Annotated in this window: 96 protein-coding genes and 3 pseudogenes; 34 read left to right on the forward strand and 65 right to left on the reverse strand. The window is 68.8% G+C overall.

Features of this window, described 5'->3' with window-relative positions; genetic code table 11:
• Positions 1 to 103: 103 nt before the first annotated feature.
• Positions 104 to 244 (forward strand): annotated as a pseudogene (locus AC0KXF_RS07795) (IS30 family transposase); the annotation flags it as partial.
• Between the two features lie 101 nt (positions 245 to 345).
• On the opposite strand, the gene AC0KXF_RS07800 reads toward AC0KXF_RS07795, so the two are convergent.
• The 3 genes from AC0KXF_RS07800 to AC0KXF_RS07810 all read right to left on the reverse strand — a co-directional run bounded on the left by AC0KXF_RS07800 (position 346) and on the right by AC0KXF_RS07810 (position 4547).
• On the reverse strand, positions 346 to 1284 hold the full coding sequence (locus AC0KXF_RS07800) for a universal stress protein (RefSeq protein WP_473108638.1): 939 nt from the start codon (positions 1282 to 1284) through the stop codon (positions 346 to 348).
• On the reverse strand, positions 1281 to 2888 hold the full coding sequence (locus tag AC0KXF_RS07805; RefSeq protein ID WP_473108639.1) for an amino acid permease: 1608 nt from the start codon (positions 2886 to 2888) through the stop codon (positions 1281 to 1283). Before AC0KXF_RS07805 ends, AC0KXF_RS07800 begins: the two co-directional genes overlap by 4 nt.
• A 66-nt stretch (positions 2889 to 2954) precedes the next feature.
• Complete coding sequence (locus tag AC0KXF_RS07810; protein ID WP_473108640.1) at positions 2955 to 4547, reverse strand: aminotransferase class I/II-fold pyridoxal phosphate-dependent enzyme; 1593 nt, start codon at positions 4545 to 4547, stop codon at positions 2955 to 2957.
• Positions 4548 to 4669: 122 nt separating this feature from the next.
• On the opposite strand from AC0KXF_RS07810, the gene AC0KXF_RS07815 reads away from it, so the two are divergent.
• Positions 4670 to 5590: a LysR family transcriptional regulator gene (locus AC0KXF_RS07815; RefSeq protein ID WP_473108641.1), complete on the forward strand. Its 921-nt coding sequence runs from the start codon at positions 4670 to 4672 to the stop codon at positions 5588 to 5590.
• 14 nt (positions 5591 to 5604) lie between these two features.
• On the opposite strand, the gene AC0KXF_RS07820 is transcribed toward AC0KXF_RS07815, so the two are convergent.
• Both AC0KXF_RS07820 and AC0KXF_RS07825 read right to left on the reverse strand, forming a co-directional pair.
• The gene (locus tag AC0KXF_RS07820) at positions 5605 to 6033 is read right to left on the reverse strand and encodes a cytidine deaminase (RefSeq protein ID WP_473108642.1); all 429 of its coding nucleotides are present in this window, start codon (positions 6031 to 6033) and stop codon (positions 5605 to 5607) included.
• The gene (locus AC0KXF_RS07825; RefSeq protein WP_473108643.1) at positions 6030 to 7100 is read right to left on the reverse strand and encodes a Ppx/GppA phosphatase family protein; all 1071 of its coding nucleotides are present in this window, start codon (positions 7098 to 7100) and stop codon (positions 6030 to 6032) included. The genes AC0KXF_RS07820 and AC0KXF_RS07825 overlap by 4 nt, the downstream gene beginning before the upstream one ends.
• Before the next feature lie 97 nt (positions 7101 to 7197).
• Between AC0KXF_RS07825 and AC0KXF_RS07830 the strand changes: the two genes are divergently transcribed.
• The gene (locus tag AC0KXF_RS07830; RefSeq protein ID WP_473108644.1) at positions 7198 to 7629 is read left to right on the forward strand and encodes a GntR family transcriptional regulator; all 432 of its coding nucleotides are present in this window, start codon (positions 7198 to 7200) and stop codon (positions 7627 to 7629) included.
• Between the two features lie 16 nt (positions 7630 to 7645).
• On the opposite strand, the gene deoC is transcribed toward AC0KXF_RS07830, so the two are convergent.
• The 5 genes from deoC to AC0KXF_RS07855 all read right to left on the reverse strand — a co-directional run bounded on the left by deoC (position 7646) and on the right by AC0KXF_RS07855 (position 15338).
• Positions 7646 to 8359, reverse strand: coding sequence for a deoxyribose-phosphate aldolase (gene deoC, locus AC0KXF_RS07835; RefSeq protein WP_473108645.1), 714 nt, complete (start codon positions 8357 to 8359; stop codon positions 7646 to 7648).
• A gap of 10 nt (positions 8360 to 8369) precedes the next feature.
• Positions 8370 to 9770 (reverse strand): glycosyltransferase, encoded by a 1401-nt coding sequence (locus tag AC0KXF_RS07840; RefSeq protein ID WP_473108646.1) that lies wholly within the window; start codon positions 9768 to 9770, stop codon positions 8370 to 8372.
• A complete protein-coding gene (wecB, locus tag AC0KXF_RS07845) occupies positions 9763 to 11040 on the reverse strand; it encodes a non-hydrolyzing UDP-N-acetylglucosamine 2-epimerase (protein ID WP_473108647.1) in 1278 nt (425 codons plus the stop codon). Before wecB ends, AC0KXF_RS07840 begins: the two co-directional genes overlap by 8 nt.
• A 222-nt stretch (positions 11041 to 11262) precedes the next feature.
• Positions 11263 to 13890: a DEAD/DEAH box helicase gene (locus AC0KXF_RS07850; protein WP_473108648.1), complete on the reverse strand. Its 2628-nt coding sequence runs from the start codon at positions 13888 to 13890 to the stop codon at positions 11263 to 11265.
• A 20-nt stretch (positions 13891 to 13910) separates the two neighbouring features.
• Complete coding sequence (locus AC0KXF_RS07855; protein WP_473108649.1) at positions 13911 to 15338, reverse strand: DUF2130 domain-containing protein; 1428 nt, start codon at positions 15336 to 15338, stop codon at positions 13911 to 13913.
• Positions 15339 to 15475: 137 nt separating this feature from the next.
• Between AC0KXF_RS07855 and AC0KXF_RS07860 the strand changes: the two genes are divergently transcribed.
• The 3 genes from AC0KXF_RS07860 (at position 15476) to AC0KXF_RS07870 (ending at position 19692) form a co-directional block, all read left to right on the forward strand.
• A complete protein-coding gene (locus tag AC0KXF_RS07860; RefSeq protein ID WP_473108650.1) occupies positions 15476 to 16570 on the forward strand; it encodes an NADH:flavin oxidoreductase/NADH oxidase in 1095 nt (364 codons plus the stop codon).
• Between the two features lie 69 nt (positions 16571 to 16639).
• Positions 16640 to 17827 (forward strand): winged helix DNA-binding domain-containing protein, encoded by a 1188-nt coding sequence (locus AC0KXF_RS07865; protein WP_473108651.1) that lies wholly within the window; start codon positions 16640 to 16642, stop codon positions 17825 to 17827.
• An 83-nt stretch (positions 17828 to 17910) separates the two neighbouring features.
• Positions 17911 to 19692 carry a cation:proton antiporter gene (locus AC0KXF_RS07870; RefSeq protein ID WP_473108652.1) on the forward strand — a complete coding sequence of 594 codons (1782 nt, stop codon included), beginning with the start codon at positions 17911 to 17913 and terminating at the stop codon, positions 19690 to 19692.
• Between the two features lie 56 nt (positions 19693 to 19748).
• Here the strand turns inward: AC0KXF_RS07870 and AC0KXF_RS07875 are convergent, their stop codons facing one another.
• Positions 19749 to 20246, reverse strand: a complete 498-nt coding sequence (locus AC0KXF_RS07875; protein ID WP_223043569.1) for an Lrp/AsnC family transcriptional regulator — start codon at positions 20244 to 20246, stop codon at positions 19749 to 19751.
• A 180-nt stretch (positions 20247 to 20426) separates the two neighbouring features.
• Here AC0KXF_RS07875 and ald point away from each other — a divergent pair, with 180 nt between their 5' ends.
• Entirely contained in the window at positions 20427 to 21554 is a 1128-nt protein-coding gene (ald, locus tag AC0KXF_RS07880; RefSeq protein ID WP_473108653.1) for an alanine dehydrogenase, read from the forward strand.
• Between the two features lie 100 nt (positions 21555 to 21654).
• Positions 21655 to 22155, forward strand: coding sequence for a hypothetical protein (locus AC0KXF_RS07885; RefSeq protein ID WP_473108654.1), 501 nt, complete (start codon positions 21655 to 21657; stop codon positions 22153 to 22155).
• 14 nt (positions 22156 to 22169) lie between these two features.
• Here AC0KXF_RS07885 and AC0KXF_RS07890 read toward each other — a convergent pair whose 3' ends face one another.
• Together AC0KXF_RS07890 and AC0KXF_RS07895 are read right to left on the reverse strand one after the other, a co-directional pair.
• The gene (locus tag AC0KXF_RS07890; RefSeq protein WP_473108655.1) at positions 22170 to 23492 is read right to left on the reverse strand and encodes a pyridoxal phosphate-dependent aminotransferase; all 1323 of its coding nucleotides are present in this window, start codon (positions 23490 to 23492) and stop codon (positions 22170 to 22172) included.
• Positions 23493 to 23502: 10 nt separating this feature from the next.
• On the reverse strand, positions 23503 to 27222 hold the full coding sequence (locus AC0KXF_RS07895) for a TM0106 family RecB-like putative nuclease (RefSeq protein WP_473108656.1): 3720 nt from the start codon (positions 27220 to 27222) through the stop codon (positions 23503 to 23505).
• A 96-nt stretch (positions 27223 to 27318) separates the two neighbouring features.
• Between AC0KXF_RS07895 and AC0KXF_RS07900 the strand changes: the two genes are divergently transcribed.
• Positions 27319 to 27849 (forward strand): Lrp/AsnC family transcriptional regulator, encoded by a 531-nt coding sequence (locus tag AC0KXF_RS07900; RefSeq protein ID WP_473108657.1) that lies wholly within the window; start codon positions 27319 to 27321, stop codon positions 27847 to 27849.
• Here the strand turns inward: AC0KXF_RS07900 and AC0KXF_RS07905 are convergent.
• From AC0KXF_RS07905 to AC0KXF_RS07945, 9 genes are all read right to left on the reverse strand, one after another.
• Positions 27830 to 28306: an Lrp/AsnC family transcriptional regulator gene (locus tag AC0KXF_RS07905; protein ID WP_223043563.1), complete on the reverse strand. Its 477-nt coding sequence runs from the start codon at positions 28304 to 28306 to the stop codon at positions 27830 to 27832. The two genes, AC0KXF_RS07900 and AC0KXF_RS07905, sit on opposite strands and share 20 nt — an antisense overlap.
• Positions 28307 to 28428: 122 nt before the next feature.
• The gene (locus AC0KXF_RS07910) at positions 28429 to 29154 is read right to left on the reverse strand and encodes a 3-keto-5-aminohexanoate cleavage protein (RefSeq protein ID WP_473108658.1); all 726 of its coding nucleotides are present in this window, start codon (positions 29152 to 29154) and stop codon (positions 28429 to 28431) included.
• A gap of 101 nt (positions 29155 to 29255) precedes the next feature.
• Complete coding sequence (locus AC0KXF_RS07915) at positions 29256 to 29942, reverse strand: RraA family protein (RefSeq protein ID WP_473108659.1); 687 nt, start codon at positions 29940 to 29942, stop codon at positions 29256 to 29258.
• A 60-nt stretch (positions 29943 to 30002) separates the two neighbouring features.
• Positions 30003 to 30803, reverse strand: coding sequence for a carbon-nitrogen hydrolase family protein (locus AC0KXF_RS07920; protein WP_473108660.1), 801 nt, complete (start codon positions 30801 to 30803; stop codon positions 30003 to 30005).
• Between the two features lie 59 nt (positions 30804 to 30862).
• Entirely contained in the window at positions 30863 to 31972 is a 1110-nt protein-coding gene (locus tag AC0KXF_RS07925) for an ABC transporter ATP-binding protein (RefSeq protein ID WP_473108661.1), read from the reverse strand.
• 44 nt (positions 31973 to 32016) lie between these two features.
• Positions 32017 to 33069, reverse strand: coding sequence for an ABC transporter substrate-binding protein (locus AC0KXF_RS07930; protein ID WP_473108662.1), 1053 nt, complete (start codon positions 33067 to 33069; stop codon positions 32017 to 32019).
• Positions 33070 to 33115: 46 nt separating this feature from the next.
• On the reverse strand, positions 33116 to 33898 hold the full coding sequence (locus AC0KXF_RS07935) for an ABC transporter permease (RefSeq protein ID WP_473108663.1): 783 nt from the start codon (positions 33896 to 33898) through the stop codon (positions 33116 to 33118).
• Positions 33899 to 33901: 3 nt separating this feature from the next.
• Complete coding sequence (locus AC0KXF_RS07940; protein ID WP_473108664.1) at positions 33902 to 34786, reverse strand: ABC transporter permease; 885 nt, start codon at positions 34784 to 34786, stop codon at positions 33902 to 33904.
• Positions 34787 to 35085: 299 nt separating this feature from the next.
• Positions 35086 to 36369, reverse strand: a complete 1284-nt coding sequence (locus AC0KXF_RS07945) for an ATP-binding protein (RefSeq protein ID WP_473108665.1) — start codon at positions 36367 to 36369, stop codon at positions 35086 to 35088.
• Positions 36370 to 36735: 366 nt separating this feature from the next.
• Here AC0KXF_RS07945 and AC0KXF_RS07950 point away from each other — a divergent pair, with 366 nt between their 5' ends.
• The 3 genes from AC0KXF_RS07950 (at position 36736) to AC0KXF_RS07960 (ending at position 40939) form a co-directional block, all read left to right on the forward strand.
• Positions 36736 to 38352, forward strand: a complete 1617-nt coding sequence (locus AC0KXF_RS07950) for a DEAD/DEAH box helicase (protein WP_473108666.1) — start codon at positions 36736 to 36738, stop codon at positions 38350 to 38352.
• Positions 38353 to 38473: 121 nt separating this feature from the next.
• Entirely contained in the window at positions 38474 to 39709 is a 1236-nt protein-coding gene (locus tag AC0KXF_RS07955) for an MFS transporter (protein ID WP_473108667.1), read from the forward strand.
• Positions 39710 to 39859: 150 nt separating this feature from the next.
• Positions 39860 to 40939 carry a DUF4349 domain-containing protein gene (locus AC0KXF_RS07960; RefSeq protein ID WP_473108668.1) on the forward strand — a complete coding sequence of 360 codons (1080 nt, stop codon included), beginning with the start codon at positions 39860 to 39862 and terminating at the stop codon, positions 40937 to 40939.
• Here AC0KXF_RS07960 and AC0KXF_RS07965 read toward each other — a convergent pair.
• From AC0KXF_RS07965 to AC0KXF_RS07975, 3 genes and pseudogenes are all read right to left on the reverse strand, one after another.
• Entirely contained in the window at positions 40903 to 41730 is an 828-nt protein-coding gene (locus tag AC0KXF_RS07965; protein WP_473108669.1) for a flavin monoamine oxidase family protein, read from the reverse strand. The two genes, AC0KXF_RS07960 and AC0KXF_RS07965, sit on opposite strands and share 37 nt — an antisense overlap.
• A gap of 179 nt (positions 41731 to 41909) precedes the next feature.
• Positions 41910 to 42092, reverse strand: a pseudogene (locus AC0KXF_RS07970) (FAD-dependent oxidoreductase); the annotation flags it as partial.
• A gap of 58 nt (positions 42093 to 42150) precedes the next feature.
• On the reverse strand, positions 42151 to 42432 hold the full coding sequence (locus AC0KXF_RS07975; RefSeq protein WP_473110098.1) for a hypothetical protein: 282 nt from the start codon (positions 42430 to 42432) through the stop codon (positions 42151 to 42153).
• A gap of 1 nt (position 42433) precedes the next feature.
• Between AC0KXF_RS07975 and AC0KXF_RS07980 the strand changes: the two genes are divergently transcribed.
• Positions 42434 to 42577 (forward strand): hypothetical protein, encoded by a 144-nt coding sequence (locus AC0KXF_RS07980; protein WP_473108671.1) that lies wholly within the window; start codon positions 42434 to 42436, stop codon positions 42575 to 42577.
• 151 nt (positions 42578 to 42728) lie between these two features.
• Here AC0KXF_RS07980 and AC0KXF_RS07985 read toward each other — a convergent pair whose 3' ends face one another.
• Positions 42729 to 44249 (reverse strand): APC family permease, encoded by a 1521-nt coding sequence (locus AC0KXF_RS07985; RefSeq protein ID WP_473108672.1) that lies wholly within the window; start codon positions 44247 to 44249, stop codon positions 42729 to 42731.
• Positions 44250 to 44494: 245 nt separating this feature from the next.
• Here AC0KXF_RS07985 and AC0KXF_RS07990 point away from each other — a divergent pair, with 245 nt between their 5' ends.
• A complete protein-coding gene (locus AC0KXF_RS07990) occupies positions 44495 to 45850 on the forward strand; it encodes an NAD-dependent succinate-semialdehyde dehydrogenase (protein ID WP_473108673.1) in 1356 nt (451 codons plus the stop codon).
• A gap of 188 nt (positions 45851 to 46038) precedes the next feature.
• Here AC0KXF_RS07990 and AC0KXF_RS07995 read toward each other — a convergent pair whose 3' ends face one another.
• The 4 genes from AC0KXF_RS07995 to AC0KXF_RS08010 form a co-directional block, all read right to left on the reverse strand.
• Complete coding sequence (locus AC0KXF_RS07995; protein ID WP_473108674.1) at positions 46039 to 47178, reverse strand: FAD-dependent oxidoreductase; 1140 nt, start codon at positions 47176 to 47178, stop codon at positions 46039 to 46041.
• 10 nt (positions 47179 to 47188) lie between these two features.
• Positions 47189 to 47848 (reverse strand): MBL fold metallo-hydrolase, encoded by a 660-nt coding sequence (locus tag AC0KXF_RS08000; RefSeq protein ID WP_473108675.1) that lies wholly within the window; start codon positions 47846 to 47848, stop codon positions 47189 to 47191.
• On the reverse strand, positions 47845 to 48930 hold the full coding sequence (locus tag AC0KXF_RS08005; protein WP_473108676.1) for an S-(hydroxymethyl)mycothiol dehydrogenase: 1086 nt from the start codon (positions 48928 to 48930) through the stop codon (positions 47845 to 47847). Before AC0KXF_RS08005 ends, AC0KXF_RS08000 begins: the two co-directional genes overlap by 4 nt.
• 99 nt (positions 48931 to 49029) lie before the next feature.
• The gene (locus AC0KXF_RS08010) at positions 49030 to 50931 is read right to left on the reverse strand and encodes an FAD-dependent monooxygenase (protein ID WP_473108677.1); all 1902 of its coding nucleotides are present in this window, start codon (positions 50929 to 50931) and stop codon (positions 49030 to 49032) included.
• A 140-nt stretch (positions 50932 to 51071) separates the two neighbouring features.
• On the opposite strand from AC0KXF_RS08010, the gene AC0KXF_RS08015 reads away from it, so the two are divergent.
• On the forward strand, positions 51072 to 51791 hold the full coding sequence (locus AC0KXF_RS08015; RefSeq protein WP_473108678.1) for an IclR family transcriptional regulator: 720 nt from the start codon (positions 51072 to 51074) through the stop codon (positions 51789 to 51791).
• 167 nt (positions 51792 to 51958) lie between these two features.
• Positions 51959 to 53776, forward strand: a complete 1818-nt coding sequence (locus AC0KXF_RS08020) for a thiamine pyrophosphate-binding protein (protein WP_473108679.1) — start codon at positions 51959 to 51961, stop codon at positions 53774 to 53776.
• 108 nt (positions 53777 to 53884) lie between these two features.
• On the opposite strand, the gene AC0KXF_RS08025 is transcribed toward AC0KXF_RS08020, so the two are convergent.
• From AC0KXF_RS08025 to AC0KXF_RS08065, 9 genes are all read right to left on the reverse strand, one after another.
• On the reverse strand, positions 53885 to 54256 hold the full coding sequence (locus tag AC0KXF_RS08025; RefSeq protein WP_473108680.1) for a hypothetical protein: 372 nt from the start codon (positions 54254 to 54256) through the stop codon (positions 53885 to 53887).
• Between the two features lie 971 nt (positions 54257 to 55227).
• A complete protein-coding gene (locus AC0KXF_RS08030) occupies positions 55228 to 55695 on the reverse strand; it encodes a DUF3237 domain-containing protein (protein WP_473108681.1) in 468 nt (155 codons plus the stop codon).
• Entirely contained in the window at positions 55692 to 57020 is a 1329-nt protein-coding gene (locus AC0KXF_RS08035) for a flavin-dependent oxidoreductase (RefSeq protein ID WP_473108682.1), read from the reverse strand. The genes AC0KXF_RS08030 and AC0KXF_RS08035 overlap by 4 nt, the downstream gene beginning before the upstream one ends.
• 82 nt (positions 57021 to 57102) lie before the next feature.
• Positions 57103 to 58746, reverse strand: coding sequence for an amidohydrolase (locus AC0KXF_RS08040; RefSeq protein WP_473108683.1), 1644 nt, complete (start codon positions 58744 to 58746; stop codon positions 57103 to 57105).
• Positions 58747 to 58770: 24 nt separating this feature from the next.
• Positions 58771 to 59307, reverse strand: coding sequence for a DUF3237 domain-containing protein (locus AC0KXF_RS08045; RefSeq protein WP_473108684.1), 537 nt, complete (start codon positions 59305 to 59307; stop codon positions 58771 to 58773).
• Entirely contained in the window at positions 59304 to 61022 is a 1719-nt protein-coding gene (locus AC0KXF_RS08050; protein ID WP_473108685.1) for an ABC transporter ATP-binding protein, read from the reverse strand. The genes AC0KXF_RS08045 and AC0KXF_RS08050 overlap by 4 nt, the downstream gene beginning before the upstream one ends.
• Entirely contained in the window at positions 61019 to 61882 is an 864-nt protein-coding gene (locus tag AC0KXF_RS08055; protein ID WP_473108686.1) for an ABC transporter permease, read from the reverse strand. The genes AC0KXF_RS08050 and AC0KXF_RS08055 overlap by 4 nt, the downstream gene beginning before the upstream one ends.
• Positions 61879 to 62838, reverse strand: coding sequence for an ABC transporter permease (locus tag AC0KXF_RS08060; RefSeq protein WP_473108687.1), 960 nt, complete (start codon positions 62836 to 62838; stop codon positions 61879 to 61881). The genes AC0KXF_RS08055 and AC0KXF_RS08060 overlap by 4 nt, the downstream gene beginning before the upstream one ends.
• Positions 62839 to 62923: 85 nt before the next feature.
• Positions 62924 to 64567 (reverse strand): ABC transporter substrate-binding protein, encoded by a 1644-nt coding sequence (locus AC0KXF_RS08065; RefSeq protein WP_473108688.1) that lies wholly within the window; start codon positions 64565 to 64567, stop codon positions 62924 to 62926.
• A gap of 123 nt (positions 64568 to 64690) precedes the next feature.
• Here AC0KXF_RS08065 and AC0KXF_RS08070 point away from each other — a divergent pair, with 123 nt between their 5' ends.
• Positions 64691 to 65266, forward strand: a complete 576-nt coding sequence (locus AC0KXF_RS08070; RefSeq protein ID WP_473108689.1) for a TetR/AcrR family transcriptional regulator — start codon at positions 64691 to 64693, stop codon at positions 65264 to 65266.
• Between the two features lie 29 nt (positions 65267 to 65295).
• On the opposite strand, the gene AC0KXF_RS08075 is transcribed toward AC0KXF_RS08070, so the two are convergent.
• Together AC0KXF_RS08075 and AC0KXF_RS08080 are read right to left on the reverse strand one after the other, a co-directional pair.
• Entirely contained in the window at positions 65296 to 65868 is a 573-nt protein-coding gene (locus tag AC0KXF_RS08075; protein ID WP_473108690.1) for a DUF3237 domain-containing protein, read from the reverse strand.
• Positions 65865 to 67541, reverse strand: a complete 1677-nt coding sequence (locus AC0KXF_RS08080) for a CocE/NonD family hydrolase (RefSeq protein ID WP_473108691.1) — start codon at positions 67539 to 67541, stop codon at positions 65865 to 65867. Before AC0KXF_RS08080 ends, AC0KXF_RS08075 begins: the two co-directional genes overlap by 4 nt.
• Positions 67542 to 67746: 205 nt before the next feature.
• On the opposite strand from AC0KXF_RS08080, the gene AC0KXF_RS08085 reads away from it, so the two are divergent.
• Positions 67747 to 68316 carry a TetR/AcrR family transcriptional regulator gene (locus tag AC0KXF_RS08085; RefSeq protein WP_473108692.1) on the forward strand — a complete coding sequence of 190 codons (570 nt, stop codon included), beginning with the start codon at positions 67747 to 67749 and terminating at the stop codon, positions 68314 to 68316.
• A 272-nt stretch (positions 68317 to 68588) separates the two neighbouring features.
• On the opposite strand, the gene AC0KXF_RS08090 is transcribed toward AC0KXF_RS08085, so the two are convergent.
• On the reverse strand, positions 68589 to 69197 hold the full coding sequence (locus AC0KXF_RS08090; RefSeq protein ID WP_473108693.1) for a TetR/AcrR family transcriptional regulator: 609 nt from the start codon (positions 69195 to 69197) through the stop codon (positions 68589 to 68591).
• Positions 69198 to 69311: 114 nt separating this feature from the next.
• Here AC0KXF_RS08090 and AC0KXF_RS08095 point away from each other — a divergent pair, with 114 nt between their 5' ends.
• The 8 genes from AC0KXF_RS08095 to AC0KXF_RS08130 all read left to right on the forward strand — a co-directional run bounded on the left by AC0KXF_RS08095 (position 69312) and on the right by AC0KXF_RS08130 (position 78381).
• Positions 69312 to 70310: a phosphotransferase enzyme family protein gene (locus AC0KXF_RS08095; protein ID WP_473108694.1), complete on the forward strand. Its 999-nt coding sequence runs from the start codon at positions 69312 to 69314 to the stop codon at positions 70308 to 70310.
• 49 nt (positions 70311 to 70359) lie between these two features.
• Positions 70360 to 71628 (forward strand): aspartate aminotransferase family protein, encoded by a 1269-nt coding sequence (locus AC0KXF_RS08100; RefSeq protein WP_473108695.1) that lies wholly within the window; start codon positions 70360 to 70362, stop codon positions 71626 to 71628.
• A 61-nt stretch (positions 71629 to 71689) separates the two neighbouring features.
• Positions 71690 to 72652, forward strand: a complete 963-nt coding sequence (locus AC0KXF_RS08105) for an AraC-like ligand-binding domain-containing protein (protein WP_473108696.1) — start codon at positions 71690 to 71692, stop codon at positions 72650 to 72652.
• 239 nt (positions 72653 to 72891) lie between these two features.
• The gene (locus tag AC0KXF_RS08110) at positions 72892 to 73710 is read left to right on the forward strand and encodes a MoaF C-terminal domain-containing protein (protein WP_473108697.1); all 819 of its coding nucleotides are present in this window, start codon (positions 72892 to 72894) and stop codon (positions 73708 to 73710) included.
• 49 nt (positions 73711 to 73759) lie between these two features.
• A complete protein-coding gene (locus AC0KXF_RS08115) occupies positions 73760 to 74938 on the forward strand; it encodes an ABC transporter substrate-binding protein (RefSeq protein ID WP_473108698.1) in 1179 nt (392 codons plus the stop codon).
• A 125-nt stretch (positions 74939 to 75063) separates the two neighbouring features.
• A complete protein-coding gene (locus AC0KXF_RS08120; RefSeq protein ID WP_473108699.1) occupies positions 75064 to 75939 on the forward strand; it encodes a branched-chain amino acid ABC transporter permease in 876 nt (291 codons plus the stop codon).
• On the forward strand, positions 75926 to 77689 hold the full coding sequence (locus tag AC0KXF_RS08125; protein WP_473108700.1) for a branched-chain amino acid ABC transporter ATP-binding protein/permease: 1764 nt from the start codon (positions 75926 to 75928) through the stop codon (positions 77687 to 77689). The genes AC0KXF_RS08120 and AC0KXF_RS08125 overlap by 14 nt, the downstream gene beginning before the upstream one ends.
• Entirely contained in the window at positions 77686 to 78381 is a 696-nt protein-coding gene (locus tag AC0KXF_RS08130) for an ABC transporter ATP-binding protein (protein ID WP_223043513.1), read from the forward strand. The genes AC0KXF_RS08125 and AC0KXF_RS08130 overlap by 4 nt, the downstream gene beginning before the upstream one ends.
• 111 nt (positions 78382 to 78492) lie before the next feature.
• Here AC0KXF_RS08130 and AC0KXF_RS08135 read toward each other — a convergent pair whose 3' ends face one another.
• From AC0KXF_RS08135 to AC0KXF_RS08145, 3 genes are read right to left on the reverse strand one after another with little or no spacing between them, the layout of a single operon-like run.
• The gene (locus AC0KXF_RS08135; RefSeq protein WP_473108701.1) at positions 78493 to 80193 is read right to left on the reverse strand and encodes an amidohydrolase; all 1701 of its coding nucleotides are present in this window, start codon (positions 80191 to 80193) and stop codon (positions 78493 to 78495) included.
• A 14-nt stretch (positions 80194 to 80207) separates the two neighbouring features.
• Positions 80208 to 82091 carry an FAD-dependent monooxygenase gene (locus AC0KXF_RS08140; RefSeq protein WP_473108702.1) on the reverse strand — a complete coding sequence of 628 codons (1884 nt, stop codon included), beginning with the start codon at positions 82089 to 82091 and terminating at the stop codon, positions 80208 to 80210.
• Positions 82092 to 82134: 43 nt separating this feature from the next.
• Positions 82135 to 82950, reverse strand: coding sequence for an SDR family NAD(P)-dependent oxidoreductase (locus tag AC0KXF_RS08145; protein ID WP_473108703.1), 816 nt, complete (start codon positions 82948 to 82950; stop codon positions 82135 to 82137).
• A gap of 210 nt (positions 82951 to 83160) precedes the next feature.
• Here AC0KXF_RS08145 and AC0KXF_RS08150 point away from each other — a divergent pair, with 210 nt between their 5' ends.
• Genes AC0KXF_RS08150 through AC0KXF_RS08160 form a run of 3 tightly spaced genes read left to right on the forward strand, consistent with a single transcriptional unit; the run spans position 83161 to position 87281 of the window.
• Positions 83161 to 85251 carry a primary-amine oxidase gene (locus AC0KXF_RS08150; protein WP_473108704.1) on the forward strand — a complete coding sequence of 697 codons (2091 nt, stop codon included), beginning with the start codon at positions 83161 to 83163 and terminating at the stop codon, positions 85249 to 85251.
• A 40-nt stretch (positions 85252 to 85291) separates the two neighbouring features.
• The gene (locus AC0KXF_RS08155) at positions 85292 to 86929 is read left to right on the forward strand and encodes an amidohydrolase (protein WP_473108705.1); all 1638 of its coding nucleotides are present in this window, start codon (positions 85292 to 85294) and stop codon (positions 86927 to 86929) included.
• A 43-nt stretch (positions 86930 to 86972) separates the two neighbouring features.
• Positions 86973 to 87281 carry an EthD family reductase gene (locus tag AC0KXF_RS08160; protein ID WP_473108706.1) on the forward strand — a complete coding sequence of 103 codons (309 nt, stop codon included), beginning with the start codon at positions 86973 to 86975 and terminating at the stop codon, positions 87279 to 87281.
• 221 nt (positions 87282 to 87502) lie between these two features.
• On the opposite strand, the gene AC0KXF_RS08165 is transcribed toward AC0KXF_RS08160, so the two are convergent.
• Genes AC0KXF_RS08165 through AC0KXF_RS08185 form a run of 5 tightly spaced genes read right to left on the reverse strand, consistent with a single transcriptional unit; the run spans position 87503 to position 93241 of the window.
• Positions 87503 to 89836: an arylsulfatase gene (locus tag AC0KXF_RS08165; protein WP_473108707.1), complete on the reverse strand. Its 2334-nt coding sequence runs from the start codon at positions 89834 to 89836 to the stop codon at positions 87503 to 87505.
• 1 nt (position 89837) lies between these two features.
• Positions 89838 to 90623 (reverse strand): ABC transporter ATP-binding protein, encoded by a 786-nt coding sequence (locus AC0KXF_RS08170; protein WP_473108708.1) that lies wholly within the window; start codon positions 90621 to 90623, stop codon positions 89838 to 89840.
• The gene (locus tag AC0KXF_RS08175; protein ID WP_473108709.1) at positions 90620 to 91456 is read right to left on the reverse strand and encodes an ABC transporter permease; all 837 of its coding nucleotides are present in this window, start codon (positions 91454 to 91456) and stop codon (positions 90620 to 90622) included. The genes AC0KXF_RS08170 and AC0KXF_RS08175 overlap by 4 nt, the downstream gene beginning before the upstream one ends.
• Entirely contained in the window at positions 91456 to 92178 is a 723-nt protein-coding gene (locus AC0KXF_RS08180; protein ID WP_473108848.1) for an ABC transporter permease, read from the reverse strand. Before AC0KXF_RS08180 ends, AC0KXF_RS08175 begins: the two co-directional genes overlap by 1 nt.
• 58 nt (positions 92179 to 92236) lie before the next feature.
• Positions 92237 to 93241: an ABC transporter substrate-binding protein gene (locus AC0KXF_RS08185; protein WP_473108710.1), complete on the reverse strand. Its 1005-nt coding sequence runs from the start codon at positions 93239 to 93241 to the stop codon at positions 92237 to 92239.
• Positions 93242 to 93440: 199 nt separating this feature from the next.
• Here AC0KXF_RS08185 and AC0KXF_RS08190 point away from each other — a divergent pair, with 199 nt between their 5' ends.
• Positions 93441 to 94037, forward strand: a complete 597-nt coding sequence (locus AC0KXF_RS08190; RefSeq protein ID WP_473108711.1) for a TetR/AcrR family transcriptional regulator — start codon at positions 93441 to 93443, stop codon at positions 94035 to 94037.
• 115 nt (positions 94038 to 94152) lie between these two features.
• Here the strand turns inward: AC0KXF_RS08190 and AC0KXF_RS08195 are convergent.
• From AC0KXF_RS08195 to AC0KXF_RS08205, 3 genes and pseudogenes are all read right to left on the reverse strand, one after another.
• Positions 94153 to 95676, reverse strand: a pseudogene (locus AC0KXF_RS08195) (ABC transporter substrate-binding protein).
• A 54-nt stretch (positions 95677 to 95730) separates the two neighbouring features.
• Positions 95731 to 96798: a hypothetical protein gene (locus AC0KXF_RS08200; RefSeq protein ID WP_473108712.1), complete on the reverse strand. Its 1068-nt coding sequence runs from the start codon at positions 96796 to 96798 to the stop codon at positions 95731 to 95733.
• Positions 96743 to 98053 carry a sulfatase-like hydrolase/transferase gene (locus AC0KXF_RS08205; RefSeq protein WP_473108713.1) on the reverse strand — a complete coding sequence of 437 codons (1311 nt, stop codon included), beginning with the start codon at positions 98051 to 98053 and terminating at the stop codon, positions 96743 to 96745. The genes AC0KXF_RS08200 and AC0KXF_RS08205 overlap by 56 nt, the downstream gene beginning before the upstream one ends.
• A gap of 171 nt (positions 98054 to 98224) precedes the next feature.
• On the opposite strand from AC0KXF_RS08205, the gene AC0KXF_RS08210 reads away from it, so the two are divergent.
• Positions 98225 to 98830: a TetR/AcrR family transcriptional regulator gene (locus tag AC0KXF_RS08210; RefSeq protein ID WP_473108714.1), complete on the forward strand. Its 606-nt coding sequence runs from the start codon at positions 98225 to 98227 to the stop codon at positions 98828 to 98830.
• 47 nt (positions 98831 to 98877) lie between these two features.
• Complete coding sequence (locus AC0KXF_RS08215; protein WP_473108849.1) at positions 98878 to 99828, forward strand: formylglycine-generating enzyme family protein; 951 nt, start codon at positions 98878 to 98880, stop codon at positions 99826 to 99828.
• 37 nt (positions 99829 to 99865) lie between these two features.
• Here the strand turns inward: AC0KXF_RS08215 and AC0KXF_RS08220 are convergent, their stop codons facing one another.
• From AC0KXF_RS08220 to AC0KXF_RS08255, 8 genes are all read right to left on the reverse strand, one after another.
• Complete coding sequence (locus AC0KXF_RS08220) at positions 99866 to 100846, reverse strand: AraC family transcriptional regulator (RefSeq protein ID WP_473108715.1); 981 nt, start codon at positions 100844 to 100846, stop codon at positions 99866 to 99868.
• A 30-nt stretch (positions 100847 to 100876) separates the two neighbouring features.
• Positions 100877 to 101377: a flavin reductase gene (locus AC0KXF_RS08225; RefSeq protein ID WP_473108716.1), complete on the reverse strand. Its 501-nt coding sequence runs from the start codon at positions 101375 to 101377 to the stop codon at positions 100877 to 100879.
• Positions 101374 to 101694, reverse strand: a complete 321-nt coding sequence (locus AC0KXF_RS08230; protein ID WP_473108717.1) for an EthD family reductase — start codon at positions 101692 to 101694, stop codon at positions 101374 to 101376. Before AC0KXF_RS08230 ends, AC0KXF_RS08225 begins: the two co-directional genes overlap by 4 nt.
• A gap of 25 nt (positions 101695 to 101719) precedes the next feature.
• Complete coding sequence (locus AC0KXF_RS08235; RefSeq protein ID WP_473110099.1) at positions 101720 to 102997, reverse strand: styrene monooxygenase/indole monooxygenase family protein; 1278 nt, start codon at positions 102995 to 102997, stop codon at positions 101720 to 101722.
• A 159-nt stretch (positions 102998 to 103156) separates the two neighbouring features.
• Positions 103157 to 103900: an IclR family transcriptional regulator gene (locus AC0KXF_RS08240; protein ID WP_473108719.1), complete on the reverse strand. Its 744-nt coding sequence runs from the start codon at positions 103898 to 103900 to the stop codon at positions 103157 to 103159.
• 218 nt (positions 103901 to 104118) lie between these two features.
• Complete coding sequence (locus AC0KXF_RS08245) at positions 104119 to 104862, reverse strand: SDR family NAD(P)-dependent oxidoreductase (protein ID WP_473108720.1); 744 nt, start codon at positions 104860 to 104862, stop codon at positions 104119 to 104121.
• Between the two features lie 11 nt (positions 104863 to 104873).
• Positions 104874 to 106448 carry a GMC family oxidoreductase gene (locus tag AC0KXF_RS08250; protein WP_473108721.1) on the reverse strand — a complete coding sequence of 525 codons (1575 nt, stop codon included), beginning with the start codon at positions 106446 to 106448 and terminating at the stop codon, positions 104874 to 104876.
• 242 nt (positions 106449 to 106690) lie between these two features.
• Positions 106691 to 108589, reverse strand: coding sequence for a bifunctional metallophosphatase/5'-nucleotidase (locus AC0KXF_RS08255; protein WP_473108722.1), 1899 nt, complete (start codon positions 108587 to 108589; stop codon positions 106691 to 106693).
• A 154-nt stretch (positions 108590 to 108743) separates the two neighbouring features.
• On the opposite strand from AC0KXF_RS08255, the gene AC0KXF_RS08260 reads away from it, so the two are divergent.
• Positions 108744 to 109334 (forward strand): TetR/AcrR family transcriptional regulator, encoded by a 591-nt coding sequence (locus AC0KXF_RS08260; protein ID WP_473108723.1) that lies wholly within the window; start codon positions 108744 to 108746, stop codon positions 109332 to 109334.
• 10 nt (positions 109335 to 109344) lie between these two features.
• On the opposite strand, the gene AC0KXF_RS08265 is transcribed toward AC0KXF_RS08260, so the two are convergent.
• From AC0KXF_RS08265 to AC0KXF_RS08275, 3 genes are all read right to left on the reverse strand, one after another.
• A complete protein-coding gene (locus tag AC0KXF_RS08265; RefSeq protein ID WP_473108724.1) occupies positions 109345 to 110487 on the reverse strand; it encodes a phosphotriesterase family protein in 1143 nt (380 codons plus the stop codon).
• Entirely contained in the window at positions 110484 to 111722 is a 1239-nt protein-coding gene (locus tag AC0KXF_RS08270) for a phosphotriesterase family protein (protein ID WP_473108725.1), read from the reverse strand. The genes AC0KXF_RS08265 and AC0KXF_RS08270 overlap by 4 nt, the downstream gene beginning before the upstream one ends.
• Before the next feature lie 129 nt (positions 111723 to 111851).
• Positions 111852 to 112826: a methyltransferase gene (locus tag AC0KXF_RS08275; protein WP_473108726.1), complete on the reverse strand. Its 975-nt coding sequence runs from the start codon at positions 112824 to 112826 to the stop codon at positions 111852 to 111854.
• A gap of 259 nt (positions 112827 to 113085) precedes the next feature.
• On the opposite strand from AC0KXF_RS08275, the gene AC0KXF_RS08280 reads away from it, so the two are divergent.
• On the forward strand, positions 113086 to 113808 hold the full coding sequence (locus tag AC0KXF_RS08280) for an alpha/beta fold hydrolase (RefSeq protein ID WP_473108727.1): 723 nt from the start codon (positions 113086 to 113088) through the stop codon (positions 113806 to 113808).
• A 93-nt stretch (positions 113809 to 113901) separates the two neighbouring features.
• Here AC0KXF_RS08280 and AC0KXF_RS08285 read toward each other — a convergent pair whose 3' ends face one another.
• Positions 113902 to 114807, reverse strand: a complete 906-nt coding sequence (locus tag AC0KXF_RS08285; RefSeq protein WP_473108728.1) for a hypothetical protein — start codon at positions 114805 to 114807, stop codon at positions 113902 to 113904.
• Positions 114808 to 114813: the final 6 nt, after the last annotated feature.

Genomic DNA, 114813 nt, shown 5'->3' on the forward strand with positions numbered 1-114813 from the left:
CGCGATGCTTGAAGTCCTCGCTGTAGTTGTTCTTTGCCATCGCTGACATTCTCGCTTTCTCCAGCGCGATGCTGGATTAGCGTGTCCAAGAAATGGGGGTAGGTTCCGCCAGAACTATCTTGATCAAGTCGCCGCGGAACTCAACGGACGCCCCAGACAAACCCTGGACTGGCACACCCCAGCAGAAGCCCTGACTAAGCTACTCAGCAACGATCAACACACCGGTGTTCACACGACCCCCTGAACCCGCCCCGGAAGAAACGCCCGCACAGGGGCGGATCTCCTACCTGGGAGAGGGTGGCAACCGCGAAAGTCAGCCGACCGGGGGGTGAACAGCAGCGAAACTCAGCCGACCGGGCCGGCGTGCCGCCCCTGCGCGATGTACTCGTCCGTGGCCCGCCGCGGCACGACGACCACCGGCACCGGCGAGTGGCGCACGATCTTCACGGCGTGCGAGCCGAGCGAGATGCGCGCCAGCGGACCGAGACTGCTCGATCCGACCACGAGCACCTCGGCGTCGAGCCAGGGAATGGCCCGCAGCGCGGAGCCCCAGCTGTCATCCGAACCGACGACCACCTCGACCGAGGCCGGCTGCCGCTCGAACCGCTCGATGCCGTCGAGAATAGCCCCCGCGTCTTCGCGGATCCTGGCTTCCCAGTCGGCGATGATCTCGTCTTCGACATCGTTGCCGACCCTGGCGGTGAGAAACGCGCGCGGCCGGGTGTGGAAGGACGCGATGCGGATCCCCTCCCCCGCCTCGGCGGCGATCGCGGCCGCCCCCAGCACCAGTTCCGCCGAGGTCTCCGAACCGCTGTAGGCGGCCGTCACCCGCTCCAGTCTGGCCCCCGGCGCGGCAGAGAAGCCGTGCGGAGCGATGGCCACGGGAAGATGCGCGCTCTGCAGCAGCCCGGTCACGACCGAGCCGACTACCACCTCGCCATCGGCGCCGTCGTCTTTCGCGCCCACCACCAGGCGCTGCGCGCCGATCTGCTCGCAGGCCTCGAGCAGGCCCCGGCGCGCGCTCGACGCGTCATGCACGCGGTAGCTCGCATCGATGTCGTCGGGCACGAGCTCCCGCGCCTCATCGAGCGCGGCCTCCGCCTGCTCGCGCACGAAGCGTTGGTACTCTCCGTCGACGCCGCTGAGCGGACGCTGCGGCGGCCAGCCGGCGGCGTTCACGGAAACGACCGCGAGAGGCAGGCGCGACGAGCGTGCGAGCAGCACCGCGAGGCTCACCGCCGCGTGCGAGCAGTGCCCGGGAGCGACGCCGACGACGACACTCATCGTCGGCTCCCGGTGCCGCCGTCGGAGGGCGAGGATCCCGAACCGCTTGCGGGTCCCGGCTCCCCTGCGCTCACCACGGGGTCGCCCTCGGTCACATCGGGGATCCGGAGCGTGCCGGTCTCGAGGTGCTCGGCCGCGCGCTCGGCGTCGCCCTCGCGGTAGCGGCCCGGGCCGACCAGGCGAATCAGACCGGTCTTCAGCTGCTCGCCGAGCACCGAGTTCTTGCGGCCGGTGAACCACCACCACACGAGCACGACCAGGGTCCACCCCAGGAAGACGAAGATGGTGATGGGGCGGAGATCCTTGATGATCCAGAGGCAGCCGATGATCGACAGGATGGGGATCACGGGGTACAGCGGCACGCGGAACTTGCGCTCGAGATCGGGTTCGCGCTTGCGCAGCACCATCACCGCGATCGACACGACAGTGAACGCGGCGAGCGTGCCGATCGAGGTCATCTCGGCGAGGAAGTTGATGGGCAGCACGCCCGCGAGGATCGCGACGATCACCGACACGATGATGGTGTTCGCGATGGGGGTCATCGTGCGCGGGTTGACCTTCTGGAAGATCTTGGGCGCCATGCCGTCGCGCGACATCGCGAACAAGATGCGGGTCTGGCCGTAGAGCACCACGAGCGTCACGCTGAAGATCGAGATCACCGCGCCCGCCGCGACGAGGGTACCGGGCCAGCTCGCCCCGATGATGTTCTCGAGGATCTGCGATAGCCCCGCCGACTGCCCCTCGAACTCGGAGGTGGGCTGCGCACCCAGCGCCGCGATTGCGACCAGCACGTACATCGTCGTCACCACGACGAGGGCCGCGACAAGCGCGATCGGCAGGTTGCGGCGCGGGTTCTTCGCCTCGTCGCCCGCGGTCGCCACGGCGTCGAGACCCACGAACGAGAAGAAGATGAGACCCGCACCGGTCATCACGCCGCTGAAGCCGAAGGGCGCGAAGTCGGCGAAGTTGTTCGCGTTCCAGCCGGTGATGCCGACGGCCACGAAGAACAGCAGCACGGCGATCTTGATGAGCACCATGATGGTGTTCGCGACGACCGAGTGGGACGTGCCGCGGACCAGCAGAAAGGCGCACATCGCGATCAGGATCACGGCCGGCAGGTTGATGACGCCGCCCTCTTCGGGGGCGGCCGACAGCGCCTGCGGCAGCTGGAAGCCGAACAGGTTGCCCATCAACTGATTCACGTACTGCGACCAGCCGACCGCCACGGCGGCCGTCGAGACGCCGTACTCCAGCAGCAGACAGGCCGCGACGCCCATGGCCGGCAGCTCGCCGAGGGTGCTGTAGGCGTAGGAGTACGAGGATCCCGACACCGGCACGCTGCTCGCGAGCTCGGCGTAGCACAGCGCCGAGAGACCCGCGACCGTGGCCGCGATGATGAACGACCAGATCACCGCGGGGCCGGCGATCGGCACCGCCTCGGAGAGGATGAAGAAGATACCGGTGCCGATCGTGCCGCCGACGCCGATGAGCGTCAGCTGGAAGAGGCCGATGCTGCGCTTCAGCTTGCTGCCGCCCTCACCGCCGTCGCGCGGCACAGGCTTCACACGGAAGAGCTGCTGTCGCAGCGTTTGCGGTGTGGACATGATTCTCCAGACGTCGTCGTCGTATCGGGGCGGTCGGGCCGGGCGGCCCGGTTATCGGGTTTGAGTCTAAGCCGTGCGTGTGACGCGGAAGGTGCGCACCGCAGCATCTACGGCGCCCCGCACGTAACCGGTGGGCGAGGCTGCGACGGCCTGCAGGAAGGCGACCGTCTCCGCGGTGATCTCTTCGCCCGGGATGAGATTCGGGATCCCGGGCGGGTACGCCGCGAGCGTGTCGGCCGAGACGCGGCCGATCGCCTCCTCGGCCGGCACGACCTCGGTCTGCGCGAAGAAGCCGTCACGGGGGGCCATGCGGAGTTTGCCGGGTGCGGGCAGCGCGGGGAAGGATCCCGCGGCCGCGTGCGCTTCGCGCTCGATCGCGGCGGCGTCGGATTCCACAGCCTCGACCATCGCGCGGTGCACGAGGTCGTAGTCGGGCGTCTTGCCCGCGCCGATCACGGCCACGAGCGAGGTCGCGGTCGACATCTCGAAGTAGATGCCGTCGACGTCGATGAGCCGCTGACGCAGCCAGTGCCCGCTCACTCCGCTCGCGGAGACATCGATGGGCACGCGCAGCAGGTCGGTAGCTACGATGTCGTCGAAGCCTCCGAAGTCGTCGCTGACGACCGCGAAGCGCGGGTCGTCGCGCAGCATCTGACGGAACCGCTTCGCTCCCTCGATGGAGCGGCCGATCTGCGCCTCGCCGGTCATCAGCGCGTGGCGCGCGACGTCGAGCGAGGCGCGCAGGATCGCGCTCGTCGAGGTGGAGGCCGTCATTGTGAATGCGCGCTCGATGAGCGGCTCCAAGCGGTCGGCGAAGGGCCCGTGGCCGAGATGCAGCATGGCCGACTGCGTGAGGGATCCGGCGAGCTTGTGCGTGCTCGAGACCACGAGATCGGCGCCGAGCCGAGCGGGCGACTCGGGCAGTTCGGGGTGGAAGCCGAAGTGCGGCCCCCACGCGCCGTCCACGATGAGCGGAGCGCCGTGCGCGTGGGCGACCTCGCTGAGACCGCGCACGTCGGCGACCGAGCCGAAGTAGCTGGGAGAGATCACGTAGACCGCGGAGGCGGGCCGGCCCTCGCGCTCGGCGAGGGTGAGCGCCTCGTCGAGGGCAGCCGGGGAGACGCCGTGCGCCATGCCGTGGTTCTCATCGACCGACGGGAAGACGAAGCTCGGGATCAGGCCGGCCGCGAGCACGCCATCGCTGAAGCTGGAGTGCGCACTGCGCTGGGAGACGATGTGCTCGCCGAGCCCGCGAGCCGCGAGGGCGGCGGTGCGATTCGCCTGAGAGGCACCGTTCGTGAGGAACCAGGTGCGGCGAGCGCCCCAGGCCTCAGCCGCGAGCTCGAGCGCGCGATCGAACGGCGAGTTCTCTCCGAGGTCGAGACCGTCGATCAACATGGGAACGTCGAGCTGCAGCGCTCGCTCCCCCAGGAAGTCGGCGAGGCGCGCGCTCAGACCGAGGTCACTCCCGCCGTGCCCGGGCACCATCAACTGCACGGGCGCGTGCGAGATGTACCGGTCGAGCGCGTCGGCATACGGGGTTTCGGCGTGGCGGCGCAACAGGGCGTCGCGGTCGCGGGAGCGCGGATCCGCGGCGACGGGCGCCTGCGCGAAACTCTCGAGCGCGATGGGGTCGGCGTGGCCGGAGACGTGGAGCATTCCACCATCGTGAAGGAGCCGGGAGCGTTCGTGAACCCCCGTTTTCGCTCTGGAGTCACATATGCCATATGTGACACTCGGGTGCTATCTGCTGATCTGCCAGATATGGGATAATGGGATGGATGATCGATCTCCGCCAGCTCCAGGCACTGCGGGCGGTGCACGCCGAGGGATCCGTCACCGGTGCCGCGCGTCGGCTCGGCTGGAGCCAACCCACCGTCGACTACCACCTCAAGAACCTCGATCGGCTCGTCGGCGACGCCGTGATCCGACGATCCGCGCGCGGCAGCGCACTCACACCGGTCGGCGTGCTGCTGCTCGATCGCGGCGAGGAGATCCTCACCCTCTCCGACCGGGCCCTGCGCGACGCCCGCGAGCTCACCCAGATGGGACGGGTGCGGCTGCGCTTCGGAACCTTCCCGACCGCCGCGGCGAGGCTCTTACCGTCGATCGTCTCTCAGGTGAACGAACTCGGGATCGAGCTCGACGCGGTGCTCGAGGAGGTGCCTCAGCTCGTGGAGCACGTCAACCGTCGGCAGCTCGACGCGGCGATCGTGTACTCGGTGCCGGATCACGAGCTGTCGTTCCGATCCGACATCGTCACCACCGAGGTGCTGCGCGATCCGCTCATGCTCGCGCTGCCCGAGGGGCACCAGCTCGCGGCGCGATCCACCATCGACCGAGCCGCGCTGCTCACCCTGCACAACGAGCGCTGGCTGTTCGCCGCGGCGTGGAACGACCCGATGGACAAGATCGTGATCGACGCCTTCGCACAGGCCGGCCGCACCCTCGACGTGGCGATCCGCACCGACGACTTCCAGGTCATGCTCGGCATGGTCGCCGCGCGGATGGCGGTGAGCTTCCTGCCCCGGCTCGCGAGCACCCGCGACCACCCCGGCGTCGCGTTGATCCCCATCGACGAGCCGTCGTTCGTGCGCTCGCTGCTCATCGCCGCGCCCGCCGACGGGGCCGGCAAGCAGCCGTCGACCGCGGTGCGCCAGCTCGCCGAGGCGATCCGCGGCGCCGTCTCCGCACTCGACTGAGCCGGCGGGCAGCGCTACGCCCCGATATCACGCGGCCCGAACGCGAGCGGCAGCACCTCGTCGATCGTTCGCACTCCGGCAGCGGACTCGATCAGCATGCCTGGCGCCGCATGCTCGGCGAGCAGCTGCCGGCAGCGCCCGCAGGGCATGATCGTGGATCGCTCGCCATCCACGCACACGAACGCCACGAGCCTTCCTCCCCCGCCCATGTGCAGCGCCGACACGAGCGAGCACTCGGCGCACAGCGTCAGCCCGTACGACGCGTTCTCGATGTTGCATCCCGAAACGACCCTGCCGTCGTCGACGAGCGCAGCGGCTCCGACACGGAACTGCGAGTAGGGAGCGTAGGCGTGATCCAGCGCCGCGATCGCGGCCGCCCGCAGCGCCTCCCAGTCGATCTCGGATCCCGCTGCCGCGGTGCTCGCATTCGCCTCGACGCTCACGCCGATCCCGAACCCGCGACCGATCCCGAACCCACGACCAGCCGCGATCCAGCGTGCTCCAAGACCGGCCTGCGTTTGTTCGCTGCCGTGTGCAGCGGTTCAGTCGGCGACACAGCGCTTTGCGCCGCGTCAACGCCGACTGCATCGAGCGCATCGATGTAGCGCAGCACGATGCCCTCCCGCAGCGCCCACGGCGAGATCGTGAGCGTGTCGACTCCGAACACCTTCATCGCGGTGCGCAGCACGACCGCTCCCGCCATGATCTGGTAGCCGCGCTCGGGCGTGATCCCCGGCAGATACTCGCGAACCGATCCCGGCATGTCGCGCAGCGTCGGCTCCCACTCGCGCAACCCCACATAGTGCAGCTGCGCCAGATCGCCGGTCACCGGGTCGGACGGCCCGCCGACGAGCCGGGCCAGCGAGCGGATCGTCTTCGACGTGCCCACGACGCGCTTGGGGCGGGGGCGGTCCGCGAAGAACTCATCGCGCGCTCGCGTGAACTCGGCCCGCGCATGCGCCCGCAGGCGCGATACCGCCTCGCGCGTGGGCGGATCCTCGGGCAGGTAGTTGATGGTGGATCGTCCGGCCCCGAGCGGCAGCGACACCTGCACGTCGGGGTACTCGTCGGCGCCCTGCGCGATCTCGAACGATCCTCCGCCGATGTCGAAGAGCAGGATCTCGCCGGCTGACCATCCGAGCCAACGGCGCACGGCGAGCATCGTGATCCTCGCCTCGTCCTCCCCCGATAGCACCCGCAGGGTCACCCCGGTCTCGCGGGTGATGCGCGCGAGCACCTCCTCACCGTTCGCGGCCTCGCGGATCGCGCTGGTCGCGGTGGCGATCATGTCGTCGACGCCGATCTCGCGCACGGTATCGGCGGCCTCGCGGATCGCGTCGATGATGCGGCGTACGCCCTCCTCCACGATCGCCCCGTCGGAGTCGAGATACCGCATCAGCCGCAGCACCGAGCGCTGCGAGTGGTACGGCACGGGGCTCGCGCCCGGGTGGGCGTCGACCACGAGCAGGTGGACGGTATTTGATCCGACGTCGATCACTCCGAGGCGCATGGGGAGATTCTACGGCCTGCGCGGGGCACGCGCGTCGGAGAGCGCGCCGGGTCGCTGGGGGTCACGGGGTCGGGCGCCCAGCTCCTATGCTGGTGCCATGACGCAGGAGACACGGGATCACGACGCGCTCACGGTGTTCGGCATCAACGCGGGGTCCGACGCCCCGCCGTTCCGGCAGCTGCACGACGCCGCGGTGCGGGCCGTCTCCGAGGGGCGACTGGTCCCGGGACAGAAGCTCCCGACCATCCGCGCCCTCGCAGCTCACCTGGGTCTCGCCGTCAACACGGTTGCGGCGGCGTACCGAGCCCTGGAGGAGTCGGGCGTGGTCGAGGGTCGCGGCCGAGCGGGCACCTTCGTGTCGCTCGGCGCGGATCCGGTCGATGCAGCCGCCCGGCGCATCGCACTCGACGCCGCCGAGCGTCTGCGGGGACTCGGGCTGGATCGCGCCCGGATCCGCGCGCTGCTCGACGAAGCCGTCGGGGCCGCGGGCGCCGTCGGGGCCGCGAAGCCCGCCGATCCGTCGAGATGATGGGCGCGCAGCCGGGTCAGTAGCCCGCGGAAGGCGCGGTGCGGTCGGGATCGGCCTCCTCGTCCCACTCCTCGAGGATCGCGGCGGTGCCCGAGACTCCGAATCTGGTAGCGCCGGCCGCCCACAGCTCGCGCACGGCGGCCGCCGTGCGGATCCCACCCGACGCCTTCACGCCGAGCCTCCCGCCGACCGTCTCGGCCATGAGGCGCACGGCGTGCAGGCTCGCCCCGCCCGCCGGATCGAAGCCGGTCGAGGTCTTCACGAAGTCGGCGCCCGCGGCCTCGGCGGCGCGGCACGCCCCCACGATCTCGGCATCGGTGAGCGCGGCGGACTCGATGATCACCTTCAGCACGAGCCCGGGGCAGGCTGCCCGGACGGCGCGGATCTCACCCTCCACCGCGGCCCACTCCGACCCCGCGGCGGCCTCGCGCACGAGCCTGCGATTCAGCACCATGTCGATCTCGTCCGCGCCGTCGGCGACCGCCTGCACTGCCTCGGCCGCCTTGACCTCCGCGCGATGCGCACCCGAGGGGAAGCCGACGACGGTGACCGCTTCGAGGCTCCCGCGATCCGCCGCATCGAGCGGCAGCAGCGACGGGCTGAGGCACACCCGCCGCACGCCCAGGTCGCGGGCAGCCCCGAGAAACTCCACGAGCTCCTCGCGGGTCGTGCCGGGCGCCAGCAGGGTGTGGTCTGCGACTGACAGGAACTGCTGCTTCGAAAGGCTCATGGGTTCCAGGCTAGTCGTCGGGTGTCGGCTCGATCGCCTCCCGTCGAGTCTTCGCCCACCCCGTGACGCCGAACATCTGGCGCAGCAGCGAACGGTACACGACCGGGTAGATGAGCCACGAGTAGAAGATGTAGAGATGCGCGACCAGGACGCCGACGATGAAGGGCCAGATCCCTCTGCGGCGTCTCGAGAGCAGCACGCCGGCGACCCCGGGCACCGCGGAGAAGAGGTAGGCGAGCACCAGTATGAAGATTGTGAGCGGCGGCCGGGCGATACCGGTCGTCAGGAACACGACGCTCAGCACGACCGAGAGCCCGACCCACGCCTGCACCGCCGGCATCATCAGATACCAGAACTGATCCCACCGGGCTACGAGCCCCACATGGCGATTGCGGATCGTGGGGCCGACCAGATCGAATACCTGCCAACCGCCCTGAGCCCATCGCGTGCGCTGACGGTAGAGCGCGCGTAGCGAGTTCAGCCCCTGCTGCGAAATGGTGACGTCCGACGCCTGCGCACCCTTCCAGCCCGCGTGGATCAATCGGAGACCGATGTCCTGATCCTCGGTGAGCCGCCCGGCGCGCCAGGGGCCGGCGTGTCCCGTCGAGTCCTCGACCGCGATCTCGTCGAGCGCGGCGAGGCGATTGAACTGGCCGTTGCCGCCCATGTTCGCGGTGCCCCACCCGGTGCGGCCGAGCTGGAACACCGTGCCGAACACCCCGAACTCGAGATCCTGGGCGAGCGTGAGGAAGGTTTCGCGATTGTAGATCCGCACCTGTGACTGCACCCCGCCCACCTCGGGATCGTCGAAGTGCCGCGCCGCTCTCCCCGCTTGAGGGTCGAGGCGCCCGTCCGCATCCACGATCGCCACGATGACGCGCCGCGGATCCCAGCCCCGGTAGGGGCCTTCACCGAGCACCACCCGATGGAGGTAGCGCCACGCGTCGTTCAGCGCCTCCGACTTGCCCTGGCGCGCATGCGGAGCGACCCGGGTGAGAACGGTGAGCTCGGGCAGCGCCATCTCGGAGAGTATCTCGCCAGTCCGATCGTCGGACCCATCGTTGATGACGAGAATCCGCTTGTGCGTCACCTCGACCTCCGCGAGCCGGAGCACCGAGTCGGCGATCGTGATCTCCTCGTTGAGCGCGGGGACCATGAACACCCACAGGTACTCGCTCTCCGTGTCGCCCCCGCTCTGGCCCCGTCGCTCGCCGGCTCCCAGGCGCAGCTGCCTTCCGGCGCGCACCGCGAGGATCGCCAGCGAGGCCGTGGAGCTGAGCACGATGACCAGCGCGAAGAGGAAGATCGGCACCGCCCAGATCGGCAGCCCGTCGTACATGTGGAGTAGGAAGTACCAGGTGCGTTCGACTTCCTGCTCGAACGGGGTCTGCTCTGCGGCGAGCTCAAACATGGGTCTCCGCGATATCGAGACCGAAGCGACGACGCACCGCGCTTCGCAGGCCCCCGCCGTTCAGCTCCTCGGGTACAGGTCCGTCGCGCAAGATGTTATCGAGGGCCTGCACGATGCGTTCGGAGGCGCGGCCGTCGCCGTACGGGTTGAGCTTCGCGGCACGACGCGCATGCTCGTCGTCGTCATCGAGAAGCTTGACCGCCTCCTGCACGATCCGCGTCGGATCGGTACCCACGAGCACGAGCGTGCCCGCATGTACACCCTCCTCCCGCTCCGTGGTCTCGCGCGCGACGAGCACGGGTGTGCCCAGCGCCGGGGCCTCCTCCTGCACTCCGCCCGAGTCCGTAATGATGATTCGGGCTGCGCCCATGAGCCGAGCGAAGTCGGCGTAGTCCCGAGGCTCGACGAGGAGGGCGTTCGGCACCCCGTCGAGTGCCGCGATGAACGACCGACGCGCGACCGGATTCGGATGCACCGGTACCACGAAACGTGTCTCGGGGTACCGCTCTGCGAGTTCGCGCACGGCTGCGGCGATGTTCTCGAGACCCTCCCCCCAGTTCTCGCGACGATGAGCCGTGACGAGCACGATTCGAGGGCGAGGATCGGTCTCGAGCTCCTCAAGCCCCGGACCGAAGCCGCCCTCTTGCGTCGCGACCCACTGCAGCATGTCGATGGAGGTGTTGCCGGTGACGAGGATTCGATCGTAGTCGACTCCCTCCCGCACGAGATTCATCTTGTTCGTGGTGGTCGGTGCGAGGTGGAGCGCGGCGATGCGCGAGATGAGCTGCCTGTTGCCCTCCTCCGGGAACGGTGAGAGCAGATCCGAGGTGCGCAGACCCGCTTCCACGTGCACGACCGGAATACGCAGGTTGAACGAGGCGATCGCGGCGGCAGCGGCGGAACTCGTGTCGCCGTGCACGAGGCAGGCGACCGCGCCGCCGACCTCGCGGCGCCCGTCAGCCCGATACTCCTCGGGAACGGATTCACTCGACCAGACCCGGTCGATGCCCACAATGATCCGGGCGACCATCTCGTTCAGCGACGGTTTCACGCCGTCGACGGGCTGAGAGGCGTGCAGACTCGCGTCCACGCGGAGCCCCGCCTTGCGGATGAGATCGTCGACGAGGTCGGTGTGCTGCCCCGTGGCGATCACCACGGGTCGAAATGTGCCGGAGTCCTGAAGGGCGCGTACGACCGGGATCATCTTGATCGCCTCCGGTCGAGTACCGATCACCACGAGTACTCGCGTGCGCTCTGCGTATGGAATCATGTGCCCCCGGCTTCGTCGTGCCTACGTAGAACGATCGTACTCAGCCCTCAGCATCGGGGTAGATGCTGCGGGTCTCGCCTCGGCGAGGGTGATCTGCACCGGAACACCCGGTCACAGATGCATATTAGACCACCGCGCCACCGCGATCTGCGTCGCGTCCCTCCCGGACGTCGAGCCTCGGGAGCCGGAGTACCGCCGGCCTCAGGCCGTGCGCTGCCCGTCTCAGGAACCGGTGTGCGGCCCGACGCGCTGCACCCGCACCACGGGCTCGCCCTCGGCTTCGGACGCGGCCAGATCGATGACACCCTCGATCCCCCAGTCGCGGTCTCCCGCGGGGTCGAGCAGCACCTGCCGGAAGCGCCAGACGCCCTCGGCCACGGTCTCGGGGGCGCGGTCGATCTCGAGAAGCCCCGCGGCGCGGGCGTCGGCGTCGACGCGGATTTCGTCGTACTCGGTGTAGTAGCCGTCGAGTGCGTCGCGCCACGCCTGTTCGCCGAAGGCCGTGCCCGGCGCACCTCCGCCGTCGAGTTCGGCGAGCTCCTCGTAGCGCTCGAACGCCGCCGCCTGCACCCGACGGAACAGGGCATTGCGCACCATCACCGTGAAGGCCCGCTCGTTGCGCAGCACGGAGCGGGTCGGCGGAGCGACGACGACCTCGCTGTCCGCTGCATGCGCGAGCTCGGCCGCGTGCGCTGCGGCCGCTTCCGGGTTCGACAGTTCCTCCCACTCGTCGATAAGGCTCGAGTCGATCTGGCGCACCAGCTCGCCGAGCCAGTCGATGAGCTCTTCGAGCTCGGGCGTCTTCGCCTGCTCGGGAATGGTGCGCTCGAGCGCACGATAGGCGTCGCTGAGGTAGCGCAGCACCCCGCCTTCCGCGCGGCCCAGTTGATAGAAGGAGACCAGGTCGCGGAACCCGAACGCGCGCTCCACCATGTCGCGCACCACCGCCTTGGGGCGCAGCTCGTAGTCGCGCGCCCACGGCACCTCTTTCGTGTACTCGTGGAACGCCTCGTCGAGCAGCTCCTTGAGCGGCTGCGGATGCGTGACCTGCTCGAGCAGTTCCATGCGCTCGTCGTACTCGATGCCCTCGGCCTTCATCGCGGCGACGGCCTCTCCGCGGGCCTTATGCTCCTGGGCTCGCAGAATGGCACGGGGATCCTCGAGAGTGGCCTCGATGATCGAGATCACGTCGAGGGCGTAGCCGTCTGATTCGGGATCGAGCAGCTCGATCGCCGCGAGCGCGAAGGGCGACAACGGCTGGTTCAGGGCGAAGTTCGCCTGCAGTTCGACCGTGAGCCGCAGCAGCTTCTGCGTGCGACCGCTCTCGTCGACGTGCTCGTGCACCTCGACGATGCCGCCGTTGCGCAGTGTGCGGAAGATCTCGATGGCCGTGCGAGCGTGCGCGTATTGACGCGCCTTCGGCTCGTGGCTGTCGAAGATGAGCATCTGCATCGTGTTGAGGGCTTCGCCCTCCCACTCCTCGCCGCGGCCGATCACGCCGAGCACCATCGAGTGAGTGACGCGCATGCGGCTGACCAGCGGTTCCGGTTGCGAGGAGACGAGCTTCTCGAGCGTCTGCTCGCTCCAGGCGACGAAACCCTGCGGCGGCGTCTTCTTCTTCGGCCCCTTGCCGACCTTCTTGCCCGATGCCGCCTTGGCCGCCGCCTTCGCGCTCAGCTTGGCGTTCTCGACCTCGTGCTCGGGGGCGAGCGCGATCACATCCCCCTCGGTGTCGTAGCCCGCCCGGCCGGCGCGCCCAGCGATCTGGTGGAATTCGCGGGCGCTGAGCCGCCGCATCTTCTCCCCGTCGAACTTGGTGAGCGCTGTGATGACCACGGTACGGATCGGCACGTTGATGCCGACGCCCAGAGTGTCTGTGCCGCAGATGACACGCAGCAGGCCGCGCTGCGCCAGCTGTTCGACGAGTCGCCGGTAGCGGGGCAGCATGCCCGCGTGGTGCACGCCGATGCCCGCCCTCACGAGGCGTGAGAGCGTGGAGCCGAATCCCGTGGAGAACCGGAAACCTCCGATGGCCTCGGCGATCTCATCGCGACCCGCACGGTCGACGATGCGGATGCTCGCGAGCGCCTGCGCCTGCTCGACCGCGTGCGACTGGTTGAAATGCACAAGGTATGCGGGGGTCTCGCGGTTCTCGACGAGCTGCTCGACGACCTCGTGCGCGGGGGCGACCTCGTAGCGGAAGCTCAGCGGAACCGGGCGTTCCACTCCGGTCACGAGGGCGGTGTCTCGCCCGGTCGCGTCACTCAGGTCGGCCGCCAGCTCGGTGACGTCGCCCAGCGTGGCCGACATGAGCAGGAACTGGGCGTCGTTCATCAGCAGAAGCGGCACCTGCCACGCCCAGCCCCGATCGGGGTCGGCGTAATAGTGGAACTCGTCCATGATCACCTGGGTGATCCCACCGGCCTCCGGATTATCGACGTCCTTGTCGCGGATCGCGAGGTTGGCGAGGATCTCCGCGGTGCAGCAGAGGATGGGTGCATCGGGGTTGATGGAGGTGTCTCCGGTGACCATTCCGACGTTGGATGCTCCGAAGACGTCGATCAGGTCGAAGAACTTCTCGCTCACGAGCGCCTTGATAGGCGCCGTGTATACGGTTCGGCGCTGCTCGGCGAGGGCGACGAAGTGCGCACCGATGGCGACGAGCGACTTGCCGGTGCCCGTGGGAGTCGCGAGGATGACGTTGCTGCCCAGCGCGATGCCGAGCACCGCCTCCTCCTGCGCCGGGTACAGCCGCAGCCCGCGGTCTTCCCAGGCCCATTCTTCGAAGGCGGCGAACGCCTCATCCGCCTCCGCGAACACGGAGGACTCGAGCAACGATCCCAGATTCATGCGTGTGTCTTCCGCTCTTCTCAGTCGTTCGGGTTCACGGCGGTCGCGCTGTCGAGGGCGGCGAACTTGGCCTGCATCGTCGGGTTGCCCCGCGTCAGTTTCTTGATCGAGACCCCCTGGGCCTTGTCGTTCGCAAGGCGCAGATTGTTCTCCGACTTCAGCAGTTGCTCCTTCACCTTCTGCATCTCGGTGATCGAGGTATCGATGCGCTTGATCGCCTCCTGGAACTGCTTCGAGGCGAGCTCGTAGTTACGGCCGAAGGCGCCTTTGAAGGTGTCGAGCTCGTGCTCGAAGTTCGTGATGTCGATGTTCTGAGCCTTCACGAGCTCGAGTTCGTTCTTGTAGCGCAGGGCGTTCATCGCCGCATTGCGCAGCAGCGTGATCAGCTGGATGAAGAACTGCGGTCGGATCACGTACATCTTCGGATACCTGTGGGAGACATCGACGATGCCGGTGTTGTACAGATCGCTCTCCGGTTCGAGCAGCGACACGAGAACCGCGTACTCGCAGCCCTTCTCCCGGCGATCCTTGTCGAGCTCTCTCAGGAAATCCTCGTTCTTGTGCTTCGTGGCGGTCGTGTCGGATTCGTTCTTCATCTCGAACATGATCGACACGATCTCGGTGCCGCGCTCGCCGGCCTCGTTCGTATCGAAATCGCGGAAGATGTAATCGCCCTTGCTGCCGGTGCGGGCGTCGTTGTCCTTCTCGAAGTGCGCACGGGGAAAGGCGGTCGCCCGAATCTGATTAAACGTCGTCTCGCAGTGCTGTTCGAGCGTCTCGCCCACCATCTTGGTCGAGAGCTTCGCCTTCAGGTCGCGCAAGCGCTCGATCGCCTCGTCGCGATCCCGCAGCTGCACCTCGTAGCGATCCTTCAGCGACTTCTCGGCGAGCTGCTTCTCGAGCTCCGCCCGCTCCAGTCCGTTCTTGAACTCGTCGCGCTCCTTCTCGACCCTGCCGACGGCCTCTGCGATCGCGAGCTTCCGCGCGGTCTCCTCCGCCTCCAGCCGTGACCGGAGCTCCTGTATCTCGGAGTCCTTCGCAGCGGCCGTCTGCTTCAGCTCCGCAGCGAGGGTCGCCGCTGCCAGCTCTTCTGCCGTCTCTCGCTCCCGCTTCACCCGATCCAGTTCGTTCGCGAGCGCATCCCGCTCCTTCTCGACCGAACCGAGCGCTTCAGACACCGCGAGCTTCCGCGCGGTCTCCTCGGCTTCGATCCGGGAACGGAGCTCCTGAAGCTCGGCGTCCTTCGCAGCCGCGGCACGCTGCAGTTCCCCGGCCGCCCGCACCGCGGCCAGCTCGAGCGCTTTCTCCTTCTCCTGCTCGGCCAATTCCAGGCGCTCGCTCAGCTGCTGCTCGAACTCATGGTCACGCACCTGCTTGATGATGTCGGCATAGCCGGCCTCATCGGCGGTGAATGCCCTGCCGCAGTGCGGGCATTTGATCTCATGCATTCGGAGCCTCCCTCTGCATCGTGGCTGTGAACCCCTCAACCCTCCCACAGACCACCGACATTCTTTCTCTCGGCGCTTCCGTCGACCGCGCAGTCCACAGGTCTCACACGCCGGTCACGGCCGATACACTGCGACGCATGGCCGATCCGATCCTCTTCCGCCCGTTCCGACTCCGCAACCTCGAAGTGCGCAACCGCCTCTGGGCGTCTCCCATGTGCCAGTACTCCGCAGAGCACGAGGACGGCGCACCCGGCGACTGGCATTTGCAGCACGTCGGGGCCCTCGCTCGCGGCGGGGCCGGCCTCGTGGTGATGGAGGCGACGGCTGTCACACCCGAGGGCCGCATCTCTTCACGCGATCTCGGTCTGTGGAACGAGGACCAGACGGCCGCCTTCGCCAGGGTCACCGCAATCGCGCACTCGCACGGAGCACGCGTCGCGGTGCAGCTCGCGCACGCCGGCCGCAAGGCCTCGACCTATCCCTGGCTGCCCGGCCGGCCCGAGGGCAGCGTGCCCGCCGCCGAGGGCGGCTGGCAGACGGTCGCCCCCTCCGTGGTCCCATTCGGCGATTTCGCGGCCCCGCACGCGCTGAGCACCGACGAGGTCGCCGATCTCGTCGAGGCATTCGCCGCTGCGGCCGACCGCGCGGTGGCCGCAGGCTTCGACGCCATCGAGGTGCACGCCGCGCACGGCTACCTGCTGCACGAGTTCCTCTCCCCTCTCTCGAATCTGCGCGACGACGACTACGGCGGCGACGCGGAACGGCGAGCGCGACTGCTCCGGGAGGTGGTGCGGGCGATTCGGGCGCGGCACGCCGATCTGCCGATCCTCGTACGTATCTCGGCGACCGAGTGGACCGAGGGCGGCTTCGGTCTCGATGAGGCCGAGCAGCTCATCGCGCGTCTCGCGGAAGACGGCGTCGACCTGATCGACGTCTCATCCGGTGGCAATGTCCCCTCCGCACGGATCCCGGTCGGTCCCGCTTACCAGACCCCGCTCACCGCGCATCTGCGCGGGGCGATTCCGGCCGGATCCCTCGCTTTCGGCGCCGTCGGCCTCATCACCGAGGCGGCTCAGGCTGAGTCGATCCTGGTCACAGGGCAGGCCGACGCGATCTTCGTGGGACGACCGCTGCTCGCGGATCCGCACCTGCCGCTGAGGTGGGCCCACGAACTGCGCGCGCCCGCAGCCGCATCGCTCGTACCGCCGCAATACCATCGCGCGCGATTCTGACGTGCGCGGTGCGCCCTCAGCGGGCTTCACTCGATGATCGATGTCGGAGGCTCGGTTTACACTGACCGCATGACCGACATCATCACCGCGGGACAGCTGCTGCATCTGCGCATGCGCGCGCTCGGGCTCGGGCCCGCCGGTGCCGCGACGGCATCCGAGGCCGCGGGGGCAGCGCGGATCGAAGCGGTCGCCGGGCACATGCTCGCCGTGCAGGGGCAGGACTGGCGATCCTCTCAGTTCGCACTCGGGCTGCGCGCCCCCGGTACCGATGCCGCCGATGTGCAGGCGGCGTTCAACGCGGGTCGCGTCGTGCGGTCCTGGCCGATGCGCGGCACGATCCACGTCGTCCCGGCCTCGGACATCGGCTGGATGCAGCGGGCGACGGGGCACCGCGTGCTCGCCGGAGCGCCGAAGCGCCGAGAGTTCCTCGGTATGAGCGACGCAGTGCTCGAGCAACTGGTCGACGTCTCGCTGCAGGCGCTCACGGGGCTGGCGGCCGAGGGGCGAGGCCTCGATCGCGACGCGCTCTCCGCGATCTGGACGGAGGCGGGCATCGACTGGAGGAGCAACTGGCGCTATCACATCGTCTGGTGGCTCTGCCAGAACGGACTCGCCGCGTTCGGCCCCGTGCATGGCGGGGAACCGCTGCTGGTCCGGGCCGATGAGTGGATCCGGGATCCGCGAGCGCTCGAGGGCGACGAGGCGCTCGCGGAGCTCGCCGCGCGGTACGCAGCGGCGCGCGGCCCGGTGCGGGAGCGGGATCTGGCGTGGTGGACGGGGTTGACCGTGCGAGAGGCGCGACGAGCGATTCAGATGGCCTCCGAGAGCGGCAGGGTCGCACCGCTGCGGCTCGACGGAGCGTCCGGGGCCGCGGCCTCGCTCTGGGCGGATCCCGCGGCGCTCGACGAGCTTCCCCTCTCCTTCCACGAATCGCCTGCCGAGTGGTTGCTGCTGCCGTCCTTCGACGAGCACCTGCTCGGCTACACCGACCGCGAGGCGCAGCTCGATGCCGCCCACTTCGAGCGCATCGTGCCTGGTCGCAACGGCATGTTCCTCGCCACGGTCGTCGCCGATGGCCGCGTGGTCGGCACCTGGAAGCGCAGTGCCCGGAAGAACGGCGGCCTCGAACTCACGCCGTTGCCCGGTATGAACATCGACCTCGACGCACTCGTGCCGGCCGCGGAGCGCTGGGCCGGCTTCCACGGTCGGGAGACGCCCGCACTCACCCTCCTGCCTCCCTCGGAGAAGGCATCGTGAGCCGCGCACCTCGAGGCCCGTCGATGCAAAGGCCCGTCGATGCCGAGGCCCGCGCCGTCCCTCGAACGTGAGAACCTAGGGTCATGGAATTCGGGCTTCTCTCGGTCGTCGCGGTCATCCTCCTCGTCGGGGCGTCGATCCTGGGCAGCCGCATCCGCGTCGCGGCGCCGCTGCTGCTGGTGCTGATCGGGATCGGCATCGGCTACCTCCCCTTCGTGCCCCTCATCGATGTCGACCCCGAGATGATCCTGGTCGTGGTGCTGCCCCCGCTGCTCTACTCCGCGGCGGTCAACGTTCCCATCGTCGATTTCCGCCGCAACTTCAGACCCGTGATCGGGCTCTCGGTGCTGCTCGTCATCATCTCGGCCATCGCCGTCGGGTTCGTCGTGCACTGGTTCGTCCCGGATATCCCGCTCGCAGCCGCGATCGCACTGGGCGCGGTCATCAGCCCGACCGATGCGGTGGCGGCGACCTCGATCGGCAAGCGGCTCGGCATGCCCGAGCGCGTGGTCTCGATCCTCGAGGGCGAGAGCCTCGTCAACGACGCGACGTCGCTCGTGCTGTTGAAGACGGCGACAGCGGCGGTCGCCGGCAGCTTCGTGCTGTCCTCAGCGACGGGTTCGTTCGTGCTCTCGGTCACGGTCGCGCTCGCGGTGGGTCTGCTCATCGGCATCGTCACCGTGTGGATCCGTTCGAAGCTCAACAACCCCGTGCACGACACGATCATCTCGTTCATCGTGCCGTTCGTCGCATTCATCCCCGCCGAGGAGCTGCACGCATCGGGAGTGCTGGCCGTCGTCGTGACGGGGCTCTACACCGGCCACCACGCGTCTCAGAGGTTCAGCGCGTCCGCCCGCACCAACGAGCGTCTCAACTGGCGCACGGTGCAGTTCCTGCTCGAGAACGGCGTGTTCCTCATCATGGGGCTGCAACTGCACTCGCTCGTCGCGCAGGTCGGTGAGAGCGAACTGCGCCTCGAGCACATCGGCCTGCTCTCGATCGGGCTGGTGGTGCTGCTCATCCTGTGCCGCTCGGCATTCATGGTGCCGCTCATCGCGAGCATGCGCCGCGTCGCCGCCCGGTACGAGCGGCGCAATGCGGGCTACGCCCATCTCAACGAACGGGTGCAGAACTCCGGCATCGCGGAAAAGGCCGAGGGCCGCTTCAGCGAGCGTCTCCGCAGACTCGATATCCGCGCCAGACGATCCGCAGCCGATCTCGAGCACGAGCGCGAGCAGCAGCTCGGGTGGCGCGACGGCGTCGTGCTGTCGTGGAGCGGCATGCGCGGCGTCGTCACCCTCGCAGCGGCGCAGTCGATCCCCGTCACCGTCCCGCACCGCCCTCAGATCGTGCTCGCGGCCTTCGCCGTCGCCGTGATCACCCTGCTGCTGCACGGTCTGACCCTGCCCGTCTTCATCCGCAAGCTGTGGCCCGACGGTGCTGGGACCGGACGGGAGAAGGCCGAGCTCATCTCACTCAGCCGCGAACTGTACGAGGCCGCCGATGAAGCGATCGACGAGGCCGTGGACGAGGACGAGAGGACGCTCGAGAAGGAGCCCGGCGATGCTGACGACCCGAAGCGTCGGGAGCAGTCGGAGTTTGCGGTGAAGCGTGCGCGGGCGAGCGCGCGCAGTGCGCTGCTCCCTCTCGCAGCGGCGGCTGCGCCGACGGTCCCGGTGCAGGCGCACGGGAGAGAGCACCCCACTCAGACCTACCAGCGCCTGGTGCGTCTGGCGCTCGAAGCGCAGCGCGAGGCGCTGCTCGAGGAACGCGCGATCGGCCGCTACAGCTCCCAGGCCATTCGTGCCGCAGAACTCGCCCTCGACGCGTACGAGACCAGGCTGACGCCGCCCACCGGCAGATGACCGGGAGATGACCGGCAGCCGCCGAGCATCCCACAGTTGCAGAGAGCACCGCAGCGCTATCGCGCGTCGGGCGCCTGCACCGGATTCTGGTGGTGACTGAAGACGATGCTCGTGCGAGTCGACGACACAGCGGGGTGCGCTGAGAGATGCTCCATCACGAAGTCGCGCACGTGATCCGAGTCGCGCACGGCGAGATGGATGATGAAGTCTTCGACACCGCCGAGGAAGAAGAGCTGCATCACCTCCGGGAGCGATCTCAGCTCGTCGCTCAACTCCGAGATCCGCTGCCTGGCGCCCGAGCGAACCGTCACGCTCACCAGCACCTGCAGCCCGAGCCCCATGGCTCGAGGGTCGACGGAGGCGGTGAACCCCTTGATGATCCCGCGAGACACGAGACTGCGCACGCGTGCGATGCACGTCGACGCGGCGACCCCCACCCGCTCCGCCAATTCGGCGTTCGTGACGCGGCCATTGACCTGCAGTTCCTCGACGATCTTGCGGTCCACCTGATCCAGGCCCGCATCAAGGCGCAGATTCTTCGAATCCTCAGCCATCACCCCTCCGCGTTTGCTTCATGATCCTCCATTTTAGCGACTATTTCCGCAGAGAATTCATGTTTCTTTTGCGGAAAACGAATATGTTGCAGAATCGAGGCATCCCATGTCGCGATCTGCCAATTGACGATCAGCAGACGGACGGACCCTTATCGCATTCCGAACATTCTGGAGCAGACCATGCGCGTCGGTATCCCTACCGAAATCAAGAACAATGAGAACCGCGTCGCCATCACGCAGGCGGGCGTCTTCGAGCTGGCTCGTCGCGGCCACGAGGTGCTGGTGCAGGCCGGGGCCGGCCTCGGCTCGGCCATCACCGACGAGGAGTACATCGCCGCCGGTGCCAAGATCATCGAGGGCGCCGACGACGTGTGGGCGCAGTCCGACATGATCCTCAAGGTCAAGGAGCCCATCGCCTCCGAGTACGACAAGCTGCGCAAGGGACAGGTGCTCTTCACCTACCTGCACCTCGCAGCCGAGAAGGCTCTCACCGAGGCCGTGCTCGAGTCGGGCACCACCGCCATCGCATACGAGACCGTGCAGCTGCCGAACCGCGGTCTGCCGCTCCTCGCTCCCATGTCGGAGGTCGCGGGTCGCCTCTCGGTGCAGGTCGGCGCCTACTCGCTCATGAAGGCCAACGGCGGTCGCGGTATCCTTCTCGGCGGCGTGACCGCCACCCGCCGCGGCAAGGTCGTCGTGATCGGCGGCGGCGCTGCGGGTGAGCAGGCCGCGCGCATCGCCTACGGCATGGGCGCTGAGGTCACCGTGATCGACATCGCGATCCCCCGCCTCAAGCAGCTCGAGGACGAGTTCAACGGTCGCATCCAGACCCGCACCTCGAACGCGCACAACATCACCGAGGCGCTCAAGGAGGCCGACCTCGTCATCGGCTCCGTGCTGATCCCGGGCGAGAAGGCCCCGAAGCTCGTCACCGATGAGATGGTCGCGCAGATGAAGCAGGGCTCGGTGCTCGTCGACATCGCCATCGACCAGGGCGGCTGCTTCGAGAACTCGCGCCCGACCACGCACGACGACCCCACCTTCCCGGTGCACAACTCGATCTACTACTGCGTCGCCAACATGCCCGGCGCGGTGCCCGAGACCTCGACGGCCGCCCTCACCAACGCGACGCTCCCCTACGTGGTCGCGCTCGCCGACAAGGGCTGGGTGAAGGCGCTGAACGACGACGCCTCGCTCGCCAAGGGCCTCAACGCGCACGAGGGCGTCATCACCAACCACGGTGTCGCCCAGGCGTTCCCGGATCTCGCCTCGGCGTCGCTCGAGGAGACCCTCGCAGCACAGGCGTAAACGTCCAGTCGCTGCTCAGCGGGCCCCGGTTCTTCGGAACCGGGGCCCGCTGCCGTATGCGCGGGGCGTACGCGCAGCGGGCGGGCGTAGGCTGGTGCATATGGATTTGAAGTTCACCTTCAACGGTGGTTCGCAGGCGTCAGAACACTCGCACGATTCTCACGCGGGGGCCTCTGGAGGTATCCCGCTTCCCTTCTCGACCGTGCCCTCCGCGTCGAGCAGCGTGCTCGAGCTGCAGGTTCGACTCGCCGACGATTCAGTGATCGCGGAGGCGCTCTCCGGCGACGGTGTGAACTACTCGAGCACTCGGGTGGAGCGCGAGTCGGGCAGCGGTGAAGAACCGATCGCGCTGGGCAAGGCCGTGCGATCTGCGCTGGCCCGCTCGGTTGCCGGCTTGGAGGGCCCGCTCTCCGAGGCGGTCACGGCGCTGGTGCTGGACCTCGGCGGCGCGGAGGCCGAGGCGTTGCGTTCGCTCGGGATCACCGTCGACGAGGCGGCGGATCCGCGGGCCGTGGTCGACGAGGCACTGCAGCGCCGGATCGGTGTGGCCGCCGGGACTCCGATCCGTTTCGGCGACGCGCACGGGGCACCCCAAGCCTGACGGCTGCGCCTGACTCAGCGTTGGAAGCGGATGATGCGTTCGAGCGCCTCCGAGACCGCCGCCTCGCCCGCAGCGTAGGACAGACGCACCGCGCGATCGCCTGCGATCGGATCGAAGTCGACACCGGGCACCACCGCGACGTCGGCCTCTTCGAGCAGCGCCCGGGCGTATGCTACCGAACCGCCGAAGCGGTCGAGCTGAGGGCCGAGCTCGGAGTAGTAGTAGAAAGCGCCGTCGGACGGCGCGGCCACACCCCACTCCAACTGCGGTTCTGCCTCGAGGATGAGCGCTCTCGCCCTCGCGAAACCGGCCACCACCGCGTTGCGCTGGGCATAGCTCTCTTCGGTGAAGGCCGAGAGCGCGAGCTCCTGTGCGGGTGCGGGCGGCGAGAGCGCGAAGTTCGACGCGAGCGCTTCGAAGGGGGCGACGAGGTCGGGCGGCAGCAACGCCCATCCGAGGCGCCACCCGGTCATGCCCCAGTACTTCGAGAAGGAGTTGATCACGACCGCCTCGGCGTCGAACTCGCGCACGGACACACCTCGAGCATCCGATACAGCGTCACCGTCGCGTGGCTGCTCCCCGGCGTCCGGGAAGGTGATTCCGTGATAGATCTCGTCGCTGATGAGCCGTGCGCCGTTCATACGGCTCCACTCCACGAGCGCCGCGAGTTCGGCACGCGCGAGCATGGTGCCCGTGGGGTTGGCCGGGGACGCGAGGACGAGTCCGGCGAGCGGGCCGTGCTCTCGGACCGCGGCATCGAGCAGTTGCGGCGTGGGCTGATATCGGGTCTCGGGGCCGGTCTGGATCTCGACCACCTGCACGCCGAGCGCGGTCAGGATGTTCCGATAGGCCGGATAGCCGGGGCTCGCGAGCGCGACCCGGTCGCCGGGATCGAAGGCCGCGAGGAACACGAGCTGGAACGCTCCGGATGATCCCGTCGTCACCGCTACCGTGCCGGGGTCCACTTCGACGCCGTACCAGCCGCGATAGTGCCCCGCGATCGCTTCCCGCAGCGGTGAAGTTCCGAGCGGCCCGGTGTAGCCCGCGGGTTTCAGCGTGCCCGGAGCGGGACGCGCGCCCGGCTCTCCCGCGCAGAGGGAGACGACGTCGTGCCCCGCTGCGCGGCGGTGGGCGATCTCGTCGGTGATCCGCATGACCTCGAAGGCCGGGATCCTGGATCGCCTCGACGGCCCGAGCACCGACGCTGCCGCCGGTCGATGCGCTGGGGCCTCCGCCTGCCGAGGCGCAGCCTCAGACGGTGGAAGCCCGGTCTCTGAGGGCAGCGGCTCGAGACGTCGCGAGGGCGGAGTCTTGAAGGGGCCTCCTGGTTTCACCATGCCTCCCAAACTAGCGCGGACGATCGTTCTGCGGTGCCGACTCGCGCGCTTCGGCGATGCGCGCCCGTTCGATCAGGCGCAGGTACCCGGAGAGAGCCGCGAGTCCTTCGGCCGTGGTGGGAAGCCCGTCACCGAGTCGGTCGGAGGACACGAGATGCGCCGCCCACTGCGCCCGGCTGATCGCGACGTTGAGCCTGTTGCGCATCAGCAGGAACTCGAGGCCACGCGGTACGTCGTCGGGGCTGGAGGCCGCGAGGGTGACGATGGCGATCACGGCTTCCTGCCCCTGGAACTTGTCGACGGTGCCGACCCGCACGCGCGCGAAACCGGCCGCGGCCAGCGCCTCTCCGACCACCTCGACCTGGGCGTTGTACGCCGCGACGACGATGAGGTCGCGCTCTTCGAGCGGACGACGGGCAGCAGCGCGCGCGGCACTCGGGTCTTCTCGCTCGGAAAGGTATCCCCGGAGTACTTCACGGACGATCCGCACCACCTCGGCTGCCTCCTCCGCCGAGCTCGTCGCATTGCCGTGGTGCGCGACCGGATGCCAGACCAGCCCGGGAGGGCCGGCCCCGATCGCCTCGCGCCCCGCCGCGCTCGGATGGGCGCGGAGCCGCCCCTCGTAGGCCAGCTCGGAGACGACGTCGGCGAGCTCGGGACGCATGCGGCGGGATTCGGCGAGGAAGTACCCGAGTTCGTCGGGCACCGTCTCGTAGTCGCCGAGCAGCCAGCCGAGAGCCGAGGTGTCGACCGGTTCGGGGTGGCTGCCCTGGGAGACCTGGGGCAACTGCTGCGGGTCTCCCAGGAGCAGCAAGCGCTCAGCCGCCACCGAGGCCGCGATCGTGGGGGCGAGCGAGAACTGTCCGGCCTCGTCGATCACGAGCAGATCGAGCGAGCCCCGATCGAACCTGGCGGGGTTGCTGAAATCCCAAGCGGTGCCCCCGATCACGCAGCCCCGGCCGGCGTGACCGTGGTCGGAGACGAAGCGCGCGTGTCCGTTGCGGGGCAGCACCGTATAGGCAGGCGCCGGGGCACCCTCGACGAGCGCTCCTCCCTGCGGCACCTTGCCGATCTGCGAGGCCGGCAATCCCGCTGCGACGGCCCCCTCGAGCACGTTCTCGACCACGCGGTGCGATTGCGCGACGACTCCGACGCGCCAGCCGTGCTGTTCGACGAGGTTGCGGATCACACGGGCAGCGAGGTACGTCTTGCCGGTGCCGGGCGGACCCTGCACCGCGAGGTAGCTGCGGTCGAGACGCAGCAGGCTGTTCACGGCCATGCCGATCAGATCGGTCTCGTTCCCGTCGTTCTGCACCGAACCCGGCTGCGCGAGGGCTCCGTCGCCCCTGAGTCTCGGCGGTACCCGACGGATGAGATCGACCACGGGGTCTGCGGGAAACCGGCCGCGGTCGAACTCGGCTGCGAGGCGCGCGCCCCACTCCTCGATCGCTCCCTTCTGAGCACCGGCCGGCGGGGGCGGCCCGGGCACGAGCGCGAGAGGCAGGTCCGAGTAGGGCTGCGCGTCTCCCAGAGACTCATCGATGACGGCTCCGTCCTCGAGACGCTCGATGATCCTCACCCGTCGCGCGCCCCGAGCCCCCGGGGCCGCGCCGCGCTGCGGGAAGGGCGCCGGATGTTCGTATAGGACGTATGCGTCACCGCCCTCCCGCAGTGAGCTACCCGGCGCCATCTCACCGCGCAGCCGCAATCGGCGACGCGAGACCCGCGCGCGCTGGGGCAGGTGCCATGGCTCGTCCACGGCACTGTTCGCAGGGTCGACCACCAGAACGTCTCGCGTGTCGGCCCACTCCTCGATCGGATCGACGAGTCGTGCGAAATGCGCCCACCAGAACGACTTCTGCTCGCGCTGGTGATAGTCGATGGCGCTCGCGGCGAGGGCGGCTGCGGCGCGGTCGCGCGGCCCCGCCGCCTCGGCGTGGACGGCGAGTGCGAGAGCCACCGGGCTCAGCTCGATCTCGGGCCCCGTGTCTTCTCCCCCGTCGCTCCGCGGAGACGGGGTGACGCCCTGTGCCGCGCCGAGCTCGAGCAGCCAGTCACGGAGGCGGAGCGTGGAGACGCAGTCGTAGCGGTTGTAATCCGCGATCGCGTCGAGGCGCCGCTGCCCATCGCGCCGCTCGGTCTCGTCGTCGGAGGCGAGCTGCGCGCTCGCCTCCGCGTACTCGGTGACCGACTGCGCGCCGCTCGTCACGCCGGTCTCATCGCGCAGCTCCGCGCCCATGTAGAGCGGTTCGAGCTTCTTGATGGAGTAGGAGCGGGAGCCGACCCTCAATGCGCGGCGCACGACCGGGTAGAGGTCGACGAGCACGTGATCGCGCAGCAGCTGGTCGACTCTCGCCTCGCCGGCACCGTGCCTGGCCGCGATGCTGAGCAGGTGAGAGCGCTCGTAGGGAGCGTAGTGGTACACGTGCATGTCGGGATAGCGGGCGCGACGTTCGGCCACGAGATCGAGGAACTCCAGCAGCGCCCGTTTCTCGGCTGCGAGATCGTGCGCCCAGATCGGAGTGAAGCGCTGATCGGCATCGACCATGCCGAAGAGGTAGTCGATCCCCCAGCTCGAGTTCTCGCCCTGCCCGGGCTGTCGATACATGGGGTCGCCCTCGAAGTCGAAGAAGAGATCGCCCGGGCTCGGCTGCGGGAGCGCGGCGAGCGCGCCCGCATCGATGATGCGCAGCGCCGGCGGCTCCCCAGGGCGCGTCTCGAGCTGCACCGCGGCCTGGGCGCTCAGCCGTTCGAGCGCCTGCGGCGCGAGACCGTCGAGCGACGCGTTCCCGGAGTGCGGGTCGGCGGCGAGCGCAGCGACAGCCTCGATCGTGTCGTACCCCGCCGCGACGAGCGAATCCCGCTGACTCCGGCGAATGCCCGAGATCAGGAGCGGATCCCGGCTGCGCACGATCTCGGGTTCGCACACTTCGCAGCGCCCGCACGCCGTGATCCCCTCGGCGCCCCAGGGAATCGCAGCGGCGCTCTCGCGGGTCCCGTCGGGTCCGGTCTCGCCGACGCGGCTTCGCAGCAACCGGTGCAGCCGCTCGCGGCGCGCGCGGAACACCGGTGCGATATCGGCGATACGGTGCCGCGAGCGCACGCCGTCGCCCAGGATCAGCACGGCTTCACCGGCGACGGGAACACCCAGTCGTTCGATCTGCTCGGCGTAGGCCGCGAGCTGCATGAGGGCGGTCACCTTCGCCCGGCGCGCGAGTTTCGTGTCTTGCACCTCGTACGCGCCGTCGGGCTCGAGCCTGAGGAAGTCGGCGAATCCGACGAAACCGATGTCGAGCTCGCCCCCCGATCCGGGACCTTCGCCGCCGCGCTCCCGGGTAGCGTTCTCGATCCGCGGTTCGAAGAACGTCGCCTGGAACACCACGTCGGCCCGACCGCGCAGCGCCGCTCTCGTCCGCTCGGCCACCGCCAGCAGCGCGGCCTCGCTCATCGAGTCGGGCCGAGGGATCTCGACCACACCGCCCGCCGCGCCGACCGCGCCCTTCCCCAGGCGGGCGCGGTACGCCTCGAGCGTCCGCTCCTCATGCGCGTCCCCCAGCCGAGCCGCCCGCGCAAGCATCGGGTCGTCGTCGGGCGGCACCTCGATGTTCCGCCCGAGCTTGGCGTCGACCCGCCGCAGAAAGGCGAACTCGCACATGCTCGCGGCGGTCAGGTCGCTCGCGCTCGTCACAATGCGCTGCCCGAGGCCGTCGGCCCGATCCTGCATGAACATGGTGTGCCCCCTTCGCTGCCCTCGACGCTACCGGCCTCCACTGACATTCACGGGTTCCAACACTCGGCACCGCGATGGGCCAAGTAGACTCGGGGCGTGGACGCGACGAAGCAGCAGGAAGAAGACTCCCTCCTCGACGACGTCGACCGGGACATCATCGATGAGCTCCGGGTCGACGGCCGACTCTCGTTCTCCGAGATCGGGCGCCGCATCGGGTTCTCCGAGCCGACGGTGAGGCAGCGCTACAATCGCCTCGTCTCGCTCGGCATCATCTACGTCGTCGGCATGTACGACGAGACGAAGATCGGCGGGATCGCGGCTCACATCGGAATCCGCGTCGCCGAGGTGCCGGTCGCGCGCGTCGCCGAGCAGATCGCAGACCATCCCAAAGTGAAGTACGTGGCGTGCGCACTCGGCTACTACGACATCATCCTCGATGTGGTGGCGCAGGACGCGCAGGAGCTCGGAAGGATCGTGCTGCAGGATCTCCGACGGATCCGCGGCATCTCCGATCTCGAGACGCTCACGGTGCTCGAGGTGATGCGGGACACCTATCTGTGGCAGGGCTTCCGCGATCCTCTGCCGACCAATCGCGCGGGCAGGCTCCTCACCCGTCCGGGTCGCTGATGCTCTGCCCCGCAGTGCCCCGAAGCCCCTCCCACGTGTAGTCCTTCGCGAGCGAGGTGACGATGATGGGCTGGATCGAAGCCACGCCCGGATGCCGCCGGATCTCATCGAGCAGGTCGATGAGACGAGGCTGATCCCGACAGGTCGCCTCGAGATAGAGGTCGTGCGATCCGGCGACGAGGGCGACGTGGTTGATCTGGCTGATCCCGAGCAGCCCGTTCGCGACCGCTCGCGGAGTCAGGTTGCGCACCCTGAGCAGCAGCCGCACGACCTGGTGCCCGAGCAGCAACGCGTTGCACAGCGCGACGATCTGCAGCACATCGTCTTCGCGGAGCTTCGAGAGCCGGGAGCGCACCGTCGACTGGGACACTCCGAGCTCCTCCGCCAACGAGGCGAAGCTGCGTCGCCCGTCACGCGCGAGCATCTCGATGAGTCGTCGATCCAGATCGTCCAACATGCCAGCCCCTCTCCCACCGGCGCTTCCCGCCGCACACCAGGGTACCGGGTCGCAGAGAGCGGCCTCGGGGCGGGAACGGGCGCCGCTCGATCGGACTCGCAGCGGCCCCGTGGCCGCGACTGTCAGCGGCGCTCCAACTCGCGCACGGCGCGCACGAGCTCGGCGTTGTCGCGCGGTGCCGAGCCGTCGGGCATCGTCACCCCGTCCTCGAATCCGATTCGAGTCTCGCAGCCGTCCTCGATGGCGGCCTCCACGACCGGCCAGACCGTTTCGTCGTAACCGTGATACAGAATCGGTGCAGTGACCCCCGCTTCGCGCAGCACCGCGGCGATCTCCCGGCACTGCCCCACCGCGATCCCGGCGTCCTCGATCTCGGGCTCGATGAGCACCCGCACATTGCGGTGCAGCGTGGGAGAAGCGAGCAGGGCCGGGACGTCCGCCATCGACCAGACAGCGGATTCCAGGATCATGCCTCGCTCGAGCACCAGCTCGGCCGCCTCGGCCGCGCCCTCCTCGGAGAACGCCACCGATGCGAAGTCCGGCAGGGCGTCGGCAGGCCAGGCGGCGACATGGGTCATGCGCTCCTCGTGCGATGAGACCGTCCACAGGCCGGTCGTGGTGCCGATGACGATCGACGGATTCGCGGCACGCATAGCGCGCACCCATGCCCCGACCGCTTCGGGGCGGATGGTCTGCTCGCCGTCGTCCGTCAGCACGTGCGCGTGCACGACGTCGGCGCCCGCGGCAACGGCTGCGAGGCTCGCCTCCACGATCTGCTCGGTGGTGCGCGGCACGGCGGGGTGCTCCTCGGCGGATCGTCCACCGTTGATAGCGGCTTTCAGCAGCATGTCTGGTCCTTTCGAGAGGTATTCGGGCATGACGAAGCATCGGCCTACCGGCCGATCCTCGTCGAGGGTGATGCGAGGGACGCCGCGAACGCGGCGTCCCTCTACTGCGGGGTATCGTTCGAGAGCAGCGCTTCGACCGTCGCACTCGCGCCGGTGAGTGCACCCAACGGTGTTCCGGCCCGGAGGTCGCCGACGAGCTCGGGTTCCTCTGCGTCATCGTCGAGTGCGATGTCGACGATGCGCTCGAGCACGTCTATCGGCACCGCCAGCACGCCGTTGGCGTCGGCGAGCACCGCGTCTCCGGGGCGCACGACGGCCCCTCCGCAGGTCACCGGAACGTTGACACCGCCCGCGTCGATCCCGTGCAACTTGGTCGTGAGCATGCTGGTGCCCCGCGCGTGCACGGTCAGGCCGAGATCCTCGATCTCGTCGACATCGGTGACGACCCCGTCGACGACGGCCCCCGCAGCGCCGCGCACCACGAGCTGGGCCGCCACCACTTCCCCGAGCGGGGCATGCCGACGATCCCCGCCGGTGTCGAGAACGAGCACCTGGCCGCGTTCGATCATGCCGGCCGCGTGATGCAGCGCCGTGGAATCGGTAGCGGTGGTGCGAACGGTGAAGGCGGTGCCGATCACTCGGCCGCCTGCCGCGACGACGCGTCGGATCTCGGGATCGACGAAGCCTTCCTCGAGGTAGTGGCCGAGGGTGGGAAAACTCAAGCGCTCGAGCTTGGCCCGCAGTTCATCGGAGAGGCCTGTCGGGGTGCTCCCGGTGTGGAAGAACATCGGTGTTCCTTTCGGAGTCGGAGAATCGGAGACAGTTGGGGGGCGACTCGAGATGCCGGGCTAACGGATGCTGTATTCGAGCTCGATGCGGCGGTTGTCGAGCGCCGGGAGCATCCGTCGCGCGAGGCGCGTGCGCTCCTCGTCGATGTCGGCGATGACGACGCCTTCCCCGTGGGCGTCTGCGCCGGCGACGACCACTCCGAGCGGATCGATCACGCGGCTGAGCCCGACCGAGTCGGCGCCGACCGTGCCTGACGCGAGGAACCAGCTCACGTTCTCGATGGCGCGGGCCTTGGTGAGCACCTCCCAGTGCTCCTCCTTGCCCTTGCCCGAGACCCACGCGGCCGACAGCGAGATGACATCGACCCCGCGGTCCGCCATGCTGCGGAAGAGCTCTGGGAAGCGTATGTCATAGCAGTTCGCGATGCCGACCCGCAGTCCTTCGACCTCGACGATCGGCGGCAGTTCGGATCCTCGTGTGACGTAGGCCGACTCCTGGTAGGCGAATGCATCGTAGGTGTGCATCTTGCGGTAGCGGGCGGTTTCCTCACCCGCGGGATCGAAGGCGAGGATCGTGTTGTACGGCGTCCCCGCATCGTTCGGCTCGTAGCCGGCCGCGATGATCGCTACGCGGTGCTGCCGGGCGAGCTCGGCCAGCAGGTGCTCGAAGCGCGGCCACACCTCACGCACGATCTCCGCCATCCGGGGTTTGATCTCGTCGTCGGCGAGCAGCGCGGCCTCCTCGGGGAACACGACGAGCCCGGCACCGCGCGAGGCCGCCTCCGCGGTGTAACGGCGGATGGTGGCGAAATTGACGTCGGCGTCGATGCCGGGTGTCGTTTGAACAACGGCGACTCTCATGGGAACCTCTCTCGGATCGTATTTCTGTGTCTGTCGGCAGGAGCTCAGGAGCGGCAGGATCAGCGGATCACGATGCGCGCATCTTCGGGGCGCCAGCCGATGCGGAGCTCCTCGCCGACGGCGAGGCCGGGCAGATCCCGCTCCTTCACGAGGCTCGACAGCGACACCTTGATCGAATGCCCGCCGACGGCGAGATGCACGTGCCACTCCTCTCCCAGAAAGGTGAGCGTCTCCACCGTGCCGGTGATCCCCTCGTCCGCGGCACCCGCGCCGCGACGTACCTCGATGCGTTCGGGCCGCAGCAGCAGGGTCCCCGCCTGTTCGCGATGCACGTCCTCTGCCAGCACGGCCGGGAGAACACCGATGCCCTCGGCCGCGGCGCCCACCTGTTGGCCCGCGGAGCCGGCCGGCACCGTCACATCGAGCAGGTTGCAGCTGCCGATGAAACCCGCCACGAAGCGCGTCTCGGGCCGGTTGTAGATGTCCTCCGGCCCCGCGACCTGCTGCACGACGCCCTCGGACATGACGGCGATACGGTCCGACATGGTGAGCGCTTCCTCCTGGTCGTGCGTCACATAGATGAATGTGATGCCGACCTCGCGCTGCATCCGTTTGAGCTCGTACTGCATCTCCTTCCGGAGCTGCTGGTCGAGCGCGCCGAGCGGTTCGTCGAGCAGCACCACCTTGGGTCCAGAGACCACCGCCCGGGCGAGCGCGACCCGCTGCCGCTGACCGCCCGAGAGCTGATCCGGCTTCCGATCCCCGAGGTGGGCGAGCCTGACGAGCTCGAGCGCCTCCTTCGCCCGCCGATCGGCCTCCGCCTTGGGCACACGACGTACCCGCAGTTCGAACACCACGTTGTCGAACACGGTCAGATGGGGGAACAGCGCGTAGCTCTGGAACAGCATGTTGAGGTCGCGGTTGCGCGTCGGCGCGTCCGTGACATCGACGCCGCCGAGCCGCACCCGCCCCCCGGTCGGCGTCTCGAAACCGGTGATCATGCGCATGAGCGTCGTCTTGCCGCAGCCGGAGGGACCGAGGATCGAGAAGAACTCGTTCTCACGGATCTCGAGATCGAGCGGGTGCACCGCGAGGTGCCCGCCGAAGCTCTTCGAGAGGCCCTCGATCTCGACGGCCGGCGCAGTAGTTGTCGTGTTGTGCGTATTCATGATCCCAATCGCTGTTCGCTCGAAGCTGCCGTTGCGCCTGAAGGTCAGGAGGCCTTCACCCGGGTCCAGCCGTCCTGGTAGAACTTCATCGCGGCACCGGGGTCGACGATGAAGTCGGCGTTGGCCACCTGCTCCTCCGAGGCGTAGACGGCCGCGTTCGCGAGGAGGCCCTGGTCCGTCACGTGCTCCTGTGCGGCCTGGTTCGCACTCGCGAGCCCGCCGTCGTTCGTGGCCATCGCCGCGATCTCGGGTCGCAGCAGGAAGTTGATGAACTCGTACGCGGCCTCCTGGTTCGGAGCGCCCTTCGCGATCGCCAGGCCGTCGACCCAGAGGCTGCCGCCCTCCTCGGGGATCACGTAGTGCACGTTCTCGTTGTCCTCGACGATCTTCGCGGTGCTGGTGCCGCCCCAGGCCTCGGAGATGCAGACGTCGCCGTTCGCGACGAGCTCCCCGTAGTTGGTGGAGTTGTACCCTGCGAGCATCCTCTTCTGCTCGATGAGCGATTCGGTGGCCTTGGCGATCTCCTGCTCGTCCGTGCTATCGGCGTCGAAGCCGTTGACCTGCAGACCGGCGATGTAGGCGGCGAGCATGTTGTCGAGCATGTTCACCTTGCCGTCCCACTTGGGATCGAAGAGCGACTTCCAGCTCGTGATCTCCTCGCCGCCGGTGCATTCCGAGTTGTACAGCAGTCCGGTGGTGCCCCACACCCACGGCACCGAGTACTCGAGACCGGGGTCGTAGGTGGGATCGGCGAACGTCGAGGCGATATTGTCGATGCCCTCGATCTTCTCCTTGTCGAGCGGTTCGATCAGTTCCTGGCCCACGAGCTGCTGCACGGCGTACTGGCTCGGCTCGATGATGTCGTAGCCCGAGTTGCCCGCAGCGAGCTTCGAGATCATGGTTTCGTTGCTGTCGAAGCTGTCGACGTTGACCTTGATGCCGGTCTCCTCCGTGAAGGCGTCGAACACGCTCTGCGGGATCTCGTCTGCCCAGGCGTAGACGTTGAGTTCGGTGGAGCCGCCCTCCGAGCCGCCGCTGCACCCGGTGAGCGCCAGCGCGGCGACGATGCCGGCGGCTGCGAGAGTCTTCTTCTTCATGTCGGTGTTCCTTTCGATGGAGCGAGGTGGTGCGAGTTCCGGGGTGTTACGAGCGCGAGTCGACGAGGATGCGGCGCATCTGCGTCACACCGACGGCGAGCACGATCACGAGGGTGAGCAGGATCAGCAGGGCGCCGAGCGCGTTGATGCTCGGGGTGAGGCCCGTCTTCAGGCTCGAATAGATCCGCAGCGGCAGGGTGGTGGATCCGACTCCGCTGAGGAAGGTCGACATCACGATGTTGCTGAACGACGTCGTGAAGCTCAGCAGCCAAGCCGCGACGACCGCGGGCCTCAGCAGCGGGAAGTAGACGCGGGTGAAGGTCTGCCAGGGGGTGCACCCGAGGTCCGTCGCGGCCTCGGGCAGGCTCGGGTCGAGCATGGCGGCGGAGCTCATGAGCACGAGCGTCGCGAGGGGCAGCGAGACGATGAGGTGGCCGAGCACGAGCGTCAGAATGCCGAGCGGGATCTTCGTCGCGCTGAACACGCTCAGCAGTGCCACACCGAGCACGATCTCGGGCACGACGAGGGGCAGCGCGATGAGCGCGAGCAGTCCGCCCTTGCCGCGGCCGCGATAGCGCGCCATGCCGAGGGCGAACATGATCCCGACGATCGTCGCCACGGTCGCGGCCAGAACGGCTACGACAGCGCTGGTGCGGAGCGTCTGCATGAGCGCTCCGTCCTGGAACAGGTCGACGTACCACTGCAGGGTGAGCCCCTCGAAGCGGGTGTTCGTACCCGCGGCGTTGAACGAGTAGACGATCACGGCGGCGATGGGCAGGTAGAGGAAGACGAAGACGGCGCGGGCGATGCCGTTCACGATTCGGTCCACGGGCTACGCCCCTTTCTTGTTCGACGTGCGCTTCATCAGGAGCCCGATCAGGCCCATCGAGAGCACCATGAGCACCAGCAGCACCATCGATACGGCCGCGCCCATCGGCTGATTGCGGAACTCGGTGTAGAGCGTGACGATCAGGTTGCCGACGAGCGGATCCTTCCCGCCTCCGAGCAGCACCGGGATCACGAAGACGCCCATCGTGGGGATGAAGGTGAGCAGAGCGGCTCCGAGGATCCCCGGCCGGCTGAGCGGCAGGATCACCCGCCGGTGCACACCCCACCAGGTGCAGCCGAGGTCCGTCGCCGCCTCCTTGAGCGAGGGATCGATCGAGCGCATGGACGCGTAGATCGGGAAGATCGCGGTCGGCAAGAAGGCGTACAGCAGGCCGAGCACGACGGCGACGTTGCTCGGGATCATCGAGAACCCGGTGACCCCGAATATCCCGAGCAGCCCGGCTATAGGGCCTCCCGATCCGAGGATCGTGATCCACGCGAATGTGCGAACGAGGAAGTCCGTCCAGAAGGGGATGATGATGAGCAGCAGGAGCAGACCCTGCCTGCCCTCGGGCCGCGAGACGATGTAGTACGAGGTCAGGTAGCCGACCACGATGCACACGACGGTGTTCAGCAGACCGAGCCCGAGCGAGAACAACAGTGTCTTCGAGTAAACGGGATCGAGCAGTTTGGCGTAGTGCTCGATCGTGAAGCCGCCCGTGATCCCTCCGTAGTCGTCGGCGACCGCGAAACTATTACGTGCCACGATGAACAGCGGGAGGATCCCGAGCAGCACCACCGATGCCACTCCCGGGATGAGCAGCAGCAGCGATCCACGCTTCGGCCGTTCCTTCCGACCAAGGTGAATCATGCGTGTCGTCGATGTCACGTTGCTCCTTTGCACTCGCCTTCGGTCCGTGTACTCACTCCATCCTGGGCGCGGGGCGAGGGCCGCGCACACGGCTGGGGTGCGGAATCCGTGGAAGACGCGACCAATCTTCACGCAGTCCGCGAGAGCGCGCCGGGGCGAGCCCGGCATCGGCGGCGGGAACAACGAAGATTCGGTGCATCCCTCCGCTGCCACGGCATGGCCGCCACTGATTCAGTTCCGCGGATCCCCGCACTCAGTATGACGGTAGCGCGACAGCAGCGGCCCTGCGGCGCTGCTGTACCGCGTGCGGATACCGGCTACAGCCGCGCGAGCGTCTCGATGTCCTCCAGGAAGGTCGTCAGCTGCGCCTCCGACACCGTCGCGCGCGTCACGGCGAGCGCCGCCAGGTAGTCGTCGGTCGAGAGGTCGGTGCGGGATCCGGCCGCGTCGTCCGGCGCCCGCAGCGCCCGCGCGAGCGCCTCCTGCGACGCCCGCCTGGCCGCGTACTCGATATCGGCGGGAGTGAGCCCCGCGCTTTCGGAGACCAGCCTCGCGAAATCGATGCCGTTCGCGACCTGCGGCGGCACGTACCGCCGCCAGATCGCCTCGCGCGCCTCGTCGTCGGGCAGCCCGATCGGCAGCACGTAGTCGAACCGGCCGTGGCGCAGGAACGCGGCGTCGAGTCCGCGCACGAAGTTCGTGGCGCACACCAGCAGCAGGCCCTCGCGCGCACGGAAATCGGCGACGATCTTGAGCAGCTCGTTCGTCACGCCCTGCGTCGGAGTGGGCGGATCGCTGCGCTGCGACGCGATCTCCTCCACCTCGTCGATGAACACGACCCCGTGCTCGAGCTCGCCGATCTGCTCGAAGATACCGCGCAGCGAGGCCGCCATGCTCGTCTTCCCGTCGCCCAGACGCGAGGGGAAGACCTCCACGAAGGGCCAGTCGAGCCTCGAGGCGACGGCCTTCGCGAACGTCGTCTTGCCGGTGCCCGGAGGGCCGAACAGCATCACGGCGTGCGGCGGCACGACACCGTAGCGATCCGCCAGGTCGGGCTGCGCGAGCGGGGCCACGAGGCGCTCCTCGAGCAGCTGCTTCTCGCGGCGCATGCCCGCGACGTTCTCCCACAGATGGCGGGGCAGGATCCTGCCTCCCACGTCCTTCAGCAGATCGAGCTCGCGCCGCTGCACCGGCATCTGCCGCTCGAGATAGCGCAGGCTGTGCCGCACCTGGAATCCGTTCGACGTGAGCAGGTCGAGACGGCTGCCCTCGGGCATCAGCACCGACAGCGTCGAGAGGCCGAGCGGCGCCATCTTGCGCTCGAGCGCGTCGAGCAGCGCCCCCGAGACATTGCCCGAGCGCGATTCCTCGGCGACCCCGAAGAACACGACCCAGCCCTGCGCGTGGGCGGCCCGCCCCACCGCCGCGGCGACGACCTTCTCGTCGCGCACGGCGACCACGGCGTGATCCTCGCGGCAGGAGGCGGTCACCTCGGCGAGCGAGTAGACCGGCTGCTCAGCGGAGGATCGCGCCTCCCACCAGAGCTGCACGACCGCGTCGAGGTCGTCGTCGTGGAAATCCCGGATCGTAATGCGTCCCATGGAGCGATCATGCCAGATCATGCGGATGGCTGCGTCGAGATACGGATTTCACAGGCCTGCTCGCGACTGGGCGTGCGAGATCCGTATCTCGGGGGCGGTTCGCAGCGGTGTCGGGTAGAGTGGACCTCACGGGTCGACCGAGTTCGACCCCATCGTCGCTGATTTTCAAGCGTGATCCCCGGCTCGACTCTCGCAGCCCGGCGATCCGCACCGGTGCCACGGCACCGCGACTCTCCGCGGCGAACGGATGCGCGATCCCGCGCACTCGCCGATACAGCAGCGACGCACGGCCTCCGGCCCGCCGGCATCCGGTGATGCCCGGCCCGGGCGCCCGCCGTCGCCCGCTGCACAGAAAGAAAGGTCCACGTGACCGACACCACTGCACCCACGTTCGAATCGCTCGGCGTTCCCGCGCCCATCGCGCACGCGCTCGACAAGAACGGCAAGAGCTCCCCGTTCCCGATCCAGCGCGACACGCTGCCCGACACGCTCGCCGGCCGCGACGTGCTCGGCCGCGGCCGCACCGGCTCGGGCAAGACGATCGCCTTCGGCATCCCGCTCGTCGCCAACCTCGCCGCCGATGCCGCCTCGAAGCGCCGGCCCAGCCGCCCCCGCGGCATCGTGCTCGCACCGACCCGCGAACTCGTCACCCAGATCGCCGAGACCGTCAAGATGCTCGCCGACCCGGTCGGCGTCAAGGTGACCACCATCTTCGGCGGCATCCCCCAGCGCCGGCAGGAGGCCGCGCTCGAGGCCGGCGTCGACATCGTCGTGGCGGCTCCGGGCCGCCTCGACGACCTCATGAAGCAGGGCCTCGTGCACCTCGACGGCGTCGAGATCACCGTGCTCGACGAGGCCGATCACATGGCCGATATGGGCTTCCTGCCCGTCGTCACCCGAATCCTCAACAAGACCCCGAAGGTCGGCCAGCGCCTGCTCTTCAGCGCGACCCTCGACAACGGGGTCGACAACATCGTCAAGAAGTACCTGCACGACCCGATCCTGCACTCCGTCGACAGCGCCGAGAGCCCCGTGCCCCAGCTCACCCACCACGTCTTCGAGGTGGCGGGCAAGGCGCAGAAGGATGCGCTCATCGAGGCGCTCGCGAGCGGCACCGCGCGCCGCATCTTCTTCACGCGCATGAAGCACCAGGCGAAGAAGCTCGCGAAGCAGCTCACCGCGGCCGGCATCCCCGCCGTCGAGCTTCAGGGCAACCTGTCCCAGAACGCCCGCGATCGCAACCTGGCCGAGTTCGTGTCGGGCGACGCGAAGGTGCTCGTCGCGACCGACGTCGCCGCACGCGGCGTGCACGTCGACGGCGTCGATCTGGTGGTGCACGTCGATCCGCCCGTCGAGCACAAGGCGTACCTGCACCGCTCCGGGCGCACCGCTCGCGCCGGCAACGAGGGCGACGTCGTCACTCTCGTGCTGCCCGAGCAGCGCGGCGAGATGAAGCAGATCATGCGCGCCGCGAAGATCCGGGTCACCCCCAAGCAGGTGAACCCGATGGCTCAGAACGTCGATCCCGAGGTCCTCTCGCTCATCGGCGAGGTCGCGCCGCGCGTCGACCCGCGCGAGACCGAGCGCAAGCGCGCCGAGGCTCAGGCTGCGCAGCAGCGCGCCGCCGGGCACGCCCCCGCCGGCGAGGGCAAGTCGACGGGCGCCAATGCGAAGCGCAAGCGCTCGCGCGGCGGCCGCGGCCGCAGCGGCGGTCAGGGGCAGGGAGCGGGCGGTCAGGAGCGCTCGGGCCAGTCCCGGAACGGCCAGGGCGGCCAGCGCCAGCGCACGGATCGCAGCGGCGCGCAGCAGGGAGGCGCGCAGCAGGGAGGTGGCCGGGGCCGCTCGACCCAGCAGGGCGGCCGCGGCCAGGGCGGCCAGTCGCAGGGTTCGCAGTCGCAGCGCGGCGACGCCCCGCGCGGGCAGCGCCGCAGCGGACGCCGCGCTCAGGGCGGGGCGATCTACTCGACCAGCTCCGCGATGTAACGCCCCCGGGGCGGCCGGGCTCGGCCGCCCCTCACGGTATCGGCACCGGCACGCGCTATTCACCCCTGATTTCGTTGCCGACCGCCCTGTACGAAACGGATACCCGCCATATACTGATCTGATGGGCATTTACGGGGCATTGGCGCAACAACCGGGGGTCGTCCGCGTACTGGTTTCGCAGTTGCTCGCCCGATTCCCGTTCGGGATGCTCTCGATCATTCTGCTGCTGCACATCCAGTTGGCCTTCGGCGACTTCACGTCGGCGGGCATCGTCCTGGCGGCGCAGAGCATCGGGCAGGCCATCTCGGGCCCGCTCAGCGGACGCATCATGGGCCGCTTCGGCATGCGCCCCGTCCTGGCCTCGACCTCACTCATCTGCACGGCGCTGCTGGTGACCATCGCGTTCGTGCACCTGCCGCTCGCGACCGTGGCGGGTATCGCCTTCCTCATCGGAGTGACCACGCCCCCGGTCACCCCGGCCGTGCGCACGCTGTACCCGAAGCTGGTGCCCAGCAAGCAGCTCTCCGCCCTGTTCTCGCTCGACGCGTCGGCCCAGGAGATCATCTGGGTGCTGGGCCCGGTGGTGGCGGTGTTCGTCTCTTCGCAGCTCGGCACGACGGCCGGCCTCTGCGTCGCGGCCGCTTTCATGCTGCTCGGCGGCGCCTGGTTCATCATGAGCCCGGCCGTGGGGTCCGTGAAGCTGAAGCCCTCGAAGCACCGGTTCGGCGCCGTGCTGCGCTATCCGACCGTGGTCATCTCGACCGTGGTCGGCCTCTTCTTCGTCGCTTCCATGTCGGCGGTCGAGGCGGGCGTCGTCGCGGCTTTCGCCGGTGACGGACACGATGGATCCGGCGGCCACGGCAGCATCGAGTCGGGCATCGTGCTCGCGCTCTTCGCCGGAGGATCGCTCGTCGGCGGCCTGCTCATGGGACACCGCGAGATGCGCCCCTGGTCGCTCGCGCTCCGCATCGGCATCGTGCTGGCCGGCATGCTCGCCGCGATGGTGAGCCTGAACATCTGGTGGCTGAGCATCGTGCTCTTCCTCGGCGGCCTCGGCACGGCGCCCGCGTTCGCGGCGCTGTCGAATATCGTCGCGTCGACCGTGAAGTTCTCCGAGACCGCAGAAGCGTACGGGTGGGTCGGCATGGGTCAGCTGGTGGGTGTCGCGATGGGCTCCGCGCTCGGCGGTGTGGCGATCGATGTGTTGAACGCCCGCGGCGCGATCCTGGTGGCGGCGCTGATGCTGCTGACCGCGGCGCTGATCTCGCTGGCTTCGGTCCGCTGGATTCCGGATCTCAAGGGCCGCACCATCGAGCCGCCGCCCGAGACCGGCACCCTGACCATCCCGCTCAACTGACGGGTCTCGACACCGCAGCCGCAGACTCAGACTCAGACTCAGACTCAGACTCAGACTCAGACTCAGACTCAGATAACGATCTCGCCACGCACAGGCGCACCGCAGCTCAAGCGGATGGATCGCACGACCTCGGCATCGTAGGGTGACGGCATGAAACGTCGCCTCACTCTGCCGATCGTGCTCGCCGCCGCGCTCTTCCTCCCGTTGACGGCGTGCTCGGCGCTGCCGGGTTCGGGTGGGGCCTCCAGCATCCCGGACGCCTCCGCACCGCACACGGAGCTCGACTCGCGGAGCGCCGACGGAGAGGCCGGTGGCGTGGCGGCGCCCGGCACCGGCGAGACTGCCGGCAGTAGTGCCGAGCGATCCGTGATCCGCACGGCGGACCTCTCGCTCGAGGTCGATGATCCCGGCGAGGCTGCCGACCGTGTCGCCGAGGTCGCGAGGCAGCACGGCGGCAGCGTGGAGTCCTCCACGGTGATGCGGGCGAACGGTGACGCCTCCGGCGGCGCCGATGTGACGCTGCGGGTGCCCGAGGATCACCTCGATGAAACGCTCGAGGCGCTCGCCAAGGTGGGCGAGGTGCGCTCGCAGAGCCGCTCCGAACTCGATGTGACGACAGAGCATGTCGATCTGCAGGCCCGCGTCGAGGCGCTCGAGAAGTCGGTCGAGCGCCTCAGCAACCTGATGGCCGGCGCCGACACCACGAGCGAGCTGCTCGAGGCGGAGGCCGCGCTGTCGCAGCGGCAGCAGGAGCTCGATGGCCTCCGCGCTCAGCTGAAGTCGCTGGAGGGTCAGGTCGACGAGGCCACGATCCACGTCTCGCTGCAGACCCGTGCGGCGCTGCCGGGCGGCGGTCCGGCGAACTTCTGGGAGGGGCTGCTCGCGGGCTTCGGCTCGCTCGGCTCCGCCGCCGCGGGGGCGCTCGTGCTCGCGGGCATCCTGCTGCCCTGGCTGCTCGTCGCCGCGATCGTGGCGCTCGCGGTCGTGCTCATCGTGCGGGCGGTGCGCCGGCGACGAGTTCGACGCGCCGAACCGCTTCAGAACCCGACGCACGGCGAGAACCGTGGTCCCGGCACCGGCGCATCACCGGCAGCAGGTTCCCGGCCGCACGCGGCCGACGCCCAGCAGGTGCCACCGGCCCACACGGAGCCTCCCGCGCAGACGCCTCCGCCTGCTCAGACGCCCCCGCCCCCTCAGCAGCCGTCGCCACCGCCGAAGAGCGAGCTGTAGGGCAGCTCGCGGCCGAGCACCCGTTCGGCCGCCCGGTGCCCGGATTCGAGTGCGGCGCTGACCGTGGCGGGATCCTCGGTCCACGTCGCCTCCCCCGCCAGGTGCAGCACGCTGTCGATCGGGGTGGCGATGAGGTCGTGGTCCTCGGGCCGAGAGCCCAGCGTCATGTACGCGTAGGCTCCCCCGCCCGCCCACGGGTCCTGTTGCCAGTGCGTGACTACGGCGTGCGACGGGTCGGGCGCCCCCGCCCCGTAGATGCCCCGCAGCGAATCCATGACCGACGCCACCACGCGGTCATCGGGCCAGTCCCGGATTTGCTTCGCGCACTCGCCCGCGGCGAAGGTGAGCAGCGTCGGCTCGCCGTGCAGCGCCGTGAGGTCGTACCAGGAGTGCCACCAGGCGGCGGCTTCGCCCTGACGGCGGATCGCGTAGACGTCGCGGTCCCAGAATCGCTCGGGGAAGCGCAGGAAGACCTTCTCGAAGGCATTCATCTCGAGTCCGGAGATCGCCTCCGAGACGGAAGCCGGCAGCGGCGGCTCGAAGACGAGCGCGCCCGAGCGCAGCACCCCGATCGGCACGGTCACGATCGCGTGATTCGCCGCGAACGCCCCGCGATCCGTCTCGACCTCGACCGCGGGGGCCGATCCCGATCGCGCTCCAGCACCCCCATCGGCCGCCCCGACCATCGCCGCCGAGCGCCGCACGACCCGCGACACCGCGTGCTCGAGTCGCACGTCGAGACCGGCGGCGAGGTGCGTCGCGAGCCGGTCGTAGCCCTCGGGGAACACCACCTCGTCACCCTCGACCGCGTCGTCGTCGAGGCCGTGCGCGTCGAGGCGGCGCTCAGCCGAGCACCGTCAGGTCCGTAGTAGGCGATCGGGCGCCTGCCCGCCTGGTAGCTGCCGACCGTGAACTCCACCTCCGGCATGCCGAACGCAGTGGTGGTCTCGTGCAGGGGGCTGTGCGCGATGCCGTGAATCCACGACGCTCCGAGATCGGTCACGCGGCCATCGGCGCGCTCGGTGTGCACGCGCCCGCCGATCCGGTCTCGCGCCTCGAGCACCGAGACGCGGTGCCCCGCCGCCGCGAGCAGTCTTGCGGCCGTGAGCCCCGAGACGCCGGCGCCCACCACGATCGTGTCGACATGCTCCATCGCCTGATCCTGCACTCTCTTCGCGAAGCGGGCCGGCCCGTCGGCGCCCGTCCGCTCCTCAGGATACCGGGGAGCACCGCGAGCCGTGCGGCGCTTCGTCGTCCGCGCGCTCGGCGCCCGGTACCAGTCCCGCGCGGGCGTCCAGCGCCTCGAGCAGCGAACGCTCGATTCGGACGAGCGCACGATCGCGGTGCAGCCAGGGTCGCAGCGCTCGCGTCACGGCCGGCATCATGACGAAGGTCATCAGCGGGGCGAGCACGGTGACCAGGAGCGCCGACCGCAGCGGCACCGGCATCTCTCCCCACCAGGGCAGCACCGAGATCACCGAGGAGGCGCCCACGTTGACGGGATACATCCCGATCCAGATCGAGGCGGCGCGCTTCCACCTCGCCGGAGCGGAGCGCGCGACCGGCCCGCGCCCATCACCCGCGCGCGAATCACCTCGCGCAATCATCATCCGCCGTCTGCCCGAGATCGCCGCCTGAGTGCCCATGCCGCCCATTGCAGCGCAGCAGCGTCACGCGCCTGTTACGCCTCGTCACGCGCGGGAGAAGATCCGGTTACGGTTCGGGATCGCGTGAGGGATCGGGATCGCCGCGCGCGGTTCGAGGGCTGGATACTCGCCGAAGCCCCGGCTCACTCGTCCGGAACGAGCACCGGGGTGTCTCGGTTGAGGCTCTCACCCCGGAAGAAGGGCTTCGCGTTCGGGCGGAGCCACCAGATGCCCATGAGCACGAAGCCCAGCAGGATCGCGCCGATCCCGATCACGAACGCACCGCCGACCCCGAGCAGCACCGTCTCGCTGTAATCGGTGCTCCACATGTCGATCGCCGACTGCACGAAAGCGTAGGTGAGCATCAGACCGCCGAGGCCGGGCAGGATCCCGCGCATCCAGAGGTTGCGTGCGCTGTCGCGCAGTGTGTCACGGAAGTACCAGAGGCACGCGAACGAGGTGATCGCGTAGTAGAGGGCGACCGCGAGGCCCATCGAGGTGAGGGAGTCGGCGAGCATGTCCTCGGAGAGGATCGACATGCCGACGTAGTAGATGATCGCGGCGGCACCCATGAGCGTGGTCGAGAACCACGGCGTCTTGAACTTGGGGTGCAGCTCGGCGAACTTCGCGGGCAGCGCCCGATACACCGCCATCGAGAGCGTGCCACGGGCGGTGGGGAGGATCGTCGTCTGCGTCGACGACGCTGCCGAGAGCATCACGCCGAGGATCAGGAACCAGCCCCACGGACCGAAGAGGGCACCGCCCAGCACCGAGAACACGTCGTCGAGGCTCTCAGGATTGGTGAGACCGTAGCCGGTATCGCCGAAGCCCGCGAACATCATCACCGCGACCGAGATGCCGACGTAGAGCACGATGAGCACCACGATGCTCGACAGGGCTGCTCGGCCCGGGGTCTTGCGGGGGTTCTTCGTCTCCTCGTTGAGCGCCAGGCAGGTGTCCCAGCCCCAGTAGATGAAGAGCGCGAGCAGCACCGCCTCGATGAATCCCGACCAGGAGGCGAGCTCGGCCGGGTTGAACCACTGCCAGTCGAAGGCGATGGATCCGGGGTTGCTGCCGTCGAGCGCGTGCCACAGGGCGAGCACGCCGAAGAGCACCATCGCGACGATCTGGATGGTCATGAGCACCATCTGCAGCCGCTCGCCCATCTGCACGCCGATCGTGCTCACGAAGGTCATGATCGCCATGAACACGACCGACGTCGCGACCACGATCACGCGGTCGTCGGCGAACTCCTGGTTGCCGAGCAGCAGCCAGAAGTACTTGCCGGTGATCTCACCCACGTTCGCCAGGACCATGATCGCCGAGACCGCGACCGCCCAGCCGCCGATCCATCCGACCACGGGGCCGAAGCCCTTCGTACCCCACACGAAGGTCGTGCCGCAGTCGGGCATCTCGCGATTGAGCTCCTGATAGGCGAAGGCCGCGAAGATCATCGGCACGCAGGCGATGATGAAGACGAGCGGAGCCTGGGCGCCGACGGCGAGGATCACGTACCCGAGCGTCGCCGCGAGCGAGTAGAGCGGAGCGGTCGACGCCAGCCCGATGACGGTCGATCCGACCACGCCGAGCGCGCCCTCGTTGAGTCCCTTTCCGACGTGGATGTGCCCGGTGTCGGTGGCGTTGTCCAGCGTGTGTTTCTCCATGCGCTCACTCTGCTTCAGCGGATCCCGTCGTGAAATGATCGGGCTGGATCCGGCGGCCCCGTTGCGAACATCAGTCTATTACGCTGATTCCGCAGCTTTCAGAGCCGTGCACTATCGAGATCGATACCTCAACTTCGATTGAGCAACGCGAAAACGTCGGTGTCCGCGCTAGTGCTGGGCATCGAGGTGTGTCAGACTTGGCAGTGTCCGACACCCGACGAACGTCACTAAGGAGTGAGTCATCTATGGGCACCTTCGCCGTAATCAATCCGGCCACGGGCGAGACTGTCGCCGAGTACCCCGACGCGACGGCCGAAGAGATCGAGGCCGGCCTGGCTTCGGCTCAGAAGGCCTACAAGGAATGGGCTCGGAAGACCACGGTCGCCGAGCGAGCCGCGCTGGCGAAGCGCGCTGCCGAGCTCTTCGAGGAGCGCAAGGACGAGCTGGGCGCGATCATCAATCGCGAGATGGGCAAGCCGCTCGATCAGTCCGTCGGCGAGGCCGAGTTCTCGGGCGCCATCACCGCGGCATTCGCCGACAACGCCGAGAAGTGGCTCGCCGATGAGGAGCTCGAGGTCGAGGACGGCCTGAAGACCTTCCTCCGCTTCCAGGGCACCGGCGTGATCCTCGGCATCATGCCGTGGAACTATCCTTACTACCAGGTCGCCCGTTTCGCGGTGCCGAACCTGATCCTCGGCAACACCATCATCCTCAAGCACGCCGCGCAGTGCCCCGAGTCGGCGCTCGCGCTCGAGAAGCTGTTCCGCGACGCGGGCTTCCCCGAGGGCGCCTACGTGAACGTGTTCGCGACGCACGAGCAGATCGAGGGCATCATCGCCGATGATCGCATCCAGGGCGTCTCGCTGACCGGCTCGGAGCGCGCGGGCGCGATCGTCGCCGAGCAGGCCGGCCGCGCGCTGAAGAAGTGCGTGCTCGAGCTGGGCGGCTCGGACGTGTTCCTGGTGCTCGACACCGACGATCTCGACCACGCGGTCGAGCACGCCGTGGGCGGCCGCATGGAGAACACGGGCCAGGCCTGCAACGGCTCCAAGCGCATCGTGGTCATGGACAAGTACTTCGACGAGTTCAAGGAGAAGTTCGTCGCGGCGATCGGCGGTCAGAGCTACGGCGACGACTTCGGTCCGCTGTCGTCGGCTCAGGCGACCAAGACCCTCACCACGCAGGTGCAGGGTGCGATCGAGCAGGGCGCCGAGGTGCTCGTGGGCGACAACAGCCCCGAGGGCAACCTGTACAAGCCAACCGTGCTGTCGGGCATCACGCCCTCGATGGACGTCTACAGCCAGGAGCTCTTCGGCCCGGTCGCGCAGCTCTACAAGGTGTCGAGCGACGAGGAGGCCATCGAGCTCGCCAACTCCTCGCCCTACGGCCTCGGTTCCGTGGTGATCTGCGACGATCTCGAACGCGCCGAGCAGGTCGGCAACCAGCTCGACGTGGGCATGGTGTTCATCGGCGCCGCCGGCCTCGAGGGCGCTGACGTGCCCTTCGGCGGCGTGAAGAAGTCGGGCTACGGACGCGAGCTCGGCAAGGTCGGCATGCTCGAGTTCGCCAACAAGAAGCTCTTCCGCTTCGCGGCGAAGTAAGTCTGCTTGCGAGCGGCCCCGGGGACCTCACGGTCCCCGGGGCCGCTCGCGTTTTGGGGAGTTTCCCGGGCCTGCCGAAGGAATCGCCGTCCGAACTTCGGAGCTCGCCCGTTATTCGGAGGGAATCGCGGGAAACCGTCCGAAGGAGGGGCGCGATCCGAAGTTGGGGCGCGGCGGGCGGCTCCGGCTCAAGGGTGGGAGGCGAGGCGGAACGCCTCTGGCGGGAGCGCGACGCCCATCGTCGCGTCGGCCAGCACACGACCGATCGCGGGCACGAACTTGAAGCCCTGCCCCGAGAAGCCGGCACCCAGGGTGAGCGAACCGCTGCGGTCGAGCACGAAGCGCTCGCTCTCGGTCGACGTGTAGGTGCAGCTGATCTCCTGGGCGGAATCGGGATCGAGGCCGGGAAACCACTCTGACACGTGCTCGCGCAGTCGACTGCGCGCCTCGTCGGTGGCGCGGAAGGCGCGCGCGTCGGGGTCGATCCGCTCCCCCGTCGCATGAAAACCGACCTTCACCCCCTCGCCCGGCGTGAGCATGCCGTAGACGTTGCCGCGGTTGCCCTGCGGGCCGGAAGCGTGGAGGAAGTGGTTGAAGGACGGCCAGTCCGCGCCCTCCATGCCGGGCTTGATCGCGAAGTGCGCCGGGTGCTCCTCGGTGACCGTGAGCCGCGGCAGCTCCACGAGGTCTCCCAGCAGAGACTCGGTCCAGGCCCCAGCCGCGATGACCGCGCCCTCGGCCGAGAACTCGATCCGCTCGCCGTCGGCGGCCTCGGCGCGCACCACCGCACCCGCGGATCCCGACTCGATCCCGAGCACCCGATGGCCGTAGAGCAGTTCGGCGCCCGCGCTCCGCGCGAGCGCATCGAGCGTCTCGAGTGTGACAACCGCATCGATACGCCCGGCCTCCCGATTCACGAGCACGTCGGTGTCGAAGCGCAGGCCGGGCCACCGCTCGCGGGCCGTCGCGGCGCTCACCATCTCGGCGGCGGCTCCGCGGGCGCGCAGTGCCTCGTACGCACTCAGCACCTTGCGCTCGTCGCCGTGGGTCACCAGGCCCCGCAGCGTCAGCAGTTCGCGCCCGGACCGCCGCTCGAGCTCGCGGTAGAGACGCAGCGACTCGTCGTAGAGGTCGAGATAGTGCGCCTCGGCGTAGGCGTTGTTCATGTTGCGGGTCGCACCGTGGGACGCGCCGCGGGTGTGCCCCGGCTCGAACCGCTCCAGCATCGCGACGCGGATCCCGCGCTGAGCGAGCTGCCACGCGGTCGCCAGCCCCATCGCCCCGCCGCCGACGACGATCCGGTCGAACCGCCGAGCCATCTCGGTCATGCAGCTCCGCTCAGTGCCCGCGTGCGATCCACTCGTCGAGGTGCGGTTTCTCTGCCCCGATGGTGGTGGAGTCGCCGTGACCGGTGTGCACCACCGTCTCGTCGGGCAGCGCGAACAGGGTCTCGCGGATCGAGTCGATGATGGTGTCGAAGCTGCTGTACGAGCGACCCGTCGCCCCGGGCCCGCCGTTGAACAGCGTGTCTCCGGTGAACGCCGCGCCCAGCGCAGGTGCGTGGAAGCAGGTCGATCCGGGCGAGTGCCCCGGGGTGTGCAGCGCCGTGAGCTGCACACCTGCGACCTCGAACACGTCGCCGTTCAGGATCTCGCGGTCGGGCGCGTCGTCGTAGACCGCGTCCCAGAGCATCCGGTCCGCCGGGTTCAGACACAGCGGCGCGCCCAGCAGATCCGCCGCTTCTCGCGCCGCGCGGATGTGGTCGTCGTGCCCGTGGGTCAGCAGGATCGCGTGCGTCTTGCGATCCCCCACCGCGGCTGCGACGGCTGCGGCGTCGTGCGCGGGATCGATGACGATCACCTCGGTGTCGTCGCCCACGATCCAGACATTGTTGTCGACGTCCCAGGTGCCGCCGTCGAGCGAGAACGTGCCGCTCGTGACCAGGCGCTCGATCCGGGCGCCCGCAGCCCCGTTTGCGACGGTCTCGACCCCGCTCACAGTACGACCACCGAGCGCAGCACGTTGCCCCCGGCCATCTTGCCGAACGCTTCCTCGACCTCGCCGAGGCCGATGCGCTCCGTGACGAAGCCCTCGAGATCGAGACGCCCCAGCTTGTACTGGTCGATGAGCATCTGGAAGTCGCGACTCGGCAGGCAGTCGCCGTACCACGAAGACTTCAGCGATCCGCCCCGCCCGAAGACGTCGAGCAGCGGCAGCTCGAGCTTCATCTCGGGCGTCGGCACACCCACGAGCACCACGCGGCCCGCGAGATCGCGGGCGTAGAACGCCTGACGGTAGGTCTCGGGGCGCCCCACCGCGTCGATCACCACGTCGGCTCCGAATCCGCCAGTGAGGTTCTGGATCGCCTCGACCGGATCGGTCGTCCGCGAGTTCACGGTGTGCGTCGCGCCGAAGCGCTTCGCCTGCTCGAGCTTCGCGTCGTCGATATCGACCGCGACGATCGTCGTCGCTCCCGCGAGCTGCGCGCCGGCGATCGCCGCAGTGCCGACACCGCCGCAGCCGATCACCGCGACCGACTCGCCGCGCTTGATCTCACCGGTGTTGATGGCCGCGCCGATGCCGGCCATGATGCCGCAGCCCAGCAGGCCGACCGCGGCGGCGTCAGACTCTTCGTCGATCTTCGTGCACTGGCCGGCGGCGACGAGCGTCTTCTCGGCGAACGAGCCGATCCCGAGCGCCGCCGACAGCTCCGTGCCGTCCTCGAGCGTCATCTTCTGCGCTGCGTTGTGCGTCGCGAAGCAGTACTGCGGCTGCCCCTTCGCGCACGCGCGGCACTGTCCGCACACGGCCCGCCAATTCAGGATCACACGGTCTCCCACCGCGACCTCCGTCACACCGTCGCCGACCACCGCGACCCGCGCCGTCGACTCGTGTCCGAGCAGGTACGGGAACTCGTCGCCGATACCGCCCTGCTGGTAGTGGTAGTCGGTGTGGCACACGCCGCAGGTGAGCACGTCGACCACGACCTCCCCCGGCCCGGGCTCGGGAACAATGATCGTCTCGATCGTCGCAGGAGCGTTCTTCTCGCGCACCACAACGCCTTGAACCCGGTAGACCATGTGCATTCCCTTCGTGGACTTCGATGTACTCCCTTCGAGCCTATCCTCCACCGCCGACACCGTGCGAGCGGGGCGACCCTCCGAGTAGCTCAGGGCACGCTACTGCTCGAGCAGCAGCGACTCGAAGTACGTGCCGAGCTGTTCCGGAGCGTCGAGGGGCAGGATCGCCGAGACGTACTGATCGGGGCGCACCACGACCACGGCGCCGTCGCGGTCGATCTCGCGCTGGTCGAAGATATCATCGCCGGGCTTCGCGGCGTAGATCTTCTCGTAGTCGACCAGCTGGAACGGTCCCGAGAGCGGGCGGAAGAGCTCGTCGAGCGCCATGATGTCGACGTCGTGGTGCTCCTGCTGCATGATCGCCTTCACATCGAAGATCGCATCGATGTCGGCCCCCTCGGGTGTGAACCGCTTGATGGGCGACTCGTCGGCGCTGCGCAGCCACTCGGCCCAGCGCGCGAGCCGCTCGCCCGAGGCGTCGGCGAACGCGTAGACGCGGAACCGCCCGTCCGAGCGGTGGTGGTGGCCGAGGTGGATGTCGACGGCGTCGGCGACGCGAGTGGTCATGACCGACTTGAACCGCTTGCCGATCGGGAAGCCGGCGGCGAGGGCCTGGTGCTCCTTGCCCCCCGTCAGCATCGACTGCCCGTACTCGGTCATGAAGCCGGCCGGGAACTCGGCGGTCTGCACGTAGAAGTCGCGCAGCTGCGACGGCGAGTCGAACTCCTCGGGCTTCTTCGCCATCAGCGTCGACCACTCGAGGTCGAAGTCGATGAGGTTCTTCGCGGCGACCTGGCGCTCGTCGGAGTAGGTCTTCAGCAGGGAGTCGGGGCTGCGACCCTCGAGCACGTAGCCGAGCTTCCAGCCAAGGTTCCAGCCGTCCTGCATCGAGACGTTCATGCCCTGGCCCGCCTTGGCGCTGTGCGTGTGGCAGGCGTCGCCCATCAGGAACACCCGCCCCTTGCCGTCGGGCGAGGTCGCGGCGTCGTCGAAGCGGTCGGTGAGGCGGTGAGCGACCTCGTAGACGCTGTGCCAGGGCACGTCTCGCACCTCGAGGGTGTAGGGATGCAGGATCGCGTTCGCCTGCGCGATGACGTCTTCGAGCGGCGTGTTGCGCACCTTGCCGCCGTCGTTCTCGTCGGTCTCGCCGAGGTCGACGTAGATGCGGCAGAGGTGGTTGCCCTCGCGCGGGATGTGCAGGATCGAGCCGGCCTCGGAGTTGATGATGCACTTCTTGCGGATGTCCGGGAAGTCGGTGCGCGGCAGCACGTCCATGACGCCCCAGGCGTGCAGCGAGGCGCCGCCCTGCAGGGATCCGCCGATGGAGCGGCGCACGTTCGACCGCGCGCCGTCGGCGCCGATCACGTACTTCGCGCGCACGGTGAACTCGTCGCCGGTCGAGATCTCGGAGTCGTCGGTATTGATGCCGGCCCCGCTGTAGCCGGAGACCCGACGCAGCGTCACCTCGACGGGGTACTCGCCCTCGCCGACCTCGAGCCCGACGAACTCGTAGCCGTAGTCCACGTCTCCGCGCGCGGGGGCGCGGCGGGCGTACTCGGCGAAGTAGTCGATGACGCGAGCCTGGTTGACGATGAGGTGGGGGAACTCGCTGATGCCCTGCGGATCGTCGGGGGTGAAGCCCGTGCGCACGATGTTCTTCGGGTTCTCGGGATCGGGGTTCCAGAAGGCCGTCTCGGTGATGCGGTAGGCCTCCTTGATGATCTCCTCGGCGAAGCCGAATGCCTGGAAGGTCTCGACGCTGCGCGCCTGGATGCCGTCGGCCTGCCCGAGGACGAGACGGCCGTCGCGGCGCTCGATCGTGCGGGTGACCACATTGGGGAACTGAGCGAGCTGTGCCGCGGCCGTGATGCCGGCGGGGCCGGATCCCACGATCAGCACGTCGATCTCGGCTGGGAGCTCCTCGGGTCGATCGAGGCCGACCCCTGCTGCCGGCTGGACCCGGGGATCGGTCGAGACGTATCCGTGGTGGTGGAACTGCACTGTTTCTCCTCACTGAGCGGGCCACGCTCGCAATGTTCGATATTTGAACATCAAGTTTGAATATCGCACATTAAGAATAAACCGCGGCGCGCGATCGCACAACACCGCGCGCAAACAATTCCTACGGAAGAATATGCCCCATGGACAATTCGCCCGCGAAGGGACCTGCGGCTGCGGGCTCGCAGACCCTTTCCCGAGGACTTCAGGCGCTCGAGCTGCTGGCCGAGGCCGAGACCCCCCTCACGATCAACGAGCTCGCCGAGGGCCTGGGGATCCACCGCTCCAACGCCTACCGGATCCTCCGCACCCTCGAGCAGCGCCGCTTCGTCGCCCGAGACGACGCGGGCCGGATCCGCCTCGGCCCGAAGCTCACCGTGCTCTCGCACGGCGTGGCCCCCGCGCTCCACACCGCTGCGATGCCCGTGGTGACCGAGCTCGCCTACGAACTCGGCATGACCGCGTTCCTCACACTGCTCGACGCCGACGAGGTCGTGACCCTCGTGACAGTCGAACCCTCCAACGTCGCCGCGACGATCTCCCGCAACCCCGGCGTGCGCCACCCCGTGCATCTCGGCGCCCCGGGGCACGCGATCGAGTCGTCGCTCACCGCAGCGGAGCGCGAGGCGCGCCTCGGCTCCCCCGTCTTCAGCGAGGCCGCCGAAAAGGCGAAGCAAGACGGCTACTCCGCGAGCAACGACGAGGTGATCGACGGCGTCACCGGCCTCGCTGTGCCGCTCCGCCTGGTGGGCGAGCCTCCCGCCGCGGTCGCGATCGTGCACTTCCGCATGCCCGAACCGCTCGACGCCGCGGTCGCGGCGCTGCAGAACGCGGCCGCGCGGGTCGCGCAGAGCTACCGCTGAGCCGCCGGATTATCGCTAGAATAACCCTGTCCAGTCCGGTCGAGCTCTTCGGCCTGACCGGCCAAGGCGCTCGAAAAAGGGGCGCTGCTGTCGCACCGGCACCGCCGTCGATGCGACGAGACATACACGGCTCCAATATTCCCTTTCGAATCGCTCAAGGATCTGTGATGTCCACTCCGACTCCCTCGCTCACCCATGCCCTCGCGACCGCGCTCGCCAAGCACACCGACCACAGCTTCGGCTTGATGGGCAACGGCAACGCCCACCTCATCGAGCACCTGGCCCAGGTCGGCGTGCCCTACACCGCAGTGCGCCACGAGGCGGGCACGGTCGCCGCGGCCGACGCCTATACCCGCGTGAGCGGCAGGCTCGCGATCGCCACCACCACCTACGGCGCGGGCTTCACCAACACCCTCACCGCGCTCGCCGAGGCGGCGCAGGCCCGCACCCCCATGCTCGTCGTCGTCGGAGATGCCCCGAGCGCGGGCCCGCGCCCCTGGGACGTCGACCAGGAGATGCTCGCCGCCGCGCTCGGCGTGCGCACGCACATGCTCTCGGTCACCAACATCGAGCGGACCGTGGATCGCGCGGTCGCCTACGCGCACCGCGTGCGCCGGCCCGTCGTGCTCGGCATCCCCTACGACCTCGTGTCGGCTCCCGCCGTCGCTCCGCAGGCGGACCGCGATGGGGCGGGAGCGGGATCCGGATCCGGATCCGCGGGCATCGACCTGAACGACCCGGCGGTGCTGGCCTCGCTCAGCGCCTCGGTTGCCGACGTCGCGGCGCCCTCGCCCGCCGCGGTGACGCCCCAGCCGGAACGACTCGGGGGGCCCGCAGGCCACCAGCTCGAGGCCGCGGTGCGCGCACTCCTGGAGGCCGAGCGGCCCGTCGTGCTCGCTGGGCGCGGCGCGCACCTCTCGGGCGCCTCGGCCGAGCTCGGCGCGATCGCCGATACCCTCGGCGCACTCACCTCGACCACCGCGCTCGCGCGCAGCATTTTCCCCGATCCGCGCTTCGACCTCGGCGTGACAGGCGGCTTCGGGCAGCAGGCCGCGATGGAGACCATCGAGCTCGCCGATGTCGTGCTCGTGGTCGGCGCGAGCCTGAACCAGTTCACGATGCGCTTCGGCGACCTCTTCGGGCCCGGTACGACCGTGATCCGCATCGACGACGAGCAGGTCTCGCCGCCGAAGACCAACCGCCCGATCACCCATCTGCTGCTGCAGGGAGACGCCCGTGCGACGCTCGCCACGCTGCGCGGCGCGCTGCTCGATGCCGGCCGGGTGCCGAGCGGGTGGCGCGAGAGCGTGCCCGGCCTCGAGCCCGGCGGCACTCTCCGCGCTCGCGACAACGGACTGCTCGCCCACCCCGAGGGCATCTGCGCCGACGGCCGGCTCGATCCGCGCGCGGTGGCCGCCCGCCTCGACGAACTGCTTCCCGTAGATCGGCACGTCACCACCGACGGCGGCCACTTCATCGGCTGGGCCAACACCCGCTGGCACGTAGCATCCCCTGAGCGCATGATCATGGTCGGCACCGCGTACCAGACCATCGGTCTCGGCTTCCCCACGGTCGCGGGCGTCGCGGCGGCCGCTCCCGGCACTACGACCGTGCTGAGCACCGGCGACGGCGGCGGCCTCATGGCGCTCGCGGATCTCGAGACCGCGATCCGCACCTCTCCGAGCACCGTGATCGTGGTGTGGAACGACGGAGCCTACGGAGCCGAGGTGCACCTCTACGGCGAGATGGGGCTCGGGCAGGGCCCGATGCTGATCCCCGACGTCGACTTCGCGGGCGTCGCGAGCGCCCTCGGCGCGCGGGGAGTGCGGGTGGATCGCCTCGAGGACCTCGAGGCGCTGGCCTCGTGGACGGCGGCGGGGGCGCAGGGCACGATCCTGCTCGACTGCCGCGTCTCCCGCAGCGTTGTGGCCGAGTACCAGCGCGAGATCCAGCGCGTCAACGGCCTCGACGTCCCCGCCGAGTAGGGCGCGCGTTCGCGCCCCGAATGTAGACCTCCCGCACCGATGTAGACCTCCCCTACCGTGCGGGAGGTCTACATCGGTGCGGGAGGTCTACACCGGTCACCTCGACAGTCACGGCAGCATGTCCAGGAAGCTTGCGACATCCGCGCCGAAGGCGTGGGAGGCGCGACCCGGAACCTCGACGCCGAGCGACCGCAGGTGAGCCGCGAATCGAGCACCGGTCACGACGTGTCTCGCGGCCCACCGCACGCCCCGCATCATGATGGCACCGCTGACGGCGTCCTGCCGCAGCTTCTCGGCGAAGAACACGTCACCCGCACTTCTACCGTGCCGCAGTTCGACGTCGGAGTACTTGATCTTTCCGTCGCACTCGCCGAAAAGGTTCTGGTGCTTGAGCCAGAAGTCGAGATAGTACCTGCGACCGTCGGCTCCGATCACCTCGTGCTGGAGTTCCACCTCGATGCCGGCTTGCAGGAATCGCAAACGGCTTACGCTCTCCAGCGGGGAGTCGACTCGCGGATCGGCGAGCAGCGCGAATGCTCTGACCGCCCGGGCGTCCGGCGTAGGCGCGCGCACGTCCGAGTATGCGCTCGCGCCAGGCCGTCCAGCGCTCGCGGTCCACCAGCCTCCCGCAGCGCACCTCTCGACGCAGCGCCTCATCGGCGCACGCGAGCGCGATCGGGAAGGGCTCGGAGCGTGCGATGTCGAAGAGCGTGCGCTCGAGCGAAGTGCATTCGAAGCCGTCGACTCGAACGATGTCGTCGGCGGACAAGCTCTCCCTGTGGCGCACGCGTGACGGCTCGGGAACCCGTCTGGCGCCAGACGCCATGGTCGTGTGCACGACCCGGGTCTCCGAGAGCCAGCGCTCATCCTCGGACCCTGGTTCGTCTGCCAGCCAGCGAGACCAGACAGGCAACTGATGCAGCGTCGCGGCCGAGCGATGTGAGAACACGATCCGGGATGGGGCGACCCGCTGCGCCGCAACTACGGCGGCGAGGTGACGGGCGTCAGGCTTCACGGCCTCCCACCCACTGGCGGGCACGAACCATCCGGTGCGCAGTCTCGTAAGGCTCCCGCTTCGCACTGCCGCCGCGATCCCTCGTCCGGTCATCCCAGCGCGGTGAAGATCGCGCGTGCTCACGACGCTCTGCCGCGCTCGAGCGAGCGACTCGTCGAAGTCGACTCGGCGTTTCTGATCGAGGTCCATACGACGAGCCTCGCCGATATCGGCGAGCGAGGAGCTGCCCCCGTGATGATCTGTGGACAGCTCGGCATACTCACCCTGAGCCCGCGCGTCTGTGAGCGAACCTCTGCCGGTCTGACAGCCGTAGACCTCCTGCACCGTTGTAGACCTCTCCTACGGGATGAGAGGTCTACAACGGTGCAGGAGGTCTTCAACGGCGCGGTTTCGTCGAGGCGACAGGCAGCCGGAGCCCGGCGGACCGGCGCGAACGTCAGGCGACGCGGTACACGGTGTGGCGCACCCGGTCGGCCTCGCGCACGCCGTCGGCGACGAAGAGCGCGTCCTGCAGTTCGGCGAGGGCGGGGGCGGAGGTCTCGAAGCGGATCATCGCTCGGAAGTACACCCCCGAGGCCCCCGCGCGTCGGATGCCGGTCGCGTGAATCCCGATCAGCGCGCCCTCCCGGCTGCGCGCGTCGTATCGGGCGTCTATCTCGACGACAGTCGCGCCGTCCGGCTGCGACGATGCCGCGCGCACGAGCTGACGGTCTCCCCCGCCAGGCAGGATCTCGGCACGCAGCGCCCGCACCGCATTGCCGCTCTCGGCCTCCGCGATCCCACGCAGCTCGCCCCCGACGACCGGGGTGAAGCGGCGCTCACCATCGCGGGTGAGGCCGAAACAGCGCGGCTCGCCCAACTCGACCACGATCTCGCAGATGGGAGCGAGTTCCAGCGCCGTCATGCCGCCCCCGGCCCGACGCGGGCGTTGAACGACGAGCGGGCGTTCAGCTGCTCGGGGTGGAAGCCCGCCGCGATCTTGTACTCCGCGGCGATCGCCTCGAGTTCCTCCCGCGGGATCACGTCCTCGATGTCCGCGAAGCCCTCGGGAGCGCGCTCGCGCGCGATCTGCATGACGCGCTCCGGGCCCGTCTGACGGGTGAGCTCGAGCAGGCGCGCGGTCGCGGGGCGGCGGGCGCTCTCGTAGTCGGCGAGCGCCGCGTCGATCGTCGGCGCCGTCGCCAGCTGGAAGGCGAGCGTGCGCGCGTCGAGGGTGGCCTGGGATCCGCCGTTCGACCCGTTGGGGTACATCGCGTGCGCGGCGTCGCCGAGCAGCACGACCCGGTCGAACGTCCACTGCGGGATCGCGTCGCGGTCGACCATCGGGTACTCGAGCAGCTCCTCCGCGTCGGCGATCACCGCGGGGATGTCGAGCCAATCGTAGCTCCACCCCTCGAAGATCTCAGCGATCGGGCCTCGCTCGACCTGACGATTCCAGTCCGCGGAGGGCGACCCCCCGCCCCGGCGCTCCGCGATGAAGTTGAGGCGCTGCCTACCGTCCTCGAGCCGTCCGCTCAGCGGATAGGCCACGAACTTCTGCTCAGCGTCGCCGACCATGATCATGGTGCGGCCGTCGAGCAGGGGCTCGACGAGGGCGGTGCCGCGCCACAGCGTGAGCCCGCTCCACACCGGCTCCCCCTCGGCCGGATAGAACAGCTTGCGGGCCGCGGAGTGGATGCCGTCCGCCGCGATCACCAGGTCGGCCGACAGCTCGGCGCGGCTGCCGTCGGGCAGCTCGAACACGGCCGTCGCGCCGGGGGTTGCGGGATCGCCACCGACGCCCCCGGCGCCATCACCGCCATCACCACCGTCGCCCCCGGCACCCCCGGCACCGTCCCGCAGCTCGACGAGCTTGTGCCCGAGGCGGATCACGTCTCCGAGGCGCTCCTCGACGAGGTCGCGCAGCTCGAGCTGCAGCCGGCCGCGGTGCACGGAGAGCTGCGGCCACTCGTAGCCGGCGTCACGACCGCGCGGCTCGCTCCAGATCGGCTGACCGTGGCGGTTGAAGTAGCTGAGGGTGCCGGGCTCGACGCCGAGCGCCGCAATGCGGTCGGCGACGCCGAGCTCGGTCAGCTCGCGCACGGCGTGCGGCAGCAGGTTGACGCCCACGCCGAGTCCGCGGATCTCGGGGGTGCGCTCGGCGACGGTCACGTCGCTGAATCCGGCGGCCTCGAGGCTGAGGGCGGTGATGAGGCCGCCGATGCCGGCGCCCACGATGACGATCTTCATGAGGTGTGCTTCCTTACACGGTTGCGGATGGGAGGAATGAGGAGTCTCCTGCGAGAGACTCCGGGGGACGGCGGTCCGAGGTTCAGACGACGGCGGGGATCCGCTCGTGCACGATCTCGCCGGCCACGACGGTGACGGCCGTTGCCACCCGGAACAGCTGATCCTGCGGGATCTCGAACGGGTCCTCCGTGGAGACGACGAGGTCGGCGCGCTCCCCCACGCGCACGCGGCCGGCGGCGTCCAGCACGAGCGAACTCGAACCGCTCGTGTAGGCGGCGAGCGCCTCGGTGAGCGAGAGGGCCTGCGAGAGGTCGAGCGGCGGGAGCCCTGCCCCGGGGCCGAAGGGGTGCGCGCGGTTCACGGCGACGTGGATCGCCTGCCAGGGGTCGGCGAGCGACACCGGCCAGTCCGATCCCATCGCGATGTCGGCCCCGCTCTCGACGAGCTCGCGGAAGGGATACGACCGCGCCGAGCGCTCCTCGCCCACGACCGCGATCATCGAGGGATCGGTCGTTGCCCACAGCCCCTGGATGTTGGCCGTCACCCCGAGCGCGCCGAAGCGCCTCGAATCCTCCCGGTCGATCATCGAGAGGTGGGCGAGGTGGTGCCGGGGTCCCGCGCCATTCGCCCGTCGCGCCGCCTCGATCGCATCGAGCGCGACGCGGGTGCCTCGGTCCCCCATGACGTGCAGGTGCAGCGCGAAGCCGCGGGCGTCGAGCCGGATCGCGAGTTCGCGCATCGTCTCCGCGTCGATGTGCAGCTCGCCCGCGTGCGGATGCGAGCAGTACGGGTCGAGCAGCGCGGCGGTCTCGCCCTGGGGCACGCCGTCGACCATGGCCTTGCACGTCGAGGAGGCGAGCCCCGCGGCCTCGTTCTCGGCGCAGCGGCGTTCGAAGTGCTCGACCAGCGACGGCACATCGCCGAGCGTGGTGCCGGCCGGGATCCAGAGAGCGCCCGAGACTCGGCTGCGCAGAGACCCGTCTGCGATAGCGCCGAGGTAGGCGGGCGTGCAGTCGGCCTTGCCGTTGAACTCGCCGAGGATCGCCTCGTGCCAGCCGGTCACGCCGAGCGACCAGAAGTAGCGTTGCGCGTCGAGCAGCCCTGCGATCATCTCCTCGGTCGTGGCGCCGGGAATGAACGGCGCGAGCAACTCGACGCCGCCCTCGTTGAGATAGCCGGTGGGCTCGCCGTGCTCGTCGTGGTGCACGTGCCCGTTGGCCGGCTGGGGAGTGTCGCGGTCGATGCCGGCGATCTCGAGGGCGCGGCTGTTGGCCCAGAGCGTGTGGTGGCCGGCGTCGCTCAGCGCGACAGGACGATTCGGTACGAGGTCGTCGAGCATCTGGCGGGTCGGGTGCTCGAACAGTTCGTGGGACCAGCCGCCGCCGGTGAGCCAGGCCCCCGCATCGCTCGCGGCGTCGAGGTCGGCGGCGGCCCTCGCGATGAGGTCGAGGGTCTCCTCGACCGATTCCGCGGGGGTGAGATCGAGGCTCAGCCGCTCGACGCCGGCGAACACCGCGTGCGCGTGAGCGTCGACGAAGCCGGGCAGGATCGCGCCGCCGCGGGCGTCGACGACCCTGGTTTCGGGGCCGCGGTACGCGAGCACCGCGGTGTCGGTGCCGACCGCGACGATGCGGCCGGTCTGCACCGCCACCGCCGTGCTCGCCGTGCGCACCCGTCCGTCGAACACTCGGCCGTTCACGATGCAGAGGTCTGCGAATTCTGACATGGTCACTCTTTCTCTCTGGGGTGTCTAGACGAGCCGGAATACGCGGATCACCACGCGGCCGGGCTCGGGGCGCGCGTACCCGACGAACTGCGACTCGGCCAGCCACTGCAGCCCGGGGTGCTCGGTCTGGAAGGTGAAGGCGGTGCGGTAGTAGAGATCGCGCTCGCCCACGACCTCTCCGACGAGCATGCGCTCGAAGCTCTCGGGGTCGGTGCGCCAGTAGCCGCGGTTCACGACGTCGATCGCGGCGGATCCGGATCCGGATCCGTCGTCGCCCTCGCCCTCCGCCTCGCCAGCACCGCCGGGTAGCTCGGCCTCGATGACGTAGCGCGCGTCCAGGCGCACGGTGAGGCCGCGGCCGTGCCACCAGTCACCACCGCCGGGCAGGATCCGTCCGCGCAAGCGCGGGCCTTCGAAGACCCCGCCCGTGATCGGCGCGAAATGCAGCCCCTCCCCCTCCCTCGAGCCTCCGAGCGGCAGCGCATCGGCGACGTCGACCCGCAGTTCGAAGCAGTACTCGAACTCGGGCTCCATGAGTGTCGTCTCGGCGGCGTCGGTCATGCGAGGTCCTCCATGTCGGGAACGGTCTGGGTGCTGGTGACGACGGGGATCGCCGAGGTGCGGCCCGGCCGCCGTCGCCGCGGCTTCCACCCCTCCCGGGGAATCGAATCGAGCAGCAGCCGGGTGTACTCCGCGCGGGGCGCGTCGAGGATCTCGTCGGCGGTCCCGTACTCCTCGACCGCGCCCTGCCGCATCACGGCGACGCGGTCGCAGAGGCGCCGGATCACGGTGAGGTCGTGGGTGATCATGAGCAGCGCCACTCCGGTCTCGCGGCGGATCGCGTCGAGCAGCGAGAGGATCTCGACCTGCGTGGTCACGTCGAGCGCCGACACCGCCTCGTCGAGCACGAGGATGCGCGGATCGGCGGCGAGCGCCCTCGCGATGGCGACGCGCTGGCGCTGTCCGCCCGAGAGGGCGCGCGGGCGCGCGCCGAGCAGGGTCTCGTCGAGGCGCACCTGCCCGATCAGCTCGGCGATGCGCGCTTCGACGGCTGCGCGAGGGTCGCGCGGACGGTGCACGCGGATCGCTTCGGCGAGGCACTCGCGCACGGTCTGCCTGCGATCGAGCGACTGGTAAGGGTCCTGGAACACCATCTGCACGGTCTTGGCGCGAGCTCGGCGAGCGGCGGTGCCGCGGGCGGGTGCGCTCCAGTCCTCCCCCGCCACGGTAACCGTGCCGGCGTCGGCGCGCTCCAGGCCGCAGATGATGCGGGCGGTGGTGAACTTGCCGGATCCCGACTCCCCCACGATGCCGAGGGATCCGCCCGACGCGAGCTCGAACGCGACGTCGTCGACGGCGACGAAGGTCTCGCGTCCGCCGCCGGTCGCGCTGCGCACCCGGAAGGTCTTGCGCAGACCCTCGACCGAGAGGATCGGTGCGGGGCGGCGCTGCTCGGACGAGGGGGTCTCGACCTGCGCGACGGGCTCCTCGTCGAGGGCCGCGGCCATGAGCACGCGCGTGTACTCCTCGCGCGCGTCGCGACGCATGGTGGCGGACCGCAGCGTCTCGATCGTGCGCCCCTGCCGCATCACGGCGACACGATCGGTGACCGCGCCGGCGAGTGCGAGGTCGTGCGTGATGAACAGCATCGACAGCTCACGGTGCTTGCGCAGATCCCCGATCACGGCCATCACCTCCTCCTGCGTGGTGACGTCGAGGGCCGTGGTGATCTCGTCGGCGAGCAGGATCTCGGGATCCATCGCGAGCGTCGCCGCGATCATCACGCGCTGCAGCAGGCCGCCCGACAGCTCGGCCGGGAACTGCCGCATGCGGCGGGCGGGATCGGGGATTCCGACCTCGTCGAGCAGCTCGACGGCCCGCGCGCGAGCCGCATCCGGTTTCGCTCCGCCGACGCTGATCAGCGCCTCGGTCATGAAGTCGCCGATGGAGCGCAGTGGGTTGAGGTGGGCGCGCGGCGTCTGGAAGACCATGCCGATGCGCCGCGCCCGCAGCTCCCGCAGCTCGCGCGCGCTCGACTCGGCGACGTCGCGGCCGAGGATGCGGATCGATCCGCCCGTCTCGAAGTGGGCTGGCAGCAGGCCCGCGACGGCGCGCACCGCGAGCGTCTTGCCCGATCCGGACTCGCCGACGAGGCCCACGGCCTCGCCCGCGCCGACCCTCAGCGTGCAGTCGTGCACGAGCGTGCGGCCCGGCATCGAGATCGACAGCCCGTCGAGCTCGAGCACGGGGGCGGCGGTGTTCTCGGGAGTGCTCATCGTTCCTTCTCCTCTGCCCAGGTGGTGACGCGGGCGCCGATGATGCTCACCGACAGCACGGTCAGCACCACGAAGATCGCGGGGAACAGCGACTGCTCGGGGGCGCCCGCGAGGATGCCGGCCTGGCCGCTCGCGATCATCGCGCCCCAGTCGGCCGCGGGCGGCTGCTCGCCGAGGCCCAGGAAGGAGATCGCCGCCAGGTCGAGCATCGCGTAGCCGAAGCCCACCGCCATCTGCGCGGCGACGACGGGCACGAGCGCGGGCACGAGGTGCTTGAAGCAGATCGCGAGGCTCGACACGCCCTGCCCCCGCAGCGCGGCGATGTACGGCTTGCCGAGTTCGCGCGAGGCCGCTGTCTGGGTGAGGCGGGCGACGACGGGGATGTAGGCGATCGAGAGGGCGATCACCGGGGCGACGAGTCCCTTGCCGAACATCGCGACCGCCAGCACGGCGAGCACGAGCCCCGGGATCGCGAAGATCACGTCGACGACGCGCGCGATCGTGCCGCGCAGCACCCCGCCGAACCACGCTCCGGTCACCGCGAGAGCGGCCCCCGCGATCGTCGAGAGGATCACGACGAAGATCGGCGCGACGACGCTCGTGCGTGCGCCCACGAGCACGCGAGACAGGATGTCGCGACCCACGTCGTCGGTGCCGAACGGGTGCGCGATCGACGCGATGCCGTTCACGTCGCCCGCGTAGAGCTCGGTGTGGTCGTAGGGCGCGATCCACGGCCCGATCACCGCGGCGAGCGCGATGACGCCGAACACGGCGAGGGCCGAGACGAACATCCAGTCCTTCTGGGCCGCCCGGATCGCGGCCCTCGGCACGCGGCCGGATGCGAGCTGTGCGACGCTCATGCCTGTCTCCCTGCGGTGATGGTGTCCGGGTCGATGAGGGCGCCGAGCAGGTCGGCGACGGCGTTCAGCACCACGAAGATCGCGACGAGCAGCAGGGACACGAGCTGCACGACCGGCAGATCCTTGCGGGCGGCCGCCTCCGTGAGCAGCGAGCCGATGCCGCCGAGGCCGAACGCCTGCTCGGCGATGGCCGAGGCCGCGAAGAGGCCGGCGATGGTCGTGCCCGAGATCGCGAGGATCTGCGGCGATGCGTTGCGGAACACGTGCACGCGAAAGATGCGGCCGCGCGGGATGCCGCGCACCCTGGCCGTCTCGACGTGCTCGGAGTGCAGCTGCGCCACGAGCGAGCTGCGGGTGACGCGGCTGATGTACGCGATGAACATGACCGAGAGCGAGACGGCGGGCAGGATCAGGTGCCATAGCCGGTCCCACCCGCCCGATCCCTCGCCGAACACCGGGAACCAGCCGAGGCTCTTCGCGAAGATCCAGATCAGCAGGATCGCGACCACGAAGGTGGGCAGCGCCATGCCGAGTGCGGTGGCGACCGCGACCGCACGGTCCACGGCCGGACCGCGAGTCGCGGCGAGGATGCCCGAGCCGACGCCGAACACGAGGATGATCGCGACGGTGAGGAGCACCAGCTGGAACGTGACGCCGAAGCGCGGTGCGACGAGGTCGAGCACGTCGGTCTTGTAGACGAAGGAGCGCCCGAAATCGCCGGTGAAGACGCCGCCGAGCCACTGCAGGTAGCGCGACCAGATCGGCTCGTCGAGGTGGTACTCGGCGCGGATCTGGTCGATGAGCTCGGGGGTCGGCTTGGCGCCGCCCGCCAGAGCCGCGATGGGGTCGCCCGGCGTGAGCAGCAGGGCGGAGAAGATCACGACGCTCGACAGGAAGAGGGTCAGCAGCAGGCCGCCCAACCTTCCCAGCAGCGTGCGTATCACGAGTCCGTTCACCGTGTGGTTCCTTACGTGTTCGATCGGTTTCGAGCGGGTCGCTCCCCGGGCCCATCGGAAGGAGCGCTGGCGCGCCCCTCCGACGTCACCTGCCGCCGAGGTGCAGCGCCCAGGGGCTGCTGTAGATGGCGATCGAGGTGGTGGCACCGGTCAGCTCGTCGGAGAGGTAGGTGAGCTGGTACGAGCCCGCCAGGGTCACCTGCAGCTGATCGGGTGCGAAGATGCGCTGCGCCGCCACGAACTCCTCGGCCGCGGTCTCGGCGTCGGTCGCCGTGCGGGCCGCCTCCATGTGTGCCGTGACCTCGTCGTTCGAGTAGCCGCTCCAGTTGAAGACGCCGCCGCGGTCCTCGGGCAGCATGAACAGCGACGGGTACCCGATGACGCCTGGGGTCTCGAGGTAGCCCTGGGTGGCGACGAAGTCGATGCCGTCGCGGGCACCCGGATCGTAGAACATGGCGCCGAAGTCGGCCGGCTGCATCTCGTTGATCTCGATGTCGAGTCCGATGCTCTTGCCGGCGCTCTGCATGATCGCGGCCGTCTGCTGGAACTCCTTCGCACCGGCGGGGATCGCCACGACGAGGGGCCGGCTCACGTCCTCGCCGCTCTCCTCGATGAGCTGCTTCGCGCGCTCCAGATCGACCTCGGGGGCCTCGAGCTCGTCGTACGCCGTCTGATAGATCTCGCTCGCCTCGGACGCGCCGAAGGTGAACGGCGGCACGATGGTCTTCTGCACCTCGCCGAGGCCGTTCAGCACGGTGTCGATGTACTTCTCGCGGTCGATGGCGAGGCTCAACGCCTGGCGGATCGCGGGGTTGGCGGCCGGGCCGTCGGCCGCCGCGGGGCCGAAGCTGAACGAGGCGGTGGAGGGGCCGAGGATCAGGCTTCCCGCGCCGTCGCCCTCGAAGGTGCTGCGGGAGCCGGGCGGCACATTGTAGGCACCGTCGATCTCGCCCTGCGTGAGGGCTGTCGAGAGGGTCGAGCCGTCGGTCACGAACACGTACTTGAGCGTCTCGACGAGCGGGGCTCCGCCCCAGTAATTCTGGTTCGCCGTGGTGATGATCTCGCTGCCCGGCGTCCAGCCGCCCTGCTCGAGCTGGTAGGGACCGGTGCACATGAGCCCGCCCTCGGAGGTGCCGAGCGCAGAACCGGCCTGCTCGCCGTAGGCCTTGCTCATGACCGCTCCGGCGCCGCCCGCGATGGCGTCGCGGAAGGCGGAGTCGGGCGCGTTGAAGCGCACCGTCACCTCGAGGTCGCCGGTCTTCTCGATGCTCGAGACGAGCACGAAGGCGGCGTACCACTGCGAGGCCGGATTCTGCCCGCGCTGCAGGCTGTAGACCACGTCGTCGGCGGTGAGCGGCGTACCGTCCCAGAAGGTGACATCGTCTCGCAGCTTGATCACGAAGGTCACGGGATCGACCCACTCGGCGCTCTCGGCGACGCCCGGCTCGATCGAGAAGTCCGGCTGCAGCTGCAGCAGGTTTTCGCAGAGGTTGGCGATGATCACGGTCGCCGACGATCCGGGATCGAGTGTCGCCGGCTCTCCCTCGACGACCGACCACACCACCTCGTCGACCGGGTTCTCGGCCGGCGGCAGCGCGGCGGTGAGCCGGGCCTCGTCGACGGCTTCCCGGGGCTCCGACAAGCCGCCCTCGCGGGGTGCGCAGGCGCTCAGGGCGAGCAGTGCCGCCGTTCCGAGTGCCAATCCCGCGGCCAGTCCGCTTCGTTTCATGGTTCCGTCCTTTCGGAATCGCTCCGGAGCGGATCGTCGGTGATCCGTTCCGTCGTCATCATAATACAACGCCGTTGTACATCAATGTTGCGTTTTAGTTTCGATGGTCGCTAGGCTCGCGATATGCCCAAGGACATCGACCGCGAAGCACGATTGCAGGCCATCGCGGACGCCACGATCGGCGTGGCCCGCGCCTCCGGTGCGAACGCCGTGACCATCCGCGCGGTCGCACGCGAGCTCGGAGGGTCCACGACCCTCGTCACGAACTATCTCCCCTCGCGGGCGGCGCTGATTCTCAACGTGCTCGATCGCGCGAGCGCCCGCTGGCGCGCCGAGTACGAGGGCGTCACGGACGGCCTCTCCCCCGCTGAGCGCTTCGAAACCCTGGTGTCCTGGGAACCCGACGGCGACGAGGTCGAACCGGTGCTGCGGGCGCTGATCCTCGAGATCGTCGCGAACGCCGAGACCGAGCCGACGCTGCGCGACGCCCTGCGGCGCGAGTCGGAGTCGTACCGAGCCGTGCTGCACGACGCAGCGCGCGAAGCCGGCTACGCCGATCCCGATCTCGCAACCGAGCTGGGTTATCTGCTGCTGCGCGGCTCCTACTTCGCGAACGCCGAGGACCCCGCCTACTGGCACGCGGCGCGCACGCGCGAGATCACCCTCTCGGCTCTGCGGGCGCTGCCGCGCGTCCGCTGAGCCTCCGGCTCCGGTCCCGCTCCGTTCCATCATCGCACCGCGAAGACCCGGATGCAGACCTGGGGCTCGCCCGACTCGCTCTCGCCGTCACGCGCGAGCCCGATGAACTGGTGCTCGGCGAGCCAGCGGTGCGCGGGGGCGTCGGTTTGGAAGACGGGGGCCGTGCGGAAGTAGAGCCCCGGGTTGCCCTCGGGCACCTGCTCGCCGCGCTCCATGCGGGCGATCACCTCGTCGCTCGCACGGAAGTAGCCGCGGTTGAGCACATCGATCACGGCGCCGTCTTCAGCGCGGATCAGGTAGCGCGCCTCGAGCTGCGCGGTGCCCGAGCGCTCGACCGCCCAGTCGCCGCCGCCCGCGAGCACGTTGCCGTTCAGCCGCGGTCCGGTCACGCTGCCGCCCGAGATCGGGGTAAAGCTGAGCAGCTCGTCTGCGCCTCGGCCGATACGCAGATCGGGTTCGATCGTCGCGCGGATCTCGAACACGTACTCGAGGTTCGGCGCCGGAAGATCGGCGCCGCGGGTGGACGCGCTGCCTGCTTCGGCGGCTTCGGACGGGACGGCGCCGTCGGCGGCGGGCGTGGCCTCTGAATTCTGCTCGGTCATGCGAGTGCTCCTTCTAGCACGGGAATGTCAATGGCGAAGGCGTGCGGGCCGCCGAGCACGATGGTCTGCGTGTTCGGCATCATCCGCTCACCCTCCATCCAAGGGTCAGCTCCCGTGCCCGGCTGCGGCAGGAACTCCGGATAGTCGCTGCTCGAGACGTGCACCCGCAGTCGATGCCCCGCGCGCAACCGGTACCCGACGTGCCCGAGATCGATCTCGAGCGTCTCGGCCCGCGACGCGTCGCGCAGCTGCAGCTGGCCGCGGGCGATCCTGAGCGCGGTTCCATCCGGGGCGACGTCGAGCAGCCGCACGAAGCAGTCGGCGACGGGACCCGTGGAACGCAATCGCACACGCGCGACGACCGGGCCGGCCAGATCGACGTCGTCCCGCTGGACGGGAGCTTCGAACACCATCACGTCGTGACGGGCACCGAGGGGCGCCTCGTCGGGCAGATGCAGCAGGTACGAAAAGGCATCGGGCACGCTCGAGGGCACCGGGTTGGCGGGGTCGTGCTCCCAGTGAAGTTCATGCTCCTCCTCATGCCGCTCGCTCGCGAGCGCGCCGTCGGGCGTCCCGAAGCGCGTCTCAGTGCGAGCCTCCGCCGGCGGCCACTCGGCGGCGGTGCGGAGCTCGTCGGTGCCCGCGAGGTTCCAGCTCACGCGAGGCAGCTCGCTGGGGCGGCCCTCGCCGCGCACGAATACGGCGAAGAACTCCAGGGCGGGGTCGAGGTAGCCCGGCAGCATGGCCCGGATCTGCGCCTCGCTGCGATCCTCGACCCGATCTTCCGCCGACTCCAACAGCGAGTGGTTCTCGTGGTCGATCGACTCGATGCGCAGGTAGTGGTGCGCATCCCAATGGGGATGCCGCGCGATCTCGGCCACGTCGGCCCACGAGAGCGGCGCGCAATTGTCCCACCAGCCGATCGTGTGCAGCACCGGCACCGAGCGGCCCGCGAAGGGACTGCCGAGCGGGAAGCGTGGCAGGGTCACCGGGTGCGGCACCCACTGGTCGTAGGAGACGGACCGGGATCCCGCATGCGCCATGAACGCCTCGGCCTGCGCGGCGAAGTCGCGCCGTGACCAGTCGGGCTCCCAGAGCCAGGTGTCGGCCCCGTGGAAGTGCGTGAGCGGGTACAGGTTGGTGATCGCCATCTCCACGGGGCGCGTGCGGTCACCGGGATCCCGGCGCACGGGCTCGCCCAGCCGAGTGCCCGTGACGCGCGGCGCGATCGCCTTGAGCGCGGGGTGTCCGCTCGCCGCCGCGGCCCACTGCGTGTATCCGTAGTAGCTGTCGCCCCACATGGCCACCCGTCCGTTCGACCACCGCTGCTGCACGATCCAGTCGAGCGTGTCGGAGCCGTCGCGCACCTCGTTGACGAAGAGCAGCGCCTCGCCCTCCGAGCGGAACTTGCCCCGCACGTCCTGCACCGCGACGCGGTAGCCACGGGCGGTGAAGTACTCGGCGATCAGCGGGATGAAGGTGTACTCGCCGCTCTTGTCGTAGGGCAGGCGGATCAGGATCGTGTCGCCCGGCGTCTCATCGCGTCCGCCCCGCTCCCCTGCGGGCAGGTAGACATCGGTTGCGAGGTGCACGCCGTCGCGAGTGCGCACGCGCTCCTCACGGGCCAGCGGGCTGACCGGCGCCGGGGCCAGGTGCAGGTACTGCGTCGTCATGTCACTCCTTCGGGATGGGGCTCCGGATCTCACGGAGGATCGCGGAAGGGCCGCCTCCGGGCCAGCCGGTGAGAACCAAGCTAGGGCGGCTTCCGTAATTAGTCAAGTCCGACTAGACAATTTTTGTTCGCGACGGAATCCCGCTAGTCTTCGGAGGGGCCCGCGGACCTCGCGGCCTCACCCCCCCACCTCGGAAGGAGCGCGCATGGCACGCCCATCGGTCGCCGACGAGCGGCGCGAGCAGATCATCGAGGCGACCCTGCACACCATTTCCGAGCAGGGGATCAGCAAAACGACCCTCGACCGCATCGCCGACGCCGCCGGCATGTCACGCGGGCATGTGCGGCACTTCGTCGGCAATCGCGATCGCCTGCTGCTCGACGCCGCGCGCGCCTTCTACGCCGACGAGCGCGGTGAGCCGGCGATCCTGCCCGCCGCGGTCGACAATCTCGGCAGTGCCCTCGACTTCCTCTTCGGCAGCGAGTTCGCCGCGTCCAGCTCGGAGAACGCGATCGTGCTCGCGTTCGTCGAGCTCGCAAGATCCAACCCCGAGATCGCCGAGGTGCTCGCCGCCGCCTATTCCTCCACGCGCGAGCGGCTCGCCGCCTACCTCGCGGAAGCCAGGCCCGGCGCGTCCGCCGCCGCGCGGGAGGCCGCCGCGCAGGGCGTGCTCTCGGCCGCGCTCGGCAACGTGTTCATCGGCGACTTCGACCGCGACGAGGGCCGCACGGCCCGCGCACGTGCCGCCGTCGACGCCCTGCTCGCGACCCTGTAGCGATCCGCGGAACGGCGCCGGCCCCCGCCCCAGCCTTCCAACATCCCCTCCCTCGAAAACCGGAGTCCCAAAGTGCGGCTTCGACGCACTCGAAGCCGCACTTTGGGACTCCGCTCTTCCTTGCGACGGCGCAGGCAGCCGGGGACGGCGCCGGGACCGAGACGAGGCGGCGACGAGCCGGCGACGAGCCGGCGACGAGCCGGCGACGAGACCGCAACGGCACCTAGGAAGACGCTGCCACCACAGCACCGCGCGGCGAGGCCCCCGGCAGGCTACCGCGCGGCGAGCCCGTCGATGAGTCGGGCGAACGCCGCGAAGGCGCGATCCGCGTCCCGCTCGCCCGCGGCAACTCCGATCGCCGCCTCCCGCATGGCCCCGACCAGCAGCGCAGCCACGGCGTCGGCGTCGACCTCGGCGTCGACCTCCCCCGCGGCCTGCGCCGCCTCGAGCGCCTCGCGGATCATCACGATGCTCGATCCCGAACCGATGCCGCGCTCCGCCCCGTCGACGATGAGCGTCGGCCCCGACACGTTGTAGAAGTGGCCGATGCGGGCGTCGCCCGCGAGGTCGAACATCGCCCGGGCGTGGGCGACGATCCGACCCCGCCAGTCGCCCGCCGCCGAGACCGCCTCTCGCGTGCGCTCGACGAGTCCCCGCCCGAGCCGCGCGTACGCGGCGCGCAGCAGCTCATCGCGGCCGCCGGGGAAATAGGCGTAGACGGTGCCGCGCGAGATGCCCGACTCCGCCGACACCCGGTCGATGGTCGTCTCGGCGAGGCCGCTCTGGCCGATCACCGCGAGCACGGCGTCGACCAGTTCCTCGCGGGTGCGCTGCTGGCGGCGCTCGCGCAGCGTGGTCTGGGGTGCGGTCGGTGCGGTCACCCCATCAGTGTAGAAGCTGCGCGCGCCACTTGTGTACTCCGAGTTTGGTTTCTATACTCAGCGTATAAATTTCCGCACGGGCTCTCCGCTGTGGCATCCGCCGGAAGGAACCGAATGATCGCCGTCGATCTCCCCATCGCCACCCAGCTCGCACGCGAGGCCCTCACGGAGTACGGCATGGATCCCGCCACCGACCTCACCCTGCTCAAGCAGCGCGAGAACTTCGTCTTCTCGCTCACGGATGGGGGCACCGACTACGTGCTGCGGGTGCATCGTCAGGGCTACCACACCGACGACGAGCTCGGCTGCGAACTCGACTTCGTGCGCGCCCTCCACGGCGAGGGCGTCGCCGTGCCGAACTTCGTCACGTCCCGAGACGGCCGCGGTTTCTGCGTCGTCGGCCGCGACCACGCTGCGGGCCCCCACCAGGTGGACCTGCAGCACCTCATCCCGAACCACGGCAACTTCGGCGATGAGCGCACCGCGGTCGACGGCAGCGCCGACCTCGACGCTGCCGACTTCGCCGAGCTCGGCCGACTGGCCGCCGAGGTGCACCGCGCCACCGAGCAGTCCGGCTACACCATGGCCGTGCCGCGCGACGACTGGGATCTCGAGGGGCTCGTCGGCGCCGAGCCCGCCTGGGGCGACCCGCTGCGCATCGATGAGCTGCGGGGCGAGGAGCGCGAAGCCGTGGTCGCGGCGATCGAGCGGATCCGCGAGGTGCTCGGCGCCTACGGCATCCCCGCGCACCGCTTCGGCCCGATCCATGCTGACCTCACCCCCGAGAACGTGCTGCGCACCCGCGACGGTCTCGTGCTGATCGACTTCGACGACTTCGCCGCCGGCTGGCACCTCTTCGATCTCGCGACCGCGCTCTACTTCTTCACGCCGCACCCCCGCTACACCGAGTACCGCGACGCGCTCTTCGCCGGGTACGAGGCCGTGCGACCGCTCGACGGGGCCGACCACGACGTGTTCCCCGCGATCCTGCTCGCCCGCGGGCTCACCTACCTCGGCTGGGCGGCCGACCGCCGCGGCGAACCCACCGCCGAGTGGCACGCCACAACGGTATTGCCCAACATCGTCCGCCTCTCCCGCGAACTCATCGCGTGACTCCGACTCGCCGACTCGCTCACTCATCGAACACCAGGAGAACCCCGCAATGACCTCCAACGCCGAACTCATCGAACGCCGCAACCGCACCATCGGTCCCTACTCGCCCCTCTTCTACAACGAGCCGCTGCAGTTCGTGTCGGCGAAGGGCGTCTGGTTCACCGAGGCCTCGGGCGACCGCTACCTCGACGGCTACAACAACGTGCCGCACGTCGGCCACTGCAACGACCGCGTCGTGACCGCGCTCGCCGAGCAGGCCGCAACGCTCAACGTGCACACCCGCTACCTCAACGAGCGCGTGGTCGACTATTCGGAGCGCCTGCTCGCGACGTTCGAGTCGGGCCTCGACCGGATCTTCTTCGGAAATTCGGGATCCGAGGCCAATGAACTCGCGATCCGCATCTCGCGCCAGCTCACGGGCAACACGGGCATGATCGTGTCCGACTACAGCTACCACGGCACGACCATCACCCTCGCCGGCCTCACCACGGGGCTCAAGACCGCGACGCCGCTCGACCCGAACGTGCGCGCGCTGCGGATCCCGGATCTCGATCGCGACCCGCGCCCCGAGGCCGAGGTGCTCGCCGAGACCCTCGCATCGCTCGACGCGTCGATCGCGTCGCTGCAGGAGGCCGGTTACGGCATCGCCGCGTGCCTCTTCGACCCGCTGTTCTCGACGGAGGGCATGCCCCGCCTGCCCGAAGGCCTGATCGAGGGCATCGCCTCGCGCATCAAGGCGGCCGGCGGCATGGTCATCGCCGATGAGGTGCAGAGCGGCTTCGGCCGCACGGGGACGCACATGTGGGGGCACCAGTACGCCGGGCTCGACGCCGACCTCGTGACTATGGGCAAGCCGATGGGCAACGGACACCCGATGTCGGCGGTCGTCACGAGCGAGGCCGTGCTCGACGCCTTCGGCTCGACCAACGAGTTCTTCAACACCTTCGCGGGCAACCCGGTCTCGGCCGCGGTCGGCGAGGCCGTGCTCATCGAGATGGAGCAGGAGCAGCTGATGGCGCGGGCGAAGACCCTCGGCGAGGAGGCCGCCGCGCGTTTCCGCGGCTTCGCGGAGCAGTACGACTTCGTGCGCTCGGCGAAGGGCGTCGGCATGTTCCTCGGGCTCGACTTCGCAGTCGACGGGGAGGCCGCGCCGCAGCTCGCCAAGCAGGTCGTCGAGGCGATGAAGGCGCGCAAGGTGCTCATCTCGCGGATCGGCCGCGACGAGAGCGTGCTCAAGGTGCGCCCCCCGCTCGCGTTCGGCGAGGCCGAGCTGCCCATCCTGCTGGATGCGCTCGAAGAGTCCCTCTCCGAGGTTTAGCGGGTATCCTCTCCGCAGGGTGTTGCATCGACGACGTTGCATCATGAGAAAGGTGATCGACATGCCTACTGCAGAACAGCAGCACGTGTCTCGCGCAGATTCCCGGCCGACTCAGGTCGAGAGTCTCGGCGTGTTCCGCCGTATCGTCTCGCGCTCGTTCGTGCCGCTCGAGGTCAGCGCCGAACGCACCGATCCGTTCGCCGCGCGGCTCTGCTCGGCCGACGCCGACGACGTCGTCTTCACCGAGATCGCGGCGAAGCCGCACCTCGTCGAGCGCACGCCCGAGACGATCGCGAACGGCGGCAGCGGGTACTACAAGGTGAGTCTGCTGCTCTCGGGCAGCAGCATCCTGGTGCAGGACGGCAGGGAGCTCGTGATGCGACCGGGCGACCTCTCGGTGTACGACACCTCGCGCCCCTACTCCCTGCTGTTCGGCGAGGATTTCCGCAACCTCATCATGATGTTCCCGAAGGATCGGCTCGAACTGCCGAGCGCCTTCACGGATCAGCTGACCGCGGTCTCCCTCAGCCAGGAGCACCGCGGGATCGCGCCGGTCATCACGGCGTTCCTCTCGCAGTTCCCGGCGCAGCTCGCGCACCTCTCGGATCCGATCCGCGCGAAGCTCGCGCACACGAGCCTCGACCTCATGGGAACGCTGTTCTCGAGCATCCTCGACGCCGAGCCGGGCCAGCGCGACCCGCACCAGGTCTTACTGCAGAAGATCTACAGCTACATCGACCTGCACCTGTCGTCGCCCGATCTCTCCCCCGGCAGCATCGCCGCCGCGCACTACATCTCGACCCGCCACCTGCACTCGCTGTTCAGGCAGGCCGAGACCACGGTCTCGACGTGGATCCGCGAGCGCCGTCTCGAGCGCTGCCGCGCCGACCTGCTCGATCCCGTGCTCAGCGATCGGACGGTCTCGGCCATCGCCGCTCGCTGGGGCTTCACCGATGCGGCCCACTTCAGCCGCGTGTTCAAATCGGCGTACGGCGTCTCGCCGAGCGACCTGCGCCGCGGCTGAGGCGCGGTCTGCACCCGTCGTCCTGCGCCCATGCGCAGGACGACGAACGTGTGCGGGATGACGCGTGCTCGCACCCGATCGCAACCTACTCGTAACACTCGTTGACCGGTAGCGCACGACCGTTGTCGGAGGCGGTGATCGGCGCCCTCGACGGACGCCCCTCTGTCTACAGTGGTAACACTTCCGGGTTCCGCGGCGCTTGCAGCCCGGTCCGCACTTCATCAAAGGAGACGAAGCAGATGACAGAAGCAGAGATCGCAGAGTTCACGGAAGAGCGTCGCGGCGTCGACGAGTGGGCCACCTACGACGAGTTCGCGGCGGGCATCGACACGTACCGCCTACCGAACGTGTCGCTCGATGGCCGAGAGCTCTCACTCACCCTCGATGACGGCAGTTCGCTCTCGCTCGCTTTCGGCTCGGACACGGCGAGGTGGAGCGCGAGCGGCACCATCGCCGAGGCGGACGCGACCGATCCCTACGACGCCGTGCAGGTGCGGAAGGACGTGTTCTTCCTGAACCTGCCCCTGGAATCGCGGGACCGCGAGGCCGTCACCGTCGTCTGGTCCGAGCGCACCGGCCGAGCCATCGTCACCCACTCGCACATCGACGCCGAGCACGTCGAGGGCGAGCCCCAGGTGAAGCAGGTTTTCCACGCCGCCACGCTCGACGGCGCCGAGGCGATCGGCGATGAGCCGGGCGAATCGCGCGACCTCATCGGCATGCGCAACCTCTACCGCTACAGCCCCGAGCACCTCTACGAGCACGTCTACATGTCGACGGAGCGCTACGCCTGGCAGAACCTGCAGGGTGTGCAGCGCGGCCACGGCGATATGGACCTGTCGACCGTATGGAAGCTCGACGACGGTCTCTACCTCTTCTGCTTCCGCGAGTTCCGCATCTCGGTCGCGAGCGTGTGGTTGCACGATCTGGGCTACAACCTCATGACCACGGGCATCTTCCTGGGCATCAACGGCGACGGCGAGACGGAGCACTCCCGCGCCGGCGGCCACATCTATCCCATCGGCACCGTCCGGTACCCGGACGCGCAGCCGGTCTGATCGCACCTTCTTCTTGCAGCACCCCTTCATCCATCCGAGAGGACACACCATGAAATCACGCATCCTGGGCGCTGCCGCGCTGACCGCGGCAGCAGCACTCGTGCTGAGCGGTTGCGCGGGCAGCGATGGCGGTGACGGCGGGCCGATCAAGCTCGGCTCCGTCAACACCATCAGCGGCCCCGCCACCTTCCCCGAGGCGTCCGAGGCTGCGGCCGCCGTCTTCGACAAGGTCAACGCCGAGGGCGGCATCAACGGCCGCCAGATCGAGTACAAGATCACCGACGACAAGGCCGACCCGGCCACCGCGACGGCCTCTGCGCGAGAGCTGGTGGGCAGCGACGAGGTCGTCGCGCTCGTCGGCGGCGCCTCGCTGCTCGACTGCGAGATCAACGCGAAGTACTACGAGCAGGAGGACGTGCGCTCGATCCAGGGCATCGGCGTCGACCCCGGCTGCTTCAACTCGCCGAACATCGGCGCGGCCAACATCGGCCCGTTCAACGACACCACGCTCACGATGCTGTACGGCTCTGAAGAGCTCGGCCTCGAGAACCTCTGCGTGCTGACCAGCGTCATCGGCTCCACCGGCCCCGCCTACCAGGCCGGTGTCGACCGCTGGAGCGAGATCACCGGCAAGGAGCCCCTGTACGTCGACGACACCGTGCCCTACGGCGGCGCCGACTACACCCCCTACGTCGTGAAGGCGAGGGAGGCCGGCTGCGACGGCATCGTCACCAACAACGTCGAGCCCGACGCGATCGGCATGATCAAGGCTGCGAACCAGCAGGGCTGGGACGACGTCACCTTCCTGATGCTCACCTCGGTGTACAGCGAGAGCTTCGCCCAGGCGATCGACAACAGCGCGGCCGGCGTCTACGTACCCGCGGAGTTCTACCCCTTCACCGAGGACAGCGACGTCAACGCCGACTGGAAGGCGCTGATGGAGGAGAACGACATCACGCTCACCTCGTTCAGCCAGGGCGGCTACCTCGCCGCGACCTTCATGGTCGAGGTGCTCGAGGGCATCGACGGCGACATCACCCGCGAGAGCGTCAACGAGGCGCTCAAGAACATGGATCCGATCGAGACCCCCATGCTCGCCTACCCCTACCAGTTCGACAAGATGGCTGCTCAGGACTACGAGCCGGGCGGCTGGCCCGTCACCCTGCAGTCGGGCACCAACGCCTGGGAGAAGGCCGCTGAGGACTGGCTGATGATCCCCGCTCAGTAAGACCTCTCCGGTCTTCTACCCGGTGCGGCGGAGGGAACTCCCTTCCGCCGCACCGGGTGCCTCCGTTTCAGATATCGAAGGATTCCCATGCTTCTCAGTTCCCACCACTCACCGGGGAGGCGATCGTGAACGGCGGAGCCCTGCTGCAGGGCGCGCTCTCGGGTCTCGCCGCCGGTGGCGTGTACGCGGTGTTCGCGGTCACGCTCACGCTCATGTCGCGCCTCGTGCGCGTCGTCAATTTCGCCCAGGCTGCGACCGGCATGTTCGCCGCGTTCGTCGCGGTGTGGTTCGCCAGCAAGTTGGGCATGCCCGTGTGGCTCGCCACCATCGCCGGCATCCTGGTCGGCGCGCTGCTCTCGGCTCTCATCGGCTGGATCGCCGCCACCTGGCTGTCCGAGGCCGATCTGTCCACGCGATCCGCGATGACGGTGGGCCCCTTCCTGCTGCTGATGTCGCTCTCCTACATCCTCTTCGGCAACAAGCCGCAGCCCTTCGCTCCGATCTTCAACGGGCCGGCGTTCAGCATCGCCGGGGTCGTGGTGAGCTGGGTGACGGTGATCACCGTGACACTCGCGATCCTCGTCGCCGTCGCCGCAGCGCTGGTGCTGCGCAAGACGACCATCGGCACGAAGCTCCGCGCGCTCTCCGACCGCCCCACCACGGCAGAGCTCATCGGCATCTCGTCGAAGCCTCTGGCCATCGGAGTGTGGGCGGTGACCGGCGCGATCAGTGCCGTCACGATCCTCATCATCGCTCCGACCCAGTCGAACGACGCGGTGACGCTCTCGATGCTCATCATCCCCGCCGCCGCGGCCGCCCTGCTCGGAGGATTCAAGCGGCTCGACCTCGCGGTCGCGGGCGGCCTGCTGCTCGGACTCATCAACGGCATGGTCGCCCAGGTCAACGAGCTCACGCTGGTGCGAAACTTCGTGCCGCTCATCTTCATCGTCATCCTGCTGCTGTGGTCGCAGCGAAAGGAGGTGTGGGATGCTGCTCGCTAATCGGCGCCTGCGCACTGTCCTGCCCATCGCCATCGCGGTCATCGGCCTCGGCATCGGCTGGGCCCTGAGCGTCGGGCTCTCCGGCTACGTCGTCTACCTCGCCATCAGCATGGTCACCGCCACGATCTCGCTGCTCGGCCTTGGCATCGTCACGGGTTCGGCCGGCATCATCGCGCTCTGCCAGCTCACGTTCAGCGCCATCGGCGCGTGGGTCGTCACCTTCCTCAATCAGAACGAGGCTCCCGGCGGGTTCATCGTGTGGCTGCTCGCCGGAGCGGTCGTCGCCGCGGTCGCCGGCATCCTGCTCGGTCTGCCCGCGCTGCGTCTGCGCGGAGTCAACCTGGCGGTCGTCACCCTCGGCGCCGCAGCGGCAGTGGACGTGCTGCTCGTGCAGACCCAGTTCCCCGGTCAGAAGGAGGGCCTCTCGGTCGAGCGGCCCGGGCTCTTCTCGAGCGATCGCGAGTACTTCTTCTTCTCGATCATCGTGCTGGTCGTCTGCACCTACCTCGTGTTCCTCGTGCAGCGCAGCCGGGTCGGCAGCAGTTGGAAGGCCGTCGCCTTCTCCGAGCGCGGCACCGCCGCGGTCGGCCAGAGCGTGCGCATGGCGAAGCTGTCGGCGTTCGCCGTCAGCGCGGCGCTCGGCGGTGTCTCGGGCGGTCTGCTCGCCGGCCAGGTCGGGATCCCCTACGCCTCGAGCTTCACGCCCATCATGTCGCTCGCGCTCTACATCCTGGCGGTGATGAGCGGCGCCTACCTCATCGACATGGCCATCTTCGGCGGTGTGCTCTGGGTGCTCGTGCCCGAGCTGCTGAAGCGCTGGGGCGTGCCCCAGGACTGGGGCTTCGTCATCTTCGGTCTGCTCGGCATCCAGGCGATCACGGGCGGCTCGAATCTGGGCGAGGTGATCCGCGGTGGGTTCCGCAAGCGGGCGAAGAAACGGCAGGCCGCGCAGGCCGAGGCCGCCGCGAGCGATGTCGGCACGACCGCGCTCGACGTCTTCGCCGTGCCAGAGGCCGCCGAGCCGATCCCGGAGAACGCCGCCCCGGTGCTCGAGGTGCGCAGCCTCGGCGTGCAGTTCGGCAGCCTCAAGGCCAACGACGATGTGTCCCTGCAGGTGAAGCCGCGCTCCATCATGGGTCTCATCGGGCCGAACGGCGCCGGCAAGTCGACCTTCGTCGATGCGGTCAGCGGCTTCCTGCCCCAGCACACGGGCACGGTACTGCTCGACGGTGAGGACATCACTCGGCTCTCGCCGGTGGCCCGAGCCCACAAGGGTCTGCGCCGCACCTTCCAGCAGGATCGTGTGCCTCCCCAGCTGTCGGTCGAGGCCTACGTGCGGTTCGTCGCGCGCAAGCGCCTCGATCACGATGAGCTGGCGGACGCCCTCGCGTTCCTCGGCTGCCCTCCCCCGGAGGAGCAGCTGGCGAACGTCGACGTGGGCACGCGCCGCCTCATCGAGGTCGCGGCCGCGGTGCTGTCGGGACCGCGCGTGCTGATCCTCGACGAGCCGGCGGCCGGTCTCTCGCACGAGGAGCACCTGCAGTTCGGCCACCGGCTCACCCGGATCCCGTCGCGCTTCGACACGGCGATCGTGGTCATCGAGCACGATCTCGATCTCGTGCGCTCCGTGTGCACCGAGCTCACCGTGCTCGACTTCGGAAAGGTGCTCGCCCAGGGGCCGACCCGAGAGGTGCTCGACGACCCGGCCGTGATCGCGGCCTACATGGGAGATGCGGAGATGACGCAATGAACGAACTGCAACTGAGCGGCGTGACCGTTCGCCGCGGTGCCGGGCCGGTCGTCTCGGACGTCGACCTCACCGTGAGGGAGGGCAGGATCCTCGCGCTCGTCGGCCCGAACGGCGCCGGCAAGACGAGCCTGCTCGAATCGGTCTCGGGTGTGATCGGCCACGCAGCGGGCGACATCACGGTCGACGGCGAATCGATCGCGAAGTGGAACCGCGTGCAGCGCTCGCGGGCCGGCATCGCGCACATCGAGCAGGGGCGCGCGATCTTCCCGTCGCTCACGGTGCGCGAGAACCTGCTGCTGACCGCGAAGAATGATGCCGGCGTGCAGGAGGTGCTGCAGTCGTTCCCCGAGCTCGAGAAGCGCATCGACTCGCAGGCCGTGCTGCTGTCGGGCGGTGAGCAGCAGATGGTGGTGCTCGCGCGCGCGTTCGCGTCGAAGCCGCGGTTCCTGCTGATCGACGAGATGTCGCTCGGGCTCGCGCCCGTCGTGTTCATGCGCCTGCTGCCCCTCATCCAGCAGATCGCGGCGTCGGGTGTGGGCGTGCTGCTCGTCGAGCAGTTCACGCATCTCGCGCTCGGCATCGCCGATGAGGCGATGGTCGTCGCGAGCGGCCGGGTGAGCCACCCGCAGGGGTCGGCGAAGGCGCTCGAGGAGGATCCCGAGCTGCTGCGCCAGGCATACCTGGGCGGGTAGCCCGCCCATTCGCGACGAAAGGCGGGTTTCGCATCTCTGGCCGCGGTCGGAGATGCGAAACCCGCCTTTCGTCACTTGTCCGTCATGACAGGGCACTGCGGAAGGCGCCCGCTACTCCCGCTCGTAGACCGTCTCGCCGCCGAAGAGGGTGAGGTCGACGCGCAATTCGGTGAGCCGCTCGGGCTCGACGGATCGCGGATCGCGGTCGAGCACCACGAGGTCGGCGACCTTGCCAGGCTCGAGCGATCCGCGCCACTGCTCCGCGAAGCTCTGCTTCGCAGCGTTCGTCGTGTACGCCCGCAGCGCGGTCTCGAGGTCGACGCACTGCTCAGGGCCCGAAACCCGGCCCGTGGCCTTCGAACGACGGGTCATCATGCCTGCGACGCCCGCGAGCCAGTCGGGCGCCGTGACCGGCGCATCCGAGCTGGCGCAGAAAGTCGCACCCGATTCGGCGGCGGATCGGGTGGGCCACTGGCGCGCAGAGAGCTCCTCGCCCACCACGGCGTCCATGAGGTCGGTGATCTGCGCTTTGATGCCGGGGTTCATGTTGACGCCGTAGCCGCGCTCGCCGAGCTGCGCGAGGCGATCGTCGGAGATGAAGTCCCCGTGGATCACGTAGTGCCTCGCGTCGTCGCGGGGGTGCTCGTCGTTCGCGGCGACGAAGGCGTCGACGGTGATGTCGATGCCGTGATCGCCCGTCACGTGCACGCCGGCCTGCAATCCCAGACGATGCACGGTGGCGATCGCGCGGCGCAGCTCGGCCTCCTGCAGCGGCTCCGAGGCGCCGTGCACGCAGAGCGCGCCGTGGCCCTGCGACGGCCCGTAAGGTTCGTACATATAGGCGGTCTCGTTCGGCGGCACTCCGTCCGCGAACAGCTTGACCCCGATCACGTTCACGAGTCGCGGGTCGACGTCGCCGAGCCCCGCCTGCTGCTCGCGCACGCGCGGCTCGAGGCGATCCGCCGTCTCTCCCATCGCGAGCGGCAGCAGCAGCACCGAAACCCGTGCCGTCAGTTCCCCGCTCGCGACCAGCTCCTCGTAGGCGCGGATGGCGTCGCCGCCGAGCGCGCCGCCGAGCACGCCCTCGCCTCCCGGGCCGAGCCCGGGTTCGGTGTAGGCCGTGATCCCGCGCGCGTTGAGCCGGCGCACGGCGTCGGCGATGGCCCGCTTGCGGGTTTCGTAGTCGGGTCGCGGAATGATCGACTGCACGAGATCCTGCGCTCCCTCACGCAGGATGCCGGTGGTCTCGCCTGTCTCATCGCGGTCGATCACCCCACCCGCGGGCGCGACGGTGTCGTGATCGATGCCGGCGAGGCGCAGCGCGGCACTGTTGACGAGCACCATGTGCCCCGAGAAGTCGGTGAGGCAGACGGGATGCTCCGGCGAGACGCCGTCGAGGTCGGAGCGATGCGGGATCGCGCGTTCGCCGTCGAGGCACTCGCTCAGATAGCCGACATCCCAGCCCTGACCGACGATCCACTCTCCCGGCGCCGTGGTCTCCGCCGCCCCGCGAACGGCCTCCGCGATCTCGGCGATCGAGCGCACGGCGGGGAACGACAGGTCGAGCGAGTACGGCGGGCTGCCGATCCCCCACGCCGCCGCATGCAGGTGGGAGTCGTCGATGCCGGGCAGCACGGCCCGCCCCGCGAGCTCGACCACTCGAGTGCCGGGTCCGATCGCCTCGGCGATCTCCTCGTCGGAGCCCGTGGCGAGCACCTCGCCGCTCCGCAGCGCGATCGCCTGCGTGACGGTGAAGGCCTCGTCGAGGGTGTAGACGCTGCCTCCGCGCAGCACCAGATCGGCAGTCTCCATGGTGTTCCCTCCGGTCAGTCGGTTTCGATGAGGATCGGCGCGAAGAACTCCGCGAGTTCGGCAGTGCCGGACAGCGGCAGGATCGTCGCGACGTAGTGGTCTGGCCGCACCACGACGACGGCACCGTCGCGGCTCACGCCGCGCTCGTCGAAGATGTCGTTGCCCGGGATCGCGGCCCAGGTCTTCTCGTAGTTGATCAGCTGCAGTGGCCCGCGCCGCGGCAGGAACAGCTTCGGCACCCTTGTCAGATCGATGTCGTGGTAGCCCTCCTGGTACACGGCCTTGACGTCGAAGACGCTGTCGAGGTCGGCGGCGGCGGGTGTGAAGCGCCGCACCGGGGAGTCGGGCGAATCGAGCATCCACTCGGCCCAGCGATCCAGGGCTGCGGCGCCCGCGTCGGCGAAGGCGTAGATGCGGTAGCGTCCGTCGGCGCGGTGATGGTGACCCAGGTGCGCGAGCACCCCGTCGGCGACGCGCACCGCCTCGGCCGACTTGAACCGCTTGCCGAGCGGGAACCCCGAGGCGAGGCGCTGATGCTCCCCCGCCCCGGTGAGGACCGAGGGCCCGTACTGCGTCATGAAGCCCGCCGGGAACTCGGCCGTGGCGATGTAGAAGTCCTCGAGCTCGCGCGGGGAGGCGAACTCCTCGGGCTTCTTCGCCATGAGCGTCGACCATTCCCGGTCGAAGTCGATCAGGTTCTGCGCGATCACCCGGCGCTCGTCCGAGTAGGTCTGCAGCAGCGACTCAGGGCTGCGGCCCGAGAGCACGTAACCGAGCTTCCAGGCCAGGTTCCACCCGTCCTGCAGCGACACGTTCATACCCTGACCGGCCTTGGCGCTGTGGGTGTGGCAGGCGTCTCCCGCGAGGAAGACCCGCGGAGCGCGGTGCCCGCCGGGGTGCGCGTCGGCGTCGTCGAAGCGATCGGTCAACCGGTGCCCCACCTCGTAAACGCTCCACCACGACACGTCCTTCACTTCGAGCGTGTAGGGGTGGATGATCGCGTTCGCCCGCGCGATGATCTGCTCGACAGTGGTCTGACGCACGGCACCGCGATCCTCCTCGCCCACGTCGCCCAGGTCGACGTACCAACGCACGAGGTAGTTGCCCTCGCGCGGGATCAGCAGGATGTTGCCACCGTCACCCGATTGGATGATGCTCTTGCGGCGGATGTCGGGGAAGTCGGTCACCGCGAGCACGTCCATCACGCCCCAGGCGTGCATCGCCTGGTCGCCGGCGAGTCTGCCGCCGATCGAGGCTCGCACGCGGCTGCGCGCGCCGTCCGCGCCCACGACGTACTTCGCGTGCACCACCCGGGCCTGCCCCTCATCGGGGCCGGTCGTGCAGCGCAGGGTCACCGCGACCGGATACTCCTCGTCCCCGTCCCGCACCTCGAGCCCCTCGAACTCGTAGCCGTAGTCGACCTTCCCCCTCGCCGGTGAGCGCTCGGCGAACTCCGCCAGGTAGTCGGCGACGCGGGTCTGGTTGACGATGAGCTGCGGGAACTCGCTGATGCCGATGAGGGTGTCGGGTGTCGTGGAGCTGCGGCGGATGTTGCGCGGGTGCTCGGGATCCGGGGTCCAGAACTCCGTGTCGACGAGCTGGTACGCCTCCTGGATGATCTGCTCGGCGAAGCCGAACGCCTGGAAGGCCTCGACGCTGCGCGCCTGGATGCCGTCGGCCTGGCCGACCTCCAGCCGACCGGCGCGCCGCTCCACGATCCGCGTGACCACATCCGGGAACTGCGCGAGCTGCGCCGCCGTGATGATCCCGGCAGGCCCCGAACCGACGATCAGCACGTCGACCCGATCCGGCAGGTGCTCCGGACGGTTCAGACCGACGCCAGCGACCGGTTCGATGCGGGGCTCGCCCCTGGTGTATCCGTGGTGGTGAAACTCCATTGTTCCGCTCCTGGTGGTGGGGGTCTGTTCAGATCCGCGTCGCTCACATCCCGGCGTGCTCGAACGCGAGCGTCGGGAGGTCGACGATGTGCGCGCCGCCGTCGGCCATGATCACGGCCCCGGTGATGTACGACGACTCGTTCGAACCGAGGAAGCGCACGACCGATGCGATCTCGTCGGGTTCACCGACGCGCTTGAGCGGAACGTCGCGGGTGACACGACCGTAGGCCTCGTCGCGGCTGGCGATCTCGGGTACGTGCCCCATGAACTCGTCCATCTCGGCGTCGGCCATCGGGGTGCGGGTCCAGCCGGGGCAAACCGCGTTCACCCGCACGCCGTGCACGCCGTAGTCGCGGGCCATCGAGCGGGTGAGGCCGATGAGCGCGTGCTTCGTCGTCGTGTACCCGGCGACCTTCGGGCCGGCGAATACACCCGCGAGCGACGAGATCACCACGATCTGACCGCGGCTCTCGATGAGTGCCGGCAGGGCTTCGCGCGACATCGTGAACGCGGTCGTCAGATTCACCTTGATCGACGATTCCCAGGTGTCGTCATCGGTTTCGCCGACCGCATTGAAGCCGTGGCCGCCCGCGTTCGCGACGAGCACGTCGATGCGGCCGAACTCGTCGACGATCTGCGCGACTGCGGCGCGAGCCGATTCCCCGTCGGCCGCATCGGCGGCGATCGCGGTGCCGCCCAGCTTCGCCGCAACCTCCTCGATCGGGCCGATCCTGCGTCCGATGAGCACGACGCGGGCGCCCTCGCCCGCGTAGCGCTCGGCGATCGCGGCGCCGATGCCGGTGCCGCCACCGGTGATGACGACCACTCGCCCCTGAACGCCGTCGTTCTTGTCTGCCATTGAGATTCCTTTCGCCGGAGTCCTGTTCTGCGGATCGCCATGCCCCGTCCACTCACATCTTCCCGGCTCCGGGCGCTTCCGGGGAGGGTGTGGGCACTCGCAGCGCAGCACTCTTCCCGCTGAGTCAACTGCTCGACTGTCCAAATGCCAAGCCGCTTGGGATACTGAGGGGGAACTCCCCAACGGTCACCACGACGAGGATGATTTTCAATGACGCAAGCCGCAGGCCACCCGCATCGACCCGACGCCACGCACACCCACGGCAAGCGAGTGACCACTCCCGAGACGGTCGAGCACCCGCTCGACCCGCTCACCGGCGACGAGATCGCCGAAGCGCGGCGGATCCTCGCGGACGCGGGGCACTTCACCGAGCACACGCGCGTGCCGCGCATGCTGCCCGTCGATCCGCCCAAGGCCGACCTCGCGGCGTGGCAGCCGGGAGATGCGCTCGACCGCCGCATCAGGGTGACGCTACTCGATCGCAGCACCGGCGTCGCCTCCGAGGCGATCGTCGCGGTGACGCGCGGCGAGATCGACAGCCTGCGGGTACTACCGAACGGCGAGGCGCCCTACGGCCAGCCGCAGTACCTCTTCGAGGAGTACGAGGACGCTGCCGCGATCGTGAAGGCCTCCTCGGAGTGGCAGGCCGCGATGAAGCGCCGCGGTCTCGAGGATCGCATGGAACTCGCTTTCTGCTCCCCGCTCGCGCCCGGATTCTTCGGCCGTGAGGACGAGATCGGCAAGCGGATCGTGCGCTCGCACACCTACCTGCGCGACTCGGAGACCGACAGCCCGTGGGCGCACCCGGTCGAGGGTCTCGTGGTGCACGTCGACCTCACCGAACGCCGCGTGATCCGCATCGACGACGAGGGCGACATCCCGGTGCCCGAGGCGCACGGCAACTACACGCTCGACGTGCAGGGCCCCGCCCGGACGAGCCTCAAACCCATCGAGATCACGCAGCCGGAGGGGCCGTCGTTCTCGGTCGACGGCAGCCTCGTGCAGTGGGAGAACTGGAAGTTCAGGGTCGGCTTCACGCAGCAGGAGGGTCTGGTGCTGAACCAGATCAGCTTCCGCGACGGCGACGAGGACCGATCGGTCGCGCACCGAGCGAGCGTGCCCGAGATGGTGGTGCCCTACGGCGACACCTCGGTGAGCCGCTATTGGATCAGCTACTTCGACGCGGGCGAGTACCTGCTCGGCAAGAACGCCAACTCCCTCGCCCTCGGCTGCGACTGCCTCGGTGTGATCCACTACTTCGACGCGTTCGTGCCGGACGACCGCGGAAACCCGGTGAGCATTCCCCAGGCGATCTGCATGCACGAGGAGGACTACGGGATCCTCTGGAAGCACACCGACCTCGACGGCAATGCCGAGGTGCGCCGCAGCCGCCGCCTCGTCGTCAGCTACTTCGCCACCATCGGCAACTACGACTACGGCTTCTTCTGGTACTTCTACCTCGACGGCTCGATCCAGGTCGAAGCGAAGGCCACCGGTATCGTGTTCGCGGGCGCGGGGATCCCGGGCAGCGAGGACGCGCATCGCACGGAGATCGCACCCGGCATCTTCACCCCCGTGCACCAGCACCTCTTCTGCGCCCGCATCGATGCCGCCATCGACGGCGAGGACAACACGCTGCACGAGGTCGAGGCGGTGCAGATCCCGACGGGCCCCGACAACCCCTACGGCAACGCCTTCACCTGGTCGGACACGCAGCTCAGGAGCGAGCAGGAGGCGCAGCGGATCGCCAACGGCCTCACCGGCCGGGTGTGGGAGGTGCGGTCCGCGCACCGTACGAACCACGTGGGCAAGCCGACCTCGTACTGGCTGATCCCCGAGGGCAAGATGCTGCTCGCGGCGCAGCCCGAATCAACGGTGCACGGGCGCGCCAACTTCGCCACGAAGCATCTGTGGGGCACGCGGTACGATCCCGAAGAGCTCTATCCGGCCGGTTTCTACCCCAATGCGCACGCCCCGGGGGCGGGCCTGCCCGAGTGGACGAAGGCCGACCGCTCGCTCGACGGCGAGGACATCGTGCTGTGGCACGTCTTCGGCCCCACCCACATCCCGCGCACCGAGGATTGGCCGATCATGCCCGTCGACTACTCGGGCTTCTGGTTCAAGCCGCACGGCTTCCTCGACCGGAACCCCGCGATGGATCTCGCGGCCGACGCACGCGCCGGGGGCGGCGCGTGCGCCTCGGACGGCGCGGGATCCGGCTGCTGCGCGGGATCCGGCTGCGGATGCTGCGCGGGCGACACCTGCCGCTGCGGCAACGAGCGCTGCGCCTGCGGCAAGTAGCCCGTTTTCAACACACCACACCCCACGAACGGAGTCAACGATGACCACACAGCCCGATCTGATCCTCACCAACGGCCGCGTCTACACGGTCGATCCGGCGAACCCGCGAGCCGAGGCGATCGCGGTAGCGGGAGGGCGGATCGTCGCGGTCGGATCGGCCGATGAGGTCGGCGCACTGGCGGGTCCTGACACGGAGGTGCGCGATCTCGCCGGGGCCTTCCTCATGCCGGGACTCGCGGACGTGCACAACCACTTCTTCCTCGCCGGCAAGGAGGAGCTGTTCGAGCTGCGCGTGCCGATCGGGGCTCACCTCGACGGGATCCTCGAGGCAGTGCGCGCCCACGCAGCGGAGCTGCCCGCGGACGCCTGGGTCGTCGGCGGCCCCTGGGCGAGCGACCGCCTGAACGAGGTGAACACGGCCGACGCGCTCGCGCAGCTGGACGAGGCTGCGGGCGGGCGCCCGGTGATGCTCTCCGACGACTCCCACCACAACCGCTGGGTCAGCACCCGAGCGATGGAGATCGCCGGGATCGAGGCCGGTCAGCCCGGTGTGGTGCAGGACGCCGACGGCCGGCCCACGGGCGTGCTGCTCGAGGCCGCGGGGCTGCCCGTCGCGAAGGCGCAGCAGACGGCGGGCGGGCTCGAGCCAGAGCAGGAGCGGCGCGCGGCGCAGCGCGGCGTGGAGATCCTGAACTCCTTCGGAGTGACCGCGTTCCAGGACGCGGGCGTCTCGAACCACATCATGGAGGCGCTGCGCTCGCTCGATACGGCCGGCGAGCTCGACGCCTGGGTGATCTCGTCGATGCTCATCAACGACGACATCTTCGGCTTCGCCGAGATCGGCGACGGCCTCGTCTTCAACGGCGAGCAGTACCGCACCGAGCACCACCGCCCGGACTTCGTGAAGATCTTCCTCGACGGCGTGCCCCCGACCCGCACGGGCGCGTTCCTGGAGCCCTACCTCCCCGACGACGTGCACGGCGACCACCACCACGGCGACACCCTGCTGAAGCCCGAGGAGCTCACCGACTGGCTGCGCCGCGTCGCGAAGGCCGGCCTCTCGGCGAAGATCCACTGCACGGGCGACGCCTCGGTGCACGAGGTGCTGAACGCCGTCGAGACACTGCGCGGCGAGGGCATCACCGATACCCGCTACCACATCGCCCACGGCCAGTTCGTGCACCCGGACGACATCGCGCGCTTCGCGAAGCTGGGCGTCGACGCCGACATCTGCCCCTTCATCTGGGTGCCGGGTCCGATCGTCGAGGCGATCCGCGAGGTGCTGCCGCGCGAGCGCGCGGACCAGATGCAGCCGAACCGTGCGCTGCTCGACGCCGGCGCCATCGTCGCGGGCGGATCCGACTGGCCCGTCGCGGCCTCGCCCAACGCGTGGGAGGGGATCCACGGCCTCGTCACCCGCGAGGACCCGAACGGCCAGTACCCCGGTACGCTCTGGCCGGAGCAGGCGATCACTCTCGAGGAGGCGATCTCCGCGTTCACGATCGGCGCTGTCACCGCGATGGGACTCGCCTCGGAGACGGGCTCGCTCGAGGTCGGCAAGTCAGCCGACTTCGTGCTGCTGGATCGGGATCCCTTCGAGCACCCCGCGAACGAGCTCGTGCAGACCACGGTCGTGGAGACCTGGTTCACCGGTCGACGCGTCTACGCTCGCGACTGATCCGGCGCTGCCACCGAACCGTCACAGTTTCAAGGAGAACCTCATGCACAAGCTCACCGTGCTCTACCCCGAGCCCACCGACCGCGCCGCGTTCAAGGACTACTATCTGAGCACTCACCTGCCACTCTGCGCCAAGCTCCCCGGGGTGCAGGAGATCACCTATTCGCTCGACATCTGCGAGCCCGGCGAGGGCCCCTACTACGGCATCTTCCAGGCGACGTTCGCCGACGAGGCGGCGCTCGGCTCGGCGCTCGGTTCGCCCGAGGGCCGAGCGGTCGAGGCCGACGTGCCGAACTACGCCACGGGCGGCGCGATCGTGTTCCCGTTCGAGGTGGAGACGCTGCCGCTCTGATCCTCTGCCCTCGCCCCGCCCGCCCCTGCCCGCCCCTCGCGAGCCGTCCTATTTCTTGCGAACCGGCCCATGATTCGCGCATATTCCGGGCCGACTCGATACGAATAGGCGGTCTCGAGGGAGCGGGAGCGCAGGCCGGAAGCGAGAGCGGGAGCGCAGGCCGGGAGCTGGGGGAGCAGGCCGGGAGCTGGGGGCGCGGGCCGGGAGCGGGAGCGCGCGCCTCAGTCCGCGAGCTCCGCGACGGCCTCGCCGATCGCGCGCAGTACCGTGGGGTCGTGCCGAGAGCGCGCGCCCGGCACGTAGCGCAACCGCGAGATCCTGCCCCCCGAGAAGCGGAACCCTCGGTGCCGTTCGTGCAGTTCCCAATCGACGGGCCCGCCGTAGTCGTAGCCGACGCTGATGCCGGTGAACGGGGCCATGCCCAGCAGCATGGGCACCGCGGCGATCTCCGCGGACGGCACGCCGTCGACCTCAAGCCGCAGACGCCACCGCAGCCCCTCCAGCTCGTCGACGCGCAGCACGAGCTCCCGCGCCCCGGGCTGCAGCGCGACCCCCCGGGCGCGATGCATGTCGCCGTAGGCGTTGTAGGAGATGATCGGTGCCCCGTCCTCGATGGCCACCAGGTATCCGCCGCCCTGGTCGCCGTGGGCAACGAGCACACCGGCCGCACCCTCCTCGAGTTCGAGTGAGACCTCGACGACGAACGACTTCAGCACGGTCAGCTTCGCCGATCTGAACCGCTCGAGCGGCGGGCGGAACGGCACGAGCGACACCGGCGCCTCGAGTCGCGCCTCCGTCTCCGGGCGATTGCGGTGCAGCGTGCCGTCGTCGTCGAGAGGCAGCACGGCGTTGTTCCAGGCCTCATCGAGCCACCGGTCGGCGAGGGCGGCCACCCGCTCAGGGTGAGAGGCGGCCAGGTCACGCGTCTCGGTCGGATCGTCGGCGAGGTGATACAGCTCCCATGCTCCGCCGGCGGCGCCCTCCTCACGGCGAGGCGGCAGCGGGGACACGGCCTTCCACTCCCCGTCGACCATCGCGCGGCGCCCCACGCACTCGAAGTACTGGGCCTCGCGGCCCTCGGCTGAGGGATCGGCGAGCACCCCGGCGACGCTCCTGCCGTCGGGCTCCTGGGTCGGCCTCCCCCGCAGCTCGGCGAGCGGCTGCACCCCGGTCAGCTCGAGGATGGTCGGGGCGAGATCCGACACGAATACGAACTGATCCCGAAGCCCGCGCGCCTGCGCGGGAGCCGCCGGCCACGACACGATGAGCGGCGCGTGCACACCGCCCTCGTACGTCGACGACTTGAACGAGCGGAACGGGGTGTTCGAGACGCGCGCCCAGCCGGTCGGGTACTGGCTGAAGAGCCTGGGGCCGCCGATCTCCTCGGGATCGCGGGGCACGTCGCGCACCCAGCCCTCGGGCACGGGAGCCGAGTGTCCGAACTGGGCGAAGTAGCTGCGGGTGCCGCTCGGGCCGCCCTCCGCGGTGCCGCCGTTGTCGCTCGCGAGCACGACGATCGTATTCTCCAGCTCGCCGAGCCGCCTCAGGTGCTCGACGAGGCGTCCGACGCTCTGGTCGACCTCGTCGACCGCGGCCGCGTATACCTCCATGTGCCTGGCGAAGAGCGCGCGATCCTCATCGCTCAGCGACTCCCAGCTCGGGATCCGGCCCCCGTCGGCGATGGCGTCGGCGGGCAGCTCTGCCTGCGGCGGCACCACCCCGAGCTCCCGCTGCCGCGCGAATCGCGCTTCGCGCAGCGCGTTCCAGCCGGCCTCGTAGCGCCCGCGGTGACGCGCGATGTCGGCCTCCTTCGCCTGGATCGGCCCGTGCACCGAGGTGTGCGCGTAGTACAGGAAGAAGGGCTTCGACGCGTCGTTGACCCGCAGCTCGTCGATCATGGCGAGGGCCTCGTCGGTGAGCTCGTCGGTGAGGAAGTAGCCGTCGGGGAACTGCTGCACATCGACCACGGAGTTGTCTCGCACGAGACGGTGCGGATGATGCAGCGAGGTGAAGCCGTCCATGCTGCCGAAGTAGCGATCGAAGCCGCGCTGCAGCGGCCAGGACGACTTGTCGGCCGCGTCGTGCAGGCGCGACTCGAGCGTCAGGTGCCACTTGCCCACCGCGAAGGTGGCGTACCCGCCGGCCCGCAGGGACTCGGCGAGCGTGGGGGCGTCCTGCGGCAGCTCGCAGGTGAAGCCCGGGTACCCGGGATCGGTGTGCGCCACGTAGCCGAACCCCGCGCGGTGCGGGTTGAGACCGGTCATGAGGGCGGCGCGGGCCGGCGAGCACATGGGGGCAGTGCGGTAGTTCGTGAACACCCATCCGTCATCGGCCAGCGCGTCGATGTTCGGAGTCGGGATCTCACTGCCGAACGGACCGAGATCGCTGAAGCCGAGGTCGTCGACCAGCATCACGATCACGTTCGGGGCGTCATCGCGAGCGGTCGGGCGCTCGGGCCACCACGGCACGGAGTCCGAGACGAACTCGGCGACGCGACCTCCGAACGACTCGTATCCGCGCCGTGAGAGCTCGGTCCGCGCCGGTCGATCCCCCACCTCAGTGCGCCTTTCGGATGAGTTCGAAGATGTCGGTGCGGTGTTCGGCGAAGGCCGGGGTGGCGCGGGTGGTGATCTGGTCGCGGGGTGCGGGGAGGTCGATATCGACGATGCGGGTGACGCGGGCGGGGCGTTCGCCGAGCACGACGACGCGGTCGGAGAGGTACACGGCCTCGTCGATGTCGTGGGTGACGACCACGATGGTCATGCCGAACTCGTCGCGGATCTTCAGGCAGAGGTCCTCGAGCTCGAACCGGGTCTGCGCGTCGACGGACGCGAAGGGCTCGTCCATGACGAGCACCTCGGGCCGGTACGCGATCGCGCGGGCGATCGCGACGCGCTGCTGCATACCGCCCGAGAGCTGCCAGGGGTACTTCGTCTCCGCGCCGGCGAGCCCGACCGCGGCCAGCGCGGACCGGATCCGCTCTTCCCGGTCCGCGGCCGACAGACGCAGGTGCTTCAAGGGCAGGCGCACGTTCTTCTCGACCGTGAGCCACGGCATGAGCGAGCGCGTGTACTCCTGGAACACGAGCGCCATCTCCTCCGGCGGCCCATCGATCTGCTTGCCATCGATGCGCGCCGAACCCGACGTGATCGACTGCAACCCAGTCAAGCACTTCAACAGGGTCGTCTTCCCGATCCCCGACGGGCCGACGATGCACACGATCTCCGCGGCCTGCACCTCGAAGGTGAGGTCGGCGATGACGGGCACCGCTCCCTGTTTCGTGTCGTACGTCTTCGCGAGGCCCTGCACACTCAAACGGGGCACGGTCGTGGTGGTGGTCATAGGTTCTTCTCCTGCTGTCGGATAGCGATGTACCAGCGCAGCACGCGGCGCCGGAAGATGGCGAGCAGAGCGGTCGCGGCATAGCCGAGCACACCCAGCACGAGGATCCCGACCCACATGTCGGCGATCATGAACGACTGCTGCGCGAGCAGGGTGCGCGCCCCGAGCCCGACCGAGGCGCCCAGCATCTCGGACGCGATCATCACCACGAACGCGGTGATCAGGCTGACCTGCATGCCCGACAGGATGCGCGGGCTCGCCTCGGGCAGCGCGACCTGGAAGATCCGATCCCACACCCCCAACCGGTAGATGCGGCCCACCGACCGGCGATCCGGATCCGTGGCATGGATCCCATCGATCGTGGAGATCAGCACCGGGAACACCGCCGACAGCGTGATCGACAGGATGCGGGTCTCGTTGCCGAACCCGATCAGCGACACGAAGATCGGCACCAGCGCCACGGGCGGGATCGCGCGGAAGAAATGGATCGTGGGCTCCACCAGCCACGACAACCACCGCGACACGCCCAGCACGATCCCCAGCCCCACCCCGATCACGCAGGCGAGCGCGAACGACAGCAGCAGATTCCCCACCGACGACCCCACATCACCCCAGAACGCGGGAGTCGCCACCAGCGCCCCCATCCGCTCGAGAATCGTCTGCAACGGCGGGAAGAACGTATTCGTCGAGTTCGCCGACACCACCCACCACAATCCCAGCAACAGGATCGGGACGAGGACCTCGGCCCCGATCAACGCCCACTTGGGCAGCCCGCTGCGCTGCTGACGGCGCGCTTCTCTCGTGCGGATCAGCACGGTCGAGGTCACCGACATCACACCACCTGCTTCCGGTACTGGGGATGCCAGTGCAACAGCTTCCGCTCGCCCCACTGACTCACCCCCTGCACGATCAATCCCAACAAACCCAGCACGAGCACGTACGCGAACAAGCGCGGCTGATTGCCCGCGATCTGCGTCTGCACCAGGCTCTGCCCCAACCCCGGACCGCCCCCGATCAGACCCGCGACCACCGCCACGATCAACGCCGTCGGCGCCGCGACCCGCACCGCCGTCCCGATATACGGCAACGCGCTCGGCAACACGATGCTCCACAGCACCTCGCCCCGACCCAACCCGTACGACTGGCCCGTCGCCCGCGCCACCGGATCCGTATCGAACACCCCCGCCGACGCCTGCACCACAATCGACACGAAACACCCGACGAACACCAAGAACACACCCATGCCCGCCGTGGGACCCAGCACGAGCACCACCACCGGCAGAATCACGATCGGCGGAATCGGCTTCAAGAACTCCAACGGCACCCGCGTCGCGTGCATCGCCAACGGCGACACCCCGATCCCGACACCCAGCAGCACCCCCGCCACCGTCGCGACAACCAACCCCAGCACCGCCATCACCACCGTGTCCCACACCGCGGACCACATCCCCGCAGTCACGACCAACCCAGCCAGCTCCCCCACCGCCTCACCCGCGGTCGGCAAAGGCGACCCCGCAAGCGGCCCCACAGCCACCACCTGCCACACCCCGAACACGATCAACGCACCCAGAGCACCAACACCCCACCTCAGCAGTCGAGAATCTCGCACGGGATCACTCCGAGACGATCACGTCGGTAAGATCCACCGGCTCGGGCAGGAACCCGAGAGCGACCATCTTCTCGTTGGGGCGCTCGAGGTCTTCAGGGTTCACCACGGTCGGCCACACCGGCACCTTCACCTGGTCGACGGTGAGCTGCGAGTCGGTGTAGTCGAGACCCGCCTGGATGGCCTCCTCGGGGTTCTCGGTGGCCCACTCGTTCGACTTCACGATCGCCCGCTGGAAGGCCGCAATCGCGTCCTTCTTCTTCTCGATCGTGGTGGCTCCCGCAGTCCACAGGCCGGTCGCGCCCGTTTCGAAGAAACCGATCGACGGGGCGGAGAGCTGCTCGGCTCCCGCCGCCTCGGCCTCGGTCGTGAAGGGGCTCACGAGGCCGGCAGCGTCGACGGTGCCGTTCTGCAGCCCGGCCACGGCCGAGGTGAAGTCGAGCACGACCCAGTTCACGCCGGACGCGGGATCGATGCCCTCCTTCTCGAGCTCGCCGGCGATGACCACCTCGAGCTGCGCCTTGCGCGCCGGCACTGCGATGGTCTTGCCCTTGAGATCCGCGACCGAGTGGATATCGCTGCCGACCGCGGCGAACAGCCCGGTGTCGTCGAAATCAGCGGGATCGTCGATCTCCGAGGGGTCGGCGGGATATCCGTCGGCGGCCCCGATCACCTTGATGCCCACGCCCTGCCCGAGCGCATTGAGCAGCGGAATGCTCGGAGAGTACGCAATATCGACCTGGCCGCTCTGAGCCGCGGCGAGGCCGGCCGGCGGGTTGGCGACGATCGAGGTCTCGATCTCCAGGCCCTCCTCCTCGAAGAAGCCCTGTTCGATGCCGCCGATCAGGCTGCCGTCGGAGGTGAGGCCGATCGTCGCCACCTTGAGAGTCGTGACGTCGCCGTCGCCGGACGGGGCTTCGGTACCACCCCCTCCCGACGAGCAGCCGGTGAGTGCAAGCGCGGCGGCCGGGATGAGAGCGAGCGCACCCCACAGGCGGTTGATCTTCTTCATGTGTACGACTCCTTCGTCGGCGGAGGTCGACGCGGGCGCCGAGCTCACTTTAATCACCATTCGGTGACTAAAGATTAATCTCCAAGCGGCAACTTTAAGTAACGCTCCGGTAACGATTAATCACCAATTGGTGACGAAAACAAGCTGGGCGGGTCGAAACTGGATTCCTCCCTAGAATTCAAGGGACGAACGGAGACACATGCCGAAGATCGTGGATCATGACGAGCGACGATCCCACATCGTCGAAGCCGTCACCCAGATCATCATCAGAGACGGCTTCGACCGGGTGACCATGCGCGAGATCGCCGCCGAGGCCGGATACGCCCATGGTGCGATAGCCCGCTACTTCCCCGACAAGAAGAGCCTGCTCACCGCGGCCTTCCTCGAGGTCTTCCAGAAGTCCCACGAGTACACGCTTCGCCGCACCGAGGGCGTGCGCGGTCTCGAAGCGCTCCGCCAAATGTGCCTCGAACTCATGCCGCTGGAGGCTGACGGACCCCAGCGATCCAGGGTCGTCCTCTCATTCTGGGACCGTGCCGCCCAGGACCACGAGCTCTGGGAAATCCACCACGAGAACATCACGCGGCGGCGAGACCTGATCCGAGGCTTCCTCACCGAGGCCCGCGAGGACGGCGAACTCTCCGAGGAGGTCGACATCGAGGACGCGGTGAACCGGGTCTCGGCGCACAACGCGGGCTGGCAGATGATGGCCGTGCTCGTGCCCGAGGCCGCGAACGACGCCAGCATCAACACCAGCGTCGACTCCTTGATCGCCGACCTGCGGGGTTCCGCATGAGTGGGCGCGACGCCGCGAGCGGGCGCTACTGCGGCCCGGTGCGCGACGCGCAGAACCGGCGGCCTCCCCGATGCGCGTCGCAAGGAGACCGCCGGAGCGCTCGATAACCGCTCGGTCACGCGGCGGGCTGGATCTGCCTCAGTGTCGGGAACATCATGCCGGTCACCGGAGTCAACTCGATGTCAGGGGTCGTCACGTAGGTGTTCGCCGACTGATACCAGACGACGTTCCACGCCTGCTCCGTCACCATCTCGTTGAGCTCACGGATCTCGGCTTCCTGCTCTTCGCCACGCGGCGCCTCGAGAGCCGCATCGACCTGCGACTGCAGCTCCGGGAACTCGGAGATATCGGGTTCGGGCATGTACCACTGCGGCACCGTGAACTGACGGGCGATGGTCGCGACGGGATCAGAGTCCACGGCGAGCGAGACGATGAACATCGGGTAGTTCGGAGCGTTCGACTGATAATCGGTGAACTGATACTCATCCCAGGTCACCCGGATCCCGAGCTCCTGAAACACCTGCTCGACCGTGGGCTGCCAGGCCTGGAAAGGTCCGGACATCGGCATCGCCACCTCGAAACCGTCGGCATATCCCGCCTCCGCCATCAGCTCCTTAGCCTTCTCCATGTTGTAGCCGTATCGGTCATCGAGAGCAGGATCGTTACCGGGAAAACCGACCGCGAAGACCTGGTTGGTGACCTCGCCCCGATCGCGTCCGAGCGAGGACAGGATCTCTGCACCGTCGAACGCATAGTTGAGCGCTTGCCGAACACGCACGTCGCCGAGGGGCTCGAGTTGCTCGCCGGTGTGGTCGTTGATGCGCAGGCCAATCCAGGCTGCGACCTTCGATTCCGTCGACTAACCGTTCTGCTCCGCCATCTCCACTGTCGTGTCGTCGGCGAAGGTCACATTGATCTGGCCGGCCTCCATAGCATTGTTCCGAGCGCTATCGTCTTGGATCGGCAGCACCGAGACCTTCTCGAAGCGGAACTCGTCGGCCGCCCAGTGGTCGGCCACACGGTCGAAATGATATTCAGCGCCGGGTATGCTGCTCTCCGACAGCGTGTAGGGACCGGACCCGACGGGGGCTTCGGCGAGAGTGCCGGCCTCGATCGCCGACGGTGCGGCCATGTAGCTTCGGCCGAGCCCCATGAAATAGAGCAGCCGATCATCACGAGCACTCAGATCGATCTCCACGGTGTCCTCATCGACCGCCGTGAAACTCTCAACGTTGAGATATGCCTCGCGGGAGATCGCTCCGTCTCGCAGGTACTCGAGGTTCGCGACGGCAGCATCGGCATCGAACTTCTCGCCGTCGGAGAACACCGCGTCGGTGCGCAGCTCCAGCGTGACCGTCAGGAAGTCTTCCGAAACCGTCCAGTTCGTGGCGAGCGCCGGAACGGGCTTCCCCTCCCCGTCGAGCGCGACGAGCGGATCGCAGACCGCAGAAAGGTAAGGGCCATTGAACCCGATATCAGCGACAGCGGTGTCCCATGAGGTCAGATCCATGAAGTTGCCGATCTTCAACTCGGTCGGCGAAGTCGAGGAGCCCTCGTTCGGCGATCCTGCTCCCGAGCAAGCGGTCAGGGCGAGCGCGACGGCCGTGAGCCCGGCGGCCACGGCGAGTGTTCGTTTCATGATGTTCCTTTCAGTAATACTGCGAGTAGTCGTGCTTCCCGCGCGACCGCCTCGTCAATCCGCGACGGCGAGCGCGGCCTCCCCGATGCGGTGCAGCACAGTACGGTCATGTCGAGAGCGCTGCCCCGGCAGATAACGAAGCTCGACGATGACCCCGCGGGCGAACCGGAAACCGTCGGCATGGCGCTCCGCGAGCTCCCAATCGACCGGACCTCCGTAGTCGTAGCCCACGCTGATACCGGTGAAGGGCGCCATTCCGAGCAGCATGGGCACCTCGGGGATCTCCGCCGCCGCGCGACCGTCGACGAGAAGCGTGATCCTCCATCGCAAGCTTTCGATCTCCGCGAAACGGAGCTCGACCTGGTGCGTGCCATGCCCGAGAGGGGCCGCTCGCACCCGCCTCATGTCTCCGTATGCGTTGTAGGAGATAAGAGGTGCACCGTCCTCGATCGCCAGCAGATACCCGCCACCCTGATCCCCGTGCGCGACGACGACCCCCTCGGTATCGTGCTCGATCTCGAGGTCGGCGATTACGGTGAACGACCGCAGCACGGTCAGCTTCGAAGCACGGAACCGTTCGAGAGGGGGCCTGAACGGCGTCAGCCGCGTTTCTCGAGAGAGCGCGCTTTCGCTCTCCGGACGAATCGAGAACAGACTGCCGTCGTCGTTCAACGGGAACACGGTGTTGCGCCAGGCTTCGTCCCGCCAGTTCTCCGCCAGCTCTCGAACGGTGTCGGGAAACTCGGAGGCGCGATCCCTCGTCTCGGTCGGATCCGAGGCGAGGTCGTAGAGCTCCCAGCGACCGCCGGTCGCGCCTTCAGCAGGGGTCGGCGGCACGGGGGAAAGAGCCTTCCACCGGCCGGAGACCAGGGCACGCGATCCGAAGGCCTCGAAGTGCTGGAGGTCGCGGCCGGGAGAAGCGGCATCCGCGAGCGCCGCGGCAAAACTTCGACCGTCGAACTCGAGAGCCGGTTTGCCGGAGCGCACCGGCAGCGGCGGGATACCCGCGAGTTCGAGCAGGGTGGGCGCGAGGTCCGAGACGAAGACCGACTGGCCACGCAGCCCTCTACCCCGGAGCCCCTCGGGTGCGGCGGGCCACGACACGATGAGCGGAGCGTGCACGCCCCCCCTCGTAGAGGGTTCCCTTGAACGCCCGGAACGGGGTGTTGGAAACCCGCGCCCAGCCAGCGGGATAGTGCCCGTGCACCCGAGGACCGCCGAGCAGATCGAGTTCGCGGGGGACGTCTCGCACCCAGTCCTCCGGGAGCGGGAGCCCGGACACGAACTGGGCGAAGTAGCTTCGTGTACCCCGCAGGCCGCCCTCCGCGGTACCTCCGTTGTCGCTCGCGATCACGATGATCGTGTTGTCGAGTTCACCCAGCTCCCGGAGCCGTTTGACGACTCGCCCCACACTCTCGTCGACCTCACTGACACACGCGGCGTACACCTCCATATGGCGCGCGAAGAGTTCTCGCGCTTCCTCATCGAGATCGTCCCACGCCGGGATCCGGTCTCGGTTCTGCCCCGGTTCCGGGAGCACCGAGAGATCGGCGGCGATCCCGAGCTTCTTCTGCCGCTCGAAGCGCTCTTGCCTCAGGGCATCCCATCCTGCGGCGTATCTTCCTCGATATCGGCGGATATCCTCGCTCTTGGCCTGCACCGGCCCATGAACCGCGGAGTGAGCGAAGTACAGCAGGAACGGCTTACGGCTATCGTTGGCCCGCAGATCGTCGATCATGCCGATCGCCTCATCGGTCAGGTCATCCGTGAGGAAGTAATCTTCGGTGAACCCGGTCCGATCCACGACTGAATTGTCACGCACGAGCCGATGCGGATGGTGGAGCGAGGTGAACCCGTCCATACTGCCGTAGTAGCGATCGAAGCCCCGCTGCAGCGGCCATGACGACCTGTCGGCTGCGTCGTGAAGTTGGGATTCGACGGTGAGGTGCCACTTCCCCACCATGAAGGTGGCGTATCCGCCCGCGCGGAGCGATTCCGCGAGAGTCGGGGCATCGTCAGGGAGGGTGCAGGTGTAGCCCGGATATCCGGGATCCACGTGCGCCACCGTGCCGAAGCCCGCTCGGTGCGGGTTCAGCCCGGTCAGGAGCGAAGCCCTCGCGGGCGAGCAGACCGGCGCAGTGCGATAGTCGGTGAAGACGCAGCCGCTCTCCGCAACGGCATCGATATTCGGGGTCTCGATCTCGCTGCCGAACGGCCCCAGGTCGCTGAAGCCGAGATCATCGACCAGCACGACCACCACGTTGGGAGCGCCTTCGGGCGCGAGGTCCCGAGCGGGATACCACGGGCTCGAGGCCGAGGCGAACTCTTCCGCTCGGCCACGAAAGCTCTCATACCCACGTGCATCAGATCCTGCCATCGCATCCTCGCTATCTTTAGAGACCAATTGGTCACTAACGATAACCGCGTCGCGATGCGCAAAAGTTACAAATCAATAACTTTCTACAAATGGAGAATAAAGTAGGCTGGGAGCACCGGTCGCAAGACACTTCCGCGACCCCTGGCCCCTGCCGAGCGCGGAGAACCGAGAATGCCCAGAGTTATCGATCACGATGCGCGTCGCGACGAGATCGCGGAAGCTGCATGGCAGGTCATCGCACGAGACGGCTTCGACCGACTCACGATGCGCAATATCGCAGCGGAAGCGGGTTTCACGCACAGCGCGTTCGCCCGCTATTTCCCCGACAAGGAGAGTCTCCTCACGGCCGCGTTCCTCCGCACCCGCAATCTCGCGGACCAGAGCATCGAAGAGATGACCGCGGGCAAGCACGGGCTCGAAGCGCTGCACAGCCTGTGCCTGGCCGTGCTGCCTTTCGGGGAGGACGGGAGCCGACACGCACGCGTCGCCCTCGCGTTCTGGAACCATGCTGCGCAGAACGAGTCGTTCTGGTTCACGCAGCGTGAGCATGCACGTCGGTGGAGGGCTCGCATCATCCGCTTTCTCGAGGAGGCGGAGGACGCGGGCGAACTCGCGCCTGGCCTGGACCTGACCACGGCGTCCGACGAGATCGCCGCCGCGAACATGGGCTGGCAGACCCTCCGTCTCCTCATGCCCGAGTTCGCGACCGATCAGCGCATGCGAGCCTCTCTCGACTCACTGCTGGCCAGCATCAGCCGCGAAGGGAGCGGGGCATGAACGCGGGTGCGACGCCGACCGACCAGCCGCACTGCTGCGGGCCCACGATGGATGCCGACGCCGCTGGCCTCGCGAGGGCCCCGAAGCCAGAGAGCGCGATTCCCGGGAGCGTCGCCTCCGGCTCGGGCGAGCACCGGATCGAGCAGTGCCGCATCCCGGCGGGAGCCTTCACGATGGGCGACGCCTCCGGCGACGGACTCGCCGCCGACGGCGAACTGCCGCTGCACACCGTCGAGCTCGACGCCTTCGAGATCGACGCGACCCCCGTCACCAACGAGCAGTTCGCCCGCTTCGTCGAGGCCACCGACTATCTCACCGACGCCGAGCGCACCGGCGCTTCGGCGGTGTTCCATCTGCTGGTGGATGCCCCCACCGCAGACATCATCGGTCCGATCGCGGGCACACCGTGGTGGATCGGTGTGGGCGGAGCCGACTGGCGGCATCCCGGCGGTCGGGCCTCGTCTCTCAGCGGACTCCAGCAGCACCCGGTCGTGCACGTCAGCTGGGCCGACGCGCTCGCCTACTGCGAGTGGGCCGGACGCCGTCTGCCCACTGAAGCCGAGTGGGAGCGCGCGGCGCGTGGCGGGCTCGAGTCGGCGACCTACCCCTGGGGCGACGACCCCATCGACGGGAGCGACGGGACTTGGCGCGCAAACGTCTGGCAGGGATCCTTCCCCGCTCACAATACCGCCGCGGACGGCTGGATCGGCACGGCTCCCGTGCGCTCCTTCACTCCGAACGGCTATGGGCTGTGGCAGGCGGTCGGCAACGTCTGGGAGTGGTGCGCCGACCGATTCGATCCTCGCTACTACGGGGTCTCCCCGCGCGAGAACCCCGAGGGCCCGACCCCGAGCGACGGAGCGGAGCGGCGGGTGCTGCGGGGCGGCAGCTATCTCTGCCACCCCTCCTACTGCAACCGCTACCGCAACTCGGCCAGGTCGAGCAACACCCCCGATTCGACGATGGGCAACGCGGGCTTCCGCACGGCCGGAGCCTGAACCGGCTCCGGCGCTCGGGCGGAGTACGCCCCTCCGTTCACCTATCGAGAGTCACCGAGGGCAACTCGCCGAACTCCTCGCGATACTGACCCGAGAATCGTCCGAGGTGCGTGAAACCATGGCGAAGCGCGACTGCTCCGACCTGCTCCCCCAGCGGGTCGGAAGCGAGCAGCTCTTTGCGCACCCTGCGCAGCCGCTCTCGACGCTGCGCTCGCATCGGGCTCTCCCCGATCACCTGCCGGAACGCCGATTGCAGGGTACGGCCGCTCACACCCGCATACTCCGCGATCACGCCCAGCGACAACGGCGGGCCTTCCGCATGCATGATGGCTTCCATCGCCGACGCGACCACCCGATCGTCGCTGCGCTTCCCGTCCGACTCCTCACCTTCCGACTTCAAGACACTCACGATGAAACCGTCGACGCAGCGCTCGCCGAGATACCGCACGATCCCCGCGTCGAGATCTGCGAGCCGTTGAGTGGTGCGAATCGTCGACCGTACCGCGGTGATCCAGTCACGCCCGACTCCCCGCGACACATCGAGTTCCGCAGCGTCCCAAGGCCGCTCCCCTGAAGCAGCCAACTCATGCGCCAGACGCTGCTCTACCAGCTCACGATCGAGCTTGATGGCCAACATCACGCACGGCTGCTCCCAACCGCTGATCGCGGTCGAGACATCCGGGGTGTAGAGCGCTGCTCGAGAACTCGTGGCCTGCAGATGCTGATCACCGATGGAAGTACGGAGCGTACCTTGCAGGGGAACATTGACCTGGAAGGCCGTCTCATACGGATCCGTATCGATTCTGACCGCCGTGGAGTACCGGAGCAGACCTGCTGTCACCGGGCCGAGTCGCGCCGCCGTGAGCGTGAGAGTGAGCTCATCCGAGGCAGTGCCCGCGATCAGCGGCGTGAGACGGTGGCGATAGTAGAGTCGCTCACCGAGCACCTGGGCGGCGTGAAGCGATCGTGCCCGCGCGGAGACGCCCACGGCTCTCAGCGGAGGCTGGCTGCTCGCCACGCTTCTTGGCTCCCCCGGGGCCGCCACCGTTCACGCTCCAGTGCCGACAGTGTGGAATGAACGACTGTCATAGACGAGCGCACGGGCGTCCGCGCGAACGCGGATCCCTTCGACCCTCACGAAGAACACCGTGTGCGTGCCCTGCTCGAGAGTGCTGGAGATACGGCCCGAAAGCGCTACGCGCGCGTCTCGAATCGTCGGAATCCCGACCAGATCCTCCCAGATGTCCCACGAGAACCTTTCCTCCATCGGGACTTTCGTCTGCCCCGAGAAGTGGCGCGCCAGCTGCTCCTGCTCTCCGGCGAGCACGTTCAGGGCGAGCCGTCCGTTTCCGACGAAGACATCGTGGGCGGCGCTGCTGCGGTTGATGCAGACCAGCAGAGTCGGCGGGTCGTCGGTCACAGAGCAGGCGGCGCTCACCGTGATACCGAGCCGGCCTCGCGTGCCGGCAGTGGTCACGACGTGCACCGCGGCGGCAAGATTCGCCATCGCCTGTCGGAACTGCAGTTGCTCAGGGCTCAATTCAATCATGATGCTTCTCCTCCCGTAATCGTGTAGTCGAGAACGACCGCCCCACCCGTGGCGTAGTTCGGCACATCGGCTGCGACATCGCGTCCCGCTTCCGAGCTCATGGCCAGCCGGAAGGCATCGGCGTCCGCGAACTCCGCCTCGAACACCGCGAAGTAAGGGGCCGGGGTACCATCGGGCCCTGGCTGCACGTCGATGGAGTAGCGCCAAGCGAGCATTCCGGGCAGTTGCTTCGCGAGTTTCAGGTGCGTCGCTTCGTAGTAGTCGATGAAAGCTCGGCGGTCCGCAGGTTCTGGATAGAGCACAGTGAGCTTGTGCATGGAAGTCTCCTTTCGGTTCTTCGCGTCACTCGCCGGTGGTCGCCGCGATCGCCGCAGCGACACGCTCGGGGGAACCGAGCAGATCAATCTGCCGGATGGGGTAGTTGAAGTTCTCTGTGAAGCGGTTCGCCAGCTCCTGGTTGTGCACCATCTCGGTGAAGAGGAGAGGGATCTGCTCGGCGGGAGGGTTCTGGATGATGATGTTCACCCAGTCAGTGGACGCCTCAAGACGTTCAGCACGGCGCCGGGCGACCTTGCGCATGAAGCGCTCGTCGAAGACATGATCCTCTCGGATCGCATCGGCCACCACTTTCGCGGAGTAAGTCGCGGAGTTCGCACCCTGTGCCTGCACGGGGTCGACTGTCATATGCACATCTCCGAGCGCAAGCAGATACCTGCCGTTGGGCAACAGCACGTAGTCCTCCCGAAGCACCGGGGTGACGGCGCCCTGCAAGATGTCCTTCGCACCGTTCTGCAGTTCGAACGCGCTTTCGTCGATCCGTTCGTAGACGGTGGGATGAAACTCCTTCAGCATCTCCAGTGTGAGAGCCCGATAAGCCTCCGGATCCTCCTCGTAGCGACGGTCGGTCAGCACTTCCTGCGGGCCTCCGGGAACGCTCTCGAATAGCAACGCGTTAACCTTGCCCGAGAACGACCACATCGGCAGCACGAGCAGCTCTCCCGCGGGCGGTGCAACGCTGATCTCTACGCCACGAGGATCCCGTTCTGCAACACCTTTCCAGAATCCCACGGCGAGTTTGCGCTGCGGACTCGTGTAGGGGGACTTGCTTTCCCGTCGCGGGAACAGCGCACCGATCTCGCCCTTGCCTGTCGATACGACGACGAGGTCATGTTGTTCGGTGAGCGCCTCGATCTCGGCCACCGAGAGGTCGCGGATCTCAAGTCGTCCGCCGCGAGCCTCGAACTCTGTCATCAGTCGAGGGAGGTAGATGCGGTAGTCGATGATGCGCGCGGGCTTCTCGAAGACGCCTTTGAAACGACGATCATCGCCCCATCCGTTGTAGTGGTAATGATATGAGTACTCCGCGTCGGTGCCCGGCCATTCCCCGATGCCGAGCTCGTGCTCGATATCGATCGTTGCACTCATGTGCGCGACGCTATTCATGATCCGACCGTCCGCGACCTGTTCAGCTGTGCGGTTCGTGTAGATCGTGACGTCGAGGTCCTGCTGCCGCAGATGCAGGCCGAGGTGCAGCCCAGCGACCCCCGCGCCGACGATACCGATACTGGTCATGTTCTCTCCGTTCTCGTGAAGGGACGCCGACGGAGTCGCCCGCGCCATCGCGTTAGCAGCTCGATATAAGAGCTTGTATCGAGCGTCTGCTCGATATTTGAGCACCATGCTACGCTTGGCGCCCCGCAGCACAATAGGGGCTTCGTAAAACGGATAGTGTGAAGAACAAGATGCGGAGCTCGGAACAGCCGGAACTCCGGTTCGGTCTCAGCTCGACCACACCTCGGCAGGCCGCTCGATACGGAGCGCCGCATGCTGCAGTGGCTGCGCGACCTCGCGGAAGCGATGCTCGCTCGTCGGATACACCACGGCGAGACTGCCTCCCTGACTATCGCCCATCCTGACCGGCCGGGCGACCGCATCGAAGCCAGGGAACGGCCCTCCCTTGGTGTGTACATATCCGATCTTGCGGGCGAGCTTGACCTCGTCGGAGTCATCTTCGCTCAGCGGATCGAGCGCGAGAATCGCCATTCCCGGCGCCCCCGAACTCAGCGGGAATCGAGTACTGCGGCGGATCGATACCGCCGCCGTCTGCGAAGAGGGCCTCGCGGAGAAGAGCACGACTGCGTGGTCCTTCTGTGCAACGCAGAGAATCGCGGTCGCCTGCGTCGCATTCGCGAGTTCATCGAGAATGTCTTCGACCCGCAGCTCAGAGCCACTCAGACCGGATTCGGCAAGTGCGGCGATCCCGAGGCCGAGGATATAGCGACCGTCCTGCGCACGGCTCACGAAATGATAATCCTCGAGGGTTCGCAGAAATCGGTAGACGATGGAGCGGTGCAGGCCGAGTTCGGCGGCGAGTTCGCCACTGGCGCGAGGCTTTCCGTCAGCCAGGATCCCGAGCGCATCGAGCGCGCGTTCGAGCGTCTGCGATCGGCTTCCCCGAGCACCGCCCGCGGGCCGCCGAGAGCCCGACGCGTCGGTAGACGACTCACCGGGACGCTCGGACATGCGACTCGCGCTCCTTTGCTCAGACGTTGTAGTCCTCTCATGCTATCCGAGCGCTCAGACAGGAAAACACCGAGCAGGTGCTCGCTCGCTGACGATGAGCGTGCCGGCCTCCGCGGTGGCGTCGGCGCGGATCGCCGGAAATCGCGGACGCGATTCCAGCTGAGCGATCCACGGGCCCACGCAGGATAACGATCTTGAGAAGGCTCGGCACCGACCCCTCAGATCGCGGTGGTGAGGTAGCCGCCGTCGACCGGCAGCACGGCTCCGTTGACGAACGACGCCGCGTCCGACGCGAGGAACGCGATCACCGCGGCGACCTCGGCGGCCGCGCCGAAGCGGGCGAGCGGCGTGCGGGAGAGGATCCGCTGCTTCGCCCGCTGGTCCAGACCGTCTGCGAGCGGTGTCTCGATCCATCCCGGCGCGACGCAGTTCACTCGGATGCCGTCGCCCGCCCACGCCTCCGCGAGCGACTTCGTGAGCTGCACGACGCCGCCCTTCGACGCGGAGTACGCCACGCGCGATCCTCCGCCGAAGTACGCGAACATCGAGGCGATCGTGACGAGGGATCCGCCCGACGCCGCGAGCAGCGGGCGCGCCAGCTCGGCGACGCGGTACACGGCGGCGAGCTGGATCGACACGACGGTGTTGAACGGCTCCCACTCGAGTTCGCGCTCCCCGAGGCTGATCCCGGCGGCGGGAACCAGCACGTCGAGCCGGTCGAGCCCGGCGATCAGCGCACGCAGCGCTTCGTCGTCGGTGACGTCGACCTCGACGAGTTCGAGGTCGACGCCCTCCGAGCTCTCCGTGCGCTCGGCACCGAGACCCACCGCGAGCACGCGGGCGCCCAGGCGCGCAAACGCCTCAGCCGTTGCGAGACCGATCCCCGAGGTGCCGCCCGTGACCAGCACGGTCTTGCCAGAGAAGAGCCCGGGGTCCAGGGCGGGAACCGCGTGCGCGCTCATCGCCGATCTCGCTAGCGTTCGCCCGCGAGCACGAACTTGGCGCCCTGTTCGCCGATGAGGATCGCGGGAGCGTTCGTGTTGCCCGTCGTGATGCGCGGCATCACCGACGCGTCGATCACGCGCAGCCCGTCGACCCCGTGCACCGCCAGCCGGGGCGACACCACCGCGAGCTCGTCGACGCCCATCTTGCAGGTGCCGACCTGGTGGTGGTAGGTCGCGAGCGTGTTCCGCACGTAATCGACCAGATCCTCACCGTCACCCACATCGGGACCGGGATATATCTCAGCGGCACCCCAGCCCCCTTTATCAGGCTCTGCGGCAAGTGATGGGCGGCTCCCGATTCTGCGGCACTGCCGCACCGACGCCACGAGCGACGCCACATCGTCCTCGTGCTCCAGCGCGTGCGGGTCCAGCAACAGCGGATCCTCCGGCCCGGGCCCCGACAAACGGATCTCGCCCCGCGACTGCGGCGTCACCAACCCGGCCATCAACGAGAACCCGTTCTCCCCCTTCGGCTCCAAGAAATCACCGTACATCGGCACCGAGAAATGGATCGGCTGCGTATCCGGCCGATCCAGCTCCTCCCGACTCTTCCAGAACAGATGCGACTGCGTCACCGACACCCCCTCACGCGGCGGATCGATCGGAGTCTCCGTATCGAAGATCACCGGCGCCAGATAGTGATCATGCAGATTCTTCCCCACACCCGGCAAATCCACACGCGGCTCGATCCCCACCTCCCGCAACTCATCGGCCGGACCGATCCCGCTGCGCAGCAGCACCCGCGGCGAATCGATCGCACCCGCCGCGAGCACCACCTCATCCGCCCGCAACTCCCGCAACTCCCCGCCCTGCGCAAACCGCACGCCCACCACACGAGGACGCCCGCCCTCGCCGTCCTCGGCGAAGAGCAGCTCGTGCACATGACAGCCCGTCTCGAGCCGGATGCGATCCCGCACCGGCTTCACGTACGCCATATACGTATTCAGCCGCTTCCCGTCACGCACCGTGATCTGCTGCTGCGCCACCCCCTCGATCGAGGCGCCGTTGTAATCCGGGTTACGCGCGAGCCCCTCCTCGACCGCGGCATCGATGATCGACCGCTGGATCGGCGACAACTCGTACTCATCCGTCACATCGAGCAGCCCCTCAGCACCGTGCAGCGCCGGCTCACCCCCGCCACGATAATGCTCGATCGCCCTGAACACCGGCAGCACGCTCTCCCAATCCCAGCCGTCATTTCCCAACGACGCCCAGTGATCGTAATCCTGCGGCACACCCCGCACCCAGATCATCGCATTCAACGAGTGGGAACCGCCCAGCACCCTGCCCCGCGGCCAGTGCAGACGATGCCCGTTCGCGCCCGCCTGCGGCACCGTGTAGTAATCCCAATCATCCGGCGAATGCCACAGCTCGCCCATCCGGCTCAGATCATGGATCGCGGGATTCGTATCCTCACCACCGGCCTCCAACAGCGTCACCTCGACCCCGGCATCAGCCAACCGACGCGACACCACCGACCCTGCCGAACCCGCACCCACAACGATCACGCTCTTCGGCACCACCGAACCCGAACGCTCCGACATCAGAACTCCTCTCACGGGCGGCATCCTCGCCGCGCCCTCGTGTCCAGAATCTCAGCCGTGCGATGCGCCGTCGAGAGCCGTCGCGGAGTCGTGCTCGCAGGCGCAAGCCCCCTGCCGGTGCGGTCAAACCGCGCCAGGCTCGGTGCCGGGGCGGGTACAGGGGCGTCGAAAGGCGGATAACGCAGCTCGGGATCCGGATCCTCGTGCGTCTTCCGTCTTTCGGCACCCCTGCCCCGGAGCGCTCAGCGACGCGTCGCCCGCGTCGCCCGCGCTCGCAGGCCGAGCACCGCGCCGCCGAGAAGCAGCGCAAGCGCGGCCGCGCCGAACAGGGGGCCGGCGCCCGCCGATCCGGTGCTCGCGAGATCGGTTCCGGATCCGCCGGCGTGCCGTCCATCCGCTCCTCCGGAGGCCGCCTCGGCGCCCGAGGCTGCATCGGCGCCCGAGGCTGCATCGGTGCCCGACGCGGCCTGCCCTCCGGCATCCTCGTCACCCGGGGTCGCGCCATCGGCGGATCCCGCGTTCGCATCGCTGTCGCCCTCGGCCGCGGCGCCCGCGTCACCGCCGTCGGCGCCCGAGTCGGCATCAGCATCGCTGTCGCCGGACCCGGGGGTCGGCGCGAAGGCGATCCGCCCCTCGAGTTCGGGCGATACCGGGCTGTGCGCCCGCAGGTACGCCTCGAGCATCGGAGTCGCCGAGCCGTGATCCGCCACGGTCTCGGCGTCGATCGCACCGGGGAACTCGCCGCCGCCCTTCGGCAGCGCCACCAGGTAGGTCGTGTCGAGGCCGATCGGCTCGCCGTCGACCGTCACGCTGTGCACGCGGCGCTCGGCTTCGACGTCGATGGCGTAGCCGCCACCGCCCACATGGATGAACTCGCCCGATTCCCTCGGGTACTCCCGTACGCACCGTTCGATGTAGTCGAGGATCTGCTGCCCCGTCATGCGCTTGGTGATGATGCTCGTGTCGACCCGCGCGATCTCGAAGAGCTGGCGGCGCGTGATATCGCCCGGCTCGATCTGGCCTCCGACGTACCCGGCTGAGAGGAACGCGAGATCCGCCTCGGTCGCCTCCTCGACCGCGTCGGCGAACATGTTGGCGACGGCAGCCTCCCCGGTGCGCACGAGCGAGCGATTGCCGTCGAGCGGTACCAGCGTCGACCCGACCACCTCCGCGAACTGCTCATCAGCGCTCTGTCGCATCTGATCCAGCGCCCGCTGGGTATCGGGCTTCGGCGCGAGCCCGGCCAGATCTTCGAGCCCACTGAGCTGCGCTTCCACTCCGGCGACCCTGCCGTCGACGAGGTCGAGATCGACCCGGCCGATGTATTCCGAGAAGCCTCCGGCCTGCGCGATGAGCGTGCCGTTCACGACGAAACCCTCGGGAAACGCCGTGTGACTGTGCCCGTCGATGATCACGTCGAAATCGGAGATCGCCTCGGCGAGCTTCGGGCTCGACATCTCCGCGTCGAGTTCGCCCAGGTGCACGAGACCCACGAGCAGGTCGACACCCTCCGCGCGCAGCTCGGCGACTCCCCCGCGCGCCACCTCGATCGCGTCGACGTAAGCGAGATCGTCGGCTCCCATGAGCGCGGAGGAAGGCGTGGTCACCCCGACGATCCCCACGGTCATTCCGTTCGGCAGGTCGACCGTGGTGGTGGTCGGGGCGATCGGCCGCTGATCGGTGCGGTAGATCATGTTGCCGCCGAGTGCCGGGTAGTTCAACGCGCCGAGCCGTTCCTCGAGCACGGACGAACCGTAGGTGAACTCGGCGTTTCCCACCGTCATCGCGTCGAGCTCGAGGGTGTTCAGCACCGGCACGAGGCCGGCGCCCTCGTCGATCGCGGAGTACGGGTTCCCCGCGAACACGTCGCCCGCGTCGAGGAAGAGCGTGTCGGGATTCTCCGCGCGCACCTGCGCAGCGTAGGCTGCGGCGCGGCCGTAGCCGATGCCGGGCTCTCCCTCGAACACGTTCGAGTGCACGTCGTTGATGTGCACGATGCTGACGGTGCCCGTGTACGCGGGATCCGCGGCGGCTTCCTGCGCCACCGCCGCGGGCGCGGCCGTTAGGAGCAGCGCGGCTGCCGCAGTCGCGGCCGCGGTTCCGATGATCAGGTTCTGCGAGGTTCTTCTCCGTTGAAGCATCCCCTGATGCTAAGGCAGTGCCTGGGCGCGCTCTAGGGTTTCGACGCACCCGCATTGCACCACTGCGCACAGCGGTCCGGAAGGGCGCCGGTAGCGCGCCGCCGTTTTCGTCTACACTGGAGGAGAAAACTCGAACTCGCCGGAGAGGTTCTCAATGCCGAAGATCATCGACCACGATCAGCGCCGCAAGGAGATCGTCGACGTCACGTGGCAGCTCATCGTGGAGGGCGGCATCGAGGCGGCCACCATGCGCGAGATCGCGGCGCGGGCCGGCTTCGCGAACGGCGCCCTCAAGCACTACTTCTCGGGCAAGGACGCGATCATCGAGGGCGCCTACGAGCGGTCGCTGTCGCGCATCCGCGGCCGCCTCGCCGAGCATGTCGAGGGCAAGCGCGGCATCGAAGCACTCGAGATGTCGATGCGCTACACGCTGCCCACCAACGAGGATGCGACGGCCGCACGCGTGCTGCTCTCGTTCTGGGAGCGCTGCGCCTTCAGCAGCGAGATCGACCACGACTACGGGGAGCACCTCACCGATTGGAAGGCCGGGTATATGCAGTACCTGCACGAGGGGCGGGAAGACGGCGACATCGTCACAGAGACCCCCGACGAGCAGCTGGTCAGCGAGATCGTGCTCATGAACATCGGCGCGACCGTAACCCGCGTCGTGAGCCCCGAGCATCTCGACAGCACCGTGCTCGACGCGCAGGTCACCGACTTCATCGCGCGGCTGCGCAAGCCCTGAGGGGCGGCGCTCAGCCCTCGCGCGGCTCCCGGAACGCCAGCACCCGCGCGGGGTTCTCGACCATCATGCGGTCAAGCGCCTCGGGGGCGACGCCGAACTCCTCGAGCGTCGGCAGGAAGTGGTCGAGGATGTACCCGTAGCCGTGCCCGCCGTAGCGGCGCAGCTGCACCCGCTGGCACACGTCCCCGCCGAGCACGAGCTGCGATCCCCACCCCTCGGCGACGAGCTGCGCGAAGCCGCGCGCCACCGAGCGGTCGGTGAACGGGAAGAGCGTGCCCCACGGGCTCCCGGTCGTGCCCAGGAAGTCCGCCTCGACGGTCGCTCCGCGCGAGAGCAGCCGCCGCGCGAGATCCATGTCGTCGGCGATGGTGCCGGCGTGCCCGAAGACGACGGAGCGCGGATCCGCACCCTCCTCCTCGAGCGCATCGAGCACCCGCAGCTTCGCCTCGCCGAAACCGCCCATGTGCAGCGTGATCGGCGCGCCCGTCAGAGCCGAGGCTCGCCCGGCGGCGCGCACGCTGCGCATCTCCTCGGAGTCGACGGGATCTCCCTCGGCGCCGACCTCGCCGATGATGCCCGAGCGGATCCCGGTGCTCCGACCGTCCGCGTCAGGGACGCCGAGAACGATGTCGCGCACGATCTCGGCGGCGAGATCGTCGATGCTGCGGTCGGAGAAGCCGGCCGGGTGAAGATCCTTCTGGTACCAGCCGGCGCCCATCACGATGTTGAGGCCCGAGGCGCGGCTGAGTCGCGCGAGCGCCCGGGCATTGCGGCCCACGCCGTTCGGGGTGACCTCCACCATCGTGCCGCCGCCCTGGCGGGCGAAGTCGCCCACCTCATCGAGTGCCGTGTCGAAGTCGCCGAGCACATCGTTGTCGATGTTGGGGCGGCCTCGGCGCACAGCGGCGAGCGCGTCGAGGGTGAGCGGATCCCCGGCAGCTTCGTCCCATTCTCCGGGCCGCGGGTTCGGCGTGTGCGCCGGGCGGCGGATGTCGAGGAAGATGTGCTCGTGCATGAGCGTCGGGCCGAGCTGTTCGGACGGCAGCGGGCCGAGCACGGTCTGCACGAGACCCGAGAGGTTCGGGATCGGCGGCAACCCGTCGGGATTCGGGATCGGGCGGCCGCCCTGTCCGATCGCATCGTTCGCACTCATGCGCTCGCTCCCCGAGTCGTCTCGTCGTCGTGCTCCCCGACGCGCGCGGGTTCGCGCGCGAGCAGGCGCAGCGCGTTCCCGCCGCCGACGGCGGACACCAGCGCGTCGTCGGCGCCCAGCATCCGCAGATACGGCAGGAACTGCTGCGGCACGAACTCGAGCCCGTTGCCGCCGTACGCCGCGAGCCGGTGCTTGTTGCGTATGCCGCAGCTGAGCAGGATCCGGCTCGCCGCTCCCCGCTCGGCTGCGCGCAGGATCGCGACCGCGATGTCGTGGTCCGAGACGATCGTGCGCACGTTCGGGATCCGCCCCAGCTGGTCGAAGCAGCTCGCCGCACCGAGGTCGAGGAGCGCATCGAGGCGGCCGGGATCCGCGCCCGCTCCGGAGGTGTCGCAGACGAGGCCCGCGGCCCCGGTGAGCATGACGCGCGAGCGGTCGAGGCCCGCGGACTCCGCGACCTCCAGAGCCTCCTCGAACAGGGCCACGGCATCGCGGGCCGCTCGCTCCTCCGTGACGCCGACACCGCCGGCGCACCCCTGCGAGACGCCCCAGGGGTCGGCGCGCGGGGCGAGCACGAGCGCCGTTCCGGCCCGATGCGCAGCCGCGGCGGCCGCGGCGAGGAGCGCGCGATCGGTGTCGGGTGCGGCCGAGGAGGCACCGGATCCACCTGCGCGGGCGGGCAGCGGGATCGCCCCCACGACACCGGCGTTGTACTCCTCGAGCTCGACCGCGATCCTCTCCCCCGCAGCCTCAGGGTCGTCGCGGGGTGCGAGTCCGCCGTCGGGCGCGGATTCGCCGTCGCGCGCTGGTCGGCCGCCAGCCCCCGCGGCTCGGCCGTCGACGCCCCGCACGATCGCGATCCCGCTCGCGCGGCTCAGGCACGCGAGCGAAGCGAGGTCAGCGGTCGAGCCGGATCCGGCGAGGGCGACCACCGCGGTCGCGGCGGCATCGCCGTCTTCGTGGCCGTTCTGCCTGCCCGTCGCCGCCGCGAGCGCATCGAGTGCGCCCTCGGCATCCGCGGCCGCGAGCGTGCGGTCGTCGGTGTTGGGCGCGCCCAGCATGAGCCGGCCGAGCATCGACATGCTCACCGTCGCACGCGCGAACTCCGCGTCGGTGGCCGGTACGTCTGCGTTGCCGCGCTGCTGCGGCGGGGCGCACAGCAGAGTCTCCGCTGCGAGCACGGTGCGCAGCGGTGCCGCGTCGACGGCTCCCAGCACGGTCTCGATGACGGGCATCCGCGATCCTCCATTGCGTTCACATCCCGGGCTTGCACGCCCGACCCTCATACCCCGCCGCTGAGCCTGTCGAAGGGACCGGTTCTCAGCCCCTTCGACAGGCTCAGGGAGCGGAGACCCGACCCGAGCTCAGACCGCGGTCGCGACGAGCACGCGCGGGCTGCCGGGCAGCGCGACGAGGCGCTCGGCCTTCCAACCGGTCTCGGCCAGCCAGCCCTCCACCTGCGCGATCGGGTACACGACCGTGCCGTCGATGTTGAAGTATTCGCCGGCGTGCAGGGCGTCGATAGGGCGCTGCGTCTCGTCCTCATCGAGGAAGAAGTCGAGCAGCATGAGCGTCGCCCCCTCGGCGGCCGCGCCGCGTGACGCCCGCAGGATCTCGCGGTTCTGGGTCTCGTCGAAGCGGTGCAGCACGTGGGTCAGCAGCACGAGGTCGTGCTCACCGCCGGGCTCGGTCGACTCGGTGGCGCCCTCCTCGACGGTCACGCGGTCTGCGAGCCCCGCTGCAGCCGCGGCCTCGGCGATGCCCCCGGACATGTCAGGGGCGTAGACGAAGCGGATCTTCAGCTCGGGATTCTGCTGCATCGCGACGATCGAGAAGCCGGCCGCGAGGCCGCCGAAGTCGAGCGCGTTGCGGTACTGCGAGAAGTCGAACGCCTCGCCGAACTGCTCGGCGTGCAGGGCGTTGTAGGTCATCACGCCGTTCAGGAAGAACGCCCAGCCCGCCTCGTCGAGGTCGAGGGTGCCGGCCTCATCGGTGTCGACGGTCTGGTCGTAGCCGAGCCACTGCTTGTAGCTGATGTCGCCGAGGAAGGCGACGAACGGGGTGAGGTCGATCTCGCCCTTGCCCGAGAGGTACTTCTCGGCGTCTGCTGCGAGGGAGTAGACGCCGTTCTCGCGCCCGAGCAGGCCGAGGCTGTTCATGGCGTCGGCGAGGGTGCGCACCTGGCGCTCCGCGTGCTGCGTGGCGGCTGCGAGCTCGGAGAGGTTCTTGGGCCCGTCGGCGAGCGCCTTGAAGAGGCCGATGCGAGCCGCCGCGTCGAGCTGCTTCGCACCCATGAATCCGATGGCGATGTCGACGATGCGGGAGGGGGTTGCGGTCATGCGAGTCGTTCCTTGCGATTCAGGGCCGCCCCGCGAGCGGGACGACGGTGTCCGTGGTGTGGCCTGCGGAAACTCTACATACGTAGACATAAAAAGTCCAGCGCCCCGGTGGCTTATTTTCTACTACCATAGAAAATAACGGAGGTTCGGGATCGCCGACTGTCGCGATCCCGAGCCGTACGATGCGGGATCGCGCCGAGCATCCCGGCCCGCTCCCCCAGACCTCACCGCCCACCCTTCACCGTCGAAAGGCTTCCCAATGGTTCTCGCAGTTCACCACTTCCCCGCACCCGAGAGCGATCTGCCGCCCGTCGTGCTGATCCACGGCTTCGCATCGAGCGCAGCCGAGGACTTCCTCGCGACCGGCTGGCCCGAGGCGCTGAACGCGGTCGGGCGCTCGGCCATCGCGATCGACCTCCCCGGACACGGCGAGAGCCCGGCCGTCGAGTCCTCCGCCGAGGCCACCACCTCGGCGGTGGTCGCCGCGATCCTCGACGGCGTCTCCGAGATCGCCCCGGAGGGCGCGTTCGACGTGATCGCGTATTCCCTCGGCGGCAGGCTCGCGTGGGAGTTGCCCGCGGCGTCGCCCCGCGTGCGGCGCATGGTACTCGGAGGGGTGAGCCCGCTCGAGCCGTTCACCGCGGTGGATCCCGCCGAACTCGACGCGGCCCTCGCCGGCGCCGAGCCCGGCAACCCGCTCGTCGGCATGATGGCCGGCATGATCTCCGCGCCGGGACGCGACACCGCGTCGCTCGCCAGGCTGATCCCGGGCCTCGCCAGCGAGCCCTTCGCGCCGCAGTCCACGGCCCCCGCCGTGCCCGCACTGCTCGTCGCGGGCAGCACTGATCAGATGACGCAGGGCATCGAGGATCTCGCCGACGCACTGCCCGACGGCTCCCTCACGCGCGTGCCCGGCGATCACCGCGGCGCGCTCGACAGCCCGGAGTTCCGCGAGGCCGCGATCCGCTTCCTCGCCCAGTAGCCACCCCCTCACCCCCTCACCCCCAGGAAACGCAGAGTCCCGAATTGCGGGATCACCACCACCCGAACCCGCAATTCGGGACTCCGCGTTTCCTCAGGTGGGATGCCAGCCCCGTGAGCGCAACGCCCGGCGCGCCTGCCGCAGCTGGCTGCTGAGGCTGTCGTATCGCGTGAAGCACACCGGCAGCCACCCCTCGGAGCCGAGCGCGTTGAGACGCCTCGCGTCTCGCCCGCGCTGGGCTTCCTCGCCGTGATACTCGCCGTCGTACTCGAAGACCACCCGGTACTCGTACAGCACGAGATCGCCGTAGAACACCTCACCGCCCGCGAGCTCGATCCGCCCGTTCGGAACGCCCGTCGGCACTCCGTCGTCCTCGAGACGAAGCCGCAGCCGCGTCTCCCGCGGGGAGTGCGTACCCGGCATCATACGGACCCGTGCCGCCCTCAAACGAGCGATGCCCCTCCAATTGCGCAGATCTCCGAGCATGGCGTCGACGGCGTCGACCGACACCAGCGGCTCGAAGCGATCCCACAGTCGCTCGCCTGCGACGAGCAGTGCCACGTCGCTCCACACCAGCCCCGCCAGTGATGCCCAGGCATACTCCGGAGCGAGCACCCTCACGCCGCTCCGCATCACGACCGGCAGCGCGCGTTTCGTACGCGAGCCGCACACTCCCCTGCCGCCGGGAGCGTTCGCACCGCCGATCGCGACCACGTGCAGTCGGGGATCGGTCTCAAGTGCCCTGGGCAGGGGCAACCCGTGCAGCCGCGCCGCCGTGGCTCCGCCGATGGCCCAGTTCTCAGGTTTGTCCGTCAGCAGCAGACGGCAGCGATCCGCCAGACTCCGCACTTCAGAGCGAGGTGCTCGCACGCCGTGGAACTCCCGCTCCAGATCCGCGCAGCGCAACCGATGAGGCGGTACCCCTGACGCGAGCGCGGCGCTCACCGTGAACGGCGCACCGACGAGGCACGGAGGGAGGGGTGAGGGATCGCGAGGCATGCCCAG

Source organism: Leucobacter holotrichiae (assembly GCF_055791005.1).

Coding starts and splice junctions, on each gene's coding strand:
- AC0KXF_RS08270 (WP_473108725.1), bottom strand. CDS start 111,722: ATGCCCGTCATCGAGACCGTGCTGGGAGCCGTCGACGCGGCACCGCTG.
- deoC (WP_473108645.1), bottom strand. CDS start 8,359: ATGAGCCTTTCGAAGCAGCAGTTCCTGTCAGTCGCAGACCACACCCTG.
- AC0KXF_RS07870 (WP_473108652.1), top strand. CDS start 17,911: ATGGAATTCGGGCTTCTCTCGGTCGTCGCGGTCATCCTCCTCGTCGGG.
- AC0KXF_RS08115 (WP_473108698.1), top strand. CDS start 73,760: ATGAAATCACGCATCCTGGGCGCTGCCGCGCTGACCGCGGCAGCAGCA.
- AC0KXF_RS07865 (WP_473108651.1), top strand. CDS start 16,640: ATGACCGACATCATCACCGCGGGACAGCTGCTGCATCTGCGCATGCGC.
- AC0KXF_RS08075 (WP_473108690.1), bottom strand. CDS start 65,868: ATGACCGAGCAGAATTCAGAGGCCACGCCCGCCGCCGACGGCGCCGTC.
- AC0KXF_RS08275 (WP_473108726.1), bottom strand. CDS start 112,826: ATGACCGCAACCCCCTCCCGCATCGTCGACATCGCCATCGGATTCATG.
- AC0KXF_RS08175 (WP_473108709.1), bottom strand. CDS start 91,456: ATGTCGGTGACCTCGACCGTGCTGATCCGCACGAGAGAAGCGCGCCGT.
- AC0KXF_RS08155 (WP_473108705.1), top strand. CDS start 85,292: ATGACCACACAGCCCGATCTGATCCTCACCAACGGCCGCGTCTACACG.
- AC0KXF_RS07855 (WP_473108649.1), bottom strand. CDS start 15,338: ATGCATGAGATCAAATGCCCGCACTGCGGCAGGGCATTCACCGCCGAT.
- AC0KXF_RS08130 (WP_223043513.1), top strand. CDS start 77,686: ATGAACGAACTGCAACTGAGCGGCGTGACCGTTCGCCGCGGTGCCGGG.
- AC0KXF_RS08225 (WP_473108716.1), bottom strand. CDS start 101,377: ATGATTGAATTGAGCCCTGAGCAACTGCAGTTCCGACAGGCGATGGCG.
- AC0KXF_RS08190 (WP_473108711.1), top strand. CDS start 93,441: ATGCCGAAGATCGTGGATCATGACGAGCGACGATCCCACATCGTCGAA.
- AC0KXF_RS07825 (WP_473108643.1), bottom strand. CDS start 7,100: ATGCGCCTCGGAGTGATCGACGTCGGATCAAATACCGTCCACCTGCTC.
- AC0KXF_RS08085 (WP_473108692.1), top strand. CDS start 67,747: ATGGCACGCCCATCGGTCGCCGACGAGCGGCGCGAGCAGATCATCGAG.
- AC0KXF_RS07895 (WP_473108656.1), bottom strand. CDS start 27,222: ATGTTCATGCAGGATCGGGCCGACGGCCTCGGGCAGCGCATTGTGACG.
- AC0KXF_RS07915 (WP_473108659.1), bottom strand. CDS start 29,942: ATGTTCTTCCACACCGGGAGCACCCCGACAGGCCTCTCCGATGAACTG.
- AC0KXF_RS08020 (WP_473108679.1), top strand. CDS start 51,959: ATGTCCACTCCGACTCCCTCGCTCACCCATGCCCTCGCGACCGCGCTC.
- AC0KXF_RS08285 (WP_473108728.1), bottom strand. CDS start 114,807: ATGCCTCGCGATCCCTCACCCCTCCCTCCGTGCCTCGTCGGTGCGCCG.
- AC0KXF_RS07955 (WP_473108667.1), top strand. CDS start 38,474: ATGGGCATTTACGGGGCATTGGCGCAACAACCGGGGGTCGTCCGCGTA.
- AC0KXF_RS08055 (WP_473108686.1), bottom strand. CDS start 61,882: ATGAGCGTCGCACAGCTCGCATCCGGCCGCGTGCCGAGGGCCGCGATC.
- AC0KXF_RS08080 (WP_473108691.1), bottom strand. CDS start 67,541: ATGACGACGCAGTACCTGCACCTGGCCCCGGCGCCGGTCAGCCCGCTG.
- AC0KXF_RS08280 (WP_473108727.1), top strand. CDS start 113,086: ATGGTTCTCGCAGTTCACCACTTCCCCGCACCCGAGAGCGATCTGCCG.
- AC0KXF_RS07800 (WP_473108638.1), bottom strand. CDS start 1,284: ATGAGTGTCGTCGTCGGCGTCGCTCCCGGGCACTGCTCGCACGCGGCG.
- AC0KXF_RS07920 (WP_473108660.1), bottom strand. CDS start 30,803: ATGAGAGTCGCCGTTGTTCAAACGACACCCGGCATCGACGCCGACGTC.
- AC0KXF_RS08185 (WP_473108710.1), bottom strand. CDS start 93,241: ATGAAGAAGATCAACCGCCTGTGGGGTGCGCTCGCTCTCATCCCGGCC.
- AC0KXF_RS08235 (WP_473110099.1), bottom strand. CDS start 102,997: ATGGCGCGGGCGACTCCGTCGGCGTCCCTTCACGAGAACGGAGAGAAC.
- AC0KXF_RS08070 (WP_473108689.1), top strand. CDS start 64,691: ATGCCCAAGGACATCGACCGCGAAGCACGATTGCAGGCCATCGCGGAC.
- AC0KXF_RS08050 (WP_473108685.1), bottom strand. CDS start 61,022: ATGAGCACTCCCGAGAACACCGCCGCCCCCGTGCTCGAGCTCGACGGG.
- AC0KXF_RS07805 (WP_473108639.1), bottom strand. CDS start 2,888: ATGTCCACACCGCAAACGCTGCGACAGCAGCTCTTCCGTGTGAAGCCT.
- AC0KXF_RS08040 (WP_473108683.1), bottom strand. CDS start 58,746: ATGTCAGAATTCGCAGACCTCTGCATCGTGAACGGCCGAGTGTTCGAC.
- AC0KXF_RS07890 (WP_473108655.1), bottom strand. CDS start 23,492: ATGGTGAAACCAGGAGGCCCCTTCAAGACTCCGCCCTCGCGACGTCTC.
- AC0KXF_RS07945 (WP_473108665.1), bottom strand. CDS start 36,369: ATGGGACGCATTACGATCCGGGATTTCCACGACGACGACCTCGACGCG.
- AC0KXF_RS08030 (WP_473108681.1), bottom strand. CDS start 55,695: ATGACGGCGCTGGAACTCGCTCCCATCTGCGAGATCGTGGTCGAGTTG.
- AC0KXF_RS07860 (WP_473108650.1), top strand. CDS start 15,476: ATGGCCGATCCGATCCTCTTCCGCCCGTTCCGACTCCGCAACCTCGAA.
- ald (WP_473108653.1), top strand. CDS start 20,427: ATGCGCGTCGGTATCCCTACCGAAATCAAGAACAATGAGAACCGCGTC.
- AC0KXF_RS08170 (WP_473108708.1), bottom strand. CDS start 90,623: ATGACCACCACCACGACCGTGCCCCGTTTGAGTGTGCAGGGCCTCGCG.
- AC0KXF_RS08230 (WP_473108717.1), bottom strand. CDS start 101,694: ATGCACAAGCTCACTGTGCTCTATCCAGAACCTGCGGACCGCCGAGCT.
- AC0KXF_RS07985 (WP_473108672.1), bottom strand. CDS start 44,249: ATGGAGAAACACACGCTGGACAACGCCACCGACACCGGGCACATCCAC.
- AC0KXF_RS08160 (WP_473108706.1), top strand. CDS start 86,973: ATGCACAAGCTCACCGTGCTCTACCCCGAGCCCACCGACCGCGCCGCG.
- AC0KXF_RS08245 (WP_473108720.1), bottom strand. CDS start 104,862: ATGAGCGCGCACGCGGTTCCCGCCCTGGACCCCGGGCTCTTCTCTGGC.
- wecB (WP_473108647.1), bottom strand. CDS start 11,040: ATGATTCCATACGCAGAGCGCACGCGAGTACTCGTGGTGATCGGTACT.
- AC0KXF_RS07960 (WP_473108668.1), top strand. CDS start 39,860: ATGAAACGTCGCCTCACTCTGCCGATCGTGCTCGCCGCCGCGCTCTTC.
- AC0KXF_RS08110 (WP_473108697.1), top strand. CDS start 72,892: ATGACAGAAGCAGAGATCGCAGAGTTCACGGAAGAGCGTCGCGGCGTC.
- AC0KXF_RS08100 (WP_473108695.1), top strand. CDS start 70,360: ATGACCTCCAACGCCGAACTCATCGAACGCCGCAACCGCACCATCGGT.
- AC0KXF_RS08035 (WP_473108682.1), bottom strand. CDS start 57,020: ATGAAGATCGTCATCGTGGGCGCCGGCATCGGCGGCCTCATCACCGCC.
- AC0KXF_RS07875 (WP_223043569.1), bottom strand. CDS start 20,246: ATGGCTGAGGATTCGAAGAATCTGCGCCTTGATGCGGGCCTGGATCAG.
- AC0KXF_RS07830 (WP_473108644.1), top strand. CDS start 7,198: ATGACGCAGGAGACACGGGATCACGACGCGCTCACGGTGTTCGGCATC.
- AC0KXF_RS07905 (WP_223043563.1), bottom strand. CDS start 28,306: ATGTTGGACGATCTGGATCGACGACTCATCGAGATGCTCGCGCGTGAC.
- AC0KXF_RS08265 (WP_473108724.1), bottom strand. CDS start 110,487: ATGAGTGCGAACGATGCGATCGGACAGGGCGGCCGCCCGATCCCGAAT.
- AC0KXF_RS08255 (WP_473108722.1), bottom strand. CDS start 108,589: ATGCTTCAACGGAGAAGAACCTCGCAGAACCTGATCATCGGAACCGCG.
- AC0KXF_RS07885 (WP_473108654.1), top strand. CDS start 21,655: ATGGATTTGAAGTTCACCTTCAACGGTGGTTCGCAGGCGTCAGAACAC.
- AC0KXF_RS07990 (WP_473108673.1), top strand. CDS start 44,495: ATGGGCACCTTCGCCGTAATCAATCCGGCCACGGGCGAGACTGTCGCC.
- AC0KXF_RS08240 (WP_473108719.1), bottom strand. CDS start 103,900: ATGTCCGAGCGTCCCGGTGAGTCGTCTACCGACGCGTCGGGCTCTCGG.
- AC0KXF_RS08005 (WP_473108676.1), bottom strand. CDS start 48,930: ATGGTCTACCGGGTTCAAGGCGTTGTGGTGCGCGAGAAGAACGCTCCT.
- AC0KXF_RS08045 (WP_473108684.1), bottom strand. CDS start 59,307: ATGACCGACGCCGCCGAGACGACACTCATGGAGCCCGAGTTCGAGTAC.
- AC0KXF_RS08210 (WP_473108714.1), top strand. CDS start 98,225: ATGCCCAGAGTTATCGATCACGATGCGCGTCGCGACGAGATCGCGGAA.
- AC0KXF_RS07815 (WP_473108641.1), top strand. CDS start 4,670: ATGATCGATCTCCGCCAGCTCCAGGCACTGCGGGCGGTGCACGCCGAG.
- AC0KXF_RS07850 (WP_473108648.1), bottom strand. CDS start 13,890: ATGAATCTGGGATCGTTGCTCGAGTCCTCCGTGTTCGCGGAGGCGGAT.
- AC0KXF_RS08065 (WP_473108688.1), bottom strand. CDS start 64,567: ATGAAACGAAGCGGACTGGCCGCGGGATTGGCACTCGGAACGGCGGCA.
- AC0KXF_RS07810 (WP_473108640.1), bottom strand. CDS start 4,547: ATGCTCCACGTCTCCGGCCACGCCGACCCCATCGCGCTCGAGAGTTTC.
- AC0KXF_RS07840 (WP_473108646.1), bottom strand. CDS start 9,770: ATGTTTGAGCTCGCCGCAGAGCAGACCCCGTTCGAGCAGGAAGTCGAA.
- AC0KXF_RS08215 (WP_473108849.1), top strand. CDS start 98,878: ATGGATGCCGACGCCGCTGGCCTCGCGAGGGCCCCGAAGCCAGAGAGC.
- AC0KXF_RS07910 (WP_473108658.1), bottom strand. CDS start 29,154: ATGCTGCTGAAAGCCGCTATCAACGGTGGACGATCCGCCGAGGAGCAC.
- AC0KXF_RS08250 (WP_473108721.1), bottom strand. CDS start 106,448: ATGTCGGAGCGTTCGGGTTCGGTGGTGCCGAAGAGCGTGATCGTTGTG.
- AC0KXF_RS08135 (WP_473108701.1), bottom strand. CDS start 80,193: ATGGAGACTGCCGATCTGGTGCTGCGCGGAGGCAGCGTCTACACCCTC.
- AC0KXF_RS08205 (WP_473108713.1), bottom strand. CDS start 98,053: ATGGCAGGATCTGATGCACGTGGGTATGAGAGCTTTCGTGGCCGAGCG.
- AC0KXF_RS08260 (WP_473108723.1), top strand. CDS start 108,744: ATGCCGAAGATCATCGACCACGATCAGCGCCGCAAGGAGATCGTCGAC.
- AC0KXF_RS07995 (WP_473108674.1), bottom strand. CDS start 47,178: ATGACCGAGATGGCTCGGCGGTTCGACCGGATCGTCGTCGGCGGCGGG.
- AC0KXF_RS07930 (WP_473108662.1), bottom strand. CDS start 33,069: ATGAAGAAGAAGACTCTCGCAGCCGCCGGCATCGTCGCCGCGCTGGCG.
- AC0KXF_RS08140 (WP_473108702.1), bottom strand. CDS start 82,091: ATGGAGTTTCACCACCACGGATACACCAGGGGCGAGCCCCGCATCGAA.
- AC0KXF_RS08095 (WP_473108694.1), top strand. CDS start 69,312: ATGATCGCCGTCGATCTCCCCATCGCCACCCAGCTCGCACGCGAGGCC.
- AC0KXF_RS07925 (WP_473108661.1), bottom strand. CDS start 31,972: ATGAATACGCACAACACGACAACTACTGCGCCGGCCGTCGAGATCGAG.
- AC0KXF_RS08145 (WP_473108703.1), bottom strand. CDS start 82,950: ATGGCAGACAAGAACGACGGCGTTCAGGGGCGAGTGGTCGTCATCACC.
- AC0KXF_RS08015 (WP_473108678.1), top strand. CDS start 51,072: ATGGACAATTCGCCCGCGAAGGGACCTGCGGCTGCGGGCTCGCAGACC.
- AC0KXF_RS08150 (WP_473108704.1), top strand. CDS start 83,161: ATGACGCAAGCCGCAGGCCACCCGCATCGACCCGACGCCACGCACACC.
- AC0KXF_RS08105 (WP_473108696.1), top strand. CDS start 71,690: ATGCCTACTGCAGAACAGCAGCACGTGTCTCGCGCAGATTCCCGGCCG.
- AC0KXF_RS08125 (WP_473108700.1), top strand. CDS start 75,926: ATGCTGCTCGCTAATCGGCGCCTGCGCACTGTCCTGCCCATCGCCATC.